Source organism: Alteromonas lipotrueae (assembly GCF_019249215.1).
GTDB classification, from domain to species: domain Bacteria; phylum Pseudomonadota; class Gammaproteobacteria; order Enterobacterales; family Alteromonadaceae; genus Alteromonas; species Alteromonas lipotrueae.
On sequence record NZ_JAESDI010000006.1, the window covers coordinates 1 to 115,343 of the forward strand.

General features: G+C 43.9%; 104 protein-coding genes, 1 rRNA gene and 1 other annotated feature (1 of these 106 running past the window's edge). Of the genes, 67 read left to right on the forward strand and 38 right to left on the reverse strand.

What is annotated here, in order from left to right; all coding sequences use genetic code 11:
• The first annotated feature begins 140 nt into the window (after positions 1-140).
• A 5S ribosomal RNA gene (rrf, locus tag JKP82_RS07850) occupies positions 141-256 on the forward strand.
• Positions 257-497: 241 nt separating this feature from the next.
• Here the strand turns inward: rrf and JKP82_RS07855 are convergent.
• Positions 498-1,289, reverse strand: a complete 792-nt coding sequence (locus JKP82_RS07855; RefSeq protein WP_218396553.1) for an EF-hand domain-containing protein — start codon at positions 1,287-1,289, stop codon at positions 498-500.
• A gap of 492 nt (positions 1,290-1,781) precedes the next feature.
• Between JKP82_RS07855 and JKP82_RS07860 the strand changes: the two genes are divergently transcribed.
• Entirely contained in the window at positions 1,782-2,738 is a 957-nt protein-coding gene (locus tag JKP82_RS07860) for a GGDEF domain-containing protein (RefSeq protein WP_232370649.1), read from the forward strand.
• Between the two features lie 46 nt (positions 2,739-2,784).
• On the opposite strand, the gene JKP82_RS07865 is transcribed toward JKP82_RS07860, so the two are convergent.
• Complete coding sequence (locus tag JKP82_RS07865) at positions 2,785-3,150, reverse strand: DP-EP family protein (RefSeq protein ID WP_218396554.1); 366 nt, start codon at positions 3,148-3,150, stop codon at positions 2,785-2,787.
• Positions 3,151-3,152: 2 nt separating this feature from the next.
• Complete coding sequence (locus JKP82_RS07870; protein ID WP_258544366.1) at positions 3,153-6,425, reverse strand: nSTAND1 domain-containing NTPase; 3,273 nt, start codon at positions 6,423-6,425, stop codon at positions 3,153-3,155.
• 245 nt (positions 6,426-6,670) lie between these two features.
• On the opposite strand from JKP82_RS07870, the gene JKP82_RS07875 reads away from it, so the two are divergent.
• The 11 genes from JKP82_RS07875 to JKP82_RS07925 all read left to right on the forward strand — a co-directional run bounded on the left by JKP82_RS07875 (position 6,671) and on the right by JKP82_RS07925 (position 18,654).
• Positions 6,671-7,207 carry an HvfA family oxazolone/thioamide-modified RiPP metallophore gene (locus tag JKP82_RS07875; RefSeq protein WP_218396558.1) on the forward strand — a complete coding sequence of 179 codons (537 nt, stop codon included), beginning with the start codon at positions 6,671-6,673 and terminating at the stop codon, positions 7,205-7,207.
• A gap of 71 nt (positions 7,208-7,278) precedes the next feature.
• A complete protein-coding gene (locus JKP82_RS07880; protein WP_218396559.1) occupies positions 7,279-8,130 on the forward strand; it encodes an HvfB family MNIO-type RiPP peptide maturase in 852 nt (283 codons plus the stop codon).
• A complete protein-coding gene (locus JKP82_RS07885) occupies positions 8,127-8,876 on the forward strand; it encodes an HvfC family RiPP maturation protein (RefSeq protein ID WP_218396560.1) in 750 nt (249 codons plus the stop codon). The genes JKP82_RS07880 and JKP82_RS07885 overlap by 4 nt, the downstream gene beginning before the upstream one ends.
• Positions 8,877-9,221: 345 nt before the next feature.
• Positions 9,222-9,758, forward strand: coding sequence for an adenine phosphoribosyltransferase (gene apt / locus JKP82_RS07890; RefSeq protein ID WP_013783400.1), 537 nt, complete (start codon positions 9,222-9,224; stop codon positions 9,756-9,758).
• Between the two features lie 17 nt (positions 9,759-9,775).
• Positions 9,776-12,664 carry a DNA polymerase III subunit gamma/tau gene (gene dnaX / locus JKP82_RS07895; protein ID WP_218396562.1) on the forward strand — a complete coding sequence of 963 codons (2,889 nt, stop codon included), beginning with the start codon at positions 9,776-9,778 and terminating at the stop codon, positions 12,662-12,664.
• Positions 12,665-12,702: 38 nt separating this feature from the next.
• Positions 12,703-13,029: a YbaB/EbfC family nucleoid-associated protein gene (locus tag JKP82_RS07900; RefSeq protein ID WP_013783402.1), complete on the forward strand. Its 327-nt coding sequence runs from the start codon at positions 12,703-12,705 to the stop codon at positions 13,027-13,029.
• Positions 13,030-13,509: 480 nt separating this feature from the next.
• Positions 13,510-14,457, forward strand: coding sequence for a hypothetical protein (locus JKP82_RS07905; protein ID WP_159534609.1), 948 nt, complete (start codon positions 13,510-13,512; stop codon positions 14,455-14,457).
• Between the two features lie 98 nt (positions 14,458-14,555).
• Entirely contained in the window at positions 14,556-15,155 is a 600-nt protein-coding gene (gene recR / locus JKP82_RS07910) for a recombination mediator RecR (protein ID WP_159531989.1), read from the forward strand.
• A 109-nt stretch (positions 15,156-15,264) separates the two neighbouring features.
• Positions 15,265-17,187 carry a molecular chaperone HtpG gene (htpG, locus tag JKP82_RS07915; protein WP_218396564.1) on the forward strand — a complete coding sequence of 641 codons (1,923 nt, stop codon included), beginning with the start codon at positions 15,265-15,267 and terminating at the stop codon, positions 17,185-17,187.
• 312 nt (positions 17,188-17,499) lie between these two features.
• On the forward strand, positions 17,500-18,144 hold the full coding sequence (gene adk, locus JKP82_RS07920) for an adenylate kinase (protein WP_218396565.1): 645 nt from the start codon (positions 17,500-17,502) through the stop codon (positions 18,142-18,144).
• A gap of 114 nt (positions 18,145-18,258) precedes the next feature.
• Positions 18,259-18,654 (forward strand): MAPEG family protein, encoded by a 396-nt coding sequence (locus JKP82_RS07925; RefSeq protein ID WP_159531985.1) that lies wholly within the window; start codon positions 18,259-18,261, stop codon positions 18,652-18,654.
• 38 nt (positions 18,655-18,692) lie between these two features.
• On the opposite strand, the gene JKP82_RS07930 is transcribed toward JKP82_RS07925, so the two are convergent.
• Both JKP82_RS07930 and lepB read right to left on the reverse strand, forming a co-directional pair.
• Positions 18,693-21,281, reverse strand: a complete 2,589-nt coding sequence (locus JKP82_RS07930) for a TonB-dependent receptor (protein ID WP_218396567.1) — start codon at positions 21,279-21,281, stop codon at positions 18,693-18,695.
• A gap of 298 nt (positions 21,282-21,579) precedes the next feature.
• A complete protein-coding gene (lepB, locus tag JKP82_RS07935; protein WP_218396569.1) occupies positions 21,580-22,221 on the reverse strand; it encodes a signal peptidase I in 642 nt (213 codons plus the stop codon).
• Positions 22,222-22,771: 550 nt separating this feature from the next.
• On the opposite strand from lepB, the gene JKP82_RS07940 reads away from it, so the two are divergent.
• The 6 genes from JKP82_RS07940 (at position 22,772) to JKP82_RS07965 (ending at position 27,464) form a co-directional block, all read left to right on the forward strand.
• A complete protein-coding gene (locus JKP82_RS07940; RefSeq protein ID WP_218396571.1) occupies positions 22,772-23,185 on the forward strand; it encodes an ankyrin repeat domain-containing protein in 414 nt (137 codons plus the stop codon).
• Between the two features lie 114 nt (positions 23,186-23,299).
• Positions 23,300-23,941, forward strand: coding sequence for a hypothetical protein (locus JKP82_RS07945; protein WP_218396573.1), 642 nt, complete (start codon positions 23,300-23,302; stop codon positions 23,939-23,941).
• Positions 23,942-24,060: 119 nt separating this feature from the next.
• Positions 24,061-24,882 carry a hypothetical protein gene (locus tag JKP82_RS07950; RefSeq protein ID WP_218396574.1) on the forward strand — a complete coding sequence of 274 codons (822 nt, stop codon included), beginning with the start codon at positions 24,061-24,063 and terminating at the stop codon, positions 24,880-24,882.
• A 193-nt stretch (positions 24,883-25,075) separates the two neighbouring features.
• Positions 25,076-26,092, forward strand: a complete 1,017-nt coding sequence (locus JKP82_RS07955; RefSeq protein WP_218396575.1) for an esterase/lipase family protein — start codon at positions 25,076-25,078, stop codon at positions 26,090-26,092.
• Between the two features lie 433 nt (positions 26,093-26,525).
• Entirely contained in the window at positions 26,526-26,960 is a 435-nt protein-coding gene (locus JKP82_RS07960; protein ID WP_159531474.1) for a hypothetical protein, read from the forward strand.
• A 108-nt stretch (positions 26,961-27,068) separates the two neighbouring features.
• The gene (locus JKP82_RS07965) at positions 27,069-27,464 is read left to right on the forward strand and encodes a hypothetical protein (RefSeq protein WP_218396578.1); all 396 of its coding nucleotides are present in this window, start codon (positions 27,069-27,071) and stop codon (positions 27,462-27,464) included.
• 785 nt (positions 27,465-28,249) lie between these two features.
• Here the strand turns inward: JKP82_RS07965 and JKP82_RS07970 are convergent.
• The 9 genes from JKP82_RS07970 to hisG form a co-directional block, all read right to left on the reverse strand.
• Positions 28,250-28,699: a GNAT family N-acetyltransferase gene (locus JKP82_RS07970; RefSeq protein ID WP_159531959.1), complete on the reverse strand. Its 450-nt coding sequence runs from the start codon at positions 28,697-28,699 to the stop codon at positions 28,250-28,252.
• A 202-nt stretch (positions 28,700-28,901) separates the two neighbouring features.
• Positions 28,902-29,519, reverse strand: a complete 618-nt coding sequence (hisIE, locus tag JKP82_RS07975; protein ID WP_013783419.1) for a bifunctional phosphoribosyl-AMP cyclohydrolase/phosphoribosyl-ATP diphosphatase HisIE — start codon at positions 29,517-29,519, stop codon at positions 28,902-28,904.
• Positions 29,516-30,325 carry an imidazole glycerol phosphate synthase subunit HisF gene (gene hisF, locus JKP82_RS07980; protein WP_218396580.1) on the reverse strand — a complete coding sequence of 270 codons (810 nt, stop codon included), beginning with the start codon at positions 30,323-30,325 and terminating at the stop codon, positions 29,516-29,518. Before hisF ends, hisIE begins: the two co-directional genes overlap by 4 nt.
• Positions 30,307-31,044, reverse strand: a complete 738-nt coding sequence (gene hisA, locus JKP82_RS07985) for a 1-(5-phosphoribosyl)-5-[(5-phosphoribosylamino)methylideneamino]imidazole-4-carboxamide isomerase (protein WP_057790818.1) — start codon at positions 31,042-31,044, stop codon at positions 30,307-30,309. Before hisA ends, hisF begins: the two co-directional genes overlap by 19 nt.
• On the reverse strand, positions 31,044-31,688 hold the full coding sequence (hisH, locus tag JKP82_RS07990) for an imidazole glycerol phosphate synthase subunit HisH (protein WP_129739330.1): 645 nt from the start codon (positions 31,686-31,688) through the stop codon (positions 31,044-31,046). The genes hisA and hisH overlap by 1 nt, the downstream gene beginning before the upstream one ends.
• The gene (gene hisB / locus JKP82_RS07995) at positions 31,688-32,758 is read right to left on the reverse strand and encodes a bifunctional histidinol-phosphatase/imidazoleglycerol-phosphate dehydratase HisB (RefSeq protein WP_129739328.1); all 1,071 of its coding nucleotides are present in this window, start codon (positions 32,756-32,758) and stop codon (positions 31,688-31,690) included. The genes hisH and hisB overlap by 1 nt, the downstream gene beginning before the upstream one ends.
• Positions 32,755-33,843 (reverse strand): histidinol-phosphate transaminase, encoded by a 1,089-nt coding sequence (gene hisC / locus JKP82_RS08000; RefSeq protein WP_218396581.1) that lies wholly within the window; start codon positions 33,841-33,843, stop codon positions 32,755-32,757. Before hisC ends, hisB begins: the two co-directional genes overlap by 4 nt.
• On the reverse strand, positions 33,843-35,153 hold the full coding sequence (hisD, locus tag JKP82_RS08005; RefSeq protein ID WP_218396583.1) for a histidinol dehydrogenase: 1,311 nt from the start codon (positions 35,151-35,153) through the stop codon (positions 33,843-33,845). The genes hisC and hisD overlap by 1 nt, the downstream gene beginning before the upstream one ends.
• Before the next feature lie 13 nt (positions 35,154-35,166).
• Entirely contained in the window at positions 35,167-36,069 is a 903-nt protein-coding gene (hisG, locus tag JKP82_RS08010) for an ATP phosphoribosyltransferase (RefSeq protein ID WP_159531949.1), read from the reverse strand.
• 59 nt (positions 36,070-36,128) lie between these two features.
• Positions 36,129-36,247: a sequence feature (His leader region), on the reverse strand.
• Positions 36,248-36,478: 231 nt separating this feature from the next.
• Here hisG and JKP82_RS08015 point away from each other — a divergent pair.
• Complete coding sequence (locus tag JKP82_RS08015) at positions 36,479-36,835, forward strand: hypothetical protein (RefSeq protein WP_218396584.1); 357 nt, start codon at positions 36,479-36,481, stop codon at positions 36,833-36,835.
• Between the two features lie 93 nt (positions 36,836-36,928).
• Here the strand turns inward: JKP82_RS08015 and JKP82_RS20820 are convergent, their stop codons facing one another.
• The 3 genes from JKP82_RS20820 to JKP82_RS08025 form a co-directional block, all read right to left on the reverse strand.
• On the reverse strand, positions 36,929-37,060 hold the full coding sequence (locus JKP82_RS20820) for a hypothetical protein (protein ID WP_258544368.1): 132 nt from the start codon (positions 37,058-37,060) through the stop codon (positions 36,929-36,931).
• A 128-nt stretch (positions 37,061-37,188) separates the two neighbouring features.
• Complete coding sequence (locus JKP82_RS08020; protein WP_218396585.1) at positions 37,189-37,398, reverse strand: hypothetical protein; 210 nt, start codon at positions 37,396-37,398, stop codon at positions 37,189-37,191.
• Between the two features lie 53 nt (positions 37,399-37,451).
• Complete coding sequence (locus tag JKP82_RS08025; RefSeq protein WP_218396587.1) at positions 37,452-37,784, reverse strand: hypothetical protein; 333 nt, start codon at positions 37,782-37,784, stop codon at positions 37,452-37,454.
• 358 nt (positions 37,785-38,142) lie between these two features.
• Between JKP82_RS08025 and JKP82_RS08030 the strand changes: the two genes are divergently transcribed.
• The gene (locus tag JKP82_RS08030; RefSeq protein ID WP_218396589.1) at positions 38,143-40,047 is read left to right on the forward strand and encodes a TonB-dependent receptor domain-containing protein; all 1,905 of its coding nucleotides are present in this window, start codon (positions 38,143-38,145) and stop codon (positions 40,045-40,047) included.
• Positions 40,020-41,264 carry an MBL fold metallo-hydrolase gene (locus tag JKP82_RS08035; protein ID WP_159531941.1) on the forward strand — a complete coding sequence of 415 codons (1,245 nt, stop codon included), beginning with the start codon at positions 40,020-40,022 and terminating at the stop codon, positions 41,262-41,264. The genes JKP82_RS08030 and JKP82_RS08035 overlap by 28 nt, the downstream gene beginning before the upstream one ends.
• A gap of 116 nt (positions 41,265-41,380) precedes the next feature.
• Here the strand turns inward: JKP82_RS08035 and JKP82_RS08040 are convergent, their stop codons facing one another.
• From JKP82_RS08040 to JKP82_RS08055, 4 genes are all read right to left on the reverse strand, one after another.
• Entirely contained in the window at positions 41,381-41,953 is a 573-nt protein-coding gene (locus tag JKP82_RS08040; protein ID WP_159531939.1) for a lipid-binding SYLF domain-containing protein, read from the reverse strand.
• 160 nt (positions 41,954-42,113) lie between these two features.
• Positions 42,114-42,998 (reverse strand): TraB/GumN family protein, encoded by an 885-nt coding sequence (locus JKP82_RS08045; RefSeq protein ID WP_232370646.1) that lies wholly within the window; start codon positions 42,996-42,998, stop codon positions 42,114-42,116.
• A 96-nt stretch (positions 42,999-43,094) separates the two neighbouring features.
• On the reverse strand, positions 43,095-43,346 hold the full coding sequence (locus JKP82_RS08050; RefSeq protein WP_159531937.1) for a DUF6482 family protein: 252 nt from the start codon (positions 43,344-43,346) through the stop codon (positions 43,095-43,097).
• Positions 43,347-43,470: 124 nt separating this feature from the next.
• Positions 43,471-43,956, reverse strand: a complete 486-nt coding sequence (locus JKP82_RS08055; RefSeq protein ID WP_159531935.1) for a DUF2244 domain-containing protein — start codon at positions 43,954-43,956, stop codon at positions 43,471-43,473.
• Between the two features lie 135 nt (positions 43,957-44,091).
• Between JKP82_RS08055 and JKP82_RS08060 the strand changes: the two genes are divergently transcribed.
• The 13 genes from JKP82_RS08060 to JKP82_RS08120 all read left to right on the forward strand — a co-directional run bounded on the left by JKP82_RS08060 (position 44,092) and on the right by JKP82_RS08120 (position 57,268).
• Positions 44,092-45,000, forward strand: coding sequence for a sulfite exporter TauE/SafE family protein (locus JKP82_RS08060; RefSeq protein WP_159531933.1), 909 nt, complete (start codon positions 44,092-44,094; stop codon positions 44,998-45,000).
• 45 nt (positions 45,001-45,045) lie between these two features.
• On the forward strand, positions 45,046-46,386 hold the full coding sequence (locus JKP82_RS08065; protein WP_159531931.1) for an alpha-amylase family glycosyl hydrolase: 1,341 nt from the start codon (positions 45,046-45,048) through the stop codon (positions 46,384-46,386).
• Positions 46,387-46,582: 196 nt separating this feature from the next.
• Entirely contained in the window at positions 46,583-48,502 is a 1,920-nt protein-coding gene (gene yoaA, locus JKP82_RS08070) for a DNA repair helicase YoaA (RefSeq protein WP_218396590.1), read from the forward strand.
• Between the two features lie 3 nt (positions 48,503-48,505).
• The gene (gene tsaB, locus JKP82_RS08075; RefSeq protein ID WP_159531927.1) at positions 48,506-49,219 is read left to right on the forward strand and encodes a tRNA (adenosine(37)-N6)-threonylcarbamoyltransferase complex dimerization subunit type 1 TsaB; all 714 of its coding nucleotides are present in this window, start codon (positions 48,506-48,508) and stop codon (positions 49,217-49,219) included.
• A 284-nt stretch (positions 49,220-49,503) separates the two neighbouring features.
• A complete protein-coding gene (locus JKP82_RS08080) occupies positions 49,504-49,806 on the forward strand; it encodes a hypothetical protein (RefSeq protein ID WP_159531925.1) in 303 nt (100 codons plus the stop codon).
• Between the two features lie 360 nt (positions 49,807-50,166).
• Positions 50,167-50,817 carry a Slp family lipoprotein gene (locus JKP82_RS08085; protein ID WP_232370645.1) on the forward strand — a complete coding sequence of 217 codons (651 nt, stop codon included), beginning with the start codon at positions 50,167-50,169 and terminating at the stop codon, positions 50,815-50,817.
• Positions 50,818-50,974: 157 nt separating this feature from the next.
• Positions 50,975-51,814 carry an alpha/beta fold hydrolase gene (locus JKP82_RS08090; protein WP_218396592.1) on the forward strand — a complete coding sequence of 280 codons (840 nt, stop codon included), beginning with the start codon at positions 50,975-50,977 and terminating at the stop codon, positions 51,812-51,814.
• 119 nt (positions 51,815-51,933) lie between these two features.
• A complete protein-coding gene (gene fadD / locus JKP82_RS08095; RefSeq protein WP_159531921.1) occupies positions 51,934-53,586 on the forward strand; it encodes a long-chain-fatty-acid--CoA ligase FadD in 1,653 nt (550 codons plus the stop codon).
• Positions 53,587-53,642: 56 nt separating this feature from the next.
• Entirely contained in the window at positions 53,643-54,800 is a 1,158-nt protein-coding gene (gene rnd, locus JKP82_RS08100; protein ID WP_159531919.1) for a ribonuclease D, read from the forward strand.
• Between the two features lie 21 nt (positions 54,801-54,821).
• On the forward strand, positions 54,822-55,118 hold the full coding sequence (locus tag JKP82_RS08105; RefSeq protein WP_159534603.1) for a YcgL domain-containing protein: 297 nt from the start codon (positions 54,822-54,824) through the stop codon (positions 55,116-55,118).
• Positions 55,119-55,120: 2 nt separating this feature from the next.
• Positions 55,121-56,110, forward strand: a complete 990-nt coding sequence (locus JKP82_RS08110) for a lytic murein transglycosylase (protein WP_159531917.1) — start codon at positions 55,121-55,123, stop codon at positions 56,108-56,110.
• A gap of 1 nt (position 56,111) precedes the next feature.
• The gene (locus JKP82_RS08115; protein WP_218396594.1) at positions 56,112-56,774 is read left to right on the forward strand and encodes a fumarylacetoacetate hydrolase family protein; all 663 of its coding nucleotides are present in this window, start codon (positions 56,112-56,114) and stop codon (positions 56,772-56,774) included.
• Positions 56,774-57,268 (forward strand): YcgN family cysteine cluster protein, encoded by a 495-nt coding sequence (locus JKP82_RS08120; RefSeq protein ID WP_218396595.1) that lies wholly within the window; start codon positions 56,774-56,776, stop codon positions 57,266-57,268. Before JKP82_RS08115 ends, JKP82_RS08120 begins: the two co-directional genes overlap by 1 nt.
• Here the strand turns inward: JKP82_RS08120 and JKP82_RS08125 are convergent.
• From JKP82_RS08125 to nhaB, 3 genes are read right to left on the reverse strand one after another with little or no spacing between them, the layout of a single operon-like run.
• On the reverse strand, positions 57,265-57,813 hold the full coding sequence (locus JKP82_RS08125; protein WP_159531912.1) for a GNAT family N-acetyltransferase: 549 nt from the start codon (positions 57,811-57,813) through the stop codon (positions 57,265-57,267). The genes JKP82_RS08120 and JKP82_RS08125 overlap by 4 nt on opposite strands.
• The gene (gene dsbB, locus JKP82_RS08130) at positions 57,810-58,337 is read right to left on the reverse strand and encodes a disulfide bond formation protein DsbB (RefSeq protein ID WP_159531910.1); all 528 of its coding nucleotides are present in this window, start codon (positions 58,335-58,337) and stop codon (positions 57,810-57,812) included. Before dsbB ends, JKP82_RS08125 begins: the two co-directional genes overlap by 4 nt.
• A 9-nt stretch (positions 58,338-58,346) precedes the next feature.
• A complete protein-coding gene (gene nhaB / locus JKP82_RS08135; protein WP_218396597.1) occupies positions 58,347-59,930 on the reverse strand; it encodes a sodium/proton antiporter NhaB in 1,584 nt (527 codons plus the stop codon).
• A gap of 440 nt (positions 59,931-60,370) precedes the next feature.
• On the opposite strand from nhaB, the gene fadR reads away from it, so the two are divergent.
• The 5 genes from fadR to JKP82_RS08160 all read left to right on the forward strand — a co-directional run bounded on the left by fadR (position 60,371) and on the right by JKP82_RS08160 (position 65,296).
• Positions 60,371-61,081, forward strand: coding sequence for a fatty acid metabolism transcriptional regulator FadR (gene fadR / locus JKP82_RS08140; RefSeq protein ID WP_159531906.1), 711 nt, complete (start codon positions 60,371-60,373; stop codon positions 61,079-61,081).
• Positions 61,082-61,312: 231 nt separating this feature from the next.
• Positions 61,313-63,505 carry a S9 family peptidase gene (locus JKP82_RS08145; RefSeq protein ID WP_232370644.1) on the forward strand — a complete coding sequence of 731 codons (2,193 nt, stop codon included), beginning with the start codon at positions 61,313-61,315 and terminating at the stop codon, positions 63,503-63,505.
• 115 nt (positions 63,506-63,620) lie between these two features.
• On the forward strand, positions 63,621-64,013 hold the full coding sequence (locus tag JKP82_RS08150) for a VOC family protein (protein ID WP_159531904.1): 393 nt from the start codon (positions 63,621-63,623) through the stop codon (positions 64,011-64,013).
• A 91-nt stretch (positions 64,014-64,104) separates the two neighbouring features.
• A complete protein-coding gene (locus JKP82_RS08155; protein WP_057790879.1) occupies positions 64,105-64,464 on the forward strand; it encodes a phasin-related domain-containing protein in 360 nt (119 codons plus the stop codon).
• A 139-nt stretch (positions 64,465-64,603) separates the two neighbouring features.
• Positions 64,604-65,296: a hypothetical protein gene (locus JKP82_RS08160; protein ID WP_159531902.1), complete on the forward strand. Its 693-nt coding sequence runs from the start codon at positions 64,604-64,606 to the stop codon at positions 65,294-65,296.
• A gap of 226 nt (positions 65,297-65,522) precedes the next feature.
• Here the strand turns inward: JKP82_RS08160 and JKP82_RS08165 are convergent, their stop codons facing one another.
• Positions 65,523-66,956, reverse strand: coding sequence for a hypothetical protein (locus tag JKP82_RS08165; RefSeq protein WP_159531900.1), 1,434 nt, complete (start codon positions 66,954-66,956; stop codon positions 65,523-65,525).
• Positions 66,957-67,016: 60 nt separating this feature from the next.
• The gene (locus JKP82_RS08170) at positions 67,017-68,474 is read right to left on the reverse strand and encodes a DUF3336 domain-containing protein (RefSeq protein ID WP_159531898.1); all 1,458 of its coding nucleotides are present in this window, start codon (positions 68,472-68,474) and stop codon (positions 67,017-67,019) included.
• Positions 68,475-68,688: 214 nt separating this feature from the next.
• Here JKP82_RS08170 and JKP82_RS08175 point away from each other — a divergent pair, with 214 nt between their 5' ends.
• The 3 genes from JKP82_RS08175 to JKP82_RS08185 are packed head-to-tail and all read left to right on the forward strand — an operon-like array spanning position 68,689 to position 72,015.
• Positions 68,689-69,897, forward strand: coding sequence for a DUF445 domain-containing protein (locus tag JKP82_RS08175; RefSeq protein ID WP_159531896.1), 1,209 nt, complete (start codon positions 68,689-68,691; stop codon positions 69,895-69,897).
• A complete protein-coding gene (locus JKP82_RS08180; RefSeq protein ID WP_159531894.1) occupies positions 69,898-70,572 on the forward strand; it encodes a TetR/AcrR family transcriptional regulator in 675 nt (224 codons plus the stop codon).
• Between the two features lie 3 nt (positions 70,573-70,575).
• Positions 70,576-72,015 carry a wax ester/triacylglycerol synthase domain-containing protein gene (locus JKP82_RS08185; RefSeq protein WP_159531892.1) on the forward strand — a complete coding sequence of 480 codons (1,440 nt, stop codon included), beginning with the start codon at positions 70,576-70,578 and terminating at the stop codon, positions 72,013-72,015.
• Here JKP82_RS08185 and JKP82_RS08190 read toward each other — a convergent pair.
• Entirely contained in the window at positions 72,012-72,725 is a 714-nt protein-coding gene (locus tag JKP82_RS08190; protein ID WP_159531890.1) for a DUF1439 domain-containing protein, read from the reverse strand. The two genes, JKP82_RS08185 and JKP82_RS08190, sit on opposite strands and share 4 nt — an antisense overlap.
• Before the next feature lie 293 nt (positions 72,726-73,018).
• Here JKP82_RS08190 and JKP82_RS08195 point away from each other — a divergent pair, with 293 nt between their 5' ends.
• Complete coding sequence (locus JKP82_RS08195) at positions 73,019-74,665, forward strand: GMC family oxidoreductase (RefSeq protein ID WP_159531888.1); 1,647 nt, start codon at positions 73,019-73,021, stop codon at positions 74,663-74,665.
• An 8-nt stretch (positions 74,666-74,673) separates the two neighbouring features.
• On the opposite strand, the gene JKP82_RS08200 is transcribed toward JKP82_RS08195, so the two are convergent.
• Positions 74,674-75,282, reverse strand: a complete 609-nt coding sequence (locus JKP82_RS08200) for a TetR/AcrR family transcriptional regulator (protein ID WP_159531886.1) — start codon at positions 75,280-75,282, stop codon at positions 74,674-74,676.
• 124 nt (positions 75,283-75,406) lie between these two features.
• On the opposite strand from JKP82_RS08200, the gene JKP82_RS08205 reads away from it, so the two are divergent.
• The 3 genes from JKP82_RS08205 (at position 75,407) to JKP82_RS08215 (ending at position 81,539) form a co-directional block, all read left to right on the forward strand.
• Entirely contained in the window at positions 75,407-76,273 is an 867-nt protein-coding gene (locus tag JKP82_RS08205) for a crotonase/enoyl-CoA hydratase family protein (protein ID WP_159531884.1), read from the forward strand.
• A gap of 89 nt (positions 76,274-76,362) precedes the next feature.
• The gene (locus JKP82_RS08210; RefSeq protein WP_013783466.1) at positions 76,363-78,405 is read left to right on the forward strand and encodes an NADPH-dependent 2,4-dienoyl-CoA reductase; all 2,043 of its coding nucleotides are present in this window, start codon (positions 76,363-76,365) and stop codon (positions 78,403-78,405) included.
• 506 nt (positions 78,406-78,911) lie between these two features.
• Positions 78,912-81,539: a KAP family P-loop NTPase fold protein gene (locus JKP82_RS08215; protein WP_159531882.1), complete on the forward strand. Its 2,628-nt coding sequence runs from the start codon at positions 78,912-78,914 to the stop codon at positions 81,537-81,539.
• A gap of 30 nt (positions 81,540-81,569) precedes the next feature.
• Here JKP82_RS08215 and JKP82_RS08220 read toward each other — a convergent pair whose 3' ends face one another.
• A complete protein-coding gene (locus JKP82_RS08220; protein ID WP_159531880.1) occupies positions 81,570-81,776 on the reverse strand; it encodes a PA2404 family protein in 207 nt (68 codons plus the stop codon).
• A gap of 420 nt (positions 81,777-82,196) precedes the next feature.
• Between JKP82_RS08220 and JKP82_RS08225 the strand changes: the two genes are divergently transcribed.
• The 3 genes from JKP82_RS08225 to JKP82_RS08235 all read left to right on the forward strand — a co-directional run bounded on the left by JKP82_RS08225 (position 82,197) and on the right by JKP82_RS08235 (position 84,585).
• Positions 82,197-82,880 (forward strand): hypothetical protein, encoded by a 684-nt coding sequence (locus JKP82_RS08225; protein WP_159531878.1) that lies wholly within the window; start codon positions 82,197-82,199, stop codon positions 82,878-82,880.
• Positions 82,881-82,960: 80 nt separating this feature from the next.
• Positions 82,961-83,368 carry a hypothetical protein gene (locus tag JKP82_RS08230; protein WP_159531876.1) on the forward strand — a complete coding sequence of 136 codons (408 nt, stop codon included), beginning with the start codon at positions 82,961-82,963 and terminating at the stop codon, positions 83,366-83,368.
• Between the two features lie 347 nt (positions 83,369-83,715).
• Complete coding sequence (locus JKP82_RS08235) at positions 83,716-84,585, forward strand: DMT family transporter (protein ID WP_159531874.1); 870 nt, start codon at positions 83,716-83,718, stop codon at positions 84,583-84,585.
• A gap of 128 nt (positions 84,586-84,713) precedes the next feature.
• Here the strand turns inward: JKP82_RS08235 and JKP82_RS08240 are convergent, their stop codons facing one another.
• From JKP82_RS08240 to JKP82_RS08260, 5 genes are all read right to left on the reverse strand, one after another.
• On the reverse strand, positions 84,714-85,745 hold the full coding sequence (locus JKP82_RS08240) for a fatty acid desaturase family protein (protein ID WP_373996590.1): 1,032 nt from the start codon (positions 85,743-85,745) through the stop codon (positions 84,714-84,716).
• Positions 85,746-85,858: 113 nt separating this feature from the next.
• Positions 85,859-86,917: a flavin reductase family protein gene (locus JKP82_RS08245; protein WP_232370643.1), complete on the reverse strand. Its 1,059-nt coding sequence runs from the start codon at positions 86,915-86,917 to the stop codon at positions 85,859-85,861.
• A 485-nt stretch (positions 86,918-87,402) separates the two neighbouring features.
• A complete protein-coding gene (locus JKP82_RS08250; RefSeq protein ID WP_218396599.1) occupies positions 87,403-88,602 on the reverse strand; it encodes a retropepsin-like aspartic protease family protein in 1,200 nt (399 codons plus the stop codon).
• A gap of 27 nt (positions 88,603-88,629) precedes the next feature.
• Complete coding sequence (locus JKP82_RS08255) at positions 88,630-89,085, reverse strand: acyl-CoA thioesterase (protein ID WP_159531868.1); 456 nt, start codon at positions 89,083-89,085, stop codon at positions 88,630-88,632.
• A gap of 49 nt (positions 89,086-89,134) precedes the next feature.
• Positions 89,135-89,851, reverse strand: a complete 717-nt coding sequence (locus JKP82_RS08260; protein WP_159531866.1) for a DUF8198 family protein — start codon at positions 89,849-89,851, stop codon at positions 89,135-89,137.
• 205 nt (positions 89,852-90,056) lie between these two features.
• Here JKP82_RS08260 and JKP82_RS08265 point away from each other — a divergent pair, with 205 nt between their 5' ends.
• From JKP82_RS08265 to JKP82_RS08290, 6 genes are all read left to right on the forward strand, one after another.
• Positions 90,057-90,581: an elongation factor P hydroxylase gene (locus tag JKP82_RS08265; RefSeq protein WP_309475325.1), complete on the forward strand. Its 525-nt coding sequence runs from the start codon at positions 90,057-90,059 to the stop codon at positions 90,579-90,581.
• Complete coding sequence (locus JKP82_RS08270; RefSeq protein ID WP_218396601.1) at positions 90,578-91,708, forward strand: ATP-NAD kinase family protein; 1,131 nt, start codon at positions 90,578-90,580, stop codon at positions 91,706-91,708. Before JKP82_RS08265 ends, JKP82_RS08270 begins: the two co-directional genes overlap by 4 nt.
• Positions 91,709-91,748: 40 nt before the next feature.
• Positions 91,749-92,051 carry a YfcL family protein gene (locus tag JKP82_RS08275; RefSeq protein ID WP_159531860.1) on the forward strand — a complete coding sequence of 101 codons (303 nt, stop codon included), beginning with the start codon at positions 91,749-91,751 and terminating at the stop codon, positions 92,049-92,051.
• Between the two features lie 434 nt (positions 92,052-92,485).
• Positions 92,486-93,199, forward strand: a complete 714-nt coding sequence (locus tag JKP82_RS08280) for a FlgO family outer membrane protein (protein ID WP_218396603.1) — start codon at positions 92,486-92,488, stop codon at positions 93,197-93,199.
• A gap of 4 nt (positions 93,200-93,203) precedes the next feature.
• Complete coding sequence (locus tag JKP82_RS08285) at positions 93,204-93,968, forward strand: FlgO family outer membrane protein (RefSeq protein WP_159531856.1); 765 nt, start codon at positions 93,204-93,206, stop codon at positions 93,966-93,968.
• Positions 93,969-93,970: 2 nt separating this feature from the next.
• Positions 93,971-94,687 carry a FlgO family outer membrane protein gene (locus tag JKP82_RS08290; RefSeq protein WP_159531854.1) on the forward strand — a complete coding sequence of 239 codons (717 nt, stop codon included), beginning with the start codon at positions 93,971-93,973 and terminating at the stop codon, positions 94,685-94,687.
• A 155-nt stretch (positions 94,688-94,842) separates the two neighbouring features.
• Here JKP82_RS08290 and mnmC1 read toward each other — a convergent pair whose 3' ends face one another.
• Positions 94,843-96,969 (reverse strand): FAD-dependent 5-carboxymethylaminomethyl-2-thiouridine(34) oxidoreductase MnmC1, encoded by a 2,127-nt coding sequence (gene mnmC1, locus JKP82_RS08295; protein WP_218396605.1) that lies wholly within the window; start codon positions 96,967-96,969, stop codon positions 94,843-94,845.
• Between the two features lie 36 nt (positions 96,970-97,005).
• On the reverse strand, positions 97,006-98,025 hold the full coding sequence (locus JKP82_RS08300) for a GGDEF domain-containing protein (protein WP_218396607.1): 1,020 nt from the start codon (positions 98,023-98,025) through the stop codon (positions 97,006-97,008).
• A gap of 461 nt (positions 98,026-98,486) precedes the next feature.
• Here JKP82_RS08300 and fabB point away from each other — a divergent pair, with 461 nt between their 5' ends.
• Positions 98,487-99,701 carry a beta-ketoacyl-ACP synthase I gene (gene fabB / locus JKP82_RS08305; RefSeq protein WP_159531848.1) on the forward strand — a complete coding sequence of 405 codons (1,215 nt, stop codon included), beginning with the start codon at positions 98,487-98,489 and terminating at the stop codon, positions 99,699-99,701.
• A gap of 124 nt (positions 99,702-99,825) precedes the next feature.
• Here fabB and JKP82_RS08310 read toward each other — a convergent pair whose 3' ends face one another.
• Positions 99,826-100,530 (reverse strand): Crp/Fnr family transcriptional regulator, encoded by a 705-nt coding sequence (locus JKP82_RS08310; protein WP_159531846.1) that lies wholly within the window; start codon positions 100,528-100,530, stop codon positions 99,826-99,828.
• A 72-nt stretch (positions 100,531-100,602) separates the two neighbouring features.
• Here JKP82_RS08310 and JKP82_RS08315 point away from each other — a divergent pair, with 72 nt between their 5' ends.
• The 10 genes from JKP82_RS08315 to purF all read left to right on the forward strand — a co-directional run bounded on the left by JKP82_RS08315 (position 100,603) and on the right by purF (position 114,885).
• Positions 100,603-101,358 carry a class II aldolase/adducin family protein gene (locus JKP82_RS08315; RefSeq protein WP_159531844.1) on the forward strand — a complete coding sequence of 252 codons (756 nt, stop codon included), beginning with the start codon at positions 100,603-100,605 and terminating at the stop codon, positions 101,356-101,358.
• Positions 101,359-101,439: 81 nt separating this feature from the next.
• The gene (locus tag JKP82_RS08320) at positions 101,440-102,639 is read left to right on the forward strand and encodes a 4-phosphoerythronate dehydrogenase (protein ID WP_159531842.1); all 1,200 of its coding nucleotides are present in this window, start codon (positions 101,440-101,442) and stop codon (positions 102,637-102,639) included.
• Between the two features lie 59 nt (positions 102,640-102,698).
• On the forward strand, positions 102,699-103,715 hold the full coding sequence (locus JKP82_RS08325) for an aspartate-semialdehyde dehydrogenase (protein ID WP_159531840.1): 1,017 nt from the start codon (positions 102,699-102,701) through the stop codon (positions 103,713-103,715).
• A 422-nt stretch (positions 103,716-104,137) separates the two neighbouring features.
• A complete protein-coding gene (locus tag JKP82_RS08330) occupies positions 104,138-108,808 on the forward strand; it encodes a FimV/HubP family polar landmark protein (RefSeq protein WP_218396609.1) in 4,671 nt (1,556 codons plus the stop codon).
• Positions 108,809-108,869: 61 nt separating this feature from the next.
• Positions 108,870-109,661, forward strand: coding sequence for a tRNA pseudouridine(38-40) synthase TruA (gene truA, locus JKP82_RS08335; RefSeq protein ID WP_013783501.1), 792 nt, complete (start codon positions 108,870-108,872; stop codon positions 109,659-109,661).
• Positions 109,662-109,893: 232 nt separating this feature from the next.
• Entirely contained in the window at positions 109,894-110,739 is an 846-nt protein-coding gene (gene accD, locus JKP82_RS08340; protein WP_159531825.1) for an acetyl-CoA carboxylase, carboxyltransferase subunit beta, read from the forward strand.
• On the forward strand, positions 110,739-112,058 hold the full coding sequence (gene folC, locus JKP82_RS08345; protein ID WP_218396611.1) for a bifunctional tetrahydrofolate synthase/dihydrofolate synthase: 1,320 nt from the start codon (positions 110,739-110,741) through the stop codon (positions 112,056-112,058). The genes accD and folC overlap by 1 nt, the downstream gene beginning before the upstream one ends.
• A 31-nt stretch (positions 112,059-112,089) precedes the next feature.
• The gene (locus tag JKP82_RS08350) at positions 112,090-112,698 is read left to right on the forward strand and encodes an SPOR domain-containing protein (RefSeq protein ID WP_159531821.1); all 609 of its coding nucleotides are present in this window, start codon (positions 112,090-112,092) and stop codon (positions 112,696-112,698) included.
• A gap of 160 nt (positions 112,699-112,858) precedes the next feature.
• Positions 112,859-113,347 (forward strand): CvpA family protein, encoded by a 489-nt coding sequence (locus JKP82_RS08355; protein WP_013783505.1) that lies wholly within the window; start codon positions 112,859-112,861, stop codon positions 113,345-113,347.
• A 14-nt stretch (positions 113,348-113,361) separates the two neighbouring features.
• Positions 113,362-114,885, forward strand: coding sequence for an amidophosphoribosyltransferase (gene purF / locus JKP82_RS08360; protein WP_159531819.1), 1,524 nt, complete (start codon positions 113,362-113,364; stop codon positions 114,883-114,885).
• A 127-nt stretch (positions 114,886-115,012) separates the two neighbouring features.
• On the opposite strand, the gene JKP82_RS08365 is transcribed toward purF, so the two are convergent.
• Positions 115,013-115,343: the 3' portion of a Yip1 family protein gene (locus JKP82_RS08365; protein WP_159531817.1), read on the reverse strand. The gene runs 266 nt beyond the window's last position; the window shows 331 of its 597 coding nt (coding positions 267-597); its start codon lies beyond the right edge, outside the window; it ends in the stop codon at positions 115,013-115,015.

Here is a 115,343-nt window from a genome sequence, read left to right on the forward strand (position 1 = left end):
GATTAAAGCAACGAGAGTAGTAGTACTCAGTGCTCAAAGATTGATTACGTGAATATCAGAATTCCTAAATTGTTAATTATTAAAGTAATATGGACTGAATAAGTCGGTATTACGCAAACAAATGTTTGCAAAAAGTTTTTCCTGGCAGCCATAGCGATACGGTACCACCTGATCCCATTCCGAACTCAGAAGTGAAACGTATTAGCGGCGATGGTAGTGTGGGGTTTCCCCATGTGAGAGTAGCACACTGCCAGGTCCCATTCGAAGAAAGCCCTTATCGTATGATAAGGGCTTTTTTTATGCGTGATAGAAAGTGAAACGTATTAGCGCATGCCGCAAGCCAAGCTCCCATTCGAAGAAATTGCTTCACAACGATTGCTTCACAACGATAACTAGCCTAACGGATAGCCCTTTTTTTTATGCCTGCAGGAAAGTGAACAGGCAATAAAAAGCCCCGCAGGTGCGGGGCTTAAACTATGAAACTATTAGGCTTAGTATTACTGGCCCATTGTCTTAATTTGTTCAAAATATCTACGGTATTCCATACGAGTAATAAGTTCGTTGCCATCTTTATCCATGGTCATGAAATCACCTTTAATACCTGCGTTTTCAATTTCACGTTTAGATAGTTCACCATCTTTATTAGCATCGGCTTCATCGAATCGCATATTCGCAGCATCCGTAACTTCTGTACGTAATGTGTTGTTCTTTTCACTGATCACAGCACCCGTTTCGTCCATGGCTTCACCATGTTTCATCGAGTGTTGTGTGTCGCTAGTTTTCATTTCAGAACGCATTTCTCTATTTTGTTCACTAATTACATCGCCATCTGCGCCCATAGAATCCTTTTTAGCCATAGCGGATGTCTTGCTCATTGAATCATGGTTTGCATTGGTTTTCGTTTCAGAGCGGAGTTCTTTATTTGCTTCGCTAATTACATCGCCATCTGTGCCCATAGCCTCTTTCTTGTCCATGGGATGGTGTGCGCTATCGGCTTTACCATCGTGGTTTGTTTTTTCTTTAACCACTAATTCGTCAGTAAACCTTTCAGGTTTAGACTTTATGTAGGCAGTAAACTCAGAGTGGTTAATCATATCATCACTGTCTGAGTCTATTTTAGACATAGTCTCTTCAGTAATACTTCCCTTAACCTCTTCCTTGGAAAGCATGCCGTCGCCATTTGCATCTAGTGCCTCAAAGTCTGAGGTTATTCTAGATTCATGATGGGCAGCGAACGCGGAAGTAGACATTACTGCGCCAATAACCATTGCTAACGTTAGCTTTTTCATAATAAATTCCTTCTTTGCATGTGTCATGCTTTGGGTTAAATATGAGAAGTGAATGCCGAAACTGTTCACGGTATTGACGACAATCTAAAAGGCACGAAGGTATTTCCGTACTTCTACTCCTACATATCTTTATTCCTGTTTAGTAAATCACACTGTTTCATTCCTGATTTATAATTCATACTTTGTGCCAAACGTTAATATATTGATTTAAATGCACTTTTCTTGATTTGCATGAACGGTATAGGTAAATATAGTGTTAAAAAGACACAAGCTGTGAAATATATGCACTGTGTTACATAGCCCAGGCATTCCCGCTTAAAAGCTTCATACCCTTCTTAATTGGTTCGAGATTTAACCTTCCTGACTCTGAAATTTTCAATTAAATCAGTGTTTTAATTCGTAAGGTAACCAGAAGGTTTAATTTGAGATTTATCCGTAAGCTTTGTTCAATCAATACGGCCCAAAGCTAGGGGATAAGGAATGTTTTCAACAATGCTTAGTAAAAATATTAATAAAAAACCCACAGAGAAGCTTTTTAACTTTTACCAGGATTCTTCACTTTCGCGCATGATTAATTTTCTCAATGAAGCAGTTGTCGTTATAGATGTTAACGGCACTATTGAAATGCTTAACTCTACATCCGCCTCATTACTGGGAATAGAAAAAGACAAACTGCTAGGGCATAATTTACTTGAGCTAGTTATAGATGATACGGGTAAGTCACAAACTTATGTTATTGAGAGCTTAGATGCAGGCCAAAGAGGTTTAATTTCCGCCCCTCCTATGGAAGTTAACCTTCAAGCAGACAAAGACAACCAAACACATGTGTGTGTTGAAATGTCGATATCAACGCTACCAGAAGCATTCTCATCGGCGAATACATTGTATCTTTGCATACTCCGCGACCTTACGCTTCACAAGGCAGAGTACGGTTCTCTATTACACAAAGCTAATACCGACTATTTAACAGGGCTAGCTAATCGTCATCGGTTTGCCGAATACCTTGATAAACAGTGGGATCTTTGCGAGCAAGACGATGTACCGCTAAGTATTATATTTATTGATATCGACCACTTTAAAGACTTCAACGACCAATATGGCCATATAGCGGGGGATAGATGCTTAAAGAGAATAGGGGAAACTATTTCGTTAAGCCTTCCTAATCGCGATACCTTAGCCGCACGCTATGGCGGTGAGGAGTTTGCCTTAGTGTTGCCCCGATGTTCAGCACAGACCGCCCAATTGTTAGCCATACGTATTAAGCGACATATATCGCAATTAAGTACCAGGCAGTTTGCGTTATCGCAAGAATCAGAGTTAACAGTAAGCATGGGTGTGGCAACGCAAATGGAGAATCGCTACAGTTCAAAAGAAGGTTTGTTGAACGCGGCTGATACATTGCTTTATCAGGCTAAGTCTCAGGGAAGAGATCAGATTTGTTTTTTGTAAAACAATAAATAAGGCTGGGGCTACAAAATGTTGCCCCTCCACTAATCTACGAAGGTTTTTTATTAATAATCTGCGGGTCTTGACTGGTATATACATTCTTCTTAGGCGCAGTAACCAATTTCATGCAGATGTTTTCGGTGGTGGCGTCGGAATCTACAAAGATGATGGTTTGACCGTCAGCAGTAATGCTATAGGTAAGGTCATTGTCGATATCGCCCGTTACTAATGGCCCGACGAATTGTAGATCACTGGAGTCTTCATTAAGGGTATACATTATCATGGTATTTAATTCAGTTACGTTAACGTTTCCTGAAGTAGGTGTCCCTGAAAGATCGTAGATGGTATACCTTGCTGGAACGGCCTTCGTATCAACAGAAACCGTAAATTGATAAACCGGTGTTGGGTTGGACATTTTTAAATTCCTTTCAAATATTTGAAGTAGTAAGGAAAGGCTAACGAATCGCCTTTAGTGATGTAGATATTTTTTATGTGATTTTTATCTTCTACGCATCTGGTGGAAAATAAATAAGGTAGAAGTATTCCCGGGTGCGATGTTTTTTCCAAAACAGGCTCTGAAAAAGCAAGTAGATTCAGACAGAATTGCCCTTTCGTTGTATATTTATCATGGTGCTGACGTTGCACATGCCTAACTAGGGCGGTATTTAATTTTTGTACATCTGTGGTAAATTTAAACGATGGTATAGCATTGTCTAATTGCTCAAATTTATGATCCGGTAGCTTAGAAAGAATTATCTTTGCTTTGTTCCATTCATTATTTAGCTGGAAGTATTCGGCTAGTAACAATAGAGCCCAAGTTGAATTTAAGGCCAAAGCAGAGTTTAGAGTATTGTCGGCGTCAATTGTATTTTTAATAGTTGACTGACTGAGTAATAGTAAAGCTTCAATAGTTACCCAGTCACCTTGCCATTCAGTATTTTTATTGTCTTGGGCCAATGCAAACTCTAATGTCGAAATTGCTGATTCCAAAGTTGAATCTACAATTGTTTGATAATCTAAATATTTAGCCAGTCTTACTTTTTGCACAAGTAGCGCCACATAGGGCTCGATGATTGCTGCATTAGAACTATTTTTTTTATACACCTCTTCGAAAGCTTCTTCAGCCTTCCTATACAGCGCGAAAGCTTTTTCATATTCCCCAGTATGAACAGTAGCCGACGCTATCCACGACAGGGTATCGGCAGCATAAAGTTGAGCATCAAGATCATCAGGGTTTTGTTCAGCGATATATTGTTTGAGCTTTAGTGATGCACTGAAGTATTCAATCGACTTACCAAATTCAAAATTTTCATATTCAAGAGAGCCCAAAGAGTTTTGTGCGTAGGCCACTTCTAGCATAGCGTCAGTATTGTCTGGGGCTATTGCTAGCATACGTTCGCTATAAGCTAGGTAACGCTCGAATGCCGTTCTGGCTATGTCCATCAAACCATCGTTATAAGCAATGTGGCCCAACCAAAATGCGTTTGCCCCCGCCGCTTTAAGTAGCTCGAAGTGATTGGGTGCATCGCTCAACAGCGCCTTTATATGTACATCGGCTTCTTCGTAAGCTTCTTTCGCGGTGGCTACATCGTCTCTATAAAATCGTACTTCTGCCATAGCTTGCAGTGAAAGCGCATGTTGAAAACGCAATTCGAAACTCGCTTTTGGCGGGCTAATGGTAAAAAATCCATATTCACTCGTTTGCTGAGCTTGTTCAACATAACTCAGTGCTTGTTCGCTGATACCTTCCAATAAGTCCATACGTTTTACGCTACGTAGTTTATTGGCAAAGTCACCTATCATATAGCCCATTAAATTTTCAGCTTCTAATCGCTTCCTTTCGGCCAGTTGTTGCGATTGCTGACTTTGTAGCATGGCACCAAATGAAACTACGGTTAAACAAGCAAGGGCTGCAAAGGTAACCCCGCGAATAACCCGTTTGCGTTGCACCGTTTTCTGTGACGCCCGAATGAGCGCTAATTCGTCATTCGTCAGTGTTAAGCTAGTGTCGGCGTTTAACGCCAAAGCATCAGTTAAGGGCTTACCTTGTGTAAGTAAAAACGCCTTACTTTTGTTATCTTGCAGCCATTGTTTGGTTTGTTGTTCTAATCTGCCTTTGCTTACCAGCGCGCTTTGGTGTTGTTGAATCCAACCTTGTACTCGCTGCCAGCGCCTAAGGACGGCTTCATGCGCCACTTTAAAGCAGGCTTTGTCTTGATAAAGGTGCGATACAAATAACCGATGCTCTACCATTAGCTCGACAAAGTTTTTCTCGTTATCGTTACTAAGCTCACTCCACAATGCGGTGCGGCTGGTTAAGTTACTGCCATCTTGGGTAAGCGTTACAATTAGAGGAAGCACGCGGTCGAGTGCAGTTTTCACTAACGCCGGCATCTGTTGGTAAAGCTGTTCAGCTTTGTGGCCAATTGCGCCTTCTATACCGCCCAACTGTTTGTAGGTACTAACTTGCAGCAAGTTGGCTGTTCGCTGCAAGTACAGTTCTTGTAAGGTGTATTGTAATAATGGAAGACAGTTGGGTTCTGCCGCGGCATCGGTAAGTATAATGTCGTCTAACGTAACATCGGTATGGTTATCTTCTTCCCACTCTAGCCCTGCGGCAATAGCTGGAAGGCGTATCATTTGGCTTAATTCACTGGCCGAAGGGGGCGTAAGGTCGAAATGTGCTCCACGCTCTTTATTTTTCATTAGGGTGGGGTAGGCAGCTAAGTGATGGTAAAAATCATTCCGACATACTAAAAGCATTAAAATGAAGCCACTTTCTGCTAATGCTTCAAGCAGCGTAAACACCGCTTCCTTTTGGGTACTATCAACATGGTTAGTGGCCAAATAGGCTTCAAGGCGATCGAGTACTATTACATAGCAAGGGAAAGCGACGTTATTGTACTGGCTTGCAGTTGTAAGTTTAGTTTTCGCTAAATGAATAACCGGCTTAGGGTCGCGTTTCAGTTTTGCCGCTAATGAATCGGCACTTTCCCCTTCAAACAACGGAGCATCGTTGATATCCCAATCTAACATACAGGCGGCAAGTTCTTCCACAATCTGTGCCGTCTGAATATCTGCAATATCAATACTGGCGTAATCGATGGCATGAACACCATTGGCGCCCTTGTTGTTTAATAACCTAGGTAATAAACCTGCGTGCACTAACGAGCTTTTACCTGAACCGCTAGGGCCGATAATAAGGGTAAAAGGGCGTTTTTTGGTAAATTGATCCGAAAGCCTAGCCAGTAAATTTTTTACTGCCGCATTTCTACCGTAATAAACTTGGCTTTCTTGTTGCGTAAACGCGGTTAAGCCAGGGAACGGAGATTGACCCTGCCAATCGGTTTCGGCGGCACGTGTTTGTTCATCTTCTAAAAACTGAACATCGGCAATAACCCGATAACCTCGTTTACGTATGGTTTCTATAAAAGAAGGGGCACTGGCTTTATCACCTAATGCTTTACGTAATTGGGTTATGGTTTTATGAATAGGGTTATCGCCAACGGGCGCGTCTGGCCAGCACTGGGTAATAATGTCGTCGGCGCTAACCACTTCACCCGCTTGCTGACACAATAGCAATAGAACGTCCATTGCTTTGGGTTCAACGGTGCGCTTCGTTTTACCTAATATAAGGGTGTTTGATGCTGGCTCTACTTGCCAGTCGCCCAAATAAAATTGCTTCAACATGTATTCAATTTGCTCAAAAGAAACCAATCAGAACAAACTTAACCTACTTTAGTTGTAAGGTAAACGAGTTACGCTGAGCTAGGTACTACATCGGGACTATAAAAGTTAGCTAAAAATACCTTTAAATTTAATAATATAAAAAATATTAATAAAAAGTGAAATTTGATCTTCACCCCCTAGGTCTATACTACTACACGTGCCTACCGCACGTTAAAACCAGACTTATACATTTGAGGGTAGACAAAATGAAACAAATTAAAAAATCTTCTGTTGCTACGGCACTCGGTGCGGTTGTTATTGGCTCGTTAGCATCTACGGTTGCTATGGCTGAAGTTAACCCATTTTCAATGCAGTCATTAGAATCTGGCTATAGCCAATTCGCTGCTGAAGGTAAATGCGGTGAAGGCAAGTGCGGTGGTGATAAAGCGGCAAAATCTGCAGATGGTAAAGCAACCGAAGGTAAATGCGGCGAAGGTAAGTGTGGTGGCGACAAAGCGGCGAAAGCAACCGAAGGTAAATGTGGTGAAGGCAAGTGCGGCGGCGACAAAGCAGCTAGCATGGCTGAAGGTAAAATGGAAAAAGCCAAAGAAGGCAAGTGTGGTGAAGGCAAGTGCGGTGGCGATAAAGCAGCTAGTATGGCTGAAGGTAAAATGGAAAAAGCCAAAGAAGGCAAGTGTGGTGAAGGCAAGTGCGGTGGCGATAAAGCAACTAGTATGGCTGAAGGTAAAATGGAAAAAGCTAAAGAAGGAAAATGTGGTGAAGGTAAATGCGGTAGCATGTAACACTACGGCAAGTGCAGTATAAAAAAGGCCGTCATTCGATGGCCTTTTTAGTGTGAAATTGGGGTGGAATAATGAAGCATATTCAAGGTGCAGGTTTAGGTTTTCGTCGCGAGATGTTAGATGAGGTGTTACCAACACTGCCTAGTGAGGTCGACTTTTGGGAAGTTGCGCCCGAAAACTGGATCCCTTTAGGGGGAACATACGAACGCCAGTTTGCCCAAAGTATTCAACAAGCGCCTTTTACCACACACGGTTTGTCCCTTTCAATTGGAAGTAGCGACAAGCTTGATATCGAATTCGTTAAAACCGTAAAGCACTTTTTAGACACCCACAATATCGATTTATATAGCGAGCACTTAAGTTACTGTTCTGGTAACGGGCATCTGTACGATCTCATGCCAATACCGTTCACAGAAGATGCAGTTAAACATGTGGTAGGCCGCATAAGGCAGGTTCAAGACATTATCGAGCGGCCATTGGTGCTAGAAAATGTGTCTTATTACTTGGCGCCTGGGCAAGAAATGTCTGAACTAGATTTTACCAATGCGGTATTAGCTGAGTCAGGTTGCGCGTTACTGCTCGATGTAAATAACGTTTATGTAAATAGCATCAATCATAAGTATGACGCTTACGATTTTATAAACCGCTTACCTAGCGATAAAATTGTCTATGGTCATATTGCTGGGCACTTCGACGAAGCCCCAGATTTAAAAGTAGATACCCATGGGGCTGATGTTATTGAACCCGTATGGGATTTACTAAAGCACGCTTATGAAACTCATGGCGTATTCCCTACATTATTAGAACGTGATTTTAATATTCCCGCGATGGAAGTATTAGTAAAAGAAGTGCAGCGTATTAAAGCAATACAAGCCCAGTGTATTGCAAATCACCAAAGCGTTTTCGCAGGGCAGTCTGCATGAGCGAGAATTTTAAAACCGTCCAGCAACAGTTTGTTAACGCAATTAAAGATCCAGATTCGTTTGAAACAAACAATGCTGACATTAAACGCCGCATGGATATTTATCAGTCCCTTTTTTTTAATAACATTATGGGTTTTATAAGCACAGGTTTTCCGGTGTTAAAGTCATTGGTAAGTGAAGAAAATTGGAATGATTTGGTGCGCGCCTTTTTTATTCATCACGAAAGCCGTTCACCGTATTTTTCAGACATTAGCAAAGAATTCGTAGAGTATTTGTCAGCAAACCCAGAACTCGCATTTCAATTACCTGAGTTCGCCGCTGAACTTGCCCACTATGAATGGCTAGAATTAGATGTCAGTATTCGAAAAACTCCTCATAAGGTGGTGTATTTTGAAGCGGGCGAACAGGTAATGAGGGTGAGCGTTTCCCCGCTGGCCACCATTGCTTCCTATACTTACCCTGTACATTTAATTGGGGTAGATTATATTCCCGAAAACCCCGCACCCGAGCAACAATTCTATGTGGTGTATCGGAATCAAGAACAGCATGTAGAATTTGTGCATTTAAATCCGCTTACAGCAGTTTTATTGCATACCATTGAACAGCACGAACAGGGCATAGGAATAGAGGTCTTAGGCGAGCAGCTTTGTAAGCAATTACACCACCTACCAGAACACACTGTGCTTCAAGGTATGCAGCAAATAGTAAGCGATATGCTGCAAAAAGGTATTTTGTTACCTAGCTGAGCAGTTTGCTGAACACTAAATCACCAGTTTTTAACTGGCACTTAAGTGCAGAAAGGCTAAAGTTGTACGCGAGTGTATAGCTTTGGCTGTTAAATGTTGGGAAAGTAGGCAATTGACTACAATAGCGCTGTCAATCCGGTCTGCTTTCGATTAACATTTACGACCATTTTTTTGTTAGTTAAATTGTTTAGGTAGTGCATATGGCAGACAATTCAGATTTCAAAGAAGTCTACAATAAGTGGTACTTTCTAGCTTCTATCGTAACTTTACTCGCGTTTCCGCTGATGCATATCATCTGCGGCTGGTTTACCTTCTGGTTATAACGCAGACATTCAAGGCATAATTGTGACTGCACAGTATATAAAATCAGTTGTTAAAACCGTTCCTGACTATCCAAAGCCAGGTATTTTATTTAGAGATGTTACTAGCGTACTAGAAGACCATAAGGCTTTCAGTAGTTGTATCGCATTGTTGCTTGAAGAATTCCAAGACATGGGATTCAACAAAGTAGCAGGAACCGAAGCGCGCGGATTCTTATTCGGCGCACCATTGGCCATCGAGATGGGCATTGGTTTTGTTCCAGTAAGAAAACCCAACAAATTACCCCGTGAAGTGGTGAGTGAAACCTACGACCTTGAATACGGTACTGATACGTTGGAAATCCACAAAGATGCTATCCAGCCTGGCGATAAAGTTTTACTTATCGACGACTTGTTAGCAACTGGCGGTACCATCGAAGCATCTGCAAAGCTAATCCGAACATTAGGCGGCACCATTGAGCATGCTGGCTTTGTTATCGGCTTACCTGAACTAGGTGGTCGTGAAAAGCTAACCGCGATGGGTATCAAAAGCTTCACGCTTTGTGAGTTCGACGGCGAATAAGGATAAAAATACAAGCAATGAGTTATCAGGTATTAGCACGTAAATGGCGCCCGGGTAAGTTTAGTGAACTCGTAGGGCAGGAACATGTTGTTTCAGCTATTTCGAATGCGTTAGATAACGACCGCTTGCACCACGCGTACCTATTTACCGGTACGCGAGGGGTAGGTAAAACCACCATTGCTCGTATATTTTCCAAGAGTTTAAACTGCGAAGAAGGGCAGGGGTCTAACCCTTGTGGTCAATGTAATACCTGTAAAGAAATTGAGCAGGGTAATTATGTTGATTTGCTTGAGATTGATGCGGCTTCACGCACGAAGGTAGAAGATACCCGAGAGTTGCTTGATAACGTTCAATACAAGCCTACCCGCGGCCGGTATAAAGTGTACCTTATTGATGAAGTACACATGCTGTCTAAGCACAGCTTTAACGCGTTACTAAAAACGCTAGAAGAGCCACCGCCTCACGTTAAGTTTTTACTGGCCACGACCGATCCACAAAAGCTTCCTATTACTATTTTATCTCGTTGCTTGCAGTTCAATTTAAAAGCATTGTCGCGAGAGCAAATAGTTGGGCAGCTTAATCATATTCTAGAGCAAGAAACCTTACCCTTTGAGCCGCAAGCGCTAGCGTTGTTAGCCCGCGCTGCACAGGGGAGTATGCGTGATGCCTTAAGCTTAACCGACCAAGCTATTGCACAAGGTGGTAATGCGGTTAACGCCTCAGTCGTTACCGACATGCTAGGCTTGATGGATAAAAATCAGCTTGTGAAGTTATTGCATGCGGTGGTGAGTAAAACGCCAGCCGATGTTATGCGATTGGTTCAGGATATGTCGGAACAAGCACCAGATTACGATCATGTGCTTGCCGAATTAGGCAGTACGCTACATCAAATAGCGTTAACCCAATGGGTGCCTGAAGCCTGTAAATTAGAAACAACTTCAGCCAAAGCTATTTACCAACTTGCTAAATCAATTTCTGCTGAACAAGTGCAGTTGTTGTATCAAATTGCGCTGCAAGGAAGGAAGGACTTACCATTCTCATCAGACGGCAGGAGCGCATTAGAAATGACGTTAATGCGTATGATGACATTTGCACCCAGTACGCCTTTAGCTGATGCGCCATCTGAGATAGCCAGCGGAACGGTTGATAGTTCGTTGCCTATTGCATCGGCGGAAAAAAAAACACTAATTTCTGAGCAAGACGCGCAAAGCTCGACTTCTACCGCTAACTCTCTTTGTGCTAAAAGCGCAGGCGCTGGGTCATCGTCAGCCGATGAAGAGCTTTCCAGCAATGAACAAGATGCTCACAGTACAAATGTTCAAGATGCAGAAACTTCTACTGATGAAACTGAGCGCGCGGGAACTGACGAGATTTCATCTTCTACAAAATTACCAGACTTACCAGACTTACCAGATTTAGCCACTTCAAAGGGGCAAACCCCTGAACCAGAAGCCTCGGCTCATAAGAAAGAGCCGCATGGCGAAGTCGCTTCGCAAGAGGCAAAGCCTTCCCAGCCTGTAGCGCATTCAAAATATAGCCAGCCTTCAGATGCCAATCAGTCTGTAATAAATAATCAGCCTACAGGTAATGATCATTCTACAGGCAACGATCAGCCTACGGGTAGCAATCAACCTTCAGGTGAGCATGGCAAGCCAGTCAGAAGTTTGGCGTCAGAGCATAGTCCTTCAGATTCGGCCCCGTTTAATGATATGCCGCCAGCAGATGCATACATGGACGATGTGCCACCGCCTTACGATGATGATGAGTCGTCATTTATGCCGCCTGAATTTGCCGATGCTCAGCTGACAAATGCACCGCTATCTGATGAATGCCCTGACACGCAATCTACACATTTTGCTTCGCAGCAAGCTGTTGATTCTGTGCCAGCCGCTACGCCCACACCAGAGGCACAGCTAACATCCACTGCTGATATGCTTGCGCTACGACAGCGGTTAAAGCAAAAACGTGATGAAAGCGCAGAACAAGCGGCGAAAAAGCCTGAAGCGACGAACGAAACTACTAGCTTTGTAGATAGAATGAGTAAGGCTTCAAGCCAAAGCTCTCCTGACCCTTCTAGTGAAGGCCAAGATGATAGGCAATCTAAAGGCACGGCTGACGACAGCAGTGCTCAACAAGAATCAACTACTGCACCGGCAACTGCGCCATCAAGCTCTGATACTTTAAATGCAAATTCAAATTTAGATGCTGGCTCGAACACGACTTCTGACGCTAGCATGCAAAACCAAACCGATATGCCCCCGTGGGATACTGGTATACAGCATAATGATGAGCCGTTTACTGCCAACGAGCAAGATACCCAATTTGATTCACCAATGCCTGACGCGGCGCAGTATGGCGGCAATAGCGAAACAGCTCGCAATGAGCCTCAGCCTTTAGAGCCTCAGCTTTTAGAATCAGAGCCAAGCGATACCCGTAATGAATTTAGTGGTGAGCCAGTAAATCAGTTCACAAGTCAGTATCAAGGTAAGCTAGCCGCTTATTTGGATGATGGTAGTAAGCTTGTTCACGCGAGCCAAATTGATAAGTGGAGCAATGACGTAGAGCAAATGCCTATTGCAGGTTTGCTTAAACAATTGGTGCTTCATGCTTCTTTTTTGCGAAATGATCAGGGTATAACGCTTGAAATTGATAACAGTCAGGCGCATCTACTAAAAGACAGTGCAAAACAACAGTTGCTTGATGTATTGCATCATAGTTTTGGTGAAGGGGAGAATATTACCATCACCCTTGGTTCGCCAAAACAAACGCCCTATGCGTTGCAACAAAACATTATTGCTATGCGCCAGGCGCATGCACAATCGGTGGTACATACCGACGAAACGATACAAGCGTTGTTATCAGCATTCGACGCATCAATAGTGACCGACTCGGTTAAAGCGCGATAGCAACATTAACTAACACTAAGACAAAGTGAGAAAAGAATATGTTTAAAGGTGGAATGGGCAACATGATGAAGCAGGCTCAGCAAATGCAAGATCGTATGCAGAAAGTGCAAGACGATTTGGCTAAGCTGGAAGTCACAGGTGAAGCCGGTGCAGGCATGGTTAAGGTAACCATGACATGTAATCATAACGTTCGCCGCGTAGACATTGACGACACGTTAATGGAAGACGATAAAGACATGATTGAAGACTTGGTTGCCGCTGCATTTAACGATGCCGTTCGCCGCGTTCAAGAAACCAGTAAAGAAAAAATGGGTGACGTTACTGGCGGAATGTCACTTCCACCAGGCTTCAAAATGCCGTTTTAAGCCATATATCTCATATTTTTGAACCATAGCGATAACGAACGTTGTGGACTTAAATAGAGGGCAGTAAATGCTATACCTAAAAGCTCTGATTTTATCAGAGCTTTTTTTTACTTTAGCCTATTACATAGAGAGATTTACTGGCGCTATCTCCCCCCTGCATGGCCGTCTTACACTGCATGTGGTTGTAATAAATGTACGCAAGATTCACCAGTTAAAATCGAGATGCTTAACGACTTTTCCCCCGTTAAAAGTAAAGGTGAAAATAGACATTTACATTATCAGCGAAACTAAGATTCGAAGGAACGTAGGAGCATTTAAATGAACAATGGGGTCAGTATGCCTTTAGGCTTAATTAACACTGACTCCATCAAACTAAACTTCACCGGATTGGTCAGTACGTTCAGCATAAAAGGCTTTAGTTATGGTAGACCATCAGTAATAATACGCCCCATCTTAATCTTCAGAAATATCATCATTTTCATGCTGAAAAAAAGTATTATCCTGTCGGTGACGGTTTCTGTCATCGTAGCCATTACCCTCTTTGGCATTTCTACTCACAGGCTGTATAGCAAAAAGAAGTTATCTGTAGATCCTAAATTGAATGAAATTTCTGGTATTGAGTTCGATAAGAAAGGCTACTTGTGGGCCATTAATGATAGTGGCGACGATCCCAAGCTATATCGCTTAGATGACAATGGCGACATCACCAAAGAAGTCTTGGTTGCCAATGCTAAAAACATCGATTGGGAAGACATTACCCAAAACGACTTCGGGCACTTTTTCTTGGGCGACTTTGGTAATAATGATAACGATAGAAAATGGCTAACGATTTATAAAATAGAAAACCCTATCGATATTAAAACCGAGTCGACAAACGCTGAGATTATTAAGTTTACCTACCCTGAAATGGATGGGAAAACACCGGTTAAGCCGAATGATCGTAACTTCGATCTAGAAGCTTTTGTTGCGCTAGGGCGCCATCTTTATTTATTCACCAAAAATAGAACTGAGCCCTTTGATGGTATTACCAACGTATATAAAGTTGGCGATCACGCGGCTAATTTTGATGCCGAGTTAATCGACTCTTTTAAAACCTGTACTACCATGGAAAAACTGTGCTGGATAACGTCTGCAGCATTAAGCCCTGACAGAACTAAACTAGCGCTACTGGATTCCACCAGTATTTGGTTATTCGAAAACTTCAAAGGGGATAAATTCTTTTCTGGAGATATTTACCGCATTGATTTGGGGTTGATTACGCAAAAAGAGGCGGTCACTTTTAAAGACGACAACACCATTATATTTACCGACGAGAAATTTAAAGGTATTTTCGGCGGAAACGCCTATGTGATTAAACTCGATGAAGTGCATAAAAAGTTAATTCGAAAGGCAGTAAAGCCGAAAGAAAAAATAATTGAGTCAAACTAGCCTGTGGCCTACCTTTATTATGAGTGTGCAACAAGAACTTTTAGTGAGTAACATGCAAAGTTGTTTCGTAACCCGATTTAAAATGATAAGAAGTTTGTATGAAGTTTAGCCCGTTACTGAATGAATTAATTCAAGCGTTAACTTGCCTTCCAGGGGTAGGTAATAAGAGTGCCCAGCGTATGGCGTTTCACCTTTTGGAACGCAATCGTAAGGGGGCGATAGATTTAAGTAATGTACTGCACAACGCCATGGAGCATATTCATCACTGCAAGCGCTGCAGAACGTTTACGGAAGATGAGCTGTGCGAAATTTGCCGTCATCCAGAGCGCGAAGCCAGTGGCTTATTATGCATTGTTGAAAGCCCGCAAGATGTATTGGCAATCGAGCAAACGCTTAGTTATAAAGGCCAGTACTTTGTATTGATGGGGCATTTGTCGCCTATCGATGGAGTAGGGCCTGAAGAAATTGGCTTAAACGAATTGGAAACCCGTTTTAGTGCAGGTGGCATTAACGAAGTGATCCTTGCCACTAACCCGACGGTTGAAGGCGAAGCTACTGCACATTATATCGCTCAGCTTTGTGCGGCCCATAATGTTGAAGCGTCTCGTATTGCTCATGGTGTACCAGTGGGTGGCGAGCTCGAATATATAGACGGTAATACCCTCACTCACGCCTTTTCTGGTCGCCGCAAACTCTAAATTGCGGCGCTTCCCCAATAATATTTTTTCGCTTTGCGGTTGAAAACTGCTAGTTCGGCCTTACCTGTTTGAAAGTAACGTGATCCATTCAACGAGGAGATATTGGATTATGGCTGAAGCAGCCCATAAAGAAACCCACGGTTTTCAGACGGAAGTAAAACAACTTCTACATCTGATGATTCATTCTTTGTATTCAAATAAAGAAATCTTCCTACGTGAGCTTGTATCTAACGCTGCCGATGCAGCAGACAAGCTACGTTTCCGCGCACTAGAAAACGACAGCCTTTATGAAAATGATGGCGACCTAAACGTAAAAATTAGTGTAGATAAAGAAGCGGGCACGGTAACTATTGCTGATAACGGCATTGGTATGAACCGCGACGAAGTGATAGCCAACTTAGGTACTATTGCGAAGTCGGGTACAAAAGATTTCTTCAGTAAGCTATCTGGCGACAACGCAAAAGACTCACAACTGATTGGTCAGTTCGGTGTCGGCTTTTACTCTGCGTTTATCGTTGCTGATAAAGTGACTGTACGCACCCGTGCCGCTGGTGCAGATGCATCACAAGGCGTTGAGTGGATTTCAGAAGGCGAGGGTGAATTCACTTTAGCAGAAATCAACAAGCCTACTCGCGGTACTGAAATTGTATTGCATCTTCGTGAAGAGGAAAAAGAATTCGCTGATGATTGGCGTTTACGCTCAATTGTTAGCAAATACTCTGACCACATCAGCATTCCTGTAAAAATGTGGAAAGAAGAAGTGCCTGAAAGCGAAGGCCCTGATGGCGAGAAGACGCCAGTACAGCCAGGCGAGTGGGAACTAGTAAACAAAGCGACTGCTTTGTGGACCCGCGAAAAATCAGATATTTCTGATGAAGAGTATCAAGAATTCTATAAACACATTTCTCACGACTTTGCAGACCCATTTGCATGGGCACATAACAAAGTTGAAGGTAAGACTGAATACACAAGTTTGTTGTACATTCCTTCTAAAGCCCCGTTTGATATGTGGAACCGCGACCAAGCACACGGTTTGAAATTATATGTTCAGCGCGTTTTCATTATGGATGATGCCGAGCAGTTTATGCCTACGTACTTGCGCTTCGTTAAAGGACTTCTAGACAGCAACGATTTGCCGCTTAACGTGTCTCGTGAAATTCTACAAGACAACAAGGTAACTCAAGCATTGCGTCAAGGTTGTACTAAGCGCGTACTTCAAATGCTTGAGAAAATGGCGAAAAACGATGCTGAAAAGTACCAGTCATTCTGGAACGAATTTGGTAACGTGCTGAAAGAAGGGCCTTCTGAAGACCACAACAACCGCGAAAAAATCGCCGGTTTACTTCGCTTCTCATCAACCAATAGTACCTCTGATGCACAAACCGTGTCGTTGGCAGACTACATTGAACGCATGAAAGAAGGCCAAGATAAGATTTATTATGTAACGGCAGACAGCTTACAAGCTGCTAAATCTAGCCCGCACCTAGAAATCTTCCGTAAGAAGGGTATTGAAGTCTTGCTAATGGGTGAGCGCATTGACGAGTGGTTAATGTCGCACTTAACTGATTTCAACGAGAAGCAGTTTGAATCTATTGCGAAAGCAAACTTAGATTTAGGCGATCTTGAAGACGAAGACACTAAGAAAGCCCAAGAAGAAGCAGAAAAAGAAGTAGAAGGTATTGTTGAGCGAGCTAAATCAGCCCTAGGCGATAAAGTAGTAGACGTTAAGTTTACCCACCGTCTAACTGATTCTCCTGCGTGCATTGTTGCAGATGACAACGGTATGACCACACAGATGATGAAGTTGATGCAAGCTGCAGGACAGCCTGTGCCTGACGTTAAGTACGTATTCGAACTTAACCCAGAGCATTCTTTGGTTAAAACCCTAGCAGACACGCAAGACGAAGATTTGTTTAAGCAATGGGTTGGTGTATTGTTCGACCAAGCAGCATTGTCTGAACAAGGTAGCTTAAAAGACCCTTCAGCGTTTGTGCAAAACTTAAACACTTTATTAATGAAGTTAGCAAAATAAGCTTCAATATTAAAAGTTAATTAATATAAAACGGGCGTAATGCCCGTTTTTTGTTTCTAGGGTCTTTAAATCTATTTTGCACGTTAATTTATGCTATATTTTACCCGTTTAGCTAATTTCATTCGGTACGTTTGAAAGTAAGCAGTGAGTTAAGACCAAAGTCGGATTTTATAACGGGCCATAAGTAGTATATATATTCATCATAAGTGTTTAGTTTCCCTCTACAGTGGGGCTTATACTTGTCACTGTGGTGCTGAATGTGTAAAGTGCCCCAAGTAAAAAAGTTCAAAATCATAAGCGGAGAACGCACTCATGCGAATTATTCTTCTCGGCGCTCCTGGCGCGGGTAAGGGCACACAAGCTCAGTTTTTAATGGGCAAATATGGGATCCCCCAAATTTCTACCGGTGACATGCTTCGTGCTGCTATAAAAGCGGGTACGGAAATGGGCCTTGCAGCCAAGCGTGTAATGGATGAAGGTAAGCTAGTATCTGACGAAATCATTATCGGGCTGGTTAAAGAGCGTATTGCGCAAGACGATTGTAAAGATGGTTTCTTGTTAGATGGCTTCCCACGTACAATTCCTCAAGCTGATGCAATGAAAGAAGCGGGTGTTTCTGTCGATCATTGTATTGAGTTTGATGTACCAGATGATGTGATTGTTGAGCGTATGGGTGGCCGTCGCGTACACCCAGCTTCAGGTCGTGTTTACCATGTTGTTTACAACCCACCTAAAGAGGAAGGGCAAGACAACGATACTGGCGAAGACCTTATTATTCGTGATGATGATAAAGAAGAGACAGTTCGTAAACGCCTAGCAATTTACCATGAGCAAACCAAGCCGTTGGTTAATTACTATAGTGCTGAAGCTGATGCGGGCAACTGCGAATACCACAAGTTAGACGGCACACGCCCAGTAGATGAAGTGAGCGCAGAGCTTGCTGAACTTCTTGGTTAATTGTGCTTATTGATTTGTAAAGGCCGCAGTAGCGGCCTTTTTTGTTACTTGTATGTTATGAGCGAATAGCGTTTAATAATTGCAGAATAACTAATATAAACGTGGAGCTAACTCATGGTATTACCTATAACGGCGTTTTATGCCAGTCTGTTGGGGATTTGCTACCTATACCTGTCCTTTTTAGTGATAGGGGTACGTAGAAAAAGTCAAATTAGCTTGGGTGACGGTGGTAATGAAGACCTGAAAAGGCTCAGTCGCGCTCATGGTAATTTTAGTGAATATGTTCCTATTACCCTCATTATGGTCGCTTGCTTTGAGGCGAATACAGGGCAAGCTTGGGCGGTACATGCACTCGCATGTTCACTGTTATTCGGACGTATTTTCCATGCTTATGGATTAAGACATCATAGTGGAGCAAGCTGGCAGCGTATTGCAGGTATGATGCTGACGTTTTTGGCCATGTTAGTAGCGGCCATTGCCAACTTAATGCTAATTCATTTTGGATTGTGATTGCCTGACGTTCAGGCAATCACAGTGAGTGCTAGCGTTTAGAACCTAAACGTTGCTTTGGTATATACGAAGCGGCCGCGTGGATTGTGGATACTACCCACATAACCATAAAGGTCGCTATCGCCATCGCCAATAGCAAAAGGTGGTTCTTCATCTAGTACGTTGTTTACGCCAAGTACAAGTCGAATAGTGTCAGTCACGTTATAGCCACCTTGAATATCCACTAGCATTTGTGAATCGACCATACGGGATGTATTTTCTTCAAAATCTAACACGCCGTCGAAGTCGATATCCGGTGTATCTTCAAATTCACCCACAAAGCTAATATTCAAGTTAGCGTCAAACGCACCTTTGCTCCACGTTGTGCCAAACAACCAACGATGCTCAGGATACCCATACTCACCAGTGTAATCTAAACCGTCCTTTTCAAACTCGGTAAGATAAGACCAATCAATATTGAACTTAACGTCACCGTAGTCGTTTAGGGTAAGCATGTAGTTTGCACTTAAATCGATACCTGCAGCTTCTTGTGAAGACACGTTTTGGTAGGTATTAAATATCTTTTGGATAACCCCTAAACTAGCCCCGCCTTGTGGATCTAAACGTACGCAAATTTCACTGTCTTGGTTATTACACTCAGTGTCGTACACCAAACCAAATTGCTGCTCATCAATTTTGTTATCTTGAGTGATACTCCAAATATCAACGCTTAAACCTAACTCTTGAGTAGGTGCCCAAATAGCGCCCACATTCCAAGATTCAGACTCTTCCGCTTCCAAATCTGGGTTACCCGCAAATTCAATATTGTAATCTAATGATTCGCAGTCTAGGCCTGTTGCTTCACAGCGGTACCTATCCACAAAGAACACGCTCTTCTGCGAAGGACCTAAACCTACTTGTGCCAATGACGGTGCTCTGAACCCTTGTGCCCACGAGGCACGAAGGGTAACTTCATCGCTTGGCGCCCAGCGTAACGCAACTTTCGGGTTAGTGGTGTTACCAAAGTCGCTGTAGTCGTCGTAACGACCCGCCAATTGAAGCTCTAGTTGATCAGAGATCGGAATTGATAATTCTAAATAGGCGGCGTATTGGTCGCGCTCTGCGTTAGCAGAAACAGATTCAGTACCAAAAATAAGCCCTTGCTGGAATTGAATGTCAGGAATGTCTGATACTTGCTCTTCACGGTACTCTATACCCGCTGCCATCATGACCATTTCATCGCCTAACGCAAACGCTTCGCCAGTAATGTGAGCATCGAAGCTAGTCATGCGTGATTCACCTCGGCGAACCAAGCTGGTGGTGATGGCATCAATAACTTCGGGTGAGTTAGTTACACCACCGAAAGGATTGTAGTTACCTAGGTCAATTTGTTCTTGTAGCCAATCTACGCGAACCCAACCCTGCGATTGATCGCCGCTTTGTTCAGAACTACTTCTACCTTTTTGTACAGATGCTTCCCAGTCGTAGTCAAAAATTTGGCCTCGTAAGCCTGCCACAAACCTAAGGGTATCGGTTTCAATATCCCAGCGTCTGGCGCCAGCATCAACCGGGCGGTAACGGCCAATATCAATATCTTGCCCGAAAGGGTTATCAGGATGGGTGCCAGGTACGGTTAAGCCCGCGTCTTCATCAAGGGGCGTGGCTGCACCGCCAGCTTCAGACGTATTGTGCTGTACGGCTACTTCCATAAACGCGGTAACATCTGACGAAATTTTATAATCGAATTGACCAATAAAGCCTACGCGTTCCGATGCAGGAATAGTCAGGCCATACGGACCATAATCGAATAAACAACTGCCAGATGCAGTGGCGCTATCGGCTGGGCAATCTGGATCGATGGTTTTAACGCCATCAACATAGAAATAACCTGGATACCCGCGAGAAGAACGAAAATCCATACCGCCATAAGGGGATTGGTTGGCAGTACCAAACCGGCCCATTTCATCAGCCCCTAACTGGCTGTTGTTGAAGTAATCGAGAATGACAGTAGCGCTGCTTTTTTCACTTTGACTGCCCCACAGCATATTAGCAGTAGTTTCGCCGTAGCTTGGCCCTGTTGTACCGCCATAGCCTACGTTTACTTCTAAACCATCATAGTCTTTCTTCAAAATAACGTTCACTACACCAGCCACGGCATCTGAACCGTAAATAGCTGATGCACCGTCTTTTAAAATATCGATGCGTTCAATGGCCGATACGGGAATAGCATTAATATCAACAAATGAATTCGTGATGCTTTCTGCAAATGCACTGATGGCCACACGCCGGCCATTAATAAGTACCAAGGTGGCATCTGGGCCCATACCTCTAAGGGATACAGAGGCCGCACCATTTGCAGTAGAGTCTTGGCTGTTGTTACGTGTTGAGAATGTACCTGCGCCGGTGGCCGGCATGCGTTCTAGTAATTGTTGTAAGTTTTCATAGCCCATGCCTTTTATCATGGTGGCATCTATTGATTGAATAGGAGAGGGGCCTTCAATATCGGTTCGTTTGATACGAGAGCCTGTTACTGCTATACGTTCTACTCCCTCAGCTTGTTCTTCTGCTTGTTGCGCTTGCGAGGAAGAGATTGAGGAGAGTCCAGCCAGTGCGAGTGTGAGCGCACTAAGTTTAACGCCATGTTTCATTGTGATTTCCTTATAGTTCCATTTAACTTATTGTTTGTTATTTCAGCAACGCGAAGGGTTGCTTGTCAATCAATAGCATTAACGTGGGTAAAGTAGCAAGTTGGCAAGCTATTGTTTTTGAATAGAGTTAGTTACAAATTGTGTACAAATGGAGAACGAGGAGAGGCGTGAAGCGCTGAGGCTCATCGTTGACGTAGAGTAACTGGCAAGTTTAGGCAAATTTGTGGGAAGTTGGGTAAGGCAGAGATAAGAGAGAGGGAGGGCATACCCATTTGAGGGCATGCCTGTCGAACTGATATTATTGAAGCGCTAACAAAGAACGCTCTCCTCTAGGTAAGTAGTAATTTTCTTTGTCTAATGAAAAAGCCACACGGGTAACTCGGCCTTGAATCTCTTCAACGGGAATAAAGCCGTAATAACGTGAATCTACGCTGTTATTTCGGTTATCACCCATTACCAATACATGCTTATCAGGTACAACAACTTCATTAAATGACGAGCGCGCCCCTTTAACAGGTAATAGCTGAATGCTGCGCTGACTATCGCCTATATTTTCTTGGAAAACATAGTGGTCGCGCCTGTGTATTACGACGTGCTCATCATTTACGGTTAGCTTGTTGTTATGTAGGCTTATCGTGTCACCAGCAATGGCAACAACGCGTTTAACTAACCGCGTTTCGGCCGCACTGCTTTGAATAACCACAATATCACCACGGGCGATATCACCCGTTTGGCTAAGCACCACATTGGTAAAAGGCAGTTCGAGCGTGTAGGCACTCTTGTCGACTACAATGCGATCTCCCACTTGAATGGTGGGCTCCATAGAACCCGTAGGAACATGATAGTAATCTGCCACACTGCTTCTGAATGAAAACATCAGTACAACAAATAGTATAAAAGGTAAGTTTCTTTTAATAAACGAGCCAGTTTGTTGCTTCATTTTTAATCCTAATAAAATGTGCTTAGCACGGTATAACTGTAGTCTTTTGCCACGTACAAATAAGTTACGGCGCTAATCGCCGAAAAAGGTGGTAGAAGTATAGAAAGCGAAGGCTGCGAACAGTTCCCATTGAAAGTGTTTCAAGATGTGTTTGCTTTGTTTCACGCTAGTCTTCAGTTTTCATGCTAGTGCTTGGTCGATTCTGACAGGCGGTTTAGTGTTATAAGTTTTACTATTGAAGTACCGCAATGTACGTATAACGGTCGTTGGCTCTTTCCATCTAAGTGGTATAACGAGCGATCAACGACATGAGCGTATTAGTAAGCGAGGCTAATTATTTATCTGAACAGGCTGCGTCGCTCCCATATTCAGGAAAACGACCCAATAGCTCGTTTTTCTCTTTAGCACTTTATCTAGGTTGCTTGCTTTCCTTTATATAGCAATATGATAGCTAGTTTGGTATTAATAGTGAAAGTATAAAAGCGAGCGATGCGTTGGAAGAAAAACGCGCAAATCGCGTTAAATAAAATTGTTATGTTGCGGGGTAAACGTGGATTCTTACGGAAGGAATAAGCTTCATTACCTGATCATCGACTCATCTATTAAAGAACATCCAGCAGGTATCAAAGAGTTAGTCGGTAAGGGAATTGACGTTAATGCACAGGATATTAATGGATGGTCGGCGCTACATTTTGCAGTACAGGAACAATCGTATCCTGCTGTAAAAGCTTTACTAGAACGTGGAGCTGACACAGACTTACTTGAATCAAACGGAAATAGCGCTCTACATAAAGCTGTTTTTCATTCCAGAAATAATAATGACATTATCTCTCTATTATTGGTTTATGGCGCTGATCCAGATACAGTTAATAATCATGGTGTTACACCAAGATCTCTAGCTCAAGTAGTAGGAAATTCGAGTATTGTGGCTCTTTTTAACAAATGCAACATAACAAGCCAATAAACTCACTCACTGCGTTCGCTGGGACGCAAACACGCGGGGCGGCTACGCCATTATGCCCCACATGTCTGCGCCCGTTATTGAAAAGTTATGTGATACTGCAATTTTGGAATTTCAGTGGAAGAATTATTAATAAAAAACGCGAGTGCTGTATTTGCAATTCTTGGCGTGTTTTTAGGTGCGATTGTAACGGGGATCTTTGGTTACGTCGGAAAATCAAGAGAAACAAAATTAAAGCTAGCAGAAAAAATTATAGATAAAAAACTGGAAGCACATGACCAAATAATTAATTTGGCAAACTCAATGCATACAATGTGTGTTGTCGATGGTGAACATGAAGGAACAGAGTTACCACGGTATCCGGCGTTATTTTCTAACAGACAAGATTTCGATAAATTTTTTAGCTATTTAAGTCAAATACAAGCTCAGTCTGAACGATGGTTATCAGCAGAATTAAAACGTGAGTTATACTTTTTTATAGATTATCTAGTTACATTGCGTAAATGGACTGAACAGGTTAACGACATTGGTTTACCTCGTTTGGGAGTTGCCTTACGTAATGACTTTATCGATATTTCTAGTCGAATTGAAGATGCAGCACATGATTTTATTAACAATGATGTAGTGAAAATCAACTTTAAAACAGATCGTCGTTGGCACAAATTCCAACCTGATGAAACTAGAAAAATGTTAGCCGATACCATTTTGGTAAAAAGACAATCAGAGCTTCAGCAGATTGTTAATGGTGAAATTACATAACAAGCGCATTAACTCCATCGCAGGCTCGCTGGGTTATGTAAGCCCATATGAATACGAAGCGATCTACGCTTAACATGGATGTCCACTTTTAGTGGGTAAGACCAACGTAAAGGCAAGATATGGAAACAGATATCAAAAAAGTGTGGCGGGCATTGAGGCCAACGGTTAAAGATAGTTTTACCTTCAATGAAGCAAAGGATGTAATAGCGGCGGCTGCATTGCCAGTGGAAGAGTTAGCGCATCTACAGCAGAAATCATTGCCCGCAAAAGGAGCCTCAAAGGGAGAACTCCTTGATGCGCTAGATGGATTAATTACTAGAGAACCTGATTCTGGGAAGGCAATACAGAACCTTATAGCCGCAATGCTTGAGCAGAAAAGCCATCTTGAATCCCGTATATCTGATTGTGCAGAAAGGTTTGGATGGAAAGTAGTTGATGGACAGCTTCGACCTTTGGACTTTCAAGTGGAGGATGCAGTCCACGATTTCTCTGAAGAGGTGAAGGCTCTGCTGAAGAATGCATATCGGAGGTTTGGCGAAAGTGACTATTCAGGAGCAATGACGGCCATATGCAGTGCACTTGATACTGTAACAAACCACCTCTATGCAGTTCACAATCTTGGAAATCCTCATGATGACTCATATCAGCAAAGGGGATCTCGTTCATTCTCGGTATTAGAGGATGTATATCGCGAGAGATTCAGCCAGATGACGGATGATAGCGCTGAAGTTAATAAGCTATGGCAAAACTATCGAGGTTCTATTAATCAAGCTGCTTACGTTATGGGATCGTTTCGAAGAAATGCGAGTGATGTACATGGTGTTACTGAATGTCCACCAGAGTTGATTAGACATGCCATTGATAGTGGTACTTTTATTATTAGAAGTATTACGTCAGAAACTACGGAAAACGTACAACAAGAAGATCCACTGGACTTTTAAACGCTGGCGCGTTCAAAAGCGAATGATCTTGGCGTTGAATGTCCGCTTCTTGTCTTTTGGTGCCAGTCAGCTTAGCTCATGGGTCTTCAAAGTACGTAAAGCAGACATTTCAAGTTTATATAGCTAGGATATCTTTATTCTGGTAACAGTTACTCTTTTTTAAGCTAATAAATCGAAAATAAGGATTTTTTAGATGGCTAAAATCACTAGAGAAGTTCGGATAAAGATGGAGTTGGAATTTTCTGAATTTAAGGGTCAAAAAAGAAAAAAATTTCTTTCGGAATTATCTCAAATATCAGGTGTGCCACTCGAAGAAATTATCGTAACTAGATTTAACAAAGGTTGTGTGATTTTTTATGGTGAACTAGATAGAGAAGCTGTTGAGAGGCTTGTCGAGCTGTTTGAGAATTTACAAAATCTTGGTAGCGAATTGTATTCTAAAGAGTTTAAGGATTTTCTTAAACACTGGGACATAACAAGTATCACGCAGAATATCGATAGTCATTGTGAGTCACAACAAGAAAAACAAAACAATGTGAGAGATCTCGTTCTCTTTGTTCATGGCTGGAATGGTTCATTAAAATCTTGGGGAGAGCTACCCATTTTCATTGGTGAATTGGTTGACTGCAAAACTGCATTGTATGAATACCCAACAGGAGTTTGGGATAACTCACCGTCATTAGAATTTATCGCAAGAAATCTAGATAATTGGGTCAGAGCAAATTATCGAAACTTCTCTAAGATTTCTATTGTCGCGCATAGTATGGGCGGTATTCTTGTTAGAAGACTTGCAACTTTACAGAAGAATAGGAAAAAAAAGTTAGACAATATAGTTCAAGTTACTTTTATAGCATCACCTCATAATGGGGCAGTTTTAGCGAAGCTAGCCACTTTTATACCAACACTTGAAAAATTGCAACTACAAGAGTTATCCGCGGACTCACCTTTTATTTTTTCATTAAATTCTGATTGGTTAGGTTGGGTTGAAAGTGGTGCTATCAATAGGGAAAACATACGGTGCATTGTTGGTACAAATGATAAAGTTGTTTCAGTCAATAACGCAATGGGCTTAGATGCTTATGCAGTTCCGCTCCTTGGTGAAGACCATATAAACATTGTAAAGCCCAAAGGTAAAAATTCTGAGGTTGTTGTCACGCTCCAAATGTTTCTTGAAGATGCAGCTTTCAAGATTAAAGAAGCGGATTCTTAAACAACAGGCGCTATCTTATGCGACTGTTCGCTCACTAGACACTAGTAATGCTCGTAAAGGCATCGAATAACAGCATTTTGTCTGTTAGTGCCTTCCAGTTTTCGCTGTTAGGCAATTCTGTACGTAAACCGGAAGTTGGTTATCTATTATTTAATGGACCCAATGAGCTAGTTTCTGCCCAAAATATTGTCATTGTTGAGAGTTAGATGTCTGTCTACGTATACGGTTGTAGCTGCCTTTCCCCTATATTCAGGAAAACGACCCAATCGCGCGTTTTTGTCCTTTACGTAATTAGCCCTTATTAAGCGTAACCTCTGTACTCTTTGACTTTCAGTAAACTCTGAATGATGGCACTATGGATAAAAACGAGCACATGCTCGGAAGAAAAACGCGCAATTTGCGCACTATTAAATTGTTATATTGCAGGAGTAACATGGAAAGTCAGCTCGTAGTTTCATCAATATGGGAAGATGAATCTTTATTTGAAATCTCTATATTCGGTAGTAATGGGCAGTTCTCTGGCCAAGCAGATTGCTATACAAATAGAGAGGAGATTGAGCATCTGGGAAGACTTCTTGAGAAGTTTCCTCGAACCACAAAAGATGAGTTCGAGTTCAAAAGCCGTTCCACCCCTGATCTTTCTTATTTTTCCATTCATGCTTTCTGTACAGACAGTTCTGGCCATACAATGTTTGCTGTTACTATTGCTCACATCGAATCTTTCACTAATGTCAGAAACGAAAGCTATAAAGTTAACTTTGATATGAAAGTCGAGCCTCAAGCAATTTGTAACTTTGGTATACAGCTTCAGCGCATAGCGGTTAACCCTCTTGGTAAAACAAAGGCTGTATTGAAAAATGCAATATAACAAAAAAATTAAGTACGCCCGCTGCGCGGGCTGGGACGCAAACACGCTGGGCGGCTGCGCCATTATGCCCTACGTGCCTGCGCCCCTTATTTAAAAGTTAGGTTTCCGATGACAGTTATGCTCCCTGATTTCGACAAGTTGCCCTCTGTCCTAACCTACGAAGAGGTTGAGGAACAACTTAGCGTCATTATGAATATTGCCGAGACAAAAGCGCGTCCTCCGATATATATGATTCAAGAAACTATTAACGATGGAATAAGCGCATTGGAATACAACCCCGAAGGACGTTTTAGTGCTGCGATAGAACATAAGGTTTCAAAATGGGCTATGTCACATTGGGATTGGGAAAAAGGAGACCGCAACTTTATTGATGGGCTTACTGCGATAATCATCAATTTTTCGACCGCTTCAGTATGTAAGCAGTTTTTTGAAAGTAAACTCAAAACGGAAACTCGAAAGTTCGCCCAAGAAGAATTAGAGGATGTATTGAAAAATGATGTGTAGGAAACCTAACAATTGAAACGAGTGTCCACTTTTATGGGGGAACTCTCTTGGGACGCTAACACGCAGGGCCGCTTCGCTATTGTGCCCTACGCGTTATCGCCCCTTATTTAAAAGTTATACCTTCTTATGAAATGCTTGTATTTATTGGTTTTAATTTTCTGTTTGTTTGCCTGTTCATACGGAGAGGTCGAAGCCCCTCGCTTAAATTTTGATTACGCAGAAGAACCAATCAAACTCATTGAACACGTTGACGGAAACTGGGAAAAGGTTTGCGTTCTTGGTCCTTATTCAGACAACGCTGCTGCTAGCGAATTACTTGGGTTTCAGTGGCCTTTAGAATCATTGTCGTCGGTATGGGCCAACGACGGGGTTACCTTATTACTATTCGTTAAAAGTAGAGAGATTCTAAATTACTATGAAGTTGCAAGAGCACCATATGATTTCAGTGTTTTTTCAAATTCATGTATCGACCGAGCTTTGAGTTCATTTTCAAAAAGCGGTTCCAAGGTTGTCCAAACACAGGTATAACAAACGTTTTAAGTCGTGCGCTAACGCGCACTGGGACACAAACACATGGGCTGCTTCGCATTATATCCCATGCGTTTGTACCCCTTAAACGGAAGTTATTGACCGTCCGTTGTTTGTCTATTTCCGACTGTCAGCAAGACCGAGACTTTACATAATACCGGTTAGCTCATAAAGAACACATCATAGGACGAACATCAGCTTACACAATGCCTTGCTAAGCTAGACCTTAGCGAAAAACTGCCCTAAGGCAGATTGCACTATTTAACTTCAAGCTCCATCACAACACCGTCTTCGTCATCTTCCTCGGTTACAACAAAGCCGAACTGTGAATAGAACTTTCGCATTGCATGGTGCCCTGGCATATAGAGTATTGTTATCTTTTTACAGGCAGGGATTGCGCTCATTTCTTTAATAACTTGTTCGGTCGCAATTTTTCCAATGCCTTGCCCCTGATGTTTGACGTCAACCATAAATTGCGCAATATAAAACTCGTTGGGTAGGTTTTCTTCTAACTCTTGATAATATTGAATAAACCCTACAGCTTCATCACCTTGATAAATAGCTCTGTTAACATAATAAGGGTAGAAGCTTGATTCGGCGATAGATTCCGAATTTAACGCCACATAGTTTTCTTGCTCTTTTGTAATTTCTAGATGAATAATATCTAGCCAATTGTCTTTGGTGACTTCCCGTAAACTAATATCCATATAAATCCTCAATGCTTCCCAAAAGAGATAAAAATATTTAGGCATAGTGATAAAAAAACAATGCTACAAGGAGAAATAGATAATCAGTGAGGCAATAAGATGAGCGGTTCATGAAAATAAAAAAGGAGCAAGTTACGCTAGTAACTTGCTCCTTATATTTTACGTGTTGCAATTTCGCTCAATGAAATTGGGCGATGAACACTTACTTTTGACGTTCACGCAATACAGATAGCGCATCATCAAGCGACATGTCGCTCGCTTGCAGCAATACGGTGAGGTGGTACAGCAAGTCAGCGGCTTCGTTTTTAAGCTCTTCTTTGTCGTGTACCGTAGCAGCAAGCGCCGTTTCTACGCCTTCTTCCCCCACTTTTTGTGCAATACGCTTAATGCCTTTATTGTACAAGCTAGCGGTGTAGCTGCTTTTCGGATCTGCGCCTTTACGGGCAGCCAATAAGCGCTCTAAATCAGCGAGAAAGGTAAAGCTAGGCGTGTTGCCTTCAAACCAGCAGCTTTCAACACCTGTATGGCACGTAGGGCCGTTAGGGTTGGCTAACACTAATAGCGAGTCGAAATCGCAATCGGCGGCTACGCTGACTAAATCTAACGTATTGCCTGAGGTTTCGCCTTTTTGCCACAAACGCAGTTTTGAGCGACTAAAAAAAGTGACTTTACCGCTATCTAGTGTAGTGGCTAGTGCATCTTGGTTCATGTAACCCTGCATTAGTACTTTGCCTGAAAGGGCGTCTTGTACTATGGCTGGAAGCAGGTTGTCCATTTTTTCCCATGCTAGGGTATTGCTGTTTTCGGAAGTGACAATCACGGCTTTATTCCTTGTGCGTTTGGTAGGGCGTGACGCTTACGCATAGGTACGCCATTAGCGGTTAAATCGGCCTTTAGGTCATCAATGTTAAGAATGCCTTTATGGAATACGGAAGCGGCTAGTGCGCCATCAACATCGGCTTGTTGAAATACATCGTTAAAATGTGAAATTTCACCCGCGCCGCCAGAAGCAATAAGGGGTACTTCGCACACTTCACGTACTGCGCTAAGCTGGGCTATATCATAACCTTTGCGTACACCGTCTTGGTTCATGCAGTTAAGCACAATTTCACCGGCACCGCGTGACTGCACTTCTTTTATCCAGTCTAGGGTTTGCCATTGGCTCTTTTGAGTGCGGTTCTCATCGCCAGTAAACTTATACACTTCGTATTGCCCGGTGGCGTCGTTGTAAAAGCTGTCTACCCCAATGACTACACACTGCTGGCCGTACACGTCATGCATGGCATTAATTAATGCAGGGTTGTTTAGGGCTGGGGAGTTAATTGAAATTTTATCTGCGCCCATTTCTAAAATGCGCCCAGCATCTTCAATGCTTTTAATACCGCCGGCTACACAAAATGGAATGTCGATAACCTGTGCAATACGGCTTACCCAGCTTTTATCTACCACGCGCTCATCTGAGCTTGCAGTAATATCGTAAAACACCAGTTCGTCAGCCCCCGCTTTTGCGTATTGCTCTGCTAAGGGTACGATGTCGCCAATAATTTCGTGGTTTCTAAATTGAACGCCTTTAACGACTTTGCCGTCACGAACATCTAAGCAAGGAATTATGCGTTTTGCCAACATGCGATAGCCTCCTTTACGGTGAATTTACCTTCAAGTAAGGCACGGCCTAAAATAACGCCGCCAACGTTGGTTGGTTTCAACGCCGAAATGTCGTTTAAGCTACCTATGCCGCCAGATGCTTGCCAGCTAACATTAGGAAAGCGTGCACTCATCTCTTCGTAAAGCTCTACATTAGCGCCTTGTAGTGTACCGTCACGGCTAATGTCGGTGCAAAGCACATGTGTAGCACCAACTGATGCAAAGTCGTTTAGCAAGTCTTCCAGGGCTACCCCTGAATTCTCCTGCCATCCGTGAGTGGCAATCAGCTTTTCGCCGTTTTCACTAATGTTAATATCTAAGGCCAATACGATATGTTCAGCACCGTATTTGGTTACCCAAGATTTCACCAGTTCAGGCTGTTTAACCGCGAGTGATCCAATCACCACGCGGCTTACGCCGATATCGAGTAACTGGGCTACTTCTTCTTCGCTACGAATACCACCGCCTGCTTGAAACTGCATGCGCTTGGTGTCTACCATTGATTTAATTAAGGTAAGCTGGCGCTTGCTGGTGTCTTTCGCGCCAGTTAAATCAACAATGTGCAGCCAAGTAGCGCCTTGGTCGGCATAGTCATTTACCACGTCTACCGGATCAAATTCGTATTTTGTTTTTTGCTCGTAGTCGCCCTGATACAAACGCACTACGCTGCCATCGATAAGATCAATTGCTGGAATAATCATTATAGGTTCACAAAGTTAGTCAGTAGTTGCGCACCAGCATCGCTGGAACGTTCAGGGTGAAATTGCACGCCAAAGAAGTTGTCTTTATTAATGGCCGCTGAAAACGGGTTCCCGTAGTTACAGCTGGCTAGGGTATGGGCGTACTCTGGTACGGCAAAACTGTGCACAAAGTAGAAATAGGTATCTTGTGGGATGCCTTTAAACAAGGTGTCGTCGTTATGAGAAACCGTGTTCCAACCCATGTGCGGCAAACGCAAGCCATTCGCTTCCATTCGGGCAACACGACCAGGCATTAGCGACAAGCAAGGAATATCATCCTGCGTGTCTCCTAAGCGGTTCTCTAAGCTACCTTCAGCGCTGCTTTCTACCATTAACTGCATACCTAAACACACGCCTAGTACAGGCTGGGTTAGGCTTTGCAATGTGCTTGATAAGTCTTTTTGCGTAATGCTTGCCATGGCAGCAGCTGCAGTACCAACACCGGGTAAAAAGACTTTGTCGGCGCGAGTAATCACATCTTTGTCGTCAGATACTTCAACGGTTACGCCTAAACGCTCTAGCGCAAAGCGAACCGATGAAATATTTGCGCAGCCTGTGTTCACAATGACTATTTTTTGTCGTTGTGATTTTTGTATTTCAGGCATTAAAGCGCTCCTTTACTGCTAGGCAGTGCATCGCCTTGTCGCGTAATGGCTTGACGTAACGCACGGCCAAATACTTTGAATAAACTTTCTACCTGGTGGTGAGCATTTCCTTCGCTGGTGGAAAGGTGAAGCGACAGCCCCATGCTTTGCGCCAAAGAATAGAAAAAGTGCGGCACCATTTCAGTGGCCATTTCGCCCACTTGGTCGCGGCTGAAATCAGCTTCAAACTTAAGGTGAGGGCGGTTTGAAATATCCATAATGCATTCTGCGCGGCACTCATCCATAGGCAGGGCAAAACCAAAACGGCCAATACCACGTTTATCACCGAGGGCTTTCTTAAGGGCTTCACCCAACGCCAATGCAGTGTCTTCCACACTGTGGTGATCATCTATGTGCAAATCGCCATCTACGGTCACGTTTAACTCAAACCCACCGTGGGTCGCAATTTGATCGAGCATGTGGTCGAAGAAACCCAAGCCAGTGTGAATGTGCGACTTCTCGGTAGAGTCTAAATCTACGCGTACTTTAATGTCGGTTTCTGAGGTAGTGCGGATAACTTCGGCAATACGTGAAGACGACAACAAGGTTTTTTGGATGTGATCCCAGTTCAAGGTTTCAGGGTTATATTGCAAACCTTTAATACCCATGTTCTCGGCAAGTTGCATGTCGGTCATGCGATCGCCAATCACGTATGAACGGGTGAAATCCACCTTTCCTTGCTGAAGGTAGTCTTTCACTAACCCCAGTTTAGGCTTACGGCAAGTACAATTGTCTTCTTCAAAGTGTGGGCAAATAAGCACGTCGTCAAACGTAATGCCTTGGCTTTTGAAAATGGCCATCATGGCATTATGAGGCGCGTCAAAATCAGCTTGTGGAAAGCTATCGGTTCCAAGGCCATCTTGGTTAGTGACCATGACAAACTTAAAGCCTGCTGCTTTCAGTTTTAATAGCACAGGAATAACGTTTGGCTCGAAAACCAGCTTTTCTAAACTGTCTAGCTGTTTATCTACCGGTGGTTCTTCTACAAGTGTACCGTCGCGGTCGATAAATAAAATGGCTTGCTGACTCATGCCGCTAGCTCCTTTTTAAATTCGTTGATCAGTTGCAATAAACGCTGGTTTTGTTCTTCAGTACCAATGCTTACTCGCAAGCAATTTGTAAGGTTAAGCTGTTTAGATTGGTCGCGTATTAATAACCCTTTGCTCACCAAATATTGCATGAGTTCGCTAGCACGCTCGTAGCGAAATAGCACAAAGTTTGCTTTTCTATCGCCAACCAATTCAAAGCCGTCAATATCGGCAAGCGCGGTTGCCAGTAGGTCTTTTTCTCTATTGATGGTATCTACCTGCAACTGAATTAATGTCAGTGAGTCAGTAGATAACGCCTGTGAAGCAATTTGTGCCACAGGCTCTGCAATAGGGTAGGGGGCAATGACTTTTAGCAACGCTTGAATAACCGGCGCTTGGGCTAGAGTAAACCCACAGCGTAAACCCGCTAACGCAAAGGCTTTTGAAAGCGTGCGTAGTACTACTAGGTTGGGGTAATTCGCTATTTCATTTGCCCAGGTATTATCGGAATCAAACTCAATATAGGCTTCATCCACTACCACTAAAGCGCTATCGGCAAAGTGGTTGAGTACCGCTCGTATATCGTCTCTGGCAACCTGTGTACCCGTTGGGTTATTTGGCGCACAAATAAAGATAACATTGGCGTTATCAATTGCGCACACACCTTCAACGTCTAAACTAAAATTGCCTTTTAGTGGCACAGTAGTAATACCCACATCACAAGTTTCTGCACTAATGGCGTACATGCCATAGGTGGGCGGGCAAATTACTATGCTGTCTTTACCTGGAGTACAAAAGGTACGAATAAGTAATTCAATGCCTTCGTCTGCACCACGGGTAACCATCAACTGAGAGGTATCAATACCTGCATAAGCCGCATAGCTTTCTACCACCGATGAAGGCTGACACGACGGGTAACGATTAAAGTTACTTGCATCTATCGCATATTCATTTGCATAGGGCGATTCATTGGCATTTAGCCAATCTTGACCGCCTGAATACAAACGCCTGGCCGACTCATAAGGCTTAAGCGGCACTAAATTGTCGTTAATTAGGTTATCAATAAGGGTATCTACAAGCGCAGACATTAGGCACCTCCCTTATCGTTAGCAAGCTTTTGCATACGAAGCGCTACTGCTTGTTCGTGAGCATCAAGCCCCTCAGCGCTAGCCAATGCCATAATAGCTGGGCCTAAATTGCGCATGCCGTCTGCAGATAACTCTTGAATGGTGTAACGACGCATAAAGTCGAGTAAACCTAAACTAGAATAGTTCTTCGCATAACCGTACGTAGGTAATACGTGGTTAGTACCCGAGGCATAATCACCGGCAGATTCTGGCGACCAAGGGCCTAAAAATATTGAACCTGCGTATTTGATTTTCGGCAGTAAACTACGGGCATCTTCAATTTGCACTATCAAGTGTTCAGGCGCATAGGCATTGCTCACTAAAATAGCGTCATCTACTGAATCGGCCAAAATATAGCGGGCATTTTCCATTGCAGGGCGAGCAATGTCGGCACGTGAAAGGGTCGACAACTGGCGTTCAACCGCTGCCTTCGCACTTTCAATCAGTGCTTCGCTGTTAGACACTAAAATGGCTTGAGAATCTGGGCCATGCTCTGCTTGAGAAAGTAAGTCTGAGGCAACAAATTCAGCATCGGCAAATTCATCAGCTAACACCAATACTTCAGACGGGCCTGCTGGCATATCAATAGCCGCACCATCAGCACGCAAACTTACTTGCTGTTTGGCTTCAGTCACAAAACTATTGCCCGGGCCGAATATTTTATCAACCTGCGGGATAGTCTCTGTCCCTAATGCCATTGCTGCAATGGCTTGCGCGCCGCCACAAAGGTATATGGCTTCAATGCCACATTTTCTTGCGGCATAGGCAATTTCAGGGGCAATTAAGCCTTGCTTGTTTGGTGGCGTACAAAGCAGTTTGTTTTCACAACCCGCTACCAGCGCTGGTACACCTAGCATTAGCACCGTTGAAGGCAAAGGTGCACTGCCACCTGGAATATACAAACCTACTGCGTCTAGTGGGGTGAAGCGCAATTCGCAGTTCACACCAGGCGTAGTGGTTAGCGCAATATCACTTGGCAACTGAGCATCGTGAAACGCTTTAATATTGTTAAATGCAATATCAATCGCACCTGCTACTTCAGCGGTAACCGAACTTGCTAACGTGTCGATGCTTTCTTGCGATAACACTAACGATTGCAAATCAGGGCAATCAAACTGACGAGTGAAGTCGATAACAGCGGCATCGCCTTTACTTTCAACGTTAGCGATAATGTCGCCCACGGTTTGTTTTAACTGTTGGCTATTGGCCATAGCCGGGCGCGAAAGCGCTGTTTTTTTCTCAAGCTTTGATAGAGATGACCAGATAATCATAATCTTTTGCCTTTTAACCCATCATTTTTTCGATAGGCATAACTAATATTGAAGAGCAGCCTAGGGCTTTTAGTTTTTCCATGGTTTCCCAAAACAGGGTTTCAGTAGAAACAACATGAATAGCCACATGCTCTTCATTGCCAGACAAAGGCAATACGGTTGGGTTTTCAGCGCCCGGTAACAAGCTTTTCACTTGTTCTAGGTAAGCTTTTGGTGCGTGAAGCATGATGTACTTGCTTTCTTTTGCCAGCAATACACCATCAACACGTGGCAAAAGGCGATTAACAAGCGTTTGCTTTTCATCACTCATGTTGCCGTCGGCACGTTGAATTAATACTGCTTTTGAGCGGAAGATGACATCTTCTTCAACCAGACCGTTCGCTTCAAGGGTAGCGCCCGTTGATACCAAGTCACAGATAGCGTCGGCAACGCCAGCGCGTGGTGCAACTTCAACCGAACCTGTAAGCATTACTGCTTTAGCATTAATTTTTTGCTCTGCAAAATAACGCTCTAATAGGAATGGGTAAGTGGTAGCCACTTTCTTGCCTTCTAAAGACTGAATGTTGGTGTAGTCCATTTCAGTAGGCACGGCGATAGACAAGCGACAACCGCCGTAGTCTAAACGACGTAATACTTCATAATCAGAAGGCTTGTTAGATGCTTTGCGTTCTAACATTTTTTCTTCAAGTTCGTTTTCGCCAATGAAGCCAAGGTCGGCTACACCGTCCATCACTAATCCTGGAATGTCGTCATCGCGAACACGTAATAAATCGATAGGCTCGTTGGTAGAATGCGCAATCAGCAGGCGATCACGAATGTTCAATTTTATGCCAATAGCCTTAAGTAGAGCGATGCTGTCATCACTTAAACGGCCTGATTTCTGTATGGCAATTCGAAGTCTTTTGCTGTTACTCATTGAAACGTTCCTTACACGTTGTACTACTTTTTACTGTCTTAACGATTACGCCTAAAACGAAAAACCCCCGGAAGTTTCCTTCCGGGGGTCGAGAATTTTTTCTATCTGCGCCACTGGAAGGAATAATAGACCTTCCAGCACGAACCTGAAAGGCTATGCTTTATGATGGTGGTGATGTTTTACAGCGCAGTTATTCATTTAATTTCTTAATACCTATTTCCGAACGGCTGAAACATTAGCGGTTTGCCCCCGATTTTGCAAGGCGAAAGTGAACTCTTTTTGCAGTTTCAGTCTAAATTAATATGTATATAGTAAAACTTTTTGATCTGAGCCAATGTGATCGTTTTCCCTATTAGGTAATGTAGTGGATGAAATATCACAGAATTAACCTTAGCGGGTTGGGGTAGCCATGAGTAATGATCTAATTTTTTCCATTTTACCGCGAAATACCAAAGTGCCCATCGAAACTGATAATCGGGTAAAAAAAGTGTCGCGCAGCGAAAAGTCAGAGGCGCTCAACCAAGACGAAAAAGAGCAGCACGATGAAGTGCATATCGTTGATGAAATGGAGCAACGGGAACGGCACGAGCAAAATGAACAGAAAGAACACCCGAGCAACCAAGAAAATCGCCAACAAGAAGACAGCCAAGGCGACAAATCGACAGGGCGGCAATTGAGCGAAAATGAAAACCGCGAATTAAATACCGCAGATGCAACGGGTACTAAAATACCGCGGGGCATTAAACATGTGGATATTACCATTTAACCGTGCAGGTTGTTTTAGGGTTCCTTCCCGTCATCTCTTAAATGTTGCCGCTCAGTATCACTGAAGTAGAAAGACACATTCAGCGAGCTTATATTATTTACTGCCGTTGTCTTTGATCGCACGCTTTAGTTCAGTAGGCAGTAAAAACGCATAGCTGATAAACATAAGCGCGATGCCAGTCACAATAAACAAATCATCTGCATTTAAAGAAAGTAGCGCTGTCATAATAATACCTCTAGGCGTTGAGAAGGAATGTAATAAACTACAACCCAATATTACCATTTTCGTGTCTATAAAATAGGGGGAGGCTACCCAACTTTAGTTTAAAAATCAGGCGCTTTTAGACTAATTGATTAATCACAGGTTATGGGTGGTAACTGAGGCGGTTGAGGCGGTAATTCAATGTCGTCAACAAGCAGTAAATCTAGTGCAAGGTTAACTTTCCCATTAGAACCCTTAAAGCGGTCGGGAGCATTGGCTTCTAAAAACAAGTCATTCTCATACACTTGCTCATCAACCACTTGTTGACGCATTTCAAAGACCCGCGCTGAGCAATCATCCATACCTAATTTTTCGTGTAAACCAACGCTGGCGGGGTTAGGTAGCGTTATACCTCCTAATCATTACCGGCAACACGCATCAGACAGAAAGCCAGAAGCAGGGTTGCGAGCACACCAAACCCTCCAGCCACCGCGGAAGGTAAGAAGGCGTTACGGCCAAATACGATCAAAATTGCATTTGCGACTATGGCAACAACACCTACTAGCGCAGTCACTCCACCTAAGGGCTTAGCGCCATCTTTCATTTTTGCAATGCCAAAAATAAGCGCCGCAAAGCCTAGCAGGAGCTTGGCAGCGTAATAAATCATGAAGGACAAGGCTACTACTGCGCTGGCTAACGGCATTAAGCTCTCATTTTGTGTTGCAGCTTCACGAAAGGGTGTAAACATAGTAAGGCCAACACTCACTTGTACTAAGTTGAGGGCTGCACTGAACGCAATGGCAGACCATCCTACATGGTTGTCCTTTGTGTGTTTATCTTCAACGCCGCTAATACTCGAATCTAAAGGCGGTTAAGGTATCTATATTAACCGTACGTTTACCTAGGGGTAAACTCAATACATTAAAGGTGTTAGCTGCACACAAAGTTAGAGTTAGGCGCTTTAAAACATTCTTCGTCGGTAGGATTTTTATAGACTTAAGTCTTAATTTTCGATTGGTCGCAAAAAATTGTTAATTTAACGCTTTACATACGAATGAGAATGCTTATCATCTTCGCTATGTTTGACTTAATCGATTAACTCTAGAATGAAATATCCTCAATCACTCCTTAGCTTGGCGGTTATCGCCTCTTTTTCAACGGCAGCAGAGCAGGCAGTCACAAAAGATGTTGAAAGCATCACGGTGACAGCTTCTGGTTTTGAACAACTTTTGTCTCAAGCGCCTGCGTCAGTAAGTGTTATTGATCGTAAACAGCTTGCTCAGCGTGCTTACAAAGATGTGACTGATGCATTGAGAGATGTGCCTGGAGTAACAGTAACGGGGGGAGGCTATCGACAAGATATTAGTATTCGAGGTTTACCTGCCCAGTACACCAGTATTTTAGTTGATGGTAAAAAGCAAACAGGAAGAGAATCACAACCTAATGGCAGCGGCGGTTATGAGCAAGATTGGTTACCACCACTAGACAGCATTGAACGGATTGAAATAGTGCGTGGCCCCATGTCTACCCTATATGGTTCAGATGCCATGGGCGGCGTAATCAATATTATAACCCGCAAAAACTACCGTAAATGGGGTGGAAACCTGCGAGCCGAAACCCGACTGCAACAGCATTCAGACTCGGGCTCAGATAGCCAAGTTCAGCTTGCCGTATCAGGACCGTTAATTGCTGATTTGTTAAGCGTGAGCTTAAGTGGGTTATATCAAAAGCGGAGTGAGGATGATATTGAGCGCGGCTACGCTGAAAAGTCACTGAGCAATGTAAGAAGCGCGCTTCATTTAACGCCGACGAAAACCGATGTTTTCTCACTTGAATATGTTACCCAGGATCAGAGCCGAGAGTCGAATCCAGGCCAGTCGCTTCCTGAGACAAGTAATGCATCAGAAACGGAAAGTGAACGACAGTCTATAGCTTTAACCCACGAAGCGAATTATGAAAGCATCAAGGGCCGTTCTTATGTACAGCAAGAATCGGTAGAGAATGTTGGAAGAAACATAACCATCGACAACCTTGTCGTTAATTCTCAGTGGTCTTTTTCTGCCACTGACAGTCACAAAGTGACGTTGGGCGCTGAATATCTAGAAGAAACCCTAGATGATTTCGATACTAACGGTGGCGATGCAACTGAAATTAAAAATAGTCAGTGGGCAGTTTATGGCGAAGATGAGTGGGCTATTTCTAAATCTGTGGCGCTAACTGCTGGTATCCGCCTAGACGATAACGAATTGTTCAATTCTGAAATTAGCCCGCGTTTATACGCGGTATGGAATATGAGCGACGATTGGGTATTAAAAGGTGGTGTTTCAAGTGGATACCGAACGCCTGAATTGCGTGAAATGGCAGCCGGGTGGATTCAAGAAAGTCGTGGTGGCGACATTCATGGTAACCCCGAACTGATGCCCGAAACTACTCTTAATAAAGAGCTTGCACTTTATTACATAGGCGCGCAAGGCTTTGAAACGAGCGTTACCGTTTTCCATAACGACTTTGAAGATAAAATTGCCATTACGAGTTGTGAACTGGATACCTGTTTAGACGACGCCGATCGTTACAATATTAATATCGATGAAGCAGAGTCTTACGGTTTTGAATTGGCTTCACGATTGAAACTAGAAGATTGGTCTTTCAATGCTGCGTATAGTTTTACTCGCTCCGAGCAAAAAACAGGTGACAATGCAGGCTTACCATTGGTACAACAACCTAAACATTTATTTACGCTAAATACCACATGGACACTGAGCGAAGATTCAGAACTCTGGTCTAGATGGACGGTACGCAGCGCAGAAACAGCATTAACCTCAGTATCGTCTCGCTCGGTACTGACACCTGGGTTAGGGTTATTTGATATTGGTTTTAACACCAAGTTGACTCGCAATGTTAAGTTGCAAACAGGTCTTTATAACCTGTTAGACAAAACCATGCGATACAGTGAGTATGGTTATGTGGAAGATGGACGCAGATTATGGGTTGGGGTGAATTGGGTATTTTAGAACGGATGAAAATTGATGGAGGCAGAGCGCTCGCGCTTGCCTCCGTTACCACTCTATTGAAACTAATGTGCATGGGACTAGTCGTTAGTCCAATGCACATTGCTTTTGCCAATACCGCCTCATCCTATACAAGCACAAGCGAGACAGTCTCAGGCAACTCATTTCAAGCAAACTTAAAGAGCGAAAAGCCCGATAGCCGTGGTGTTTTTTCTGACGAAATCGCACCGTCTGAAAAATTAACTGAAGCTCGAACGTTTGCAGACACGGGGCTCAGTTTCTCACATATGTACCCCGGTTTTGCTGATTTGTGCGATATCGATTCACCATTGCGTAATATGTCTATAAAGCGAGAGCCAAGATCAAATAAATCAAGTCGCAATAGCAAAAGGCAAGTAAACCAAGATACAGCAAAGCATAAACGTAGCGCACGACAACCTATTGCACCGCAGCGCGTATTCGATAATCTTTATTATGTGGGTGCAGGTAACGTGGCTAGTTGGGCGATAGATACGGGTGATAGCATTGTGCTAATTGACGCCTTAAATAATGCAGCACAGGCAAGCAAATACATTGTTGATGGGCTAGCAACACTTGGCCTAGCAGATAAACCCATTTCACATTTAATTATCACCCACGGACATGGCGATCACTATGGTGGTCAAAAGTGGTTATCTACCCGCTATAACGTTGAAGTGATAATGAGCGACCGTGAGTGGAGGTGGCTGCAAGACGGTGGTGATGGCTTCTCTAGTCCAAGTTGGGGGGCGGCGCCTGAAGAGGGCACCGCGGTTAGCAACGGAAAAATTTTAGAAGTCGGTCATATGCGGTTTCAATTCTTTGATACACCAGGCCATACGCCGGGCACGCTCTCGGTCGTGTTTTCAGTAGTGGATAATGGCGCTGCACACAAAGCCGTATTATGGGGCGGCACCGGGCTAAACTATGGGCCTGATGCAAACCGCATTAAAGCGTATACCCAATCGGCAATTAAAATGCAGCAGGTAGTGAAGGATCAACAGATTGATGTCTTTCTATCTAATCACCCCAAGCGAGATGGCACTTTGGGTAAAATGAAAGCCCTACATCATCGCGAGCCTAATCAGACTCATCCATTCGTGGTGGGAAGTGACATAACCGCCGCAGGTTTTGAAATGCTTGAGAACTGTACCAAAGCGCAGTGGATGAAAATTGAAGCTTTGGCAGAGGAAACTAAGTAGGAACACTCAGTAGAGTGGACTTAATTATAAATGCGCATACGAATTGTGTAGTAGTGGATAGCTCGGTTTACCTAATTCCTAAGCAAACCGAACGAAGTTATAAAGCGGATTTTCAATTAGTTAAGTTCTTTATCTACCCAGAACTTGGTACCTTTCACTGTGGCTTGCAATGCTAGGCCGCTTTCGGTCATGGTATAAACCGTAACATTGCCTAAATAGCCTTCGCCTTCCGCTGACATACCTTTGTTACCGGCTTTAGCTGCAGCATCAGCATTACCGCCTACTGTCCAACCATTCTCGATAAAGTAGTTCATGGCTTTTTGCGTATGGAAAACCATCACTACGCGGTAATCTTTCGCACCTAGTCCAAGGCCAACACCGCCTTCAGCCATATTCATATATGTTTTTGTGCCAGTGACTTGGTTGTTCACTACGCCATAACCCGTACCAGCAGCAAAGAAAATGACGTTAATATTTGCATTCGTGAATACCGCGTAGCCAGCCGCATCACGAACTTGAGAACGAGTATCAGGCTTTTCTGTGTATAGCCTAGCTAATGCATTTTGCTGCATATCTAATATAGCTTGTCGCTTTTCAGCAACACTGCCGTCACCCATGGAGGCGCAGCCCGTTACTGCGAGTAAAACGAAACCTACCAACGAAAGTGAAGCTAAGTTTTTGAAATTCATATTTTTTCCTTTGATTCAATTTTAAAGCGTACAGTCTAAACTTTGGGTTTAGGTATTGAAGAAACCTAAACGGGTCGGTTTAATCGTTTATTGCATGTCACTACAATCGTAGTACGCAAAAAATGTGCTCAAAGGTTAATTTTAAATGTAAATGTTACCGCTATTGCACCTTCTCAACCTTGAAACCATGCTGTTCTAGCATGTTTAATACACCCAATTCACCGGGCAAATGCAATGCGCCTACCAGCACAAATTCAGTGGGCTTTGTTGCCAATGCTTTCACTAAAAATTGCATCCACGCTTTGTTTCTAGATGATAGAAGCGTATCGAATATATCTGGGTATTCGGATTTAAAATCGGCCATGCTTTCTTCGTACATTGTGTCGAGGTCGCCTGCTTTCCAACTCGCTTTTAACTTAGGTAAAACCTGAGGGAGGGTTTTAACGTCTTCAAGGGTGTATTGAATAAATGCATCTTCATCGCCATTGCCCATTTGCTGAATAAATGAAAGTTGTTGCTCGGGGCTTTCTAGCCAAAGAATGGTTTTATCGTCGTTTTTGCTACGATTAAAAAAATGCTTATCTACGCCTTCACTGGTTAGCCCCATGATTTGAAGTTCAATCATACTCAAGGTAATGCTTAAAAAAGCAGGCTTGTACATCATAAAGTTAGAAAGTGATAAACCACGGGCTTCCATGTGTGCTGATAGATTCGCTAAGGTTTTTTCTGAAAGATCATTGGCAAGGCTGCTACCTTGGGTGTAAGTCAGCTTCTTCATCATAGACTGCGCAAATGCTTGTGTTTCTAAGGCATCTAGGTCTGTTTCAAACACTAACGTTTCTGATTGTTGATAAGCAGAGTCGTAGGCGTCAGGAAGGGGGTAGTCGCTCTCGCTGAGTAAGTGAAGCGTACCGCCAATGTAAAGGGTGTTTTCGCCGTTACTAACTTTGAAAACAGAAGCAGAAAAGGCTGGCGTGGTTAGCCCTACTACACAACTTGTAAGTAAAAGCGCTAAGCTAAAAGCACGTGGGCTGAACTTCATCATATTGTCCTATTAGATGAGAATCAGCCACTTTACCGAGTAAGTTTCCTCTATTCAACCAGCATGTTGTGTAACTCATTACCGCTGACAATAGGCGAGTTAGCGGTGCCAATCAATTTCGAGCTCCAACGCATCTGGAATCTCTGACTGACCTACCATTTCCTCGTAAGGAGTGGATTGCCGCAGCCATACATGTTCAAACTCCTCGGAATTAAAGTGATCTTTAATTTCATTTAGACAATGAAATGTTTTGGGTCGAGAGGTCTTATCTCTGACTAGCGTGCGAGATGCACCTCGCCCTGTCGCTGCTAAATAACTTCCGCCTTCAATTGACTCTATGTATAGATTCATAATTGTTCTCCGAGATAACACGAATAGACATTACTATTTGTAGTTCATAGGTGGAAAAATGGATATTAAATTTAATTTAAACTTCGCTTCAATAAAGCTAACGCGACAGGCGCATTTTGCAAAACTAGGTTTTCCACCAATGATTACGGCATACCATAATGCCTTCATTACCTAGTGTTTCTTTTAGTAATGCGCGATCCTCAAGATTAAGAAATTCGCCCAAGACAATGCGTTGTTCGCCATCCACTAAGGTAACGATGGGAAGGCGCCAGTCGTTTTCATCTTCGGTAAATTCAACGTGCGCGGATGGGCGAGCAAAAGAGATGGTGCGGTGTCGGGTGCAAAAGTGAATAGTGTGGGGGGCAATATCAATGGTTTCCCACCGGTATGTACTGCGAGACACTTGGTACATGATAAAAATAAGCAATACGACTTCTATGCCGGCAAAGGGTAATATTACCCAAACCCCCACCACCGCCCAGCCTATAGCAATAGTGAATACAGCAACGGCAAAAATTAACATCAGCCATTTAGTATCTTGCCAGCTTGCTGAACGGTTAGGCGTGAGCCGCAATCTTTTCTTACCTTGGAGTGAGATTGTTTCTAACATAAAGTTCAAAGGATAAAACGGGAACTACCTAGTAATATTAGTAGGCATTGGGTATTTTGCCGTCGTGATTTGTTTAAATAAAAACACTCGCCGTACACGAGAGTTCCATCTCCATGCGCCGTTTAGGAGAATGTGTTGAATCGTTTATTTCAATGGGTAATACAAAGCCCATTAAAAATTCTTTTGGTTGTACTGTGGGTAGTGGTGATTTTTTCTCAATCCGCGCCGCTAGTGCTTATTGCCGAAAATAGCCTTTTTAGTTTGCTTGGCATTATTGGCGCTATTTTCGCAAACGCGACCGGCGCGGGTGGGGGCGTGGTATTTGTTCCTTTCTTTAACCATTTACAGTTTTCATCTCAGAGTGTGGTGGCCACCAGTTTCGCTATTCAATGCTGCGGCATGACTGCTGGCGCTATTACGTGGTGGCGTTATAAACGTTGTCATCATCAAACCGACAGTCAATGGCGCGCGTTACCTTCAAGCTTAATGCTAAGCGTACCTGCCTCACTGTGTGGTGTGTGGTTCGCTCAGTTTGGCCCAGAAACGTTTAGTGTGCTTTCACCCATCAAAGGAGGAATAGAACAGATTCACTTAGGGTTTGGCGCATTTTCTATATTGCTTGCCGTGGCTATCTTTGCCTCTATTCCTTTTTTAAAACGGGTTGCCTTAAAACACGATGCTGAGCAATTCGATATTGTTGCATTGCCATTTGTTTCTTTTTTCGGGGGGATTGTTACTGCTTGGCTTTCGGTGGGGGTAGGCGAGCTGGTGGCTGTCTATCTTATCATCAGAGGGTTCAACGTGACTATGGCGATTGCTGTTGCAGTCATCTTGTCAGCATTTACCGTTTGGGGCGCTGTAATTTACCACGTTTTAGTAACCCAAGCCGTAGTTTGGGACGTAGTGATATTTGCAGGTGCGGGAGCAATTATTGGTGGCATGCTAGCAAAGTATGTTGTGTTGGCTTTTTCACCCCAAAAACTTAAACTTTTCTTTGGCACTTGGGTTCTTTTGCTCGGCGTATCTGGTTTACCTATTTTCTGAGTGTATATTTTGTAAAGGAATAGTTTGGCAAAAAAGGATGCATGGATGACAATTCAGACAACTCCCAAGAAAATTTATCGTGTAAAGCAGCCCGAATGGTCGAAACATGCCGTTATCTATCAGGTGAACACTCGCCAGTTTTCTGTATCTGGTACATTCAAAGAGGTGACGAAACGCTTAAATCATATTTGTGATTTAGGTGCTGATATTCTTTGGCTTATGCCTATTCACCCAATAGGTGAAAAAAATCGAAAAGGTGAACTTGGTAGCCCGTACGCGGTTAAAGACTATTTGGGTATTAACCCTGAGTTTGGCAATGCAGACGACTTTCAAGAGTTGGTGCAAGAAGCGCACAACCGGAATTTAAAAGTTATCCTAGACTGGGTGCCTAATCATAGCGCTTGGGACAATCCTCTAGTGGATACTCATCCTCACTGGTATGCCAGAGATCACCACGGTGAGTTTCGCCCGTCTCCTTGGTGGGATTGGTCAGATATTATCGAGTTTGATTACGACGAACCTGCGCTACGTGATTATATGATTAATGCCATGCGCTATTGGGTAGAACGCTTTGATATTGATGGTTTTCGATGTGATGTAGCGGGGTATGTGCCGAACGATTTTTGGCATCAAGCGCGTGTTGCCTTAGATGCCATAAAACCCGTATTTATGTTGGCAGAGTGGGAAAATCGCGATTTACACGAAACCGCTTTTAACATGACTTATGCATGGAGCTGGAATGAAACCATGCATGAGCTCGCTCATGGGCGATGTTCTCTTGATAGACTGAGAAAATATTATTCATGGAATGAACGGGCGTGGCCGCACAGTGCTTATCGAATGACGTTTGTGAGTAACCACGATAAAAATGCGTGGGATGGTACTCAGGCAGAGCAATTTGGCGATGCGTTAAAAGGCGCCATTGTATTGTCGGTGTTAGGCGAAGGTATGCCGCTCATTCATAATGGCCAAGAAGCCGGGGAAACAAAGCGGTTAGCGTTTTTCGAACGTGATCCCATTGAATGGCAACCTCATAGCATTGGTGATTTGTATAAAGCGCTCATTAAGATAAAAAAATCTATTCCTGCCTTGGGCAATGGTGAATTTGGTTCACGTATGATTCAGGTGCCAAGTAACGCTATGTCACAGGTATTCAGCTTTGTGAGAATGGATGAACACAATAAAGTGTTAGTGATCATCAATTTTTCAGACACTTTAGGCAACGTCACGTTTAATGACCCTATTCTTAATGGTCATTATTATAAGTGCACGCTCGATTCAAGTTCTTCCCACCACGAGAGTAAAAGCGAAACTGAACACTTGCATATTGATAAGGCCGTTCAAATTGACCCGTGGGGCTATCAGGTATGGATTAGCTCTTATTAATTGGCAAGTATGGCTGAGCTTATATGACTGAGCTTATATAGAACAGCAAGCAGCTATGAGTAAAGGTCAGTGTTAAATGAAATCTGTCATTCGGTATGGAATTTTTGTGATTACTAACCATTTTTCGAAAAACTTTGGCATAATGCACCGCTTTGTGGCCTAGCGGCCAAATCTTCACTTTTACGTTAAGTACACTATGCCAACTATCGATGACATCTTTTCTTCCACGGGTTTACTTGCTAAGACCATCAATGGCTTTGTTCCCCGTGAAGCGCAAACAGAAATGGCGCAGGCGGTAAAAGAAGCCATTGATGAAACCGGCTCCCTAGTGGTTGAAGCCGGGACCGGTACGGGGAAGACCTTCGCTTATCTTGCGCCAGCACTGTTGGCTGGAGGCAAAGCGATAGTGTCGACGGGAACGAAAAACCTGCAAGAACAGTTATTTCATCGCGATTTGCCTTTAGTGAAAAAAGCCCTTGGCAACAGGCGCAAAACGGCGTTGTTAAAAGGCCGTGCTAATTACCTTTGCCTGCACCGACTAGAACAACATGGCGGTAACTCCACGTTAGTGGAAAAAGAGGTGTTAGGGCAGCTATCTGAAGTGAAACTATGGTCTACCACTACTAAAACTGGCGATATGGGCGAGCTGAAAAGCTTACCTGAAGATGCTCGGGTGTTGCCATTAGTGACGTCTACCGTTGACAATTGCCTTGGTCGGGACTGCCCCGATTATGAAGAGTGTTATTTGGTTAAGGCACGGCGTAAGGCGTTAGATGCCGACATTATTGTGGTGAATCATCACTTATTTTTCGCTGACATGGCATTAAAAGATACGGGGTTCGGTGAGCTTATTCCAGAAGCTGACGCCATTATATTTGATGAAGCCCATCAAATACCCGATATTGCCGCAGACTACTTTGGTGAATCGCTTTCCACGCGCCAAATTCAAGATTTAGCCAAAGATATTACCCTTATTTTTAGAACCGTATTGAAAGACGCGGCACAGTTAGACAAAGCTGCCGACAAATGCCGCATGATTGCTGCAGATTTACGCCTGCTTTTCCCTGATACAACTCAGCGAGGAAACTGGGCCGAAGCCTTGATGCGTGACGATGTGCGCTTAGAAGTGGGTAAACTAGCAGAAGCGCTAGGGGTACTACATGAAGTGTGTAAGCTGCATATTGGTCGCGACAAAGATTTAGATAATCTTTATGAAAGAATAGTGTCCGTTAGGGAACAACTTGACTCGTTAAGCGATGAGAAACAAGAAAATGTGAGCTTGTGGTATGAAACCACGACGCGCCATTTAATTATGCATTTAACGCCGTTGTCTATTGCAGCTAAGTTCCGCCGTTTTGTGGCATCGCCGCCTCGCGGGTGGGTATTTACCTCGGCGACCTTAATGGTTAACGGCGGCTTTGAACATTTTCAGCGCAGAATGGGGTTAGAAGACTCAAGAACGCTAGGCTTAGATAGCCCCTTTAACTACCCTGAACAAGCCATGTTGTGTGTACCTCGGTATTTACCCGAGCCGAACAGTTTTTCTATGCGAGAAACGTTGTTGAATACGGCAAAAAGGTTGATTAAAGCCAGTAAAGGCCGGTGCTTTTTGTTATTTACCAGTCATGCCATGTTGCGTGAAATAGCTGGTAAGCTAGAAGATGAAATTGATAACCCGCTATTAGTACAAGGCACAACAACTAAGCAGGCGTTATTAGATGCGTACTTGGCTGACGAAAAAGCCGTGTTAATGGGCACGGGCGCTTTTTGGGAAGGGGTAGATGTACGAGGGAATGATTTGGTGTGCGTCATGATAGATAAACTGCCATTCGCATCACCAGATGACCCACTGTTACAAGCCCGAATGGACGATGTTAAAAAGCGCGGCGCAAACCCGTTTGGTGTTATTCAAATACCCCAAGCTGTGATTGCCTTAAAGCAAGGTGCAGGGCGATTAATTCGCGACCCTACCGATAAAGGCGTACTGGTTATTTGCGATAACCGATTAGTGACTAAACCCTATGCGAAAACTTTTATAGGTAGCTTGCCGAATATGCGCAGAACCCGAAGTTTAGACGAAGTAGAGTCTTTCCTTGCAAGAATTGATGAAGAGTAAAGAATGAAAATTTTAGCCATAGACACGGCAACAGAAGCCTGTTCAGTAGCACTAAATACCGGTGACGCTGTTGTTTCACGTTTCGAAATTTGCCCACAGCAACATAGCCAGCGTTTACTGCCTATGTTGGATGAAGTGTTAAAAGATGCAGGGCTTGTTCTGGCCGATTTAGATCTACTAGCGTTTGGGCGAGGCCCAGGCAGCTTTACCGGCGTGCGCATTGCTACCGGCATGATTCAAGGTTTATCACTAGGTAGTGGATTAAAAGTGGCCGGCGTAAGCACCCTTGCGGCGATGGCACAGCAAGCGGTAATAAGTAAACAGGCTACTTGGGTAGTGTGTGCTACCGATGCCCGCATGGGCGAAGTGTATTTTGCCATGTATAAGTCCGGCAACGGATTATTGAGTGAGGTGATTGCAGAGCAGGTGTGCCCCCCTGAAGCTGCTGTAGAGCTTATCAATGAAGCCATAGCAGCCAATCAAGGTGAGGCTATTGGTGAGTTTGAGCCTGTTGGTACAGGCTGGCAGGCCTATCCGGCACTTAAAGCATTGCTGTCTGAAGACCATGAAGTGTCTATTGAATTTCCTGATGCGGTTTACATGCTTCCACTTGCTGAACAACTCGCGAACAAAGGCGATGTACAAGTGGCCAGTGAGGTAAAACCTGTTTATCTACGAGACAAAGTAACATGGAAAAAGTTACCGGGCCGCGAATAAGGGGGGAAGCCCTCAGGCTGATATACGTTTAAACCACATTCTCTGCCGTTAACTATGTCTTATCCTGCATGGCTCACGATTAAATAAGGAAGCGTGCAGTAACTGGGCGCGATTTTTGCAGTCGCTTCTTGCAACATAGGCTTCTTGAAGCATAGATTGCAACGTAGCGAACAACATTGAACCTTGTATCGCTCAGAAGATGGCTGTTGCGACATTGAAATTCGATGTAGTCGTCTCACTACATATATTAATTGGTTTAATTTAAAAGACTGACACGTTTTGGTATGCATATAACTAACAATTTTTCGATACCTTCATCACATCAATCAGAGCCTTCGCAAGGGCGCGTCGCTAAAGTTAATAAAGATGCGCAGCAGCAGAGCAATAGTGAGGGGAAGCAGCAGAACAACCATATTGTGGTGGCCCCAGATGCGCAAGGCACCGACAATGCACAGGCTTATCAACGTTTTGTACGTGAAGATAGTGCGGGCTATTCTCAACAAGCCATCGCGTCGTATACCAGCTTTGAAAAGCAGCAAGAACGTGAGTCTGTACAAAGCATGTTTGGGGTAGATATTTATGCCTAGTATTCACATTAAATCAGTGCATTTCTGGCGCAGTATTGCCTTCATTTAACGTCTTCCCACTAAGCGTTATAAAACCTAACTAAACTTTTTGTCAAAAATCCCGTCTAAAGATTGATAATCTTTTAAATCAATGTTCTTTATGGCATTTGTTATGTATCAATGCTAACTTTTAAGTCAATGTATTCCATCGGTAATGGTATTTTTTAATGATTGTCTCGAGTGAATGTGCGGGTTAACAGCCTTACACCGTTACTCAGCGCAATGTGGTTCGATTCGTTACTATTTGTAGTACTATATATTTTCTCGGCGCTTAGTTTCAGCTCCAGGTTAAAAGTGCTTAGGCGGCCAAAAGGAGGCTTCATGCTGGTTAGAATGTTAGTGATAGTAAGTGTGGTACTTTTCGCAGGGTGTGCGATTGTGCCAGAAAGCGTAGAGGTGCCTGAAGGTACTGAGCTAGTTTCTTATTCCAAAGCCGTTACCTCTGGCGCCAACGCACAAGGTAAAATGGCGCGGTGGGGCGGTGTTATTGTTGGGGTCGAAAATAAGCCAAACAAAACATTCATCGAACTTGTTCATTTTCCACTAAACAACTATGGCAAGCCTAACAGTAGTGGCGAAACGGTTGGGCGCTTTAAAGTGCAAATAGACGGTTTTGTTGATCCCATTGTTTTTGAAGAAGGTCGTTCGGCCACGTTTGTTGGTAAATTGGTACCGCCCACATCAGGCATGGTAGGTGAACAACCATACATATATCCTACAATATTGGCTGATGACTACCACATGTGGCGTAAACAAGAGGTTTACGACGTGAACATGTATTATTTTGATTATGGTACTGGTTGGTATTCACCGTTTATGCGACACAGACCCTGGGGTTATCCAAGTTATAGAAGAGTTCGGGTAACTCGCTACGATAATTCTCCGTCTAGTCCTAAACCTATAAAGACGCAATCTAACGTTAACACTATTTCAGGCCCGCATGACAAAATGCGCAAGGATAAATCGAAATAGGTAGACTACCAGATGAAAATTTTCGTAAAGATAATCGTATTTAAATAAAAATATGTATTTACTAGGGAGGCAGGATTTTGCCTCCCTATTTTTTTATCTGGCAGTATTTTGTTCTGTGTCGGCAATATATTGCCGCCATATTGTGTAAGGGAGCAACATGATAGAAACTGAATTTACAGCAGGAAATTTACACTTAGCCGCGCTAGAAAACCAAGGTGCTGGAACCGTAGTAATAGGGCTGCATGGGTATTTAGATAACGCAGAAAGCCTACGATTACTTGCTCCGTATTTGCAATCTCAACGCTTTATTGCGCTTGATCTTGCTGGGCATGGCCGTTCATCGCACCGACCGATAGGCATGCACTATAATCAAGCTGATTATTTACAAGACTTGCATGCATTGATAGAAGATCAAGGGTGGGAACAGGTTATACTGTTGGGGCACTCTATGGGCGGCATTTTGGCAACATTATATGCGGGGCTATTTCCTGAAAAAGTGAAAGGTGTGATAAGCCTTGATGCGTGTGGCCCCTTAACGTTAGCGGCGAATACTAGCCAACAGCAAATGCGGGACGCCATTCTTAGCCGCAAGAAAAAACAGCGCAATAAGTTAACCTTGGTTAATTTAGAAGATGCAGTGAAAGCCCGCTGCAAAGTCTCTGATATTCCAGCTGAGCATGCGCGCGCAATTCTAGAAAGGAATCTTACGCAAGATGCCGGTGGCCATTGTTTTTGGTCGAGCGATCCGCGTCTTCGCACTAAATCTGTGCTTCGTTTAACCGAAGAACAGGCAGAAAACATCATGAGTGCGATAGTTTGTCCTATACTTTTCGTTGGTGCGTCAAGTAGCTTTAAAACCTTGGACAGTGTTTATGACAAAAGGCAGTCTTGGTTTAAAAATGCTCGGTTTGAGCAATTAACAGGCGGTCATCATATTCACATGGAAAAAACTGATGAAGTTGGCGTGCTAATCCGTCAGTTTGTTGAGCAAATGTAAACTGTATAGTTTATTTTTTTTTACACTTCCTATACTATTCGCAAGTTATTAGACCAGTTGCTCAAACGCGCGTGAGACAACACGCGCCTTTGTGTTAAAAATAAGTGAAGGAGGTTTTGGTGGAAAAAACCTGGCTCAAGTTTTACGATCCTCGTGTATCTGCAGAAATTGATGCAGATCGTTACGCATCCGTTGTCGATATATTCGAACAATCAGTAAAAAAGTTTAAAGACAAAGTTGCGTTTATCAACATGGGTCAGTCGATGACCTTTGGCGAACTCGACAAATTATCTGCACAGTATGCTGCTTACTTACAAAATAGTGGGTTGAAGCGTGGTGATGCCGTGGCAATCATGATGCCGAACTTACTACAGTATCCTGTAGCTATGTTTGGTGTACTTCGTGCTGGTATGGTTGTGGTTAATGTAAACCCGCTGTATACCGCAAGAGAGTTGAAGCATCAATTAAACGATGCGAATGCAAAGGCAATTGTTATTGTTGAAAACTTTGCGTGCACTCTTGAAGAAGTGATTAGTGAAACAAATATTCAAGAAGTGTTTCTTACTTCGCTAGGCGATATGTTGCCTATACCTAAACGTTGGGTAGTGAATGCGGTAGTGAAGTACGTGAAAAAAATGGTACCGGCTTTTAATTTGCCTGCTACCACGTCATTCACCAGCGCGATAAAGAAAGGGCAATCTTTAACCTACACACGCCCCAATTTAACCAACGATGAACTGGCCTTCTTGCAGTACACAGGTGGAACAACTGGTGTGTCTAAAGGCGCCATGTTGACGCATCGCAATATGATTGCGAATCTTGAGCAGGTTTCTGGCATTTTAGAAACGGTAATAGAAGAAGGCGAAGACTTTGTGGTAACTGCGTTGCCGCTTTATCATATATTCGCATTGCTTGCGAACTGCCTGATGTTCCTTAAATACGGTTGCCAAAACTTACTGATTACTAACCCACGAGATATGCCTGGGTTTGTAAACGAACTGAGCAAATACCCATTCACTATTCTTCCGGGTGTAAATACCTTGTTTAACGGTTTGTTAAACACACCAGGGTTTAGCGAACTTGATTTTAAGAACTTCAAGTTTGGTTTAGGCGGCGGCATGGCCGTTCAGCGCCCTGTTGCTGAAAAGTGGGAAAAGGTTACCGGTACCGTACTTCTTGAAGGCTATGGCCTTACGGAATGTTCACCTGTTGTAACGGTAAACCCACCACAAATTGACGCTTACAAAGGCGCCATTGGTATGCCAGTACCTTCTACCGACATTAAACTTCTTGATGATGATGGTAACGAGGTAGAAAAAGGCGAACCAGGTGAGCTTTGGGTGAAAGGCCCGCAGGTGATGAAAGGGTATTTAAACCGCCCAGAAGCCACCGACGAAATTCTTAAAGATGGCTGGCTTGCCACCGGAGACATCGCCACGGTAGACGATGAAGGTTATTTCTATATTGTTGACCGTAAAAAGGATATGATCCTCGTCTCTGGATTCAATGTGTTTCCAAACGAAATTGAAGAAGTGGCTGCTATGCATGACAACATTGTTGAGTCAGCAGCGGTTGGTGTGCCAAATGAAGCCAGTGGTGAAGTGGTGAAGTTGTTTGTTGTTCGCAACAACGATTCGCTCACTGCTGAAGCGGTTATTGCGCACTGTAGAGAACACTTAACAGGCTATAAAGTGCCTAAGCAGGTAGTCTTCAAAGAAGATCTACCTAAAACCAATGTAGGTAAAATTCTGCGTCGGGAACTACGAGATTAATTCGGTAAGTGAATTAGGAAAACTGTAGAGCCGGCGTAAGCCGGCTTTTTATTATTATGCAATATGAATTAGTAACCACCTTTGAAAGACTCGATAGTGTGTGCAACCTTGCCCAGCAACAAAAAGCGGTAGCGCTAGACACTGAATTTGTTCGCACTAGAACGCTGTCACCTCATCTTGGTTTAATCCAGTTATATGATGGGCATCAGTTAGTACTTATCGATCCGCTTGCGATTGATGATCTCTCGCCCTTTGTTGCCTTAATGGAAAATACCAGTGTGGTAAAAGTTCTACACTCGTGCTCAGAAGATCTTGAGACTTTCCTGACCGCTTTTAACTCCGTACCAACACCCGTATTCGATAGTCAATTTGCGGCGAGTATTTTAGGCTTGGGAGCATCCCTAGGATACGCAAAGCTGGTGGAGTTGTTGTGCGATGTTAGCCTAGATAAAGGCGAATCTCGTACCGACTGGATAGCACGCCCTTTAAGGGAAGCACAGCTTAGCTATGCGGCCAACGATGTACTGTATTTATTACCTTGCTACGAACATTTAGTAGAAAAAATAAATGAAGCCGGAAAGTTAGATTGGGTATATCAAGAAATAGCCCAGTTAGCAGATAAAAAGCGCAGTCAAATGCCGGAAGAATTTGCGTATATGCAGATTAAAAACAACTGGCGTTTATCAAAAGAGCAGCTTACCGTACTACAAGCACTTGCCGCATGGCGACTCGCCACTGCCCGTAAAAAAGACATGGCATTGAATTTTGTATTTAAGGAAATACATCTTTATGAAGCTGCGCGTCTAATGCCTTCAAGCAAATCGGGTCTGTCTCAACTTCACGGTGTGAACCCACAATCGATTAGGCGCTACGGTGAGACTATAATTACGCTAATAAGCGAAGCTCGAGATAAATATGCCGCTACTTCTGAGCCACAGAGGTTACCTAAAGTAAGTCGCTTAATTGACGTTGCAAGCTACAAGCAAACATTAGCATCACTAAAAGCCGTGAGCGATAAAATTGCCAGCGAAAATAATGTGTCGCCTGAAGTTATAGCGTCTAAAAAACAATTGAACCAGGTGTTAAAATGGTACTGGTTCGACAGTGACGAAACCCGAGTGCTAGGCCTTAAGCCAGATGTATTATCTGGTTGGAGAGCGCCGCTATTTGAACCCCATTTAGAAAAGTTACTAGGTAAAAATCCTAGTCTCTAACGTTGAAGAGTTTACGAAATGATGTTGTGCGCGATTTATAAATCACGAAAACACCTAGGCATGTATTTATATGTGCCTAATAAAGACCAATTTGATGATGTACCTGAAATACTAAAAGAGAAGTTTGGCAAGCCAGAGTTAGTTACGGTGTTATCGTTAGATAAGCACGAGAAACTAGCCGGGGTGGATAAGCAAAAGCTTGTAAATGAGCTTGAAGAGAAAGGTTTTTACCTTCAAATGCCACCTAAAGAAGACGACTTATTGATGGCCCATCGCACGTCTTTGGGTTTGCAAGCTACACCAGATAAAAAGTTTTAAGCATGGCTAAATGGTTAACTGCATCGCTACTTGCAGTAGCGGGGGTTGTGGCAAGCATTGCTTTTGCCCAAGCCGAAGACAAAACAGCACAAGGGTTTGCCGAGTACGTAACAGCGTTAAAAGCCGAAGCCCAGCAAAAGGGCTTTGATGAATCATTACTTAACGACGCTTTTAATGATATTAGTTTCCGCCCAACGGTTATCAAGTCTGATAAAAATCAACCTGAAAAGAAAATTACCCTTGATAGTTACTTAGCCAGTCGTGTGCCTGACTGGAAAGTGCAACAAGCGGTTGAAATGTACAACAAGCACAAGTCACTGCTTGAAGAGATAGGGCAGAAGTTTCAGGTTCAACCTCGCTTTATTGTTGCGCTGTGGGGTAATGAATCGAATTTTGGACGTATTCAGGGTAATTACAGTGTGCTGTCTGCCTTGGCGTCACTCGCGTACGAAGGCCGCCGAGAAAAACTGTTTAAAGACAACCTTTTTGCCGCGCTGACTATCCTTGACGAAGGGCATACCAGCGTTGATGCGTTGAAAGGTTCTTGGGCTGGTGCCATGGGGCAAAGCCAATTTATGCCAATCTCCTTTTTAAACTACGCGGTAGATTACGATGGTGATGGCAGAAAAGATATATGGCAAACGGAAGCCGATGTTTTTGCTTCTATTGCAAACTACCTATCATCAGAAGGGTGGGATAATAACGGCACGTGGGGTAGGCAGGTATCTTTAACTCAGCCTATAAAAGAGTTCGGCCTTTCAAAAAGTCTTTATAAGCCTTTAGCCGATTGGCAACAAGCTGGCGTTAGACGTTTCGACGGTAGCGATTTGCCAAACGCTGATATTCCGGCTTCTCTTATTATGCCTGATGGCAGCGAAGGGCGTGTTTATCTTGTTTATAATAATTTTCATACCTTGATGAAATGGAACCGCTCTAGTTACTTTGGTGTGTCGGTAGGTTACCTTTCAGAACGTATAAAGCGAGGGTATTAATATGTATCAACATTTAGAACTTCAGGGCAATCCCATTGCATTGCCCACAGGTAAAGTGGCGTGTATTGGTCGCAACTATCTTGATCATATTGAAGAAATGAAATCTGTAGTTTCAGCCTCACCCCTGTTGTTTTTAAAACCCAAAGCGGCGTTGTGCGACATGGGCAAACCGCTCAGTATTCCTACCGACCAAGGTGAATGCCATAACGAACTAGAAGTTGCTGTGCTGCTAAAGCACACGGTGTCTAAAGCAACAGAAGATGAAGTGTTAGCGGCCATTTGGGGTATTGGTCTTGGTTTAGATTTAACCTTGCGTGATGTTCAGCGCGAGCTTAAGGCGCAAGGCCAACCCTGGGAACGCGCAAAGTCCTTCGATTTAAGTTGCCCAGTGTCAGGCTTTGTTCCAATCGATACCATCACTGACTTACAAGATTTACATTTCACGTTAAGTATAAACGGTGAAGTGCGTCAATCAGGGCATACTGCAATGATGCTGCACAAAATAGTGCCGTTAATTGCCCACATGTCGCACACTTTTACCCTTGATGCGGGTGATGTGGTGCTAACCGGCACCCCGAGCGGGGTAGGGCCATTGCTTGCGGGTGACACTATCGAAGCCATCTTACACGATAAAATTACTGTTAATACAAAGGTTGTACGCTAATGACTGCCCCTTTTTGGGAAACCAAAACCCTTGAAGAAATGAGCCAGAAGGAATGGGAGTCATTATGCGATGGCTGTGCAAAGTGTTGCTTACACAAGTTTATTGATGATGAAAACGAGGAAGCGCAAGCGCCGACGGATTACATCAATGCCAATGAGCAAATTCATTACACGAATATTGTCTGTTCGCTGCTAAATACAAAAAGTTGTGAATGTACCCAATATGCGAAGCGAACTGAACTTGTGCCAGACTGCGTTCAGTTAACTAAAGCGAACCTAAAAGATATTTTCTTTATGCCAACTAGCTGCGCTTATCGCCGTCTGCATGAAGGGCGAGGTTTGCCGTCTTGGCATCCACTATTAAATAAGGGCAAGAAACATGTGATGCACAAAAATGGCATGTCTGTTCGAAACAAAACGGTGTTTGAAACCGATGTAGATTTAGACACCTTCGAAGATTATATTGCCATTTGGCCATTGGAAGATTTAGATTAAGCGATAATACTGTAAAGTAGCGCATCTCGTCCAAAAATGCGTTTGCGGCAAAGTCCTTCTTTTTCAGCACCAATTCTCTCGGCTACGCGCAAACTGGCTTTGTTGTTAGGTTCAATTAGGCATTCCAGTCGGTGTAAATTCATTTGATTAAAGGCTAATTTCTTTAACGCCTCACAAATGGCCGTTGCTAGGCCTTTTCCACATGAGTCTGAACGAAGCCAATAACCCAAATTCGCGGTTAAATGGGTGTGGTGGATATAGTTGATAATTCCCATGCCCAAACAGCGCTCATCGTGCATAAGCAAGTAGGTTAAGCCATAGCCTGACTCGCGTGCGGCTTCCATCGATTGAATACATTGTTTCGCCAAGGCGGGAGTAACTGGGCACAGTGCAGCACCAAGCCAGGGTTTTACATGGTGAATAGATTGCTGTGAAGCCTCACACAAGGCTTCAATATGTTTAGGGGCTATGCGCTGTATTGTCACCGGCCCCTGTTCTGTGTGGATTGGAGGGAGCCTAGACGGCAAGATAGAAAGGTCTATCAAAAGGGCTTCTTATCCAGCAATCGGCATGCAAACACAATAGCAAAAACCGCAAAGTAAGCGGCAAAGATAATCTGCATCCATTCAGCCATTCCCATTGAAAGAAACTGCCAACTGTCCTCCAAGCAATCACCCTCGGCGGCAAAAATGGCAGGTATCCACTCATGCAATTGCAGCCATGATGGAAAGTTAGGCACTATTTCGCAGCTGGCGAAAAAAGGGTTTGGTGCATTTAAAATACCAATATGTTCTTTGGCGACTAAAAAGCCCCAGCCAGCAGATACTGCCCAACCGGCAAAACCGACCATACGAGTAAGGCCGTTATTTTTAATCAATACAAAAAGTGCTGACAGTACAATGCCGTACATAGCAGTACGTTGGTAAATGCACATGATGCAGGGCTTAAGGCCCATACCATATTGAAAATAAAGTGCGGCTAGTTCTAGCCCCAGAGATGTGGCGAAAAGCACAAGCCATGAAGACTTGTGCTCTGCCCAGTGACTAATGCGATGTACTACTGAACGCATGTCTAATTCCTAGTGTGAAACAATACCGCTAACAGCTTCTGTTGCGGTATGATGTTCGATTAAGTGCATGTCATACAACCATTGAGTTGCATCGGCTAAGCCTACATAGGTAGCCACCAAGCCCACAATGGTTAGCACAATGGTGTATGGTAACGCCATCATCACCATGCGGCCGTAAGACAAACGTAGTAAAGGCGCAATAGCCGAGGTTAGCATGAATAAGAATGCAGCTTGACCGTTAGGCGTAGCAACACTTGGCAAGTTAGTTCCTGTGTTAATCGCAACGGCTAGCATATCGTACTGGTCACGGGTAATTTGGCCAGCTTGCAGGGCTGCAGTAACTTCTGTGATATACACGGAGCCTACAAATACGTTGTCACTCACCATAGATAGCACACCATTGGCGAGGTAAAACATCACCATCTGAGTTTCACCTTCAAAGCTTAGTACCCAATGAATAACCGGTTGGAATAAGCCTTGGTCTATAATCACTGCTACCACGCCAAAGAATATGCAAAGCAATGCGGTAAACGGAAGGGCTTCTTCAAACGCTTTACCTAAGGCATGTTCTTCAATAATACCGCTCATTGAGGTTGCTAACACAATAACAGAAAGACCGATTAACCCTACTGACGCCATGTGTGTAGCCAAGCCTACTACTAACCATACGCCAATCAAGGCTTGAACCACTAGCTTAGCCGTTTCACGTTTACTGCGGCTTTTATCCATATGTTCGCTGTAATCGGTAAGGATTTTTCTCACTGAATTGGGTAGTTTTGCACCATACGTAAACCAACCTGTTTTCTCTAAAACCATGGTGGTTAATAAGCCGAATACGAAAACAGGTAAGCTAACAGGGGCCATACGGATAAAGAATTCGACGAAATCCCAGCCGGCCTTATCAGCAATAATAAGGTTTTGCGGTTCACCTACCATAGTCATCACGCCGCCCAGTGCGGTACCTACCGCAGAGTGCATCATTAGATTACGAAGGAAGGCACGGAAATTTTCTAGGTCATTGCTGCCTAGCGAATCTACTCCGTCGTCACTTGTATGGTCATGATCTGAGTGGAATTCCTTGCCTGAAGCCACTTTATGGTAAATAGAATAGAAACCTAAACCCACACTGATGATTACAGCAACCACGGTTAGCGCATCAAGAAACGCCGATAAAAAGGCTGATGCAAAGATAAACGATAGTGACAAGACCATTTTGTTTTTAACCCCAATCACTAACTTGGTGAATAAAAACATAAGCAGGTCTTTCATAAAGTAGATACCGGCAACCATGAAGACCAGAAGCAACAACACTTCAAGGTTAACCTCGATTTCGTGCATCATGTGTCCGGGGGTTGTCATCCCAATGAACATGGCCTCAATCAATAGTAAACCACCTGGCTGCAATGGATAGCATTTGAGCGCCATTGCGAGCGTAAAAATAAATTGGATCACTAATGTCCAACCCGCCAAGTAGGGGTCAACCATAAACAATACTGGGTTTATAATGAGAAAGGCGATTATGGTTTGCTTATACCAATTTGGTGCGTGTCCCAGAAAGTTACTATAGACCGCCGAGATCATTGAGGTTTGCATGAGTTCCTATTCCTTTTACAACAAAGGCGCTAACGTGCGTCTTTACGTTTTGAATTTCTGGTTATTGCAAACATAAACTGACTTTCATCGAGGGCAAGTGATTGCAAGTTATCGATAATCGGGCAGTTTTGCTGCTTTCATTATAATAGTCCGAAATTAAGCGTACATGATATTACAACCTTGAGAAAGCAATTCACAGACCCCATAAAAGGAAAGTTAGCGGAAATACTCAAGTTAGGTTGATAATCAACCTAACAATGTAGTTTATTGCGTTGAGGAAGTCTGCTTTTGCGTGATAAAAAACCATTAACGCAAAGGTTTTAGGGTTATTTTAATGAATTGTTAACAAATGTTGTTGGCATGGGATTTTTCATTGTGATAATAAAAGCGCATCTGGTACAATCAGTCGCAGAATAACAATAACGTGCAGGCGAATAGTTATGATTTATAAGGCGCAGAGTCCCGCTGGATTTGCCGAAGAATATATTGTTGAATCGATTTGGAGTGGACGCTTCCCGCCGGGTACAATTTTGCCTGCCGAAAGAGAGCTTTCAGAACTTATTGGTGTAACACGCACAACCTTGCGTGAAGTTTTACAACGTTTGGCGCGTGACGGTTGGTTAACCATTCAACATGGTAAACCTACAAAAGTGAATAACTTTTGGGAAAGCTGTGGCTTGAACATTCTAGAAACCTTGGCTCGCCTTGATCAAGAAGGTATTCCTGAATTAGTGGACAACCTTTTAGCCGCGCGTACTAATTTAAGTGCTGTGTTTATCCGAGGTGCAATTCGTCACAATCCCAAAGCGTCAGCCGAGATTATTGCGCGTTATAAAAACGTGGAAGAAGACGGTGCTGCTTTTGCGCAATTCGATTACCAAATGACCCATGATTTAGCATTGGCATCAAACAATAATGTGTTCGTGTTAATGATGAATGGTTTTAGAGGTATGTACTCGCGTATTGGTGGGTTCTACTTCGATCATCAACAAGCGCGAGACGTGGCTAAAGCTTATTACGCGAAATTGCTCGATGCGGCAGAAAACGAAAGACACGACAAGGTACCTGTAGTGGTAAGAGATTATGGTATCGAAAGTGGCAAAGTATGGCAGCAAGTACGAGACAGCATGCCTAAAGATATCGTGGATTAGCACAATGGCAGTAGGGGGAAGCGAATTCACCCTCAAGCTAAAACCGTAGTTATTAGCGTATTATTAAAAACGTCCTATTCAGGGCGTTTTTTTGTTTTAAGACACAGCTTGTAACTATTTAGAACTAAGTTTGGTCGCATTAGTGCTTTTTAACCCTATATTAACGTTAGAAATTACCTATACTTTGGGGTTAAGTTTTGTCACATATCATCTCCCGGAAAAGGAACTATCATGAAATCTTTATGGATAGCATCGTTTATGACGTTGACGGCGAGTCTCTCGCTAGGGGCGTGCAGCGATAACAGCACTAGCGTGGAACAATCCTCACAAACAAAATTAGAAAAACAGCAAGGCGTTAAATTGATTACTGATATTCCAGCACCGGTTGCACAGAAAATTCCTCATGAGTTAACGGCTCACGGTGTCGTTCGCAATGATGACTATTACTGGATGCGAGATGATAGTCGAGAAGATGAAAAAGTGTTGGCACACTTAGAAAAAGAAAATGCGTATTTAGAATCTGTTATGGCGCCATTAAAAGCTAACAGAGAAACACTCTATGAAGAACTGATTGCCCGAATAGAGAAAGATGACACAACGGTTCCTTATTTAAAGAATGATTATTGGTACTTCACCGAATACTCTGGGGAAAATGAATACCCTATTTATCTGCGTAAACCATCGATGGATGCAGAGGAACAGGTATTACTGAATATGAATGTGATGGCCGAAGGTCATGATTACTATAATATTGGCGACTACTCAGTAAGCACCGACAATAACTTACTCGCGTACTCTGAAGATACATTGAGCCGCCGAGTTTATACCATTTTTGTGAAAAATTTAGCCACGGGTGAGTTGCTGTCTGACCAACTGACAGGTACCTCTGGTGCAGTAGAGTGGGCTAACGACAATAAACACCTTTTCTATGTGAAAAAAGATCTGCAAACCTTACTAGGCTTTCAGGTTTATCGTCATGTGCTTGGCACACCCCAAGAAGACGACACGCTAGTGTTTGAAGAAACTGACCCTACGTTTTATACCTACATTAGTAAAAGCAAAGATGATGACATGATTTACATTCATCATAGCCACACAGACAAAAGTGCGGTGACCTTAATTGATGCGAATCAGCCCACTAAGGCGCCAGTCCCATTTTTGCCCATTAGAGAAGATGAGGAATACAGCATTGAAAAGTCGGGTGATAGTTACTTTGTTCTGACTAACAATGCAGCAACTAACTTTCGAGTCATGAAAGCGCCAGCTTCTGCAACCGATGACATGTCCAAATGGGAAGAGGTGATTAGCCATAACCCTGACGTATTCATTCAAGATATTGAAGTGCTGGGTGACTTTTTGGTTGTAAAAGAAAAGCAAGATGGTGTTTTACGCCTGGTTGCGCACAATTTAAACACTGATAAAGCCACAGTAATACCTACTGATGACCCTATTTACGGCGCTTACTTTACCGGCAACACTCAGCAAGATACCAATACCTTACGTATTTATTATAGTTCGTTAACTACGCCCGCAAGCATTGTAGATATCGATTTAAACACCTTTGATAAAGCGGTTCTTAAACAAACTAAGGTCTCTGACACATTTTCTTCAGCGGCTTATACCTCTGAACGTGTCATGATTAAAGCGCAAGATGGGGCAAGTATTCCCGTTTCGTTGGTTTATCGTAACGATATGTTTAACAAAGATGGCACTAATCCACTGTATCAGTATGCGTATGGTTCTTACGGTGCCACGATTGAGCCCACATTTAGAAGTAGTTGGTTATCGCTAGTAGATAGAGGCTTTGTGGTGGCGATTGCCCATATTCGGGGCGGCCAAATGTTAGGCCGACAGTGGTATGAAGACGGTAAGATGCACAGCAAAATTAATACATTTACCGACTTTATCGACGTATCAAAAGGCTTGATTGAAAAGCAATATGCCGATCCTAATCGTGTGTTCGCGATGGGCGGCAGTGCGGGTGGTTTGTTAATGGGCGCGATTGCGAATATGGCACCTGAACTTTATTTAGGGATTTCTGCGCATGTTCCGTTCGTGGATGTTGTTACTACCATGAGTGACGACACCATTCCTTTAACCACCGGGGAATATACAGAGTGGGGTAACCCTGCGAATAAAGATGAATTCGACTATATTTTATCTTATTCACCGTACGATCAAGTGAGTGCCCAAGATTACCCTCACATGTTAGTGACAACAGGGCTTCACGACTCACAAGTGCAATACTTTGAGCCGATGAAATGGGTTGCGAAACTACGAGACTACAAAACGAATGATCATTTGTTGTTGTTTCAAACAGATATGGAAGCAGGTCATGGTGGTGCATCTGGTCGGTTCAAACGTTTTGAGTCAACAGCGCTAGAATATGCATTCGTGTTTTACCTGGCAGGTATAGAAATCTAGCGGTCGAGAATTAAGCTAGCATCACTATGTTTTACTGACATAACGAACAGGCAAGTGCTTTAGCATTTGCCTGTTTTTACATTTAGCATTTGTTAATACTAAAAGGAAACATGCTATGAACAGTAATCCCGTTGGTTGGTTTGAAATTTATGTTGAAGATATGCCTCGCGCGCAGGCTTTCTACGAAAGCGTGCTGAAGGTTTCCTTAGAAGCACTGGAAGATCCCTCAGCAGATAAATCCCAAGGCGCATTCAGTATGATGACGTTCCCCTCTGATATGGAAAACTATGGCGCCAGTGGTGCATTAGTTCATATGGAGGGCGCCCCAGTAGGTAAAAACAGCACCTTAGTGTACTTTGCATGTGAGAACTGTGCTGATGAAGCGGGTAGGGTAGTTGGCGCAGGAGGCGTTCTTGAAAAAGAAAAAATGGCGATTGGTGAATATGGGTTTATTGCGTTAGCCACTGATACAGAAGGGAATATGATTGGGTTCCATTCCCAAGTGTAAACTTATTATGGTTTTGTTTTTTTATTAGTATGCGGTTTCTAATTGTACTTTGTATAGTGACTCTGTAATCGAACATTCACAGGAGCTGACGATGACAACCACTGATACCATTAAAGGTAAAATTAACGAAGCAGAAGACATGGCTCGCAAAATTTGGCTAGCAGGGCTTGGCGCGTACGGAAAAAGCGTAGAAGAAGCGCAAGGTCGTTACGAAAAGCTAAGTGAAGACGCGAACAAAATGTTTGATGACTTAGTGACCAAGGGTGAAACGCTGGAAGACGATGCGCGTAGTAAGTTTAAGTCGACCACCAATGATGTTGAAAACCGTGTAGCAGATGTACGAAAAAAATTGGGCCTAGATACCGACCCTGCAGATCATCGTATTGAAGAGCTTTCAGCAAAAATTGACGCGTTAACGGAAGCCGTAGCAAAGCTAGCGGCGAATAAATAGCACATCAGATGCATTGTTGCTATTTTTCAGCAAGGTAGTTGCTTATAGTACTAGTACTTACAAAGGGATTAGCGCAAATGCTAGTGCCAATGCTAGTGTAAACTACCTTGCCCTATTCGTTTTCGAAGCGGGAGGTTACATGCCTAAGAATCACAAATCATCACCCTTATTTGGATGGCTTACAGCAGGTTCTGATTTAATATCAGCGCAACTTGAAAGTACGGCGACTACAGTCAGTAAAAAAATTGACGATACTCACTCTTCAATTGAGGCTATGCAGCGCAAGGGCGCTGAAGTTGAAGGTGAGTTGAAGCGTCGATTCAATCCAGTATCATTAGTTGATAGCGCACAACAGTTAGTGATGTCGACGCCACTTTTTAGCTTACTTTCAGGTGGAAAAGCACGAGTTGAAAGAGAGTATCAGATAGAGCTACTCTCTGCTAAAGTTGATTTATTGGTAGAGCAAGTGGCGTTACTTGCCGCGAAGCGTGCAGCTGAGAAAGCCAAAGCTCCTGCGAAAGCGGCACCAAAGTCGACCGTCAAGGCCGCTCCAAAAGCGACACCTAAAACCGCCTCAAAACCTGCCATCAAAACAACAGCTGCGGCAACTAAAGCGAGTGGGACGACCAATAAAGCTACTACAGCTAAAAAAGCACCTACCACGGTTAAATCAACCACTACTGCTGCTACAGCTTCGAAGCCAGCAGCGGCAAAAACTACAGCGGCTAAGACTTCAGAAGCTAAACCCACAGTAACCAAGCCTGCAACATCGAGCAGTACATCAACGGCGACCAAAGCTTCTGGCGACAGCAAGACCGATAGCGACTCTTAAACCTGAAGTTAAGACAATGCTGATATGGTACTGTAAAGATAGAGCTCAAAAAGCGGATAGCGAAGGCAGTGTTTGGTAGGGTAGGTAATGACTTTTGCCAATGCGGTATCGGTAGAAAGTTACACCCTAAGCGCAACAAGAAAGAAGAGGGTAGACACTCTCTTCTTGTAGCTTGTTCACGCTTTTAGCAGCAGCGGATGGTTGATTTTAACGTTTAGCCATAGGGCTAACTCGTTTTGCTCCACAGACTTTGGTGCTTCTTAAAACTGAAGTAGTCGTAAGGCTCCCAAAAGCTGGGAAGCAAATCATCTATCGCGTCTGGGGTGAAATTACTGGAAAGCTGGCTCATGATTTCTTTCAAGCGGGCTTGATCCACATTCATTAATTTTTTTCTGCTAGCGGGGAAGTAGAGGTTTCTGCTTTTCTCAATAACTTCGATATGACCACTGCTAATATGCTTTTGATTGCGCGTGGTCACTTTGCAGATTGGCTCAGCGGGTTTAGTTGGATTTAATCCCACCACCACCGCACATTCATATTGGTCTTTTTCTTGGCCGTTTTCATTTACGGGAATGAAAGTAACACCGAAGCCTTGCGGGAAGTAACCGACCAAATCAACAAAGTCCTCTGCTAGCTTTTTATTTAAGGCCCCTTTTTTTGATAGCTGCTCAATAAGTAAATAGCCTTTAGGTAAATTTTTTCGGCTGTAATCAGCTTTTGTTGAAAAAATAACAGACGCATAAATTTGCGGTATTTTAATCAGCTCACCTAAGCCAGTTTTACAAACAAAGGCATCTTTTACCAACTGGCTAACAAAATCATTGGCTTCATTGTGGGTTTGCACAAATCGGTCACGTTCTTCTTTCACGTTCCCCACATAGGCAGGAATGCCTAAACCTTCAACCAGGTATTTCATGGTGAATTGATAGTTTAGCTTCAACAAGTCTTTTCGCTGAGACTCTTCAAGTAATCGGAATTCATCTAGATTGTTGTTTGCGCCACGTAATATCGTTAATGCACCTGGGCTTTGTAAACCTACATCTTGTAACAAAGAGGCAGTAATTAGTGGACGGCCTAATTCTACACGCCACTTTTCACGCCAATAGCGGTTACCCCGCATCCGAGAAATTGCGTCACGATATTTTGAAAGGTACTTGTGCGCAATGGTATCGTGTTTAAGTAATTTATCGGTAAGCCTTAGTACCAATACAGCTTTATAAAGAGGCTTAAAGCGCTGGTGAATGCGGGCAAACTTACCCTCAGGGCCTTGAGTGAGTAACATTAAGGTGCCAAGAAATTTTGCACTTAGCTGCTGGGTTTCTTGCCAGCTATCTCCCTCGCATAGCTTAATAAGCTTATTGCTCACTTCATCAATGCGAGCAAGCCGCGCAAGGCGTTCCTCTTCGAGCTTTTGGCTAGAGTTTTTAATTTGCTTTTTGAGTTGATCTATCAGTACTTCTTTCTTTGCTGAAGCTTTCGCTTTTTTTAACTGCGCCTTTAATTCTTCAACGTGCGCTTCCAGCTCAGGGGTTAAAGAAAAAAAATGTTTTGCATCTTCAAAGACTGAACCATAGCCAACCTCTTGCGGGTATACCATGTTTATTAATTGTTTAACTTGCTGCGTGTAGATGCTGTCTGGGCTTTGAGTTTGTGCGCTCACCGATATCCTTCGTGTTTGTTTAACCCCAAAGCTAGCCAAATTCTTGCGTGGGGTGGGTATTTAGGCACTGTGACCTAATTCAACCGCTTCTCTTTGTTTCAATTTACCAAGATAATACCGCAAACTTTCACTAATTTTGGTATTTTTTTCAATAACATCTAGCTGCGGCCAAGTTGCTTTTTCTCCACTCACGATAAGCGCGTTTATACTTTCTAAGCTGGGATTCGCGATAACCTGTGTCAAATTGCGGATTTGTCGCTTGGGAAGAATGTTTATGTTCCCAACATATTGCTGATCGATAATAGACTTCACTTTATGAATAGCAAGTTTAGCGCCCTTATTGTCAGTCATATTTTCAATTATATCGATGGCAAAAATACTGTTACTTTTTAAAAGTTGCCCCACGTGACGCGTTGATAGCCCCCACAATGATTGAGGGTTGATGCGCGTAGATTGAATGAATGGCACGGCGAGCGGATTGGTTTGGCTTACAATGCTGTGATTAACACCGTACAATCTTGCAAGCCTGTCAAAGGGCAAATCGGCCATTAGCGAGCCGTCAGCGAAACGTCGGTTAGGAATATAAGGGACAATATTACCTGCAGGTGTTTTAGCGCGAAGTTGAACAGGGCTGAATACTACCGGCACGGCACAAGACGCTCTTACCGCTTGGGTGATAATGGCGTTAGGCGACGTTTTGGCATTTAGTAGCCTAGAATGCTGGTGTAAATCTGCAGGCGATACCGTTACGGTTACATGGCGACGGGTCTTTTTATAAGCTTCCTCAAAGGTGGTTAAATCGAAAAGGTTGATTAATGCATTCTCTAAGGCAGTGCTATCAAACAAACTATTTCTGCCAAACCCCGCCCAACTTCGCCATTTTTTGAAAGTTTCGTAGATATTTTCAGCACTTAACGCCTCGAGTAGTTCATCATGAGTGCGTGTGCCGACCAAGGCGGCAATAATGGAACCAGCACTTGCGCCTGACACAACAGAAGGTAACAGCTCTTTTTCATTTAACGACTTTACCACCCCGCAATGAAAGAACCCCAATCCAGCCCCGCCAGATAGCATAAGACAGCTGCGTCCGAATGCATGGGCGGTTTCTTCAAAAAATGACAGCTTCTCATAAAAGTCAACATCGTCTTCATTGGCTTGGTAAATTTGATCAAGAGCTAGCTTGACCTCTTCAATGAATTGCACGATGAGATACTTAGTGCCCAACTTGCATTTGCGGCGCATAGCTGGGTTTGCAATATTGCCCAGATTCCCATGCAAGCCTTCATGAATAATTGACATAAGCGCATGCATGTCGCCATTGCCTCTTGCAATTTTTAAGCGCTGAACCCGTTTTTGGATAAGTATGTAATCGTAATCATCTGATGCATCATCGGCTTTCCACGCTTCTGCACCGGAAATTTCGTCATGCGCTAAGCAAGCTTCTTGGTACGCTTGATAACTTGATGCATGGGCAATGTCTTGGTCTAATTTTTTTAAACGTAAGTCAAATAAAGCCATATTTTCATTGTCACGAGTGAGCATACAAAAAGTGTACAAAGGAAATTTAGAATGCGCTACCTAACAAGAATCAACCAAAATTAAGAGGGTTTATTTGATGTATTTTAATAAATTTTGGAAACCTTCGTGCATTTAGAGATAAAACATTGACCAATTCGTAAGCACTCAGTAGCCTGAAAGAGAATAAATATAATTCGAGCAAGTTGTTCGCCATATGGAATGGAATTTAGAAACACTGAGTTTGCTGTCAATTCCGCTGATAAGCGCACTGGTTGGCTGGTTAACAAATTACCTCGCGGTAAAGATGATGTTTTATCCCATCGAGTTTGTCGGGATAAAGCCTATATTTGGCTGGCAGGGGTTAATTCCAGCTAAACGCAGACAAATGGCGGAAATTGAGGTTGAGCTTGTTTTAGGCAAGTTGCTAAGTGTTGAAGAGCTCGCGCAGCGCATCGACCCTAGCGATCTTACCAAAGCAATAGAACGACGGCTTGGCCAGGTTACCCGTAAAGTCGTTAACGACGTTATGTCCGAGTCTGCCCCTCAATTGTGGGCAGCGCTTCCCGTGCAAGGAAAAAACCTTGTATATCAGCGTATCGAAAATGATATTCCCAATGTGGTTCACAAGATGGTGGATGACTTTCAGCACAATGTAGCCGAAATTCTAGACATAAAAGAACTTGTTGTTGAGCAACTGGTAAATTCACCTTCGTTAATTAATGAAATTTTTCTTACCGCAGGTAGTAAAGAGTTTCCCTTTATAGTGCGCTCAGGTTTCTATTTTGGTTTCCTTTTCGGGCTACCCACCATGGTTTTATGGTATTTCTTTCAAAACTGGTGGATTCTACCTCTTGGAGGACTTCTAGTGGGCTATGCAACAAATTGGATTGCGATAAAAATTATATTTGAGCCTAAACGACCCTTTAAGTTTGGCCCAATCACCATACAAGGGATGTTTCTTAAACGGCAAAAAGAAGTGTCTGAGGTGTACGCTGAGATTATTGAGCAGAAGTTGATCACGCCTAAAAATATTACCCACGTTATATTGCATGGCTCTGGATCAGCTCAACTTTTGGAGCTTATAGAGCTTCACGTTAACGACGCTATTGAGCGCTATGTCGCTATCACTCAGCCTTATTTTGCCCTGGGTGTGGGCTCAGAAAATTATCATAAAATGAAAGCCTTGGCGGTGAAGCAGATATTCGATAATTCAGATAAATATCTGTTGTATGCCTATGATTACGCTAACGACGCGTTGCACGTAGGCCAAGATTTAAGCGAACGAATGCAAGCCTTAAGCGCACAAGAGTTTGAAGGGGTGTTACGCCCCGCTTATCAACAAGACGAGTGGAAGCTTATTGTCACAGGTGCCATATTGGGGCTACTGGCTGGCTTCGCTCAGTTGTATTTGGTGTTTTTATAAATGAAAACATCACAGCGAATTTTACTCACGGCACTCACCTTGTTTAATCGGCACGGGGAGAATGGTGTTACCAGTGTGGATATTGCCATGGAGTTGGATATTAGCCCTGGCAATTTGTATTACCACTTCAAGGGCAAAGAAAGCATGGTGAGTGCGCTTATGCGTATGCATGAAAAGCAGATGCAGCGTATGCTGGTACCCAACGCTTTAGATTCACTTACCGCAGAAGATGTCATGTATTACTTGTATCTGCTGGTAGACAGCTTGCACGTATTTCGGTTTTTTTATCGAAGCCCAGCGGATATTGTTGAAAAATATCCGTTAATTGAAAAGCCCCGTAAAAATATTCTTTCAAGTTTACGCAAGCAGCTTTCTCAATTACTGACTACGTTGAGCAATAAGAAGGTATTGGTCGCATCGCATTCAGATCTCACATTGCTGGTTGATTTACTTAGTCTCATTATTACCCAGTCTTGTCAATTTGATGAAACTAACAGCCATATGGATGAAACATCTCAGCGTTATCATGCGCTGTCGCTCATGATGGTTAGCTTACTGCCACGATTAGTACTCAGTGAAACACAACAAAACAGTATTTTAGATGCGTTGCGTTCACATGCATTAGCGAATGTCACTGAGCATGTGCCACAGGATATGTTTAATACAAAGGAATAGTCGATGAGTAAAACACTTAGTTTTCTTGATAAATCCTTTTGGATTACGGAATCCGACGACAACCCAAAACATGTTGGATGTCTTCAATTACTTGAGATGCCAGAAGGGGCGAAAAGCCCTGAATATGTGCCCGCTATTTATAATGAAATTAAAGGTTTTGCAAAAGGGACTTCACCGTTTAATTGCGTTGTAAAAACCGTGCTAGGCTATCCGGTAGGACTTTCTCCAGTGAAACATTTGAACATGGATTATCATGTTCAATTGCATCACGTTGACGATGTGAGTAACCGACAGAATCTAGATGAATTTGTCGCGCAACTGCACGCTGCACGATTAGATCCCGATAAACCTCTGTGGCAATACCATTTCATCTTCGATACTAATAGTAGTACCTATGCCATTTACGCCAAGGTACATCATATGTATGGCGATGGCGCGACCTTAGTAAGGTGGTTTCAGTCTTGCTATGTTTCTGCTTCTAATAATTCTGAATTCACGCCTATTTGGGCGGTGAAACGACTACGACATAAACGCAATGACTCCCCCAGTTTCTACAAACGCTTACTGAGTGTGGGAAGCGCTATAAAAACCGGTTTCGATTTGCTGGTCATCTTAATACGCATTTTTTTGAAGTTGTTGAGAGTGAATCCCCATTATATGCCCGTGCCTTTTTCAGGCACTAAAACTGTGTTAACTGGGCAGGTTGAAGCGGGAAGGGTAGTCACTACAACAGATATCGATTTTAAACGGGTGAAAGCGCTAGCCCGACGCACCCGAGCCTCTGCCAACGAGATACTTTTGTGTGCCTTTGATATTGGCGTGCACCGGTTACTAAAAGATCATGGTCAGGTTTTTAAAAAAGCATTGTTTACCAATATGCCCATCAACCTCAGAAAGCCAGGAGAGAAAACCACAGGCAATAAAATTGCTATTGTGCCGGTACAGTTGGCCCATGGCGATCAAGACCCTTACCTGCGTCTACGCCAGATTATTATTAACCATAGAATAGTTAAACATGCCGCTATGCGAGCCCGACCGGCTTCTTTCAGTGGTTACACCATCGTGATCCAATCCTTAGCATTGGTATTTGAATGGCTTAATATTTCCAATGTGGTTAAACCTATCGCTAATATTTTGGTATCGAACATACCTGGCCCACGAGATACGCGATATTTAAAAGACAGTAAGCTACTAGCCTGTTATCCCATTTCCACCATGACCCCAGGCGGCGGGGTAAATATCACGTTGATGACTTATGCAGGGGTGGCCAATGTAGGTATTGTTTGCTGCAACAAAAATATCAGTACATTGCAGCCGTTAGCCGGTTATGTGCAAGAAGCTTTCGAGATGTTAGAGGCTTGTATAGATAATCCACGACTGCGTATTACTGATATAGGGGAACATGAAGAATCGGTGCCTGTGTCGATTGTAAGCGAACATTAAAAATAGAACCGTAGCGAGGCTTGTTCGACTCTAACCGTTTTTCCATAGCGTGCAAAAAGCACTTCCCGCCATTGATCTTCGCGCATTATATGGTGAAGAGGGAGTGTAGCCATTTTGTCCAATATGGCTTTTTCAATTTGAGGCTTATGGAAATCAAGTACGGCTTGTTTCGAGCCGCTTAAAAATAGCTTCAAATATTCTGCCGCTTGGTCGGAAGTACCCACGGTTACCAGTGATAATATACTTTTAAGCGAGCGGCCCAATAATGCATCTAAATTTCCGGGCACAAAGCGAGAAAGTAAAAATTGCGTGTCTTTTAATAAGGCGTAGTCGTCATTCACCATCGTAATGTTATCTACCTGCTTCTCGGTAAAATAAAGGGTAGATTCATGTTTGTTGTAGTCCGGTGATGCACTTAGCGTAATGATAAGGTGGGCACGATAAATGGTCGTTTCAGCAACGTTAATGGTGATTGACGCTAATAATTGAATGCATAGGCGGTTGCTTGGGGCATTAAAGGTTAATTTGCCACTGTTTACCACGACATGAGCTTGGCCTGCCGGTATGGCTAAGGGGAACGATTGAGGCAGGTTTTCAGACAGTAACATATTGAGTTCATCGGCTGAAAATTGGTCGTAGCGAAGCTTTCCTAGCTTGATTAAAAGCTGGGAAATAAGAAGCATACCTCTGTCGCGCAAACCTAGTTTCATTTTTTCATGCTATGCATTTAATTACTCGGGCGGGCTATGATGGTCTTAACTCGTTATACATAAAACAGTTTTTAAAATATATAACATATCACTTTTAGATGGGCTGTTTATTTTGATAGTCTGGTCTTACCACAATGCTGCATATCATTTTATTTTTGATAATAAGTGACTAATACTAAGCATCTAATAATAAGAGTCGGCACAGCTCAGTCATGCGCCTACAATTCGTAATTGCATAGTAATACAGGCATTAACTGAGTATTTCACCGCGTAAACGTGTTTTGGAGCAATGCATGAATGAGATTCAGGGTAAGTATGACTATATCATCGTAGGCGGTGGGTCTGCAGGTGCGGTATTAGCGGCACGATTATCTGAAAACCCAGCTCTGAAAATTCTTATGCTAGAAGCCGGTACGAAAGACACTAACCCGCTTATTCATATTCCTTTTGGTTTATCGCTATTAAGCCGATTTGAAGGCATAGGGTGGGGGTATCATACCGCACCACAAAAAGAACTATACGATCGTGAGCTATTTTGGCCTCGAGGAAAAACACTAGGCGGCAGCAGTTCCGTTAATGCTATGTGTTACATTCGTGGTCAAAAAGAAGACTACGATTATTGGGTAGAGCAGGGCGCAGCTGGCTGGGGTTTTGAGGACGTGCTGCCTTACTTCAAACGCTCTGAAAACTTCTTCAAAGGTGAAGACGAATTTCATGGAGAAGGTGGGCCGCTGCATGTTTCTCAACTTAAGCACACCAGTGTGCTTTCCGATGCTTTCGTTGAAGCCGCAAGCCACGCAGATTTTAATGTTGTAGATGATTTCAACCGCGATATACGTGAAGGCATTGGCTATTATCATGTTACCCAAGTAAACGGACAGCGTTGCTCAACCGCAAAAGGCTATTTAAGCCAAGCACTTCACCGCAATAATCTTACTGTACTTACCGGTGTGGCCGCGGAAAAAGTACTATTTGACGACAACAGAGCCATTGGCGTGCAAGTACGAGAAAAAGGCAAAATTGCGCGGTATTCTATTAACCGTGAAGCGGCTAATAGCGAAGTAATACTCTGCGGCGGCGCTATCAACTCTCCCCAACTACTTATGCTTTCCGGTATCGGGCCAAGAAACGAATTGGAAGACCAAGGCATTTATGTCATGAATGACCTGCCAGGGGTGGGGCAAAATTTACAAGACCACCTAGACGCTATTGTTCAATTTACCTGTAAAGCACGAGAAGGTTATGCGATTGCTGCTGGTGCATTACCCTCGTACCTAAAGGCCTCGTACGATTATCTTTTTCACCGTAAGGGAATTTATTCTTCTAATGTGGCTGAAGCGGGCGGTTTTGTAAGTTCAAGCCTTGCTACCCGAGGGCCAGACATTCAATTTCATTTCTTGCCCGCTATATTAGATGATCACGGGCGAAAGTTTGCCTTTGGTTATGGATACGGCGTGCATGTGTGTTGTTTGTACCCTAAAAGCAGGGGCAGTATTACACTGCAAAGCAGCCATCCTGCCGATCACCCGCTTATCGACCCAGGTTACCTCACGGAACCTGAAGATAGACAAGTAATGATTGAAGGCATACGAATGGCAAGAAAGCTGTTAGCTGCACCTACGTTTGATAAATTTGAAGGCAGTGAACTGCATCCAGGCACTGATGCTGAGTCTGATGAAGCGCTTCTTGAGTTTCTAAGGGAGCGGGCTGAAACCATTTATCATCCTATCGGTACTTGTAAAATGGGGAGTGAAGGCGACCCTATGGCCGTGGTCGACAATCAGCTTAAAGTGCGCGGCGTAAAAGGCCTGCGTGTGGTAGATGCATCTGTGATGCCAAGCCTTATTGGCGGAAATACTAACGCGCCCACAATCATGATTGCGGAGCGAGCGGTCGATTTTATTAAAGCCGAGCATGAAGGGCGTGTTGCGCCCATTTAGCTAATGCGTTAGTTTTTCGACACTTGCATAAACAAATCGGCGGCGCAGTCACACATTTCATCAATGTGACTGCGATCAGCATAAATCCCATCAATCAATAGCCGTGCAATGCCATGCAAAGTACCCCACGTCACTTGCGCCATGCGAAGCGCATCTTGCCCTGCCGGTAGTAGGCCTGTTTGCTGCCAGTATTTCGTCATATCAACTTGAAACTGAAAGCAAGGGTAAGCCACTTCTTTGAGCCCCTGTGTTGCGCCATTGTCGTGCCAAATAGTACGACCGAACATAAGCTCATACATTTGCGGGTTATCCGCCGCGTACCCTATATATTCATGAATAAACTGACGAAATCGCAACTGGGGTGCCACATCATGCTGATCGAATATTCGCTTGGCGGTGGTATGCCACTGGCTAAAACCTTTTGCCGCAATAGCACTTAACAAGGCGCTTTTGTCTTTAAAATGATGATAGGGTGCGGTTCGCGACACACCAGCATCTTCCGCAAGCTTTCTAAGTGACAAGCTGTCTATGCCGAATTCTGCCACCCGTTTGGTTGCCGCCTCTAATAACGCCGTGCGTAGATCGCCATGATGATAAGTTTGTGCTGCATTTGTCATACTGGTGTAAACCAAACCCTATTTTATGGTTGAGACGAATAGATAACGTTTTATCTTGACAGTGTCAACATTGCATTTTATCTTGACGCCGTCTAGTTTGCAAAAATGTTAACAGGAGAGTGAAATGGAAGCCGAGTCAATGTCACAAGAAAACCCGTATTCTACCCTTGAAGTGATACAAGAAGGGTATATTGCAAAGGTCGTGTTAAACAGGCCAGAAGCCATGAACAGCATGAATCCTGCCTTTTGGACAGAATTCCCCGCTGCCATTCGCGCGATAGACGACGAGGGCACCGCCCGCGTTATTATCATTTCTTCTACCGGAAAGCATTTTTCAGCTGGCATGGACTTGTCGGTATTTTTGAACATGGCACAAGACTTTAAAGGCGACCCATCAAGGCGTGCAGAGCGCATGCGCCGTATGGTGATGCTATTGCAAGATAGCTTTACCGCCATAGAGCAAGCCCGCATGCCGGTAATTGGAGCAGTACAGGGCGGTGCCATTGGCGGCGCAGTAGACTTACTTAGCGCCTGTGACATGCGTTATTGCACCAGTGATGCCTTCTTTACCATTAAAGAAACGCAATTAGGCATGACCGCCGATGTAGGCACATTACAACGTTTACCTAAGCTTATTCCTATTGGTGTAGTAAAAGAGTTGGCGTATACCGGCCGTAATTTTGGCGCCAAAGAAGCTCAGCAGTTAGGCTTCGTGAACAAGGTATTTGATGACCAAGACATCATGCTAAGCGAAGTGACTAAAGTTGCGCAGTCTATCGCGATGAATTCTCCGGTTGCGGTAGCAGGCACTAAAACCATGATTAATTTCGCGACCGAGCACACTATTGCTGAGAGTTTGACTTACATGGCTACGTGGCAAGCCGGTATGTTCCAAATGGAAGATGTGATGAAAGCCATGGAAGCACAGAAAACCCAATCGCTTCCTGATTTTGAGCCACTTCATGGCGCAGTAAATAAGATGAAAGACTAGCGTGCAGGCAACCGAATAGCCTACGAGTAACACGCTGTAAAAGCAGAATATAAAAGCATTAAGAAACAGGCACTAGTTAAGGATTTATGATGAATACGACCGTTACCGATCATCCTGTATACCCAAGTTTATTTCGCCCGTTAGATTTAGGTTTTACCCAGCTTAAAAACCGTGTGCTAATGGGCTCTATGCATACTGGCTTAGAAGAAATGCCAAAGGGCCATAAGCATATGGCGGCGTTTTATGCAGAGCGTGCCAGAGGCGGTGTCGCCCTTATTGTTACCGGTGGAATTGGCCCGAATGAAGAAGGCTCAACCCATCCATCAACTCGCCGACTAGATACAGACGAAGCTATCAATCACCACAAAGAAGTTACCGATGCCGTGCATATTGCAGGTGGTAAAATTTGTATGCAAATATTGCATACCGGTCGTTATGCTTATAGCGATAAATTGGTGGCGCCTTCTGCAGTGCAAGCGCCCATTAATCCGTTCAAGCCAAAGGCATTAGAAGACGACGAAATAGAACAGCAAATTAAAGATTTTGTATTTTCAGCCACTCAAGCACAGCGTGCTGGTTACGATGGCGTTGAAATTATGGGCTCTGAAGGTTACTTCTTAAACCAATTTATTGCTAAGCGCACCAACCATAGAGATGATGACTGGGGCGGCGAATATGAAAACCGTATCCGCCTACCTATTGAAGTGGTTCGTCGTGTTCGCGAAGCAGTGGGTAAACACTTCATTATTATTTACCGTTTATCAATGCTAGACCTTGTTGAAGGTGGCTCAAACTACGAAGAAGTGGTTCAGCTAGGTAAAGAGATTGAAAAAGCCGGTGCAACTATCATCAATACCGGTATTGGTTGGCATGAAGCCCGAATTCCTACTATTGCGACAAAAGTGCCCAGAGCCGCTTTTACCTGGGTAACAGCGAAGTTCCGTGAAGCCTTGAGCATTCCGGTGATAACCTCAAACAGAATTAATACACCGGAAGTGGCGGAAGAAGTGTTGGCGCGCGGCGATGCCGACATGGTGTCGATGGCACGCCCTTTCTTGGCCGATTCGGATTTTGTACGCAAAGCGCAGCAAAATCGCGCAGATGAAATAAACACGTGTATTGGCTGTAACCAAGCCTGCCTTGACCATGTATTTAATGGCAAGTTAACCAGCTGTTTAGTTAACCCTCGTGCCTGTCATGAGTTAGAACTTAACATTGTGCCGGCCGACACCAAAAAACGCATTGCGGTAGTTGGGGCAGGGCCAGCAGGTTTAGCGTCAGCCGTAACGTCTGCCCAGCGTGGTCACGACGTAGTGATTTACGACAGTGCTAACGAAATTGGTGGTCAATTCAATGTAGCGAAACAAATTCCGGGTAAAGAAGAGTTCTATGAAACCTTGCGTTATTTTGCTCGTCAAATTGAGCTGCACAAAAATATTACGTTAAAGCTAAATACCAGAGTTGATGCAGCCATGCTTAATGATGAAGGCTTTGATGAAGTGATGGTGGCCACCGGTATTAAACCGCGCACGCCTGCCATTGAAGGCGTTGAGCATGAAAAAGTGATGAGCTACTTAGACGTGCTTAAAGCGAAAAAGCCAGTAGGGCAGCGCGTAGCCATTATTGGGGCCGGTGGTATCGGCTTCGATACGGCCGAGTTCTTATCACACGGTAAATCGACCCCAAGCCAGGATATTCCTGCGTTTATGAAAGAGTGGGGTATTGATATGACCTTTACCGCGCGTTCAGGAATTGAAGGGGTTAAGCCACAGCCTGAGCCGTCTAGTCGCGAGATATTCTTGCTACAACGTAAAACCAACAAAGTGGGGGCTGGCTTAGGTAAAACCACGGGCTGGGCTCACCGCGTAGGGTTGTTAGCGAAAGGGGTTAAAATGATTCCAGGCGTAACCTACGACAAAATTGACGATGAAGGCTTACATATTACTGTTAATGGTGAAAGCCAACTACTTCCTGTCGATAACGTGATTATTTGTGCTGGCCAAGAGCCAATGCGCGACATCGTTGAAGGGCTTAATATGCCTTATCACCTTATTGGTGGTGCTGATGAAGCGCTTGAGCTAGATGCAAAACGTGCTATCGACCAAGGTACGCGAGTGTGTGCTGCGGTTTAAGTTGATGTTTGGGATTTTGCAGCAGGGTTAGGAAGATACGTTAATATTTACTAACCCTAATATAGATTCCAACATTGATAATTTTCTAAAAGGCCTATTCCTGCGGGAATAGGCCTTTTTATTTGCTGCGGTATTTTATAGGCAGCTAAGCGCCAGTAATAGCCTTTTGGGGCTATTTGGGTATGCGGCAGCTTTGTACGTGATGCAGACCTTGAAGTTATGAATTTTCCACCCTAAAGTTTAGTAGACTCTCACTATTATCAACTGCACACTGATAGACCAGTCTATGGTAGAGAGTGGTTGACTGGTTCAGTCAATGTGGTTTGAGCGTCAGGTTTCTTTGAAGCCAATACGGTCGTCATGCCAGACTTGATCCGGCATCCACTTCAAACAGGCAGTATCAACACTTGCCAATTAAGTGAACAATGACCATGCTAGATAATAGGCAGAAAAATTCACCCATAATTCAATAAACTCGTGTAAAAACAACGGAGTGTATTCACACAATGGTGTCGACTAATACCGAACAGGAATGGAATCGAAAAGAGGTTGAAAAGCGGCTTGATACTTTATGGGAAAAAGACAACTTATGGCCAGCGGTATTAGCCGCCCGTGCCGCTCTGCGTGTATTTCCACTCTTTGGTGTTGAAGGGCATTTTAACTTTTTTATCGGCAGTGAAGGGCATCAGCACGCATCTGAAAAACAGCATGATGACGCAGATGAAAAGGAAAATTCACATCCCGAACAGGATAACCGTGCGCGTTTTTTATTGGCGAGCTTTTTCGCTATTCGCTTAATACTGCAACAGGCGAGTTTACCCACTGAGCAGCGACAAGTGGACAAGCTCGTCGGCTCCCCCGCCAGAGCCGCCGGCGCAGCCATCGACGCCATAGCCTGGGACGCCGCAGCCTTCGACGCCGCCAGAGCCGCCACCGCAGCCATAGCCGCCTTCAACACCGCCTCCTCCGCCAGATCCACCAGAGCCTCCTCCACCTCTTCCGTCGAGGTCGCCTCGTCCGTCGACGTCGTCAGAGGCGCCTTTTTACAGGATCTCAAAACCGCCGAAAATGGAGATTCGACTAATAGTGTACTGAATAGTCCACTTTGGTTAGAAAGCTGCCCGGAAGAAATAAAGGCGATAAAAGACAACAAATTTAGTCCCGCTGTCAACTCCCTTATTCGCGAAATACCCGATTCGAATCCTGACAATGTAAATGCACTGGCACACATGCTAACCCTCTATGAGGGGTATTTGAATGGAAGCGCAACGGCGGATAAAGACACTGCTATCTCGGAAACCTTGTATGAGGCACAGAGTAAACTAACCGCCGAAGACGCCAATAGTAAAAAAGATACCTTAAACCGCGGAGCGTTGGTTAGCGGACTGGCAGGTATTCTTTGTGATGACGCGCATACCCAACCGCTTACTATCGGGTTAATGGGGCACTGGGGTAGCGGCAAAACCCAAGTGCTGGCATTACTGAAAAAAGAACTTAAATCCCGCGACTGTAGACAGCCATTTCTCTTCGGCGAGTTTAACGCCTGGGCCTATGAGCATGCCAAAAATAGTCAGGCGGCGATGGCTCACGAAGTGATTTCGGCGTTAACCTGTTGTGACCGGCTACAGCCTGTTGACACCAAAAGCAAGTGGTACAAGCGCCTAACATGCTCGATGTTGAATCTTGTCCGACAGTTACTATGGACAGTGGGCGGGCGTATTCGGCTTATTTATGCCTTTGCCATGCAAAAGCACTTTACCAAAGTGCTCCAATCAATGGGCTGGTTTGTGCTTTTCGTCGCAGCGTTGTCATGGTTAGTAGCTGATGGGCTAAGCCAAAATACTTTACCTGACTTTTCAAAACCATTAACCAGCGGCGCGCTTGTTGCCTTATTGGCCAGTTTGTGGCAATTCCCTAAACAACTGCGTGATATTGTTTCCCAACCCATGACCAAGGAATTCCTTACCTATATAAAGTTGCCGAACTACGTCTCGCATATTGGTGAAATTACCGAAATGCAAAAGGATATTCGTCTGATCGCCAATATTCGCCTCGGTTTTGTTGAAGAACAATGTCATGATCATTTGGGCAAAGTATCGAAGCCCCGACGTTTATTGTTCGTGGTGGATGACCTCGATCGCTGCAGTCCAAAAGGCATAGTAAAAACCTTTGAAGCAATTCGGCTGGTACTGCATATACCCCAAGTCACCGTGGTTGTGGCGGTTGATCAGCGCATTGCACTGGCTGCGTTGGCGCTGCATTACAAGGATATTGAGCCGTACCATACACTGCAGGATGCGCGTGCCATTGCTCGCGATTATCTGGCGAAAATGATTCAACTGCCTGTGGTAGTAAGTGATGGTGACAACAAATCGCTAACAGGATTTTTAAGTGACATCTGGCAGGAAAAAGGCGATAAAAAACTGAATTGGTTGAAAAATATCGCCGAAGACAGAGAACCAAAAAAACAAGAGATTAATGCTTCGACTCCAGATCTTGATGAACCAGATATCGCTGCCGTGACCACGGAGATGCGGAAACGAGATGCAGATTCAGATATTGAGGGCGAGGGATTTACCGAAGTTGATTGGGTAAAAATGATATTAGAGGATGATCCTAAGCCTGAACCAGAGATTCTTCCCGGCTTAAGTGATCATCAAAAAGCCGCGCTTTACTATTGGACAACCCACTTTGGCTTATGTAACGCAAGGCAGTTAAAGCGTTTGGACAACAGTTATAATCTCATTCGGCTGGTGACTGATAAGGAAGATCAAATCGGATTGCAACAGGCTGTCGGCACTATGAATAGCCAGCAGTCGAAGTTCAGCTATGGCTATTTGGTTACTCTGATGACACTGGAGTTTATTAACGGGATTGAAGTTACTGCACTGCGCGAAGACGCATCACGTTTTCTACGCAAAGGTGATGAAGCCAAATTGAACAGTATGGCTAATCAACAGCACAAAGAAACGCTGATGGTTGCTCGGATTATTATCCAACACACGGCCGAACAACTTTATCTCAAAACAGACAGCCATTTAGCCTTTGATCAACTACTGCGCTACATCGAAAACTTCGTGCTTCCTGCCATCGACGGCTTTGATATTGATACTGAAACTGCCTCAAGCTTTTAACCTGAAACTCATGAACATGCTAAATAAGCGCTAGATTGCTGCAAAATAATGCGCAGGCAGTTCCCACGACAAGGTGAGCAACTCACCATTCCATTGCTGAATAGTCAGCCATATTTTGTCACCTGCTGAGAAGCTTGGTTGGCTTAACGCGTGCACATGATTGCCGTGTTTTGTGCCGTGGAGAATGCTGGGTTTTTCATTGGCCATTTCTTCAATGGGTAGCGCGCTGGCTGCCAATATTTGAGCCTAGAGAGTGACTGTCTTTGTTTTGTTGTTCTTCTGTTTTGCTTGGTGGCCGATACGTGATTGCTGGAAATAATTGAGCTCGATTTGAAGCTTAGCTTTCAAAAAAATTTTAATTAAATCATCAAAGGCAATTAAGCTTAGTTGCTGTGGCTGCAATAAACAACAGCCGTATCACCTATAGAAATCTTATTGCTAATGGCCCATGTGACCAAATTCAGAATTAGGAAAATGACTTCGTTGAATGTCCGCTGTTTGTCTTTTGGTGCCAGTCAGCTTAGCTCATGGGTCTTCAAAGTACGTAGAGCAGACATTTAACCTTTCCCATGAAAACACCAAAAATGGTTTTTCAGTGGAAACGGGTGTTACTATGAAGTCTCAGTAATAAACTGTTATGTTCATGGAGGATAAATCATGTCACCTGAAGAACTGATAATTAAGGCGTTAGAAAAAGCAGTAATTCCTGAACAAAAGAATAATCTTATTGAATTGGCAAAGCAGGTTTTGCCTCTGCTAATCACTTTAGCAGTTGCATGGCTAGGCTTTAAAGCAACATTGAAACAAGCTGAAAAAAGTTTTGATGCTCAATTAAAGACCGCTCTCATCTCTCGAAATACTGAACTAGATAAACAGTTCATAGAAATGAAATTGTCTCACTTTATGGAGGCACAAAATTCAATCGAACAATTCAATAATACCTTTTCTGACTATTGTGCAAATGTTAGGAATTGGAATGATCACCAAAGAGATGGAAATTACGAAAAACTACCATACTGTGATGAAGAGCATACTAAGTTAGAAAGAGAATGCTACGCAGCGTTTTTGATCCTTTCCTGTGCGGAGTCAAAGTTATTAATTTTAGGAAAGTTGGAAGTGCACCAAAACTTTCAAAAGTACAGAGATCATGCGCGTCAAATATATAGAACGGTATACCTTAAAAAAAGTTCTAAAGGGTGGGAAGAAAAAGATTGGAATGAATATACAAAAAATATTCAAGAACAGTCCGATGAGTTAAATGAATATAAAAGAGCGTTAATGAAACAGCTTGGGGAAGAAATTGAAAATGAACATAACAAGCAAATTAACAGGAAAACGTAACGCTTGCTTAGTTTCGTATCTCAACATTTTAGCAAGCGTAACTTAGCCCGTTCTTTGGACGTTAGCACTTAGGAGAGTTCATGCCAGAAAAGAGAAAAAGACCGAATTCATTCAATACCGGTATTGCTGCTGAGTATTTCATCTTGTCTCAGTTATATCGCCGAGGTGTTGAGGCATATGTCAGCCAAGGAAATAAGAAGGCAATTGATATTCGTGTAGTTCTGGAAAATGAAAAAGCCATTTCAATTGATGTGAAAGCTGTTCGGGGTTATTCATCACTAGTAGTTAATAACGTTGTACCTACGGAGAATCATTTTTGGGTTTTCGTTATTTACAATAATAAATTCGAAGATTTGAATGTTTCACCAGATGTTTTTGTGGTTCCAAGTGACGCAGTTCCAACAATCACGAAACAATGGAAAGAAGAAAAGCGCGTGATGAAAGGTGATTTAACACCCTACTTAAACAAATGGGAATTACTGTGCTAAAACCACTCAGAGGGACAGCCAAACCGCTGCGTGCTGTGGCTGCCCGTGCTGGCGGCGTTGACCGTCTGCTCCTTGTCTGAAGCGGTCGCTTAATACCTTCAAGGGTAGTGAAGCGGCTATGAAGTATGTTTCTACAAACTATCTGCCATTCATACAAAACTGTCTAGTAAATGCGTTCTTTAGCTACGCTAACGCTTTCATCTAGTTGAAATAAAATAATCATCAATAAAGCATATAATGAAACGATAGAATCCCAGACATCTATAAATAAAACAGGTTATTAATTTATAAGCGCTGTTTTTTCACTTTAAGCTATTAAATCATTACGAACATGAGATTCATTTATTATGTGGATTGTTTATGCTTTGCTCGCAACCTTTTTCTTTGGTTTGCGAGGGATCTTGTATCAATGGACATCGCAGAAAAGCTTAAATCGCGATCTACTACTATTTGGTGTTTTCTGTATAGGTTTTATCATCAGCGTAGTAGGGGTACTGTTGTTAAATCAACGATGGTACGGCTGGGCAGATGTCGCTGTTGGTATGGGGCTAGGCTTTGGATCTTTCGCCGCTAATACTGTTTTACACAAAGGGTTTTCAGTAGGAAAAGCATCACTCATCAGCGTTCTAGCAGGGTTGACGCCTTTGTTTGTTCTCATCTTTGCCTTTTTACTTTGGAATGAGACGTTAACATCCATTCAATTAATTGGATTTGTAATTATTTTTTGTGGTCTTTGTATTATTAGATATTCTTCAGATATCTCTATTAATAATTTAAAAGGGGCGCAATGGGGGCTACTGGCTGCACTGTGCTTTACGTTTACTGATTTAATGGGTAAACAGTCCACACTTTTAGAGGCAGATGTTTTTGCGACGTTAACGTCTATGTTCGGCTTTGGAAGTTTCCTTTTTGCCATGAGATGGTTAGCAAAGCGTAAGAAATTTATAGGGTCTCAATATTCAGAGAAAACTCATTGGTCAGAAATAAAAACCTTCTCTTGCGGACTGATAGTAGGGGTCGCAAATGTAAGTGGAATGGTTGCAATAATATCCGCTTTTTCTATTGGTAATACTGGGTTAGTTTCCGCAATTTCAGGAATGAATATTTTACTTATTCTCCTTTATTCTCATATTGTTTTGAAAGAAACATTTAGCCGTCAAGAAGTGCTAGGCTTAACCGCTGCTTTTGTCGGCGTTATCGTGCTTAGATTGAATTAAACCTTTTTTGCCAGTAGCTTTTTCTGCCAGTACCTTTACCTGCAAGCACCTTTTTCTGTAAATACCTTTGCGCGCAAAAATACCAGCGCAATCGCGATGGCCGGCTGGTAGGTTTTGCGCTCAAGGGCTTAAGGAAAAGAGTAGCGAACAATGCGTTTTAGTACGCTAGCGTACTGCTTCCAAAAACTGCCAGTGTTGTAGTGCATGCCGTGCTGTTTAAATACGGCTTGTACTTTAGGGGCCATTTCTCGGTATCGTCTGGCGGGAATGTCAGGAAATAAATGGTGTTCTACCTGAAAACTTAAATGCCCAGTAAGTACGTGAAATAAATTTCCGCCCTTGATATTTGATGAGCCTAACGCCTGACGATAGTACCACTGGCCGCGGGTCTCATTTTTGCAATCCTCTGCTTTAAAGGTTTCCACATCACCGGTAAAGTGCCCGCAAAAGATGATGGTAGATGTCCATAAGTTACGTAGCAAGTTGGCTATAAGGTTGCCTGACAATACCCATAAGAACAGCGGGCCAGCCAGCAAAGGGAAGAGCACATAATCTTTTACCAGCTGACGTGCGCCTTTACTGAAAAAGCGTTTTTTAAGCTCGCTATGGGTTACTTGGTTTTTGCGGCTGTCTTTCTTCTTGCCGAAGAATACGCGTTCTGCGGCCATCTCGTGATACGACACACCCCACTGAAACATTACGCTAAGCAAAATATAGGTAGCGAACTGCCAAAGGTTTTTTACCCGCCATCTAAAATCATTCGATAAGCGAAGTAGGCCATAGCCAAAGTCTCTATCCTTGCCAATAATATTGGTGTAGGTGTGATGTTCGTAGTTGTGCACGCGGTTCCAGCTTGCCCCATCGCAGGCAATATCCCACTCATAGCGCTTTGAATTTATATGACTGTCGTTCATCCAGTCATACTGACCGTGCATCACGTTATGGCCAATTTCCATGTTATCCAGTATTTTCGCTGCTGCTAAACTTAGTACGCCAGCTACCCAAAGTAGAGGCTGTAAGAAACCAAGCATTAATAATATGCGGCCACTCCATTCACAAATACGCTGGATAAGTATAATACGTCGAATATAGGCTGCATCTTCAGCGCCGATTTTATCTTTTACTTCCGACTTTATTGCATCAAGTTGAGTTTCCAACATGTCGTAATCGGGTTTGCTTACGCTCTGCGGTGGGGTAGTTGCTTGTTGTAATCGCGCGTCAGTTTTACTAGGCGCTTGTTGTCGTTCCTCGGTATTAATTAAGACGCGAGTGTTCATAGTTGAATCTCCAAATCGGTTACGGCTTGCGATACACACAGCTGAATAAGTTGCTCGGCACTATCGGATAACTCGCCGGTGCGGGTATCGCGCACTACGCCCCGCTTTTTCACACATTGGCATTGATGGCAAATACCCATACCACAGCCATACGTTACAGGCTGTTTGGCTTCTTGAAGCTGCGAAAGCAGAGATTTCTGATTATTCACCGATAAATGCTGGCCGTTGTGCATCAAAGAAAAGGTTTCTTTTTCGCTCAAACTTCCAATGTTCACAGTGGGCAATGCGGCAAAATGTTCACTGTCTAACGTTGCCCTCACCAGTTTTGCTACTTCACGTACCTGCTCGTACATCGCTTTAGGGCCACACACCAACCAGTGGGCATCAGCAAAGTGGGATAGGTAATCCTTTACATCGCCATCTTTTTGTCGAGTTAACACGGCAAAAGTAAAGTTGTTGGCGCGTTTTTGAAGTGCTAGTAATTCGCTTTGCAACACGTGCTCGTTGGGTTTTGCAAAGTAAAGCAGATGAACAGGTGCGCGGTGTATTAGCTTATTTTCATTGGCGTCTTCAAGCATAGCGATAAACGGCGTTATGCCTGAACCTCCAGCCACCATAAGTACGGGTTTATCGGTATTAGGTAAGGTGAAATTCCCCTTAGGCGCTGAAATATTCACCCATGTATTGGGTGTTACCGAGGACAGGTACGGGGTAAGTGCACCTTCGTTATTGACCTTAGTGATAAGCCGAATATTTTTCGTTTCGCGGTGAAAGCTTGCACCACAAGCGACGGTAAATACACGGGTAGTAAGCCTTCCATTCACTTCAATGGTTAGCGCGATATGTTGCCCTGCAATATGACTAGGCCAAGCTTTTTCGGGCTTTAGAATAACTTCCAGCATGTCAGAACTAAGATTTCTGACAGCTTCAACTTGCGCTCTGTAATAGCCATCTCGCCACGCAGGTTTAAACTGCTGTATAAGCACTTCCCAATATCCTCTCCATGAATTGTGATGGAGCAAGCGATGGGCTAGATTATCGAGTAATAGTTTCAACGTTGAGATCACACCTATTAATTTTTCAAAACGGACTTAACTAGAGAGTAAAAATAATTTAAGCGTACAAGTGTATGCTCAGTCAGCGCACAAGTGTAAGCTTAAATTTATTCTCGTCAAGTGAATAGTTAAAAATACGTACTCACGCAGGTTGATTTTTGGCAGGTAGGTTTTTGTAAGGTTTGTAATGGTAGTTGACTGGTGCTGCAGGAACGTTATGAATTCGAGGAAATAATTGGCATTTCGATTAAACCCGAGTTTTGTTCGAAGCGCTACGAGTTCATAAAGCTAGCGCTCTTTGAGCCGTAGCCCTGAGCATAGCCACATGGGAAGCCCAGCAATTGCGGTGTTGGCAGATAATTTCGCGAAGAAAACCGGCCTTCCTTCTAAGAAAACCGTCTTTTTAATGCTTAAGTAGATGTCGAGCTGGTTAAGACGCTGTATTGAGCTAGATATGAATGAGTAGAAGTTAGGATGTACTCGGCCTAGTCTAAAGCGTTATTTTCTTCTCGTACTTTTAACGTAAGCTCGCTGTCTTGGGGGCTAATGGAAAAGTCGAATTTTCCTAATATATTCATTCCTAATAACCCATCTGCGTTGGGTAAAGCGTTTGTTGGTAGCACTAACGCAGAAACGTCGTTAAATCGATAGCCAGCAAAAAGGAAACTAGGTATATGTACCAAAGGGGCATTAATGGTGCCCGACGCGGTATTTACGTCAAAGTTACCAATAAAAGTAAGGCGTCCCAAACCGCCTAATCGGTTGAATAAGTCCGTGGTGATAGCAGTAGTGCTTGCTCCAGTATCTAACACCATGTCGGCGGTTTGATTGAGTGCTTCAACGTTTACCCGGTACTGATCGCCTTCTCGAAGGAGTGCCACGCGAGTAACGTCCTTACCTAAAAGTTCACTTCTTGGCAACGTCTCGTCTGTAGCAACTTCATTGTCATAGTTTCTTTCTCTATATGCGATATTTCGTATAGCATTGGCGGCGTTATCATCGTAAGCCAAGCTTGCAAGAACATCTTCCATTAAGGTTATTTTTTGCTGTCTAGCATAAGCTTCGGCAAGTTGAAGCGTATATCGTCTGTTATCAGGCACTCGCTGGAACAAAGGTTCGTTCAAGCTTGCCACTAAATCCCACTGCCTATTTGCTTTAAGCTCTTCTTGCGCGTTGTCGTATAGGCTAGTAATCCGGCTTTCAACGTTATCTTGCATGTTAGGTGATAATGGTAGTTCAGCTAAATCGTGAAAATAAATAAGCGCTTCGGATAATGGCTGAGTTCTTAATACCAACTCGGCTTCTAACAGTAAAAGATCTTCATTGTTAGGGAAGCGCTGTAATTCATAGTTCAGTTGTTGATTAAGGAGTGCGTAGTTACCGCTACTTAACAGTTGATGTAATGCATCAATGTTCGTTTCAGATATACCTGCCTCACGGTATGCTCTCGCATTATTGGTTGACGAGATAAACCCCTCGCTAGGATCTTGGCCGTTAGTTGACGTTGAGTGCCCAGTACCTTTTTCATTCGCAGCGTTTTCTTTGTATGCAGCGTTTTCATAATCAGACATGCTATTTGACGTAGCTATATCTACAGCCTGGTTTAATGACAGCCATAAATAGCCGTTCAGAAATACGGATGCAGCAAGTACCACAACTAAACATGCTAATAGCCCTTTATTCATAATTAAAAACTCCGTTGGGCTTCGCAATTAAAAATTGGGTTCAATACATGCTTTGCCATAAATCACCTTAAAGGGTTCAGGCAATCGCTTAGGAGAGCCAGTATCTAAACTCACGCAAACAAAGGTGGTTAAAGCTTCAAATACGGTTTTTTGTCTGCGCTCACAAACAAATTGAAAGTGTCGTTTTAGGGTTAGCTTGTTATCACAACTCACAATCCACGTTGCACATTGTAGACTGTCACCTTCGTGAGAGGGCAGGTGGTAATCAAGTTCATGGCGTTTAATCACCATGGCGCGGTTGAGCGACTGATAGTCAGAAAACTGCAAGCCAAGTGAATTGGAATGGGCCCACGCCAATGCTTCTACTTGGGTTAAGTAAGCCACATTATTAACGTGGTTATAGTGATCTAAGTGGCTAGCATCTATTTGCCAAGATTTGATAAAGGGCGATTCATATCGCCATGGTAATAAAGACTCTGGCATTCGGGGTAAACTCAGTTGCTACCTTGGTGCGACTCTATAAAAGCCCACATCAGGTGGTTAAATTAGTAGAAACGATAGGAAGCGGGTTATCTTCTGGCAGAGGGACTGATTCATCAAACAACGTATGCATAAGCACTTCTTCTCGTTCGAGTACAGGATGAATAAAGCTTTGCACATCGCCAATGGCTTTAAATGAGTGGAAACCATTTTCTAGCAATTCGTGAAGCGACAATAAACCAGCTAATTTGGCGGGGCGTCTTGATAAGCTAATCAACATACCGATTCCCCTAATTTTAATCACATCGCCGAGTTGATCGCCAAGGTGTGCAATAATATCGAGTTGGCGTTGCCTGTCTTGCTGCCGACCCGTATTGCGGTAGGCTAGGGCGTAGCTGTCACGATTTAATGGTGCTCCTTTGAGTTGATGTACCATTTGCATATCTAAATCGAATGACAGGGCGTTAAGTGCCAACGCATCATTCATGGCGTTCATGGCTTTGTCGGGAAGCACTTTGGCAAGCTTGGGGATCACCCTAACTAAGTCAGCGTCACGCTGGCTGAAATCTTTTGGGCCATACAGTTCATCTACAAAAAATTGCATGGCTTTTTGATAGCGCGCTTGTTTGGCTAAATCATCGTGAGACACCAGCAAGCGCTCGCATTGCCAATGCTGAAGTTCGTGAATATTATCCATAATACCCACTTTAAGCGCTAGGTCTCGAAGCGCATTCACTCTGTGTATATGCTTAACGATATTCTGTGACACGCAAATAATATCCTTCCGTAGTGCTTTAATACTAGCTTGACGCAAGCGAGTGGCGCATGCAAGCCGCTAAGCCTATTCCCGCCATATTTTCACTGTTATAATACCCGCCCTTAAATGTATGGCTAACGGGAAACGTCTTTGAATTTTAGTACTCGGTGCAATCTAACTCGGCTAACTTATTCACTCGCTGCTGGAGTTATTCTGCGTGGCGAATGAGATAGACCCTGACGTACCTGCGCTTATTACTTTGTTTAACAGCACCTTTACCGACTTTCAAACGAAGCTGGTATTAGGTGATGACGAGCCTGTTTATCTTCCTGCCACTGAAGATATTCCTTATCATCGCATTGTGTTTGCCCACGGCTTCTTTTCCAGCGCGCTGCATGAAATTGCCCACTGGTGTGTGGCAGGTGAGAAGCGTCGTTTGCTCGAAGATTACGGTTATTGGTATTGCCCTGATGGGCGAGATGCCAAACAGCAAGCCGAATTTGAAAGTGTAGAGGTTAAGCCGCAAGCTATTGAGTGGGCGTTTACCGAAGCCGCAGGGCGAAAATTTCAAGTTAGTACCGATAATTTAAATGGTGCAGAGCCCGATAGACAAGGTTTCACGCAGAATGTTGAAGCCCAGTTAGCGTGCTATAAAAACAATGGTTTCCCCCCTAGGGCAGTACGCTTTATCGATGCTTTAAAAAAACACACAGAAATTAACGGGAGCGCAGTAAACCAATGAATAAACCGGTATTTCGATTAGGTGTGGTAGTTAACCCTTTTGCGGGTATAGGTGGCGCGCTTGCATTAAAAGGCAGTGACGGTGCCGATGTGCGTGAAAAGGCATTGGCGATGGGCGCTGAAAAAAAGGCTAACGAAAAAATGGCCAAAGCGCTGTCTATAGTAGAGGGCTTGTCAGAACAGTTCACTATCGTTACCGCCGGTGGCGAAATGGGCGAAGACGTGTGTGCTTCTTTAGGTTTACCCTTTGAGGTGGTGTACAAGAGTGCATCGCAACAAACAGAAGGGGAAGATACCGAGCGTGCCGTACAGGCTTTTCTTGGCTGTAATCTTGATGTTATTTTATTTGCTGGTGGCGATGGTACTGCCCGCAATGTATGTAAAATTGTGGGTGACAAAGTGCCGGTGCTGGGTGTGCCGGCGGGATGTAAAATCCACTCGGGCGTGTACTGTGTGACTCCGTCTGCCGCAGGGCAGGTTATTAGCCAAATGATCAAGGGCGAAATTGTCAGTGTGATGGAAGGCGAAGTACGAGATATCGATGAAAACGCATTTCGAACCGGAAAAGTGATAGCAAAACACTATGGCGAGATGCGAGTACCCGCCGAACTAACTTACGTGCAAGCAGTAAAAATGGGTGGTAAAGAGGACGAAGCGCTCGTCCTCGATGACATTGCCGCTACCATTAGCGAATTAATGGACGACAACACAGACACCTATTTTGTTATGGGGTCGGGCTCTACCGTAGGCGCAGTTATGGAGTTTCTGGGTTTAGAAAATACCCTACTAGGTGTTGATGTGTTGCAAGACAAAGCGCTTGTAGCCAGCGATGTAACTGCATCTGAATTGCTTTCGCTTACCCAAGGAAAGCCAACCCAAGTGGTGTTAACCGTTATCGGAGGGCAAGGGCATATTTTGGGGCGTGGAAATCAACAGCTTAGCCCAGACTTTATCCGCGCTATTGGCAAAGAAAATATGCGGGTTGTTGCGACTAAACAAAAGTTACAATCGCTTGGTAATAAACCATTACGATTAGATTCTGGCGATGCTGAGTTAGATGCATCGCTACAAGGTGCGTTCACCATTATTACCGGTTACAAAGACAAGGTTCTTTATAACGCCGAATAGTTTTAAAGTTTTAGATTACGTTTAAGAATAGGAGAAATACGTGTTACCTCCGGCTTCAGCCCCCCAACAAGTAGTAAACCAAATTGCAGCGATAGAGGCTGCGTTAGATGATGTAGTTAATCATGGTAGTGACGATGAGCTGTTTACAGCCAGTTACTTACAAGGCCATTTCGCCGTGGTGTCTCGTCAGCTAGAAATGCAAAGCAGCGCAACTATGCAGCAACTAGATTCAGATATGGCAGCAAGCTTGCAAGCCGCATTTAACAACAAAGAACTAGAGGGCGATGATGCTGCGCAGGTTAAGAGCCTTTGGTCACGATTATTTGACCAGGCGCGCAGCTAAGCGCCAAAATGTCGCACAACAAAGCGCTATGCGTGGAATCTGGAAACGGAATAATTATCCGGCAAATTACGCCTGAAAGCGGCATGGCTTTGCCGCTTAGGCACCCTCACTTTCTCTCAATCGTTGGTGTTATTTTAAACACCCAGCCACGTTGATTGGCGTTCCTTTTCTAAAGGTAGCTAACTACAATATATTCTCTCTAAGCCCCCAAGTAGCGGAGTAATGCGGCGTACGGCTGTGTTTTATAGGCTTTCTGACATCGCTTGCTTTAGCTCGGCACTTGTTAGCGTTAACCTTTTTTCAGTCTTTATGCGCTACATGACACGCCCCCACAGGTTGTGGTGCGAATATTGCTAATTCTTGTTGTTGACAAGAAAAGACAAGTAGTGTGACACAACGCGCTTTTTACAAATGGCTTATTTCTAGGTGAATATATGTTCGGTTTAATTCAACTTGCGAGTTACAAGCGTAGCGCTAGTAACACACCCAAAAGAGCAAGGTACTGCACGGTACGCTGTACCTTTCGCTGTATTTTGCGCAACACTTCGCGAGCGATTTCTGCCGGATTAATACTTGCCATCATTGGCGGCTGTCAATCGTCGGACGACCCTAAAGCCCAAATGTCACAGTCTGATCCCTTGGCGATTCCAGCCCTTGGGAATGTTGAATATCACACCTACATTTTAGCCAATGAGCTGTTTGCCGATTTGCGACCTTCTAGGCAAGCGCGCTATGCCGTGGCGGGATTTGTGCCTATTGATACCATGAAATACAACAAGAATGATCAACATCCATTGATGATGTTAGGGCATCAATTAGAACAGGGTATGATGACCGAAGCCACAAAACGTGGTTTTACTACTCAAGAATTTAAGCTTTCGAACGATATAATTGTTAATGACGAAAGCGATAGAGTACTTACGCGCAATATCGACCAATTGTCCGATATCGAACGGGTCGATTTCTATATAACAGGTACCTTGGTTTACCAACAGTCTGGGGCTGTGGTTAACGCAAGAATTATCAATGTTAGAAATAAAGACGTGGTGGCGGCAGCTACCCGCTTTTTTCCCGCTGAGATTTTCTGGGAAGAAGAGCGAGTGACGAGCCGTAATGGTCGACTGTACAGAACTGAAGGTGGAAGGTAACGGGATGAACGCACTATTTAAATGCACGGCATGTATCCTAGCAATATCAACGTTAACCCTGAGCGGTTGCTCTATGATGTTAGGCGAAGAAGAAGTGGCAGTTGAAGAAACGTCTCGACCGGCCATGAATGTAGTAGATATTATGGCGATAGACCGTCCTTCACCACAAAAAGAAGACGACGAACAGTCAGACGAGCAAGAGGGAATGGATGCTTTCGGCGCCTTGGGCCAACCTACACTTTATTCGAGTGTTCAAGGGGCCTATAAAGGGCGACCGCTAACTAAGCATATTGGTGATTACGTAAAAAATATGACCCAAGACCTTATCGCAAATATGGAATATGTGAATGAAAAAACGCCCATAGGCGTAACGCATTTCGCGCTTATTGATACCAATCTTCAAGAAACGGATTTGCTGGGTAAGCAAATGGCAGAATCATTTGTTCACGAACTGCATAAATTTCGTGTGCCCGTTATCGATTTTAAAGCCACAGACTACATTCGTATTACCGACGGTGGCGACTTCGTTCTTAGCCGCGACTATTTAGAGTTAAGCAGCAGTTTACCCATAGATTACGTACTTACGGGCACCATGGCTAAACACCAAGGCGGCGTGTTAGTTAACGCCAGAATATTAGGCATAGAGTCTCGCGCGGTAGTGGCGAGTGCACAAATGCTGGTGCCATTTTATGTGGTAGAAGCGTTGATCCCTAGCGACGGTAGCCAAAAGAACGGCATGCGTGATGGCGTTAAATTAAGTAGAGGTTAATCATGAAAAGGCTTATTGCTTTGCTGGCAATGGGGTTAGTCGCTAACCTCACCGCGTGTACCAGTACTGAATCAATCGGCTCTTTTTGGCTAGGTGATGACGGAGAAATTTCTCACTCCGCTGAGCCTGTTCCTGTGCCAAGGGGATCAGGCCTTGAGTACCACCCAGACTCTCGCGACCGTGAATACCAGCAGCATGTTGCCGTAGACCCAGGCTACAGAGACCCATTGCACCAAGGATTTTCTCCTTCACAAACCCACAAACGCTTAAATGACTATGCATCGCAATTGGCGATGGACTTAATGGATAACGCAACCCGCCTTACTCAGCAAGACATGGTGGGGGTGACCAGCTTTGTGCGCCTGAATGAATCTTTAGGCGATAGCACGGTGTTAGGAAATCAACTTTCTGAATACCTTATTGCCGAACTTCAAGATTTTGGGCTAGCCATTGTTGACTTTAAAATGGCTGGTGGCGTGACAGTAACGCCCTTTGGTGATTTTGTATTAAGCCGCAAAGCGAATGCACTGGCCAAGCAAGTGTCGATGGACCATGTAGTGACAGGCACTATTATTGAAGACGACAGGGGCGTTCGCATTAATGCCCGTATTGTTTCAATGCAAAACAAGCAAGTTGTTGCCAGTGCGAATATCTATATTCCCGCGTTCATCGTGACCGATTTAAATAAAGGCTTAACGGCGCAGGTGCCAGTACAATAACGGGTTACGCATCGGTGAGTTTCTAACTGCCGGTGACAATCGAATTAAACAAAAAAGCGCAGTCTGAAGTGGCCCAGTAAAATAGGCGTTCAGCACTGCGCTTTTTTATTGCAGCTTAAAAAATTGCAGCTTAAAAATAGCGATAAAAGCCATCGCTATTCATCAAAGATACTTCGTATACAGTCTCTCACCATAAACCGTGCAGGATGTACCGCTTGGCACAAATCATTGTTTAGCGGCAAAGGCTCATGGGTTAACGTGCTTGCTAATAATTCCGCCATTAAAGGCGCGGTAGTGAGGCCGCGTGACCCTAAGCAGCATAATGTGCTTACTGGAGTTGCTGGCAACGGGGCAGCGGTATAAAGCGGCTTACCTAACGACAACCCAACATATTGAGTTTTAAGTGCCGAAAAATCTGCAAGCATACCAGACACAGGTTGATGATCCGGTGAACCTAACCGCGTGGCCGCCCTTGCTTCGCCATCATGCTCGAGCTGTTGTACAACATCAGTATTCGCCATTGCTTGCTGGTGGGTTTGCAGGTTTTGTTCGCTTTCCTGAGCTCGTACTTCTGTAGATAGGTCGTTTTTGATGTAGGTTGAGCCAAGGGCATGTCGGCTATTTAATGCTGGAGTCATATAGCCTTTGTGGCATATCACAGTGGTTAATGCGTTTATGGGCGCTTGAGTAGTAATGGCTTCTACTTGCCCGCGCACGGGGCGCAGCGGTAACGAAGCAAATGCATTACTGCCCACAGCACCAGCACCTGTGGCCAAAATAAGATGATCAGCATACAAGGTCTTATTATTTGATGAATCCTCTATGCCCGCCGTTACACTAAACTCCACGGCAAGGTGGTGTGCTTGGGCAAGCGCATCCGATAATGATGTTTTGTCACTGTCATTCAATACAGTGTGAGAAAGGTACTCATGGTGACATAATACGGTCACATCTGCGTACTGTTTTGCTTGCTCAATTAGCGCACGCACTAAGTCAGGTGGCGATATCCAGCCCCCTTGCTCTATAAACAGTCCATCATAAGGTAAGGCGATGCTCGCTTTTTCCGATAGCGCCTCAGGGCTTATTGGTTTGATTAACGCCTCTGGCCATACACCATTAGCCACCAGTTTTTTCTGCCGAACAGCGACCTTCTCGTTAAAGTTAAGCTGCGCAACACCGCAAAAGTCGTATGCCACAGTCGTTTTTTTCAACGCAACGTTTGTTGAATCTTCTTGCTCATCAAGCAAGGTGTGGTAAATATGCGAAGCATACAAAAAGCTATGCGCTTGGATACGGCTGGCAATACTGGCCTCGGAATGAAGCTGAGGGAAAAAACCTCCTTGTGGGTTGCCCGATGCGCCTGTGGCTAAAGCCTCTTGATCATGACATACCGTAACGTTAATGCCACGCTTGGCTAAAGAAAGTGTCACCGTTGCTGCCGCAAGGCCATTGCCCACCACAATAACGTGGCTTTTAGGAGCAATAGCAGCTTGATTGTAACGATAGTAGGGGCCTTCGAAGGCACGCTTTTCAGCTAATGTCGACGCGGCTTCTGTTTCATAAACACCCACCAACATATCGCGTTTTCTACCAAAGCCTTTACGTTTTGATACGGTAAATCCAGCGGTAGCCAACCCGCGCTTTACAAAACCCGCCGCTGTAAAGGTGGCAAAAGTAGCACCTACTTTAGACAATCGCGCCATTTGCTCAAATAACGTGTCGGCCCACATGTCAGGGTTTTTACTGGGGGCGAAGCCATCTAAAAACCATGCATCAATCAGCCCAGCTGTTGGGCTATGCCATTGAGGCAATAAATCGTGTACATCCCCAACCCACAAATCCAACGTGGTATCAAATTCATCGAAATGACGCCTATGGCACCCATCTAGCTCCATAGGATAGCGCGTACTTAATGCGCCAGCTTCTTCTTTCAAAGCGGGAAATGCCAGTAATGCCTTTTCCATATCTGGTTTGGGTAGTGGGAATTTTTCCGTACTTAAAAAGAATAATTGTTTAAGCGGGTGGCTGGGATTGGCGTTTCTAAAGTGTTTAAACGCTTGCATGGCAACCAGAAAGTTAAGCCCAGTGCCAAAGCCGGTTTCAGCAATCACAAAGCTAGGGTTGCTATGTGCCAGCCAACGTTCAACAATGCTATTTCCACCCATAAATACATATTGGGTTTCATTAATACCACTGTCATTGGAAAAGTATACGTCGCCAAAATGGTCGGCGACAGGCGTGCCGTTTTCATTGAAATGCACGCTTGCTTGTTGAGATTTCACCGGTGTAATTTAACTCTTTATGCGGTTGATAACTAACTATTCAGAGACAGTCTGATTGCGACCTTGTTCTTTGGCTTTATAAAGCCTCTCGTCGGCGACCTTGTAAATTTGAGACAACGTGTCACCATTTTCAGGCCAGCGGGCCACGCCGATACTTACGGTCATTTTAGCGTCAAAGCCTTCTACGCTTAACGTGTGTTCAACTGAATGCCGTAAGCGCTCTGCAATGCTATGTGCTTGAGAAGGCGTAACATCGGGTATAAGTAAACAAAACTCTTCGCCGCCGAATCGAAAAGCCCAATCGTTTCGTCTGCGCATACTATTGATAATACGAGATACGTCAACAAGTACTGCATCGCCCACGCCATGACCATATTTGTCGTTCACCTTCTTAAAATGATCAAGATCGACTAACACCATAGATACATTTTTTTGTTTCTCGGGCAATGTTTCGCAGAGCATGTCGAAAATAGAGCCTAGAAGCAAGCGGTTGTTCAGCCCTGTGAGCGGGTCTAATGAGGCCATTTCCTGCAAACGTTTGACGGTCTCTGCCCGCTTTCGTTCATAGGTATAAGATAACGCCCAAATAGCCGTAAGTGTTAAGGCAATATTGACAATGGCAATGACGGGTGTGTCGGGATTATGCACAATATGTCGGTAGGTCAAGATGCCGCAGCCTGATAATACATATAAGACAGAGTAGATGGTGCCTAATTTGGTACCCAACAGCAAATAGGAAAGAACTGGCACAATGAATAGCCAACTGTACAGTGCTGAGGTAAATGAGGCAGAAAGAATGCCAATAAGAATAACCGTATACAGGGCGAATAAAAATACGGAAGACCATAATTTTAAGTTCGGTGTCTTTTTATGAATCGCTAGAATAGCGAGGGAAAGAAAGACAACCAGCAACTCAACAAAGGCCAATACTTTGTGGCCTACAATCCAGTTATTGATAGTAAAAATGACACCTGCAACAATGATAACAAGTAGAACAACTCTTAATACCGTACGACGAAACTCAAGTTCGTTGCCCCAGAAGTTAGAAGTGGCCATGGTGATGTGTATTCCCGCACAAATTTTACTAAAGATTTTTATGTTATAAGAACTGCACGCAGTAGAACGCGCTGGTGAATAGTGATAGTACACAATTTTATCTGAATTGATTCAAAGAGTTTATCTTAATTGTTAAAGATAGACGAATGGATAAGAGATGTGAGCAGTTTTGTGAAGTTAAACAACTATATCGATACCCATCAATACAGTTGCCTTGCCATAGACCGAATGAACTGCTTAAAAATTTAGTGAAGCTTTTGTGAACTTGCTATTTTCTTCTAGTATTTGAATGTGCCTTTCATGATACATTGATTGAAGCAATTCACGTGGCGCAAAAATAATTAAAGCAAATGCATCAGGATGCGGTTAGAAAAAGTGAAGTGCTGGGTCTTAAGCTGCAAAGCAGACCACTTTACCAATCAAAATCGTTACCATAGCCGCATCAACGCAAAGGGTAAACTATGAGAAGAGCAGTTATCACCGGTCTTGGAATTGTTTCAAGTATCGGCGTCAATAAACAAGATGTACTTGCTTCATTGCAAGCAGGTAAGTCAGGTATTACACACTCTGAGCAGTTCGCTGAGATGGGCCTAAGAAGCCAAGTGTGGGGTAATATCGATATCGACCTTAAAGAGCACATCGACCGTAAAGCTATGCGGTTTATGGGTGATGCGGCGGCCTATGCTTATGTTGCAATGCAACAAGCCATTGAAGATTCAGGCCTTGAAGACAGCGACATTTCTAACGATCGCACCGGCATTATTGCTGGCTCTGGCGGCGCGTCTTCTGAAAACCAAGTACTTTCGGCAGACATTCTGCGTGAAAAAGGCGTAAAACGTGTGGGGCCGTACATGGTTCCTCGTTGTATGGCGTCTACGGTTTCAGCATGCCTTGCCACGCCGTTTAAAATTCGCGGTGTGAACTACTCAATTGCGTCGGCATGTGCAACCAGTGCTCATTGTATTGGTAATGCCATGGAGCTTATTCAACTGGGTAAGCAAGACGTTGTATTTGCAGGTGGCGGTGAAGAATTGCACTGGGCACTGTCAAGTCAGTTCGACGCCATGGGCGCACTGAGTTCTAAATATAACGACAACCCTTCAGTAGCATCACGTACTTATGATGCAGCACGCGATGGCTTTGTTAGCTCTGGCGGCGGCGGTATGGTTGTGGTTGAAGAGCTTGAGCACGCATTAGCCCGTGGCGCAAAAATCTATGGTGAAGTGGTTGGCTACGGCGCAACTTCTGATGGCTTCGACATGGTAGCACCATCAGGCGAAGGCGCAATCCGTTGCATGAAAATGGCCATGCAGAATGTATCTGCACCCATCGACTACTTGAACACCCACGGTACTTCAACACCTGTAGGAGATGTGAAAGAACTGGCGGCTATACAGGAAGTATTCGGCCAATCTGGTGTGCCAATTAGTGCAACAAAATCACTAACGGGTCATGCATTAGGTGCAGCTGGCGTTAACGAAGCTATCTATAGCTTGTTAATGATGGAAAATAATTTTATTGCGCCATCAATTAACATCGACACGCTAGACGATGCCGCCGCTGGTCTCGACATTGTCACACAAGCACGTGAAGCAACGTTGAACACGGTTATGTCTAATAGTTTTGGTTTTGGCGGTACTAACGCAACGTTAGTGATGCAGCGCTACCAAGGCTAGACTATAACGATAAGCAAGTTCGTATCGGACTTGTTGATATACTTGATGGGGAGCTTGATTTTCCCCATCGAGTTAGTAGTTTTCACCTGCTATCTTGCCGTTCGTACCTGTGACTATCTAACTATCACGCCTCATCTACAAGCAGCGCGAACAAAGCCTTTGGTCGACTGATGGTTATTTTTCCATAATGTAAATGCAGTAATCCTTGGCTTTGCAAGTCGCCTAAGAGTTGGTTCACCGTTTGTCGGCTACTGTTTATCATTTGCGCTAAAGATTCTTGCGATAACGTTAAGGTAATAGCGTTGTCTTGGGGGAGATGCTGGCCGTAACTGGTGGTTAGCATCAGTAGGCGCTTAATTAACTGGTGTTGTAAGTTTAGCCCAGCGCTGGAATCGATAAATTGAAATGCACTTCTTACTCTTGAACACAGCAGGCGGGCAAAGTGTGGGTAAAGCTCAGGGTGAGCCTTTAATACTGCGTTAAACGCACCTTTTGGGATAACCGCAATCACAGTATCGATTTCACACACACTATTGTGAGTGCGGGGTAAATCGTCGAAAAGAGAAATTTCACCAAACCACGTGCCAGGCCCAAGCAATGCAAACAGCATTTCCTTGCCATTAGCACCAATATTCATTACACGCAGGCGGCCTTCGCATACGCCATAAAAACCAATGCCTTCCTCGCCTTTAGCATGCAGTTGTTGACCTACTTTTAAATGACGAATACGTACCTTAGCAAGCAAGGCGCACTGCAAGTTTTCAGGGAGTGAAGAAAACCACATTGAGCTGGTTAAAACGGTTGAGTATTCTTGAGTTAACATTTTCATTACAGTGTCGTTTATCCGACAGTTTAGCCTGTAAATTAGGCGTAAGGTAGAAAAAAATGTAGGAGATGAATTATGAATTCAGAAGTCAAAGCACAGGTGAGTGAACAAGAGTGGCAAACCCGTGTGGATCTAGCGGCGTGCTATCGTGCAGTGGCCATGTACGGTTGGGATGATTTAATTTTTACCCATATATCTGCAAGAGTGCCAGGGCCCGAGCATCATTTTTTGATAAACCCTTACGGCATGATGTTTGATGAAGTCACAGCGTCAAGCTTGGTGAAGGTAGACTTACATGGCAACAAGGTCATGGAAAGTGAGTACGACATCAACCCCGCGGGCTTTACTATTCACAGTGCGGTGCACGAAGCTAGAGACGATGCGAAGTGCGTGATGCATTTGCATACTACTGAAGGGGTTGCACTTTCAGTATTAGAGGAAGGATTACAAGCGTACTCACAGCAGTCTTTGTTTCCGTTAGCCTCTTTGTCTTATCATGCCTATGAAGGCGTAGCCTTGAACCCTGATGAGAAAGCGCGCCTAGTACGCGATTTGGGTGAGACACAATTTATGATTTTACGGAATCACGGCTTGCTTACCTGTGCCGACACCATTCCCGATGCGTTTTTGTTTATGTTCATTTTTCAGCGAGCTTGCGAAATCCAGTTAAAAGCTCAGGCCACAGGCCAGAAGTTAATCCCTATTCATTCTGCTATTTTGCAAGGGATCCGCGCACAAGCGTCTGAAGTTACAAAACAAGCGGGGGGAAGCCTAGCGTGGCCAGGAATTAAGCGGCGGGTTGCCCGACGATTCCCTGGTTTCGACAAATAAGCGCTAAAGTAGACTAAAAAACTGTATTGATTCATGGTGCTCAAGGTTACTAATCCAAAGGATTGAGGTAAACTTAGCATCATGAAAATACTCTTTGAAGATACAATTCCTTTAGGCCGTGAATACTTCAGCGGCTTAGGCGATGTTAGCAGTTATGCATGGCAAACCCTTACTCCGGAAGATATCAAAAACGTAGATATCTTGGCTGTGCGTTCCACTACCAAAGTCAATGAAGCCTTGCTTAGCCAAGCGTCGCAACTCCAGTTCGTTACCACTGCCACCTCTGGCACTAACCACATGGATAAAACCTGGCTTAATAGTCAGGGGATCAGCTGGAATTCCGCGGGCGGTTGTAACGCCGTTGCCGTGGCCGAATATGTACTTAGCGCATTATTTTTGGCTGACCAAGCAGGTAAGATAGACATTAATGCTATTACCGTGGGTATAGTGGGGGCAGGACATGTAGGCACGGCCTTGGCTAAACGATTAGCGGCATTGAACATTGAATATAAGTTGTGCGATCCCCCATTAAATGAGTCGGATGACCCACGCAGTTTTGTTGGTTTTCAAGACATTATCGATTGTGATGTGATCACGCTTCATGTGCCCTATGTGAAGACAGGCAACCATGCCACGGGTAAGTTGATTAATGCTGATGTGCTAGGGCAACTAGGGAGTAATCAGTTGCTTATCAATGCATGTCGTGGTGAGGTGATTGATGAACAGGCTTTGTTAAATCGGCTGAAACAACCAAACGCGCCCTCGGTGGTGTTAGATGTGTTTGAAAATGAGCCCGCCATCAATCTTGAACTATTGCAATATTGTTGGCTTATGACACCTCATATTGCGGGGCATTCAGTAGAGGGTAAAGTGCGAGGTACTCAGTATGTTTACGAACAAATATGCAATTTGCTGAAAGAACCTTGTACTAAAACTCTCGGCGAATATTTATCCGCTGTTGAACCCATAGAAGTAGAATTGACCTCAGCATCAGCTTCCACATTGTCGAAACAAGATTTAATAGGCTTAATGCTAAAAGTTTATAGCTTGCGTGTTGACGATAAAGCATTTCGAGAAGGGGTAGGGGATGTATCGAGGCAGAAAAGTGAAAGTGCGAATAGCGAAAAAATTTCTGCCTGCATTAGCCACACCTTTGCTACTATGCGCAAAAGCTATCGGGTAAGACGGGAATGCAGTGCGTATACGCTGATATTGCCCAGTAACACATCAGATGAAATTAAACAGCAATTGAGAGGGTTAGGCTTTTTGTTGCAAGCCTAGCTTGCCAGCCTAACGTCTTCTATTTTTAAGCAACACTATTAGCAGGAGAAACAACACTTATGTCACAAGCCTTTGACGTTGCCGTATTAGGCGCGACCGGTCTAGTTGGGCAAACCATGATAGAACTACTGGCAGAGCGTGGCTTTCCAGTAAATCGTTTATATCCACTAGCCAGCAAACGTTCAGCGGGAACCAGTATTAGCTTCAAGGGCGAAGATGTAGAAGTGTTGGATGCAGATACGTTCGATTGGTCGTTGGTACAATTTGGCTTTTTCTCTGCAGGCGGCAGTATTTCTGCTGAGTTTGCGCCACGTGCCGCTGATGCAGGGTGTATCGTTATCGATAACACGTCTGAATTTAGGTACGAGCCAGACATTCCGCTTGTCGTGCCAGAAGTTAATGCCCATGTACTGGCTGATTTTCGCAATAGAAACATTATTGCCAACCCTAATTGTTCAACCATTCAAATGATGGTGGCGTTGAAACCAATACACGATGCTGTGGGTATTGATCGTATTAACGTAAGTTCGTATCAGTCTGTATCTGGTGCAGGAAAAGAAGCGATGGAAGAGCTGGTGAAGCAAACTGCTAGCCTGCTAAACGCGCGAGAGCTAGAAACAAAAGCGTTTAGCCGTCAAATCGCCTTTAACGTTATTCCTCAGATTGATGCGTTTCAAGACAATGACTACACCAAAGAAGAAATGAAAATGGTGTGGGAAACACAAAAAATTATGGGCGATGACAGCATCTTGGTTAATGCAACGGCAGTAAGAGTGCCAGTATTTTACGGGCATGGTGAAGCCATTCACTTAGAAACTCGCGCTCCAATTGATGCTGAACAGGTTAAGCAATTACTTGCTGATGCACCAGGCGTAAAAGTTTATGATGCTGCCGATCAGTTTCCTACCCAGGTAAGCAGTGCCAGCGGCAATGATATGGTCCATGTTGGGCGTATTCGAAACGATATTACTCACCCTTGTGGTCTTAACCTTTGGGTTGTGTCAGATAATATCCGTAAAGGTGCGGCGACAAACAGTATTCAAATTGCTGAAACCTTAATTCGCGATTACATGTAATCATAGGGCTAAGTAGGCAAAACCCAAATTAGGGCATTTAACATTGATTTCGCCGAGTAAGTAAACATTTTGCTTGCTCGGCCGATAAGCAGTTATATCGATATTCAACAAATAGATACCGAAAACAGAAGGGCTAACTAGATTGCCTTTAATAACTGGTTTATAGTTTCTTAAACCAGATTACAAATACCGTCGACCCAAGTGGTGTTGTCAATACATCAGCGAAGGTTAAAAATAGCGGTAAGCAATGTAGAAAATCTGTATTGATAGGGCATTTTCATTCGTGCGCAGGCGCTATCAAATGATAAGAATAAAAAGCTGAACCCGTTTGCAGCATTTAAGTGCAAATTAGAAGAGGTTTAGCTACGAATCTCCACCATGACACTTGGTGGTGTTGACGCTTGAGGGCATATAGGATTGCTATGAAATTGCATTTGACGGGCTTAGTTTTACTTACTTTATGTTTACTAGCCCCCCACAATAATGTCGATGCACAGGAACGCGCTACCCTGCTGAAAGGGCCCAAGAACGCGACCAGCCAGTATTCTGGATTAGAATACGGCCCCATTGATTCTCAAGATACTCTTTGGCGTATAGCCGAGCGCTATCGCCAAAATAATAACCTGTCGGTTTATCAGGTTATGTCAGCTATTTATGAACTAAACCCCAATGCATTTGAACAGCAGAACTTAAATTTACTGGTTGATGGTTCAGTACTGAAATTGCCATCAGAACGGTATATTTCTCGTATCGATGCTAGGCAAGCACAAATACGCGCAGAAAGTGACGAGCGAACCTTTGCTGAGTTGCTAAACAAACCTGGTAGCAGCGTACGAAATATCAAACCGCCTGCGCCTTTGGTGAATCAAAACGATTTAAGCCAAACCCAATCCAATATTGAACAAAAAATTACGCGTTTAGACCAAGAGCAAACCCGTCAGTTTGATGAACTTCGGATGCAATTTGCTGCGTCATTAGAAAACGTAGAAGCTTTATTAAATGAAAATCGCAAACTGTATGAGCGGGTAGACGAGGTTAACGGTGAACTTCAAGAGCTTCGTAATCAGGTTGAAGGTGATGTTAAAACACAAATAGATACGCAAGTTGCGCTGCAACAAGAGTTGCTCGAGATGATGAGAGCCGAGCAAATGCAGCGAGAAGCGGAAAAACAAAACTCGATGTGGAGTTCGCTTTCTAGCCCAATGCTTCTCATTATAGGCTCCGGCATTATTACCTTATTGTTGGTCGGCGGACTGATTGCTTGGTTATTGAAACGTAAACCGGCAGAAGCTACACAAACACCAGAAGTTCAAGAAGTTTCTGATGATGTGCCAGTGCCCGATACTGACATGGCCGATTTGGCCAATGCGCTGGAGCCAGATCTTGGCGATAGCATGGAGTTGACGGATGACGATCTGTTTAACGACGACGACTTGCTTGATGATGTGCTTACGTCTGAGTTAGAAGAAAGCCTTGATGATGATTTAGAAACCTTTGGCGACCTCGACGATGACATGCTGGTGCCGGAAGATGATACCGATGATTTATTTGAGTCGGGCAGCGATGAACTCGATCAGAATGAGCTCGACAGTTTGTTCGATGATGATGATTTGTCCGATAAGCTCAGTGAAGATGACAATAACAGTTTAGAAGGGTTTGATTTATCTGGTGATGACGATGATTCACTTGATACCGAGCTTGATACAGACCTAGGTGTAGGCGAAGCACAAGATGAAAACGATATTGAAGAAGCGCCAGATGCGTCTGAACCCGATGCCTTAGATGACGACTTTGATATCGATGATATTTTAGATGGTGCAATGGCTGAAACTGCCACGAGTGACGAAGTAGACGACATTTTCGAAGCAGCACAATCAGCTTCGAATGAAAGCGAAGAGGATATTGCCACCTTACCCAGTGTGGATGACGAAGACGAAACGCCTGAAATCAGTATTGATGATTTGCTTGAACAAAATGCACCAGAGCCCACGCTGCTTGATGAATTAGACAGTAAAGATGAACTTATCAATGAAGAAATGATTGATAAGCTTGATGATGAAATTAATCAGCAGAATCAAGAACTCGATCGAATTACCGATGATTTGCTCAACGAGATTGAGCAAATCGAAATGATGGGTGGCCTAGATGAAGGCGACGAAGACAGCGAAAGCGAAGAGGATGCAATAGAGTCTGTTGCATCAGCACCTTCACCACAAGCTATTCAAAGCCTAGACAGTATTACTGGCGACTTAGAAGAAGTTGATGTTGAAGACATGGAGAATGCAGAGGATTTCTCTGATCCATTGTCGGATGACTTAATTTCCGAATTGCAGGCTGAAAGCGAAGAAGAGCTAGGATTCGATGAGAATGCATCTGAGGAAGAGACTGATTCTGAGGTAGAAGAATCCGCAGATGATGATTTTTCTGACCCTGTTACAGATGACTTACTGGCCGAGCTTGAAGCAGACATTGAATCGGATGATGACGATGTTGAGCCTGAATCAGCGGACGCTGAGATGGATGGTGAATCAGACAATGAAAATGCTGATTTTGACGATCCGTTAACCGACGATTTGCTCGCAGAGCTCGAAGCGGGTATCGAGTCGGAAGATGATGCGTTAGCGCCCGAAGCAGCAGATGAAGCTGCGCCTGCCTTCGACGAGAATGGCGATTTTGATGACCCGCTTACTGATGACTTATTAGCAGAGCTAGAAGCTGAAAATCAGCCAGATGAAGCGCCTCATGACTCCCCAGAAGAAAACCCTGTAGTTGCTGAAAACTCTGAGGCCGACAGTGACATTGATGATCCGCTTACCGATGATTTACTCGCTGAGCTAGAAGCAGATATTGAATCAGATGAAGACACAAATTCCGGCGATGCGCTTGCAGATGAGCTTCTCGCTGAACTTGAAGCTGATATCGACAGCGACATCGAAGAAGCTCCGTCCGATGCGCCGTTAGATAATGATGAAACACTATCAATTGACGACCTGAGCGATGAAACCGATGCGCTAGAGAATGAAGTCGTTGAAAATGATACCTTTGAAACTGTAAACACAGACAGTGAAATCGAGCAGCAAGAAACGACAGATTCTGACGAGGCTGGCGAAGCACCTGTTGATGAAGCGCTTGCTGACGAAGAACTTGAGGTCGCTGCACTAGCACCAGAGCCCGAAGAATTAGCACTAGACAATGTAGATGATGCGGCTGCCGAAGAACTGCCAGTTGAAACAAACCCCACCGATGAAGAGCTTGCATCAGACGAATCTGATGACGCTGCACCAGCAACAGAGTCAGAATTTGCCGAACTAGATGAAGCGCTGGAAGATACTCCAGCAGAAATTACGCCTGAAGATGAAGATAACGCCGATGGGCAAGATGAAATCGATACGCCTATCGAAGAAGCGATAGAGGATGCTGGGTTAACAGTACAGGAGCCAGCAGAGTCACCAGAAGAGTCATCAGAAGAGCCAGCAGAAGCACCGGCGGAACTAGAACAAGAGCCCCTCCCCAGTGATGACGCTGTGCAGCCTGAAAGCGACGGTGAAAGTGAAACTCACGATGCTTTAGCAGATGAATTGTTAGCGGCCAGTCACGCCGATAGTGATTCAGAGGCTGAGCTTGGTGTTGATAAGCCGCTTCCAGCAGACGAAAATGCAGATGAGTCAGTTTCAGACGAATCAGATACTGATGAATTGGATTTAAGCGATGATGAGCCGTCAGACGAACTTGAATCTTTAGGTTCCGCTGAGCAAGTCATTGATGATCCAGATGCAGAAATACAAGATATAGCCTCGTTAGAAGAAGCCGAGTCAGAAGATGAGATTGACGGGTTTAATGAAGACGAAGTATTAGATGAAGCACCGCCAGCTGAAGCTCAGCTAGACTTTGATGATGATGATGACAGGGACGATGCTCTCGAATCTGCTGAACCCGAAAGTGTAGAAGTAGACGGTGCCCACAGCGACGAAGAAAGCGACAGCGATGAAGAAAGCAACAGCGATGTAGAAAACGACAGCGATGTAGAAAACGACAGTGATGAAGACGAGTTACTGACTGAGGACTTACTTTCTGAGCTTGATTCTGACATTGAAGCGGGCCTAGAGGTTGCGCCAGATGAGCCTCAAGTTGATGAAATTAATGAAGATAACTTAGACATCGAGCCAGTTGCTGATGAGCGTCTTGCCGAAGCCGAAGCTGATCCACTTGATGATGCATTGGCGGCGTTTGATAAACAAATGATGGATGATATTCCTACATTTGGTGAATCGAGCGATGATGCTGAAGAGCCAGAGCCAGAGCCAGAGCCAGAGCCAGAGCCAGAGCCAGAGGCCGAAAGCAACGATTACGATGACAGTATTCTTGATAGCGCATTCGATGAAATTGATGAATTTGAATTAGAGCATGAAGTCGATGGCTTGGTGGCAGAGCCTTCAGCCAATGAAGAGCCCTTAGTGAATGTAGACCCTTCTACCGATGAAAAAGATCCTAGCGACTTCGACGAGCTAGAAGATGTGCCAGGATTAGATGACTGGTTGTCGGGAACTGAAGAATCAGAACAAGAAGAGATATTTGACGATTTAGATGGTGCAGAATTTGATGAATTGCTGCAAAGCATCGAATCAGAGCAAGAAGATGAACCAAGTATTGAAGCGAATACCGCTGAATCGGCAGAGAGCCTAAATCTTGAAGAAGGCCCCGAGCCTGAACTTAAGCTCGACAACCCAGACTTAGATTTAAGTGCACTATTAAACGATGTGGAGCGCGATGCTGAAACCGAACCACGTACACCGCCAGAAGATTTCTTGGATGTGGAAGCGCTCATGGATGATGGCGAAGATAACGAGATAGATCCAGACAGTGCAGAACTTGATTTAGATGTAAGCCTTTCTGATTTCACCGGTGTTAATGATGCCGATGACGTCATTGATATTGATAAAGATGCTGGGCAAAACGCGAACCTCGACCTCGCACGGGTTTATCTAGAAATGGATGATATCGTTGCTGCGAAGGAATTACTCGAAGATGTGATGAATCTGGGTAGTGAAGAGCAAAAGCAAGAAGCTGAAGGTATTTTAAAATCCATCAGTTAATTGCATGTTGAGTGCGGTATGACTACACTTAGCGGCTTTTCTATTTAGAGGTGTTTGAAACATGGGGCGAATCGCCTTAGGCATCGAGTATGATGGTGCATCGGTACATGGTTGGCAACGTCAAAAAGACGTGGCTAGCGTGCAAGAATACCTAGAGAAAGCACTCACCGTTATCGCAAATAAGCCTATTATAGTATTTTGTGCTGGTCGCACCGATGCTGGTGTACATGCAACTGGCCAGATAGTCCATTTTGACAGCGATGTAGAGCGTCCAGAGCGTGCTTGGACACTCGGTATAAACGCTAACATGCCTGACACGATCGCCGTAACCTGGGCCAAACCTGTCTCTGATGATTTTCATGCCCGCTTTTCGGCTACCCATCGTCGTTATCGCTACGTTATTTATAACTCCCGTATGCGACCTGCTATCCTGCACAATGGTGTTACTCACGAATACCGCGAGTTAGACGCAGAAAAAATGCATGAAGCCGCACAGGCGCTGGTAGGGGAGCACGATTTCACTACATTCAGGGCTTCGCTGTGCCAAAGCAAAACGCCTCACCGAACCGTAAGTAGCGTGAGTGTACATAGGCAAGGTCGTTATGTGGTGTTAGATATCCGTGCGAATGCGTTTTTGCATCATATGGTACGTAACATCACGGGTTCACTGCTTTGCATTGGGGCAGGAGAGCAACCTGTCGATTGGATGGCGCATCTACTTACCCTAAAAGATCGTGCAAAAGCCGCTACCACCGCCAAACCTAATGGGTTGTATTTGGTAGATGTGACTTACCCTGAGCACTTCGGTATACCAAAATCACCTCTAGGGCCTCTTTTTCTTCCAGAATCTTAAGAGCGTGAACGGTAGCAATGGGTTACCGTTCAACTTCTTAGACCAGTTTTGTTTTTTCCATTTTACTGTATTGTGGTCTAATAGCGCGCTATATTAGGTGGTTGTACTAACGTAGTGCGTATTTTTCTCTTGCGCTACAATAAAGTAACCGAAATATTCATGTAGTATTGACACAAAGCACGAATGAAAAAACAGTGTCGGTGCGCTAATAAATATAAAGGATTCCTTTTCCATGAGCTGGATTCAAAAAATTCTTCCGCGTACGCAAACATCCACAAAAGGTAATGTACCTGAGGGGATTTGGACAAAATGCGGCTCTTGCCAAGCTGTGTTGTACAAAACTGAGTTGGAAAAACTTCAAGAAGTTTGCCCTAAGTGCGATCATCACATGCGTATTACGGCCCGTCGCCGTATAGACGGCTTTCTTGATGAAGGCGACCGCGTAGAACTTGGTGGTGAATTTGAACCACAAGATATCTTAAAATTTAAAGATTCAAAACGTTATAAAGACCGAATCGTAGCCGCGCAAAAGCTAACCAATGAAAAAGATGCCTTGGTAGTTATGCAAGGCAAACTAAAAGGTATGCCAGTTGTAGTAGCCAGTTTCGAATTTGCCTTTATGGGGGGCTCAATGGCCTCTGTGGTAGGTGCTCGCTTTGTTGCTGCGGTAAACGCTTGTCTTGAAAACAACACGCCACTTATTTGTTTCTCTGCTAGTGGTGGTGCACGTATGCAAGAAGCGCTTATGTCGCTAATGCAAATGGCAAAAACATCTGCGGCATTGGCAAAAATGAGCAAAAAAGGTTTACCTTACATTTCTGTGCTAACAGACCCAACAATGGGCGGTGTTTCTGCCAGTTTAGCGATGCTAGGTGATGTTAACGTTGCTGAGCCAAAAGCGTTGATTGGTTTTGCTGGTCCTCGTGTTATCGAGCAAACAGTACGCGAAAAGCTACCACAAGGTTTCCAGCGTAGTGAGTTCCTTGTCGAGAAAGGCGCTATTGATATGATTGTTGACCGCAGGGAAATGCGTGATAAATTACACGGCTTGTTACTTAAGCTGCATCATCAGAATTAGTGAATACACAAAAAAATCAAAATACTGACTCAACAACCACGTTGAGTCAGTGGCTTTCTCATCTTGAATCTATTCATCCAAGTGCCATTGATATGGGGCTTGAACGCGTTAAATCTGTGGCAAATGCCATGGGTATCCATCTAAAAGACTCTCTACTTATTACCGTGGCCGGTACTAACGGTAAAGGCACAACTTGCCGCTTGTTAGAGCAAGCTATGCTTGCGCAAGGTAAAACCGTCGCGGTGTTTGGTTCTCCTCATCTAGTGAGTTACTGCGAGCGTGTGCGGCTAAACGGTGAATTGGCTGAAGAAGGCGCATTTTGCCGTGCTTTCGAGCTTATCGAAAAAGCCCGAGGCGATATCACGTTAACCTATTTTGAATTCGGCACCTTAGCTGCAATGAAAATGATGCAGGATTGGGGTGTTGATGTGGCCGTATTGGAAGTAGGGCTAGGGGGAAGGTTAGATGCCACCAATATTCTCGACCCAGATTTAGCCATCATTACTACCATTGACCTTGATCACCAAGACTGGCTGGGTGATACCCGCGAAGCAATTGCTCGTGAAAAAGCCGGTATAATGCGAAAAAATGGTAAAGCTGTTATTGGTGAGCTTTTTCCACCAAGTTCGCTACGTGAAGTTGTGTTTGAATTAGATGTTGATGCTCGATGGGCGCAGCAAGACTTTTTCATTGTTGATAATACCGCGCCTGACTATAGCCTTAGCGCTAGCACCAGTCGAACGTGGCAATGGAAGGGTAAGCATACTGAATTTACCCAGCTACCATACCCGCATATTCCGCAGCAAAATGCAGCAACGGCACTTGCGGCACTGGAATTATTGGACTTACTGCCAGATGAAACAGCGATAAAGCAGATTATTGCCAATACCCGTTTGCCAGGCCGCCAGCAAGAAATTAGCCATAACCCGCTAGTGGTGGTGGATGTCGCGCATAACCCCCAAGCAACCAACGCAATGCGGGAATGGCTTAAACGTTACCCCGCAAGTAAAATACGCGTGGTAGCGGGTATGTTAAAAGACAAATCTATTGCAGAAACCCTTGCGCCTTTGTCATCGCTGAATGCACAATGGTACTTAGCATGCACTTCAGGCCCTCGAGGGTGCGATTCAGACGTGCTAGCGGATGCACTTTTGGATGCTCAGCTTGATAAAAGCTATATCCAAACCTTCAATGATGTGACTAATGCTTATAAAGCAGCACGTAATGATTACCATGAAGGCGAACTTATATTGGTCTTTGGTTCCTTTGTTACCGTGGCTGAAGTGTTAAATTATACCAACGCAAATGAACAACAATAAAATCGAACAATAAGTTCAACAGGAGATAATAGTGACGTCGGCATTAAAGAATAGACTCGTGGGCACCATCATCATTGTGGCGCTGGCAGTTATTTTTTTACCAGACTTTCTCGATGGCAAGAAGCAAACCAATAAAGAACCGTTTGTATCTGTTCCTGCAAGTCCCCCTAAGAAACCTATTGTAGAGCCCGAAGCCTTTCCAAGTGAGCGGGTAGCTAAAGCTGCACAGTTGCCCGTAACGGTAACGGATGATAAGGCGTTGGATGATGAAGGTGCAACGTCCAATGTGCCCAGTGAGACTCAAGCGTTGCCTGAGCCGGTAGAGGCTTCAATAACGCCAGAAGATTCTCTTGCCAGTCAAACCATTGTTGAAGCACCGGATTCATCTACTGTGGATGACGCAGGTTGGGTTATACAACTTGGCAGCTTTCGCCATGAGAAAAACGTAAAGTCATTATTGAATAAGCTTGAAAAAGCGGGATATCGTGCGTTTAGCCGCCGGATAATGACTAACTCTGGCCCGCTTAACAAAGTGTTTGTTGGGCCAGACTTAGAAAAACAAAAATTAGAGGCAGCATTGCCACATTTACGTGAACTCACTGACCTGAAAGGGAAGGTCACCACGTTTAAAGTAGAATAGTGTAAACCCATTTATACACAGCACTTTCTACGCTATGAAAATCAGAAGCTAAAAATATTACACATTGGTAATCTTTCTGGCTTCTGTTAGAATGCGCGCCATCTCGCCAACGGCATGTCGCTACTAACAACTTCCGCGACTATAACGCAATTAAGAGACAATGAACTGGGTAGACTTTTCCATATTGGGTATCGTTGCGGTATCTACCTTAATAAGCCTTATTAGAGGGTTTGTTAAAGAAGCCATCTCTCTTGTGGTATGGTTTGGCGCACTCTTTATTGCCAGCCATTTTTATGCCGACTTAGCCGTATACTTTACTGCCATCGATGATTTGTATCTTCGAAATGGCGCTGCCATTGCCGCTTTATTTGTATCAACTCTGATGTTAGGCGGCATGTTAAATTTTGCAATTGGACAACTGGTTCAGGCAACAGGCCTGTCAGGTACCGATCGCGTTTTAGGCATTGTATTTGGAGCGCTCCGCGGAGTACTTATCGTTAGTGCGCTTCTCTTTTTCATGGACACTTTCTCTGCTGCTGCCTCATCGCAGTGGTGGCAAACGTCGGTACTTATTCCCGAATTTGGTGTCATTATTGAGTGGTTTTTCACGTATGTGAAAGGCTCCTCCAGTTTCTTAAATCCCGCTTGATATAGGTAACGCACATGTGTGGTATTGTCGGAATAGTTGGTAAAACACCAGTAGCTCAGTCTTTGTACGATGGTTTAACGGTAATCCAACATCGTGGACAGGACGCTGCTGGAATAATGACCATCGACCAAAATATGTTTAATTTGCGTAAGGCAAATGGTTTGGTTCGTGATGTATTTCATACGCGTCATATGAAGCGCTTATCGGGTAATATGGGTATTGGGCACGTTCGCTATCCTACCGCAGGTACCTCGAGTTCAGCCGAAGCACAGCCATTCTATGTGAACTCACCGTTTGGTATTGCTTTTGCGCACAATGGTAATTTAACCAACGCTCACGATTTGCAAGAAGAAGTATTTCGAATTGCCCGTCGTCATATTAACACCACATCTGATTCAGAGTTGTTGTTAAACATTCTTGCTCACGAGCTACAGCAAGTGGCAGGGCTAAGTGTTACTGCTGAACATATCTTTGAAGTAGTAACCAAAGTACACAAGAAAATTCGCGGTGCTTACGCGGTGGTAGCCGCAATTATCGGCCAAGGTATTGTGGCATTTCGTGACCCACACGGTATTCGCCCGTTAGCGCTAGGTAAGCGTATGACAGAGCTTGGCGAAGAGTGGATGGTAGCATCAGAAAGTGTGGCACTGGATGCGGTAGGCTTTCAATTCATCCGCGATGTGTCGCCAGGTGAGGCGGTGTACATTACTGAAAATGGCGAGCTTCATACCAGACAATGTGCTGAGAACCCCATTACCTCACCCTGTATTTTTGAGTTTGTGTATTTTGCACGCCCAGATAGCTTTATCGACGGTATTTCAGTTTATGCGTCTCGCGTGAATATGGGCCGTCGATTGGGTGAGAAAATTTCTCGTGAATGGAGTGATTTAGACATTGACGTCGTTATTCCTATTCCCGAAACGTCTATGGATGTGGCACTTCAAATTGCCAACACTTTAGATTTGCCGTACCGTCAGGGCTTTGTGAAGAATCGCTACATTGGCCGTACGTTCATTATGCCTGGCCAAACTATGCGTAAGAAGTCTGTGCGCCGTAAGCTAAACGCTATCTCGTCTGAATTTAAAGGCAAGAACGTACTGTTGGTTGATGACTCTATTGTTCGTGGTACTACATCAGGCCAAATTATTGAGATGGCCAGAGAATCTGGTGCTAAGAAGGTATACTTCGCCTCTGCAGCGCCTGAAATACGTTTTCCTAACGTGTATGGTATCGACATGCCTTCTGCCAACGAATTGATTGCCTATGGCCGAGAAATTGATCAAATAGCCGACCTTATTCAAGCTGACGGCCTTATCTTCCAAGATATCACTGATTTAGTGGAAGCTGTAAGGGAAGAAAATGATGCAATTCAACGTTTTGAAACTTCAGTCTTCGACGGTAACTACATTACCGGTGATGTAGACCAAGACTACCTTGAACGTATTGATATCTCGCGTGGAGAGAAGTCTCGTGAAGCGCCAATTCTGCAAGCAGAGTTGAGCAATTTAGATATGCACAATATCGATTCAAACGACTAGGCCAATTGCCAGCAGATAGTTATGGCTATGTGGTTAACTCATAAAAAAAGCCGCTATTAAGCGGCTTTTTTGTGTTTATTATTTTATGGCTGAATGGGTAAAGTAATTAACACTTTCTTTTTATTCGCTAGCTGGCGAAAATAGGGCCTGTTGTAATACCCCACAATAGTACTGCGCCAGTCATTAGAATAACCATTAACACGAGTCCACAGGTAACCACTGAGCTGGAATAGATAAACCCTTTTTCTTGTGGCAATTGCATCAACAAAGGCACACCAGAAAAAAGCAGATAGACTGAATAACCTACACCAACTAATAGTGCTGCCATTACCACCCAAAGCTCAGGGTACAAACCAGCAAAGCCCACCATAAATAATGGAGTAGCGGTGTAAGCGGCTAACTCTAATGATTGCGTGAAAGTAGTTGATGATTCAAACGCTTTAGCGAGCTCATGAATG

Coding starts and splice junctions, on each gene's coding strand:
- JKP82_RS07855 (WP_218396553.1), bottom strand. CDS start 1,289: ATGAAAAAGCTAACGTTAGCAATGGTTATTGGCGCAGTAATGTCTACT.
- JKP82_RS07860 (WP_232370649.1), top strand. CDS start 1,782: ATGCTTAGTAAAAATATTAATAAAAAACCCACAGAGAAGCTTTTTAAC.
- JKP82_RS07865 (WP_218396554.1), bottom strand. CDS start 3,150: ATGTCCAACCCAACACCGGTTTATCAATTTACGGTTTCTGTTGATACG.
- JKP82_RS07870 (WP_258544366.1), bottom strand. CDS start 6,425: ATGTTGAAGCAATTTTATTTGGGCGACTGGCAAGTAGAGCCAGCATCA.
- JKP82_RS07875 (WP_218396558.1), top strand. CDS start 6,671: ATGAAACAAATTAAAAAATCTTCTGTTGCTACGGCACTCGGTGCGGTT.
- JKP82_RS07880 (WP_218396559.1), top strand. CDS start 7,279: ATGAAGCATATTCAAGGTGCAGGTTTAGGTTTTCGTCGCGAGATGTTA.
- JKP82_RS07885 (WP_218396560.1), top strand. CDS start 8,127: ATGAGCGAGAATTTTAAAACCGTCCAGCAACAGTTTGTTAACGCAATT.
- dnaX (WP_218396562.1), top strand. CDS start 9,776: ATGAGTTATCAGGTATTAGCACGTAAATGGCGCCCGGGTAAGTTTAGT.
- JKP82_RS07900 (WP_013783402.1), top strand. CDS start 12,703: ATGTTTAAAGGTGGAATGGGCAACATGATGAAGCAGGCTCAGCAAATG.
- JKP82_RS07905 (WP_159534609.1), top strand. CDS start 13,510: ATGCTGAAAAAAAGTATTATCCTGTCGGTGACGGTTTCTGTCATCGTA.
- recR (WP_159531989.1), top strand. CDS start 14,556: ATGAAGTTTAGCCCGTTACTGAATGAATTAATTCAAGCGTTAACTTGC.
- htpG (WP_218396564.1), top strand. CDS start 15,265: ATGGCTGAAGCAGCCCATAAAGAAACCCACGGTTTTCAGACGGAAGTA.
- adk (WP_218396565.1), top strand. CDS start 17,500: ATGCGAATTATTCTTCTCGGCGCTCCTGGCGCGGGTAAGGGCACACAA.
- JKP82_RS07925 (WP_159531985.1), top strand. CDS start 18,259: ATGGTATTACCTATAACGGCGTTTTATGCCAGTCTGTTGGGGATTTGC.
- JKP82_RS07930 (WP_218396567.1), bottom strand. CDS start 21,281: ATGAAACATGGCGTTAAACTTAGTGCGCTCACACTCGCACTGGCTGGA.
- lepB (WP_218396569.1), bottom strand. CDS start 22,221: ATGAAGCAACAAACTGGCTCGTTTATTAAAAGAAACTTACCTTTTATA.
- JKP82_RS07950 (WP_218396574.1), top strand. CDS start 24,061: ATGGAAACAGATATCAAAAAAGTGTGGCGGGCATTGAGGCCAACGGTT.
- JKP82_RS07955 (WP_218396575.1), top strand. CDS start 25,076: ATGGCTAAAATCACTAGAGAAGTTCGGATAAAGATGGAGTTGGAATTT.
- JKP82_RS07960 (WP_159531474.1), top strand. CDS start 26,526: ATGGAAAGTCAGCTCGTAGTTTCATCAATATGGGAAGATGAATCTTTA.
- JKP82_RS07965 (WP_218396578.1), top strand. CDS start 27,069: ATGACAGTTATGCTCCCTGATTTCGACAAGTTGCCCTCTGTCCTAACC.
- JKP82_RS07970 (WP_159531959.1), bottom strand. CDS start 28,699: ATGGATATTAGTTTACGGGAAGTCACCAAAGACAATTGGCTAGATATT.
- hisF (WP_218396580.1), bottom strand. CDS start 30,325: ATGTTGGCAAAACGCATAATTCCTTGCTTAGATGTTCGTGACGGCAAA.
- hisA (WP_057790818.1), bottom strand. CDS start 31,044: ATGATTATTCCAGCAATTGATCTTATCGATGGCAGCGTAGTGCGTTTG.
- hisH (WP_129739330.1), bottom strand. CDS start 31,688: ATGCCTGAAATACAAAAATCACAACGACAAAAAATAGTCATTGTGAAC.
- hisB (WP_129739328.1), bottom strand. CDS start 32,758: ATGAGTCAGCAAGCCATTTTATTTATCGACCGCGACGGTACACTTGTA.
- hisC (WP_218396581.1), bottom strand. CDS start 33,843: ATGTCTGCGCTTGTAGATACCCTTATTGATAACCTAATTAACGACAAT.
- hisD (WP_218396583.1), bottom strand. CDS start 35,153: ATGATTATCTGGTCATCTCTATCAAAGCTTGAGAAAAAAACAGCGCTT.
- hisG (WP_159531949.1), bottom strand. CDS start 36,069: ATGAGTAACAGCAAAAGACTTCGAATTGCCATACAGAAATCAGGCCGT.
- JKP82_RS08015 (WP_218396584.1), top strand. CDS start 36,479: ATGAGTAATGATCTAATTTTTTCCATTTTACCGCGAAATACCAAAGTG.
- JKP82_RS20820 (WP_258544368.1), bottom strand. CDS start 37,060: ATGACAGCGCTACTTTCTTTAAATGCAGATGATTTGTTTATTGTGACT.
- JKP82_RS08020 (WP_218396585.1), bottom strand. CDS start 37,398: ATGGATGATTGCTCAGCGCGGGTCTTTGAAATGCGTCAACAAGTGGTT.
- JKP82_RS08025 (WP_218396587.1), bottom strand. CDS start 37,784: ATGTTTACACCCTTTCGTGAAGCTGCAACACAAAATGAGAGCTTAATG.
- JKP82_RS08030 (WP_218396589.1), top strand. CDS start 38,143: ATGAAATATCCTCAATCACTCCTTAGCTTGGCGGTTATCGCCTCTTTT.
- JKP82_RS08035 (WP_159531941.1), top strand. CDS start 40,020: ATGGGTTGGGGTGAATTGGGTATTTTAGAACGGATGAAAATTGATGGA.
- JKP82_RS08040 (WP_159531939.1), bottom strand. CDS start 41,953: ATGAATTTCAAAAACTTAGCTTCACTTTCGTTGGTAGGTTTCGTTTTA.
- JKP82_RS08045 (WP_232370646.1), bottom strand. CDS start 42,998: ATGATGAAGTTCAGCCCACGTGCTTTTAGCTTAGCGCTTTTACTTACA.
- JKP82_RS08050 (WP_159531937.1), bottom strand. CDS start 43,346: ATGAATCTATACATAGAGTCAATTGAAGGCGGAAGTTATTTAGCAGCG.
- JKP82_RS08055 (WP_159531935.1), bottom strand. CDS start 43,956: ATGTTAGAAACAATCTCACTCCAAGGTAAGAAAAGATTGCGGCTCACG.
- JKP82_RS08065 (WP_159531931.1), top strand. CDS start 45,046: ATGACAATTCAGACAACTCCCAAGAAAATTTATCGTGTAAAGCAGCCC.
- yoaA (WP_218396590.1), top strand. CDS start 46,583: ATGCCAACTATCGATGACATCTTTTCTTCCACGGGTTTACTTGCTAAG.
- tsaB (WP_159531927.1), top strand. CDS start 48,506: ATGAAAATTTTAGCCATAGACACGGCAACAGAAGCCTGTTCAGTAGCA.
- JKP82_RS08080 (WP_159531925.1), top strand. CDS start 49,504: ATGCATATAACTAACAATTTTTCGATACCTTCATCACATCAATCAGAG.
- JKP82_RS08085 (WP_232370645.1), top strand. CDS start 50,167: ATGCTGGTTAGAATGTTAGTGATAGTAAGTGTGGTACTTTTCGCAGGG.
- JKP82_RS08090 (WP_218396592.1), top strand. CDS start 50,975: ATGATAGAAACTGAATTTACAGCAGGAAATTTACACTTAGCCGCGCTA.
- rnd (WP_159531919.1), top strand. CDS start 53,643: ATGCAATATGAATTAGTAACCACCTTTGAAAGACTCGATAGTGTGTGC.
- JKP82_RS08105 (WP_159534603.1), top strand. CDS start 54,822: ATGTTGTGCGCGATTTATAAATCACGAAAACACCTAGGCATGTATTTA.
- JKP82_RS08110 (WP_159531917.1), top strand. CDS start 55,121: ATGGCTAAATGGTTAACTGCATCGCTACTTGCAGTAGCGGGGGTTGTG.
- JKP82_RS08115 (WP_218396594.1), top strand. CDS start 56,112: ATGTATCAACATTTAGAACTTCAGGGCAATCCCATTGCATTGCCCACA.
- JKP82_RS08120 (WP_218396595.1), top strand. CDS start 56,774: ATGACTGCCCCTTTTTGGGAAACCAAAACCCTTGAAGAAATGAGCCAG.
- dsbB (WP_159531910.1), bottom strand. CDS start 58,337: ATGCGTTCAGTAGTACATCGCATTAGTCACTGGGCAGAGCACAAGTCT.
- nhaB (WP_218396597.1), bottom strand. CDS start 59,930: ATGCAAACCTCAATGATCTCGGCGGTCTATAGTAACTTTCTGGGACAC.
- fadR (WP_159531906.1), top strand. CDS start 60,371: ATGATTTATAAGGCGCAGAGTCCCGCTGGATTTGCCGAAGAATATATT.
- JKP82_RS08145 (WP_232370644.1), top strand. CDS start 61,313: ATGAAATCTTTATGGATAGCATCGTTTATGACGTTGACGGCGAGTCTC.
- JKP82_RS08150 (WP_159531904.1), top strand. CDS start 63,621: ATGAACAGTAATCCCGTTGGTTGGTTTGAAATTTATGTTGAAGATATG.
- JKP82_RS08155 (WP_057790879.1), top strand. CDS start 64,105: ATGACAACCACTGATACCATTAAAGGTAAAATTAACGAAGCAGAAGAC.
- JKP82_RS08160 (WP_159531902.1), top strand. CDS start 64,604: ATGCCTAAGAATCACAAATCATCACCCTTATTTGGATGGCTTACAGCA.
- JKP82_RS08170 (WP_159531898.1), bottom strand. CDS start 68,474: ATGGCTTTATTTGACTTACGTTTAAAAAAATTAGACCAAGACATTGCC.
- JKP82_RS08175 (WP_159531896.1), top strand. CDS start 68,689: ATGGAATGGAATTTAGAAACACTGAGTTTGCTGTCAATTCCGCTGATA.
- JKP82_RS08180 (WP_159531894.1), top strand. CDS start 69,898: ATGAAAACATCACAGCGAATTTTACTCACGGCACTCACCTTGTTTAAT.
- JKP82_RS08185 (WP_159531892.1), top strand. CDS start 70,576: ATGAGTAAAACACTTAGTTTTCTTGATAAATCCTTTTGGATTACGGAA.
- JKP82_RS08190 (WP_159531890.1), bottom strand. CDS start 72,725: ATGAAACTAGGTTTGCGCGACAGAGGTATGCTTCTTATTTCCCAGCTT.
- JKP82_RS08195 (WP_159531888.1), top strand. CDS start 73,019: ATGAATGAGATTCAGGGTAAGTATGACTATATCATCGTAGGCGGTGGG.
- JKP82_RS08200 (WP_159531886.1), bottom strand. CDS start 75,282: ATGACAAATGCAGCACAAACTTATCATCATGGCGATCTACGCACGGCG.
- JKP82_RS08205 (WP_159531884.1), top strand. CDS start 75,407: ATGGAAGCCGAGTCAATGTCACAAGAAAACCCGTATTCTACCCTTGAA.
- JKP82_RS08210 (WP_013783466.1), top strand. CDS start 76,363: ATGAATACGACCGTTACCGATCATCCTGTATACCCAAGTTTATTTCGC.
- JKP82_RS08215 (WP_159531882.1), top strand. CDS start 78,912: ATGGTGTCGACTAATACCGAACAGGAATGGAATCGAAAAGAGGTTGAA.
- JKP82_RS08225 (WP_159531878.1), top strand. CDS start 82,197: ATGTCACCTGAAGAACTGATAATTAAGGCGTTAGAAAAAGCAGTAATT.
- JKP82_RS08230 (WP_159531876.1), top strand. CDS start 82,961: ATGCCAGAAAAGAGAAAAAGACCGAATTCATTCAATACCGGTATTGCT.
- JKP82_RS08235 (WP_159531874.1), top strand. CDS start 83,716: ATGTGGATTGTTTATGCTTTGCTCGCAACCTTTTTCTTTGGTTTGCGA.
- JKP82_RS08240 (WP_373996590.1), bottom strand. CDS start 85,745: ATGTTGGAAACTCAACTTGATGCAATAAAGTCGGAAGTAAAAGATAAA.
- JKP82_RS08250 (WP_218396599.1), bottom strand. CDS start 88,602: ATGAATAAAGGGCTATTAGCATGTTTAGTTGTGGTACTTGCTGCATCC.
- JKP82_RS08255 (WP_159531868.1), bottom strand. CDS start 89,085: ATGCCAGAGTCTTTATTACCATGGCGATATGAATCGCCCTTTATCAAA.
- JKP82_RS08270 (WP_218396601.1), top strand. CDS start 90,578: ATGAATAAACCGGTATTTCGATTAGGTGTGGTAGTTAACCCTTTTGCG.
- JKP82_RS08280 (WP_218396603.1), top strand. CDS start 92,486: ATGTTCGGTTTAATTCAACTTGCGAGTTACAAGCGTAGCGCTAGTAAC.
- JKP82_RS08285 (WP_159531856.1), top strand. CDS start 93,204: ATGAACGCACTATTTAAATGCACGGCATGTATCCTAGCAATATCAACG.
- JKP82_RS08290 (WP_159531854.1), top strand. CDS start 93,971: ATGAAAAGGCTTATTGCTTTGCTGGCAATGGGGTTAGTCGCTAACCTC.
- JKP82_RS08300 (WP_218396607.1), bottom strand. CDS start 98,025: ATGGCCACTTCTAACTTCTGGGGCAACGAACTTGAGTTTCGTCGTACG.
- fabB (WP_159531848.1), top strand. CDS start 98,487: ATGAGAAGAGCAGTTATCACCGGTCTTGGAATTGTTTCAAGTATCGGC.
- JKP82_RS08310 (WP_159531846.1), bottom strand. CDS start 100,530: ATGAAAATGTTAACTCAAGAATACTCAACCGTTTTAACCAGCTCAATG.
- JKP82_RS08315 (WP_159531844.1), top strand. CDS start 100,603: ATGAATTCAGAAGTCAAAGCACAGGTGAGTGAACAAGAGTGGCAAACC.
- JKP82_RS08320 (WP_159531842.1), top strand. CDS start 101,440: ATGAAAATACTCTTTGAAGATACAATTCCTTTAGGCCGTGAATACTTC.
- JKP82_RS08325 (WP_159531840.1), top strand. CDS start 102,699: ATGTCACAAGCCTTTGACGTTGCCGTATTAGGCGCGACCGGTCTAGTT.
- JKP82_RS08330 (WP_218396609.1), top strand. CDS start 104,138: ATGAAATTGCATTTGACGGGCTTAGTTTTACTTACTTTATGTTTACTA.
- truA (WP_013783501.1), top strand. CDS start 108,870: ATGGGGCGAATCGCCTTAGGCATCGAGTATGATGGTGCATCGGTACAT.
- accD (WP_159531825.1), top strand. CDS start 109,894: ATGAGCTGGATTCAAAAAATTCTTCCGCGTACGCAAACATCCACAAAA.
- JKP82_RS08355 (WP_013783505.1), top strand. CDS start 112,859: ATGAACTGGGTAGACTTTTCCATATTGGGTATCGTTGCGGTATCTACC.
- purF (WP_159531819.1), top strand. CDS start 113,362: ATGTGTGGTATTGTCGGAATAGTTGGTAAAACACCAGTAGCTCAGTCT.